Raw genomic sequence first — 113,373 nt, 5'->3', positions numbered from 1 at the left:
ATGTAGAGATAAAATAAATGCGAAACGTCCCGGTAATACGCAAGCTGTTCCCTGGCGGCATCAATTTAAAATTGAGAATACTGCGTATTGAAAATGAAACAACTTGAGTGAGGCGTGTTTTTACAACTGCTTACACTTACTTTTTGTGTGTATTTTTAAGAAGTGAAAATTAATGGGTTCTTTTATTACACGCAACTAATCCTTAACTGTTTAATTCATTTTTGATAAAGCCCCTTTTACCCGCAGGCGAAACGCTGACTCGTTCAGGAAAAGTGCTCCCCCACGCCAATCAAATGAAACATTGTTTTAATAATGTGAAGGGGCTAACAAAGCTTCGCAGGCGTTTACGGTTAGGCTGCATAGCGCACCTTATCAACCACAAGGATAAAAGAAGATGAAACGAATCGCCGTATTGTTGGCGCCGGGGTTCGAAGAAGCGGAGGCTATTGTGACCCTTGATATTCTGCGTCGCATGAAGCTGGACGTGGAAACGCTGGCCTGCGCTGAAAGCCGCGCGGTGGAAAGCTATCATGCCGTTCCCATGGTGGCTGACCATACCCTGCAAGAGCGGTTTGACGTCACTTACGACGCCGTCGTTTTGCCAGGCGGCCCGGAAGGCAGCCGAAACCTGGCGGCAAATGAAAGCGTGCTGGCGTTTGTTCGCCGTCATGATGAAGCCGGTAAGCTTATCTGTCCCATCTGTTCTGCGGCGGCTCGCGTGCTGGGGGCGAACGGGTTATTAAAGGGGCGGCGTTACGTTTGTTCAGGCGATCTCTGGCGGGATATTGATGACGGCGTTTATGTCGATGCTCCGGTTGTGGAAGAGGGCAATTTGCTCAGCGGCAAAGGGCTTGGGCATGTTTTTGATTTCGCACTTACTCTTGCCGCGCGCCTGCTGGAGGATGAAGCGCCCGTACGCGAGCATGCGGAACATATCTATTATTCCTGGTAATCCGCCGCCCCCGCGCCGCTGGCTATACTTTTAATTTTAAGCGAGCAGGGGGCTCTATGAACCATTACGAAACGCACTTCCTTTCTGAACCCAGCGGCGGCGTGCCTAATAATCCGTTGCCGCTTTTGCTTTATCGTCAGGCCATGCCGGCAGAAGTGGAAGATGGCGCCGCCTGGTTTGAATCCACTTTTGATAAGCACGCCTGGCCGCCTCGCTGGCGCTACCCGGTTTTTACTTACACCCATTTTCATACCAACACCCATGAAGTGTTGGGCATTTATGCGGGCGAAGCGGACATCCAGCTTGGCGGCGAAACCGGGCCGGTCATTCATCTCATCAAAGGCGATGCGGTGCTTATTCCGGCAGGTGTTGGCCATAAGCAAATTCACGCGAGCGACGATTTTATGGCGGTCGGCGCTTACCCTGCGGGTCTCTCACCAGACAAATATCTGGATCAGCCCGAACAGCTTCCGGAAACCTTAAAAAATGTCGCCCGGGTTTCCATTCCGGATAGCGACCCGCTTTATGGCGACGCAGGCGGTTTGCTGCAAGCGTGGCAAGCGCAGCACTGAGACGCTGAGGATATGGATATTCCTGTCACTCACCATCTCATTCATCATACATATATGAGCAAAATTATGCCTTAAATTGCTGAATCTATGCACAGGCTGACTGTAATTCTGCGGTGTGATTTTGCTCTCCTATGGAGGATTGATTTCCTTATTAAACTATCTCCAGCAACGGCCATCGCCGGGAAGGCGAGGCTAATGCCTTGTTTTATGTCCGATTAAAAGAACCCTAACGGTTTTTACCCTGCATAAAAGAAAGCTAAAGCTGGAGTCAACCATGCACAAATTTACTAAAGCGCTGGCAGCGATGGGTCTTGCTGCCGTTATGTCACAATCCGCTATCGCAGAAACCATGAAGCTCGGTTTCCTGGTCAAACAGCCTGAAGAACCCTGGTTCCAGACGGAATGGAAGTTCGCCGACAAAGCCGGGAAAGAGTTAGGTTTTGAGGTCATTAAAATCGCCGTGCCCGACGGGGAAAAAACGTTAAACGCTATCGACAGCCTGGCGGCAAGCGGCGCTAAAGGTTTTGTTATCTGTACGCCCGATCCCAAACTTGGCTCGGCGATTGTGGCGAAAGCGCGCGGCTACGACATGAAAGTCATCGCGGTTGACGATCAGTTCGTGACGGCCAAAGGCAAGCCGATGGAAACCGTGCCGCTGGTAATGATGGCGGCGACCAAAATCGGCGAGCGTCAGGGCCAGGAGCTTTATAAAGAGATGCAAAAGCGCGGCTGGGATGTGAAAGAAACCGCCGTCATGGCTATCACCGCAGATGAACTGGATACGGCGCGCCGTCGCACCACCGGCTCCATGGACGCGCTTAAAGCCGCCGGCTTCCCGGAAAAACAGATCTACAAAGTTCCCACCAAATCAAACGACATCCCCGGCGCTTTCGACGCTGCGAACTCCATGCTGGTTCAGCATCCTGAAGTTAAACACTGGCTGGTGGTCGGCATGAACGACAACACCGTGCTTGGCGGCGTGCGCGCTACCGAAGGGCAGGGCTTTAAAGCACCGGATGTTATCGGCATCGGCATTAACGGCGTGGATGCCGTAAGCGAGCTTTCCAAAGCGCAGGCTACCGGCTTCTACGGCTCCTTGCTGCCAAGCCCGGACGTTCATGGCTATAAATCCAGCGAAATGCTCTACAACTGGGTCACCAAAGGCGCCGAGCCGCCGAAGTTCACTGAAGTAACCGACGTGGTGCTTATTACACGCGATAACTTCAAAGATGAGCTGGCGAAAAAAGGGCTGGGCGGCAAGTAATGCGCGGTTCGATATCACACGGGCGTGCAACGCGCCCGCTTCCGGAGTCGATTGTGGAGGCGTTATGCAACAGACAGCACCTTATCTCTCATTTCGCGGCATAGGGAAAACCTTTCCGGGCGTGAAAGCGCTTTCCGACATTAGCTTTGATTGCCATGCCGGCCAGGTTCATGCCCTGATGGGGGAAAACGGCGCCGGCAAATCGACCTTGCTGAAGATCCTGAGCGGCAACTACACCCCCACCACCGGCACCATCGCCATTAAAGGGGAAGAGGTCGCGTTTAACGATACGCTGGCCGCGCTGAACGCCGGCGTCGCCATTATTTATCAGGAGCTGCATCTGGTGCCGGAAATGACGGTGGCGGAAAACATCTACCTTGGGCAAATCCCCCATAAAGGCGGCATCGTTAACCGCTCATTATTAAATTATGAGGCAAAGCTGCAACTTGAGCATCTGGGGCTCGATATCGACCCACAAACGCCGCTGAAATACCTTTCAATCGGTCAGTGGCAGATGGTCGAAATTGCCAAGGCGCTGGCGCGCAATGCCAAAGTCATCGCCTTTGACGAACCCACCAGTTCGCTCTCGGCCCGGGAAATTGAAAACCTCTTTCGCGTGATCCGCGAGCTGCGTAAAGAAGGACGCGTGATCCTCTATGTTTCGCACCGCATGGAGGAAATTTTTGCGCTAAGCGACGCGATTACCGTCTTTAAAGATGGCCGCTACGTTTGCACCTTCAGCGATATGCAGCAGGTGAATCACGACAGCCTGGTGCAGGCGATGGTAGGGCGCAATCTGGGCGATATCTACGGCTGGAAGCCGCGCGCATATGGCGAAGAGCGTTTACGTCTGGACAATGTCAAAGCGCCTGGCGTGCGCATGCCGGTCAGCCTGAGCGTCAAAAGCGGCGAAATCGTCGGGTTGTTCGGGCTTGTAGGCGCCGGGCGAAGCGAATTAATGAAAGGGTTATTCGGCGCCACCCGCATCACTGACGGCCAGGTCTGGATAGACGGCAAGCCGGCCGCTATCCGTACGCCTGGCGACGCCATTCGCGCAGGGATGATGCTCTGCCCGGAAGACCGTAAAGCAGACGGAATCATTCCGGTTCACTCGGTGCGGGACAACATCAACATCAGCGCACGACGCAAACACATCAGCGTGGGTTGCCTCATTAATAACCAGTGGGAAGCGACCAACGCCGAGCACCATATCCGTTCGCTGAATATCAAAACGCCCACGGCGGAGCAGCTGATTATGAATCTCTCGGGCGGCAACCAGCAAAAAGCCATTCTTGGCCGCTGGCTTTCGGAAGAGATGAAGGTGATTTTGCTCGACGAGCCGACGCGCGGCATTGATGTCGGCGCGAAGCATGAAATTTATAACGTGATTTACGCGCTGGCCGCGCAGGGCGTGGCGGTGCTGTTTGCCTCCAGCGATCTGCCGGAAGTGCTCGGCGTCGCCGACCGCATCATCGTCATGCGCGAAGGCGAGATCGCCGGAGAACTGTTGCATGACCAGGCCAGCGAACAGCAGGCATTGAGTCTCGCTATGCCCAAAGTCAGCCAGGCGGTTGCCTGAAAGAGGAGTGAACATGTCTTCATTAACTTCATCCGGCGCCCGCAAGTCGCCGTTTAGCGTGGGTCGTATCTGGGATCAATACGGCATGCTGGTGGTTTTCGCGGTGCTGTTTATCGCCTGCGCCATTTTCGTTCCCAACTTCGCCACCTTTATCAATATGAAAGGCCTCGGGCTTGCCATTTCTATGTCGGGCATGGTGGCCTGCGGCATGCTCTTTTGCCTGGCCTCGGGGGACTTCGATCTTTCCGTGGCGTCGGTTATCGCCTGCGCCGGCGTTACCGCGGCGGTGGTGATTAACATGACCGAAAGCCTGTGGCTTGGCGTGTTCGCCGGGCTGATGCTGGGCGTGGCAAGCGGGCTGGTAAACGGTTTTGTCATTGCGAAGCTGAAAATCAACGCGCTCATCACCACGCTCGCCACGATGCAAATCGTGCGCGGCCTGGCCTATATCATCTCCGACGGCAAAGCGGTAGGGATTGAAGATGAGCGCTTCTTCACCCTGGGCTATGCGAACTGGCTGGGGCTGCCTGCGCCTATCTGGCTGACGGTCGCCTGTCTGGTGCTGTTCGGCTTTTTGCTGAATAAAACCACGTTCGGGCGCAACACCCTGGCGATTGGCGGCAATGAAGAGGCGGCGCGGTTAGCGGGCGTACCGGTAGTGCGCACCAAGATTATTATCTTCGTGCTCTCAGGCCTGGTGTCTGCGGCGGCCGGGATTATTCTCGCCTCGCGCATGACCAGCGGCCAGCCGATGACCTCTATCGGCTATGAGCTGATTGTTATCTCCGCCTGTGTGCTTGGCGGTGTTTCGCTCAAGGGCGGCATAGGAAAAATCTCGTATGTGGTGGCTGGCATATTAATTCTGGGCACCGTAGAAAACGCCATGAACCTGCTGAACATCTCCCCCTTCGCACAGTACGTGGTGCGCGGCCTCATCCTTCTCGCAGCGGTGATTTTCGACCGTTACAAACAAAAAGCGAAGCGTACGGTTTAACCGTTTTTCGCCTGTTATTTGCGCACTTCGCCAGCCTTTTACGGCTGGCGAAGCTGTTGTCGAATGGCGACACTCGTCACACTGTCTATACTTACATGGCTAATGTACAACCCAGGATAACCGAAGCGGTTATTCACTAAACCTGTAAGGAGGAACTCGGGTGGCTGAAGTTTTGTCTGTACCGCCGCTGCTTTCCGGTGACCATGCCTTCTTTTTTGACCTGGACGGCACGCTGGCTGAAATCAAACCGCATCCGGACCAGGTTTCCATTCCCGCTGAGGTACGTAGCCTGCTGCAAAAACTCTCCAGCATGAGTAACGGGGCGCTGGCATTGGTCTCAGGACGTTCGATGGTTGAGTTAGATAAACTCGCCACACCGTTCCAGTTCCCGCTTGCCGGGGTACACGGAGCGGAACGTCGTGATATCAATGGAACCCGCCATGTCGTGTCGCTTCCGCAAGCGCTGGTGGAGTCGCTGCATCAGCGCCTTGAGCAGGCGCTGGCGAAAATGCCGGGCACCGAGCTTGAGCCGAAAGGCATGGCGTTCGCGCTGCACTACCGTCTGGCGCCGGAATATGAGCAGCAAGTGCTGCAACTCGCCCATACGCTGGCGCAGCAACACGAAGAGCTTGCGCTCCAGCCGGGTAAGTGCGTGGTTGAGCTAAAACCAAAAGGCATCAACAAGGGCGCCGCCGTCGCCGCGTTTCTTACTGAAGCGCCGTTTGCGGGCCGCACGCCGGTCTTTGTCGGGGACGACCTGACGGATGAGGCGGGGTTTCATACTGTTAACGCCATGAATGGCGTATCCATTAAGGTCGGGCAGGGCGAGACGCAGGCGCAATGGCGTCTTTCCACTGTACAAGATGTGCATGCCTGGCTTGAACAACTCGTACAACACTTAGAACAAGAAAAAAAGCACTTGACTGAAAGGAGAGAAGGCTATGAGTCGCTTAGTCGTAGTATCTAATCGTATCGCCCCGCCTGATGATAAGAAAAGCAGCGCCGGGGGCCTCGCGGTAGGGATACTGGGGGCGCTGAAAGCCACAGGCGGTCTCTGGTTTGGCTGGAGCGGGGAGATTGGCAACGAAGACGCGCCGCTAAAAAAAGTGACGCGTGACAACATTACCTGGGCGTCGTTCAACCTGAGCGAAGAGGACCACGAGCAGTATTACAACCAGTTTTCCAACGCCGTTCTCTGGCCCGCCTTCCACTACCGTCTGGATCTTGTTAATTTTCAGCGCGACGCATGGGAAGGCTATCAGCGCGTTAACAGCCTGCTGGCGGATAAGCTTAAACCGCTGGTGAACGAGGATGATATTCTCTGGATCCACGATTATCATCTGCTGCCCTTCGCCGCCGAACTGCGTAAACGCGGCATCAATAACCGCATCGGTTTCTTTTTGCACATCCCGTTCCCGACGCCGGAAATATTCAATGCATTGCCGCCGCACCAGGAATTACTGGAGCAGCTTTGCGACTACGACCTGCTGGGCTTTCAGACTGAGAACGACCGCGTGGCGTTCCTGGACTGCCTGGCTTCCCAGACGCGCCTGACCGCGCAGGGTGAAAATACCCATTCCGCTTACGGTAAAACCTTCCGTACAGAAGTTTACCCCATCGGCATCGAGCCGGATGAAATCGCTGAGCAGGCCGCAGGGCCGCTGCCGCCGAAGCTTGAACAGCTTAAGCGCGAGCTTGGCAGTATTAAGAACATTTTCTCGGTAGAGCGACTGGATTACTCCAAAGGTCTGCCGGAGCGTTTTCAGGCGTTTGAAGCGCTGCTTGAGAAATTCCCTGAGCACCACGGCAAAATCCGCTATACGCAGATTGCGCCCACCTCACGCGGCGACGTTCAGGCCTACCAGGATATCCGTCACCTGCTGGAAACCGAAGCGGGGCGTATTAACGGCAGATATGGTCAGCTCGGCTGGACGCCACTTTATTATCTCAACCAGCATTTCGACCGTAAGCTGTTGATGAAAGTATTCCGTCATGCGGATGTCGGTTTGGTAACGCCGCTGCGCGACGGTATGAACCTGGTGGCGAAGGAGTATGTAGCGGCACAGGATCCGAAAAACCCCGGCGTGCTGGTGCTTTCCCGCTTTGCCGGTGCGGCGAACGAACTCACCTCGGCGTTGCTGGTTAACCCTTACGACCGTGATGAAGTAGCGGCGGCGCTGGATCGGGCGCTGAAGATGCCGCTGGCTGAGCGTATTTCCCGTCACAGCGAAATGCTGGAGATTGTGCAGAAAAACGATATCAACCACTGGCAGGAGAGCTTTATCGCTGACCTAAAGCACGTTACGCCACGCAGCGATGAAAGCGAGCTGCAAAGTAAAGTGGCGACCTTCCCGAAACTGGCTTAACGGTTAAAAAAAGCCTGCCAGATCTTTCTGGCAGGCTTTTTTTTACTTGAGCGGTACTAATAGAACATCTACTTTGCTGTGGCTGACAACCGTTTTCGCTGAGCAAAGCGCTTTACTGAAAAAGCTTTGGTTATGATTTCCACATATAACCAGGTCAATATGCTCTTTGCGGCAAATACCCAGAATATGATCGCTTAATTCGCCGGTGGCGATATGCGTCTTAAAGATGGGATATTCGGCGCGCGACGTAATCTCTTCTAAAAAAGCCTGCGTTTCTTCTAAAACTAATTCCCGTAAATTTTCCAGCATAGGCGCGGCGAATTGGTTATAAAGCTCCGGATCTGCAGCAAGGGTTAGCAAGGTAATACGTCCCTGATAAGGCTTAACCAGCGAAACCGCTTTTTCAACAAGCTGAAGGCTTTCCGGCGTCATCGCAACTGCAACAAGAACATGGGCATAGCTCATGTTTATCTCCTTAAAAAGCTTATAAACGAAGCCATACCTTGCTCTTACGCCTGTGAAAGGGGTTGCGCAAGCATTACGTATGAAAGAAGTGTGAATGATCTCATAAAAATACATTAATTATTCTTATGAATGGAATCAGTACACAGGAAAGATGTTAATGAGACGTAACAGGTGGGCCTATTTTATCGCAATTTTTTGACAGTTAAGTGGCAGTAAAACGGTAAAAAAATGAAAAAGCACGTTACGCGTAACTAAAAGATAAGTTATTGAATAATATGGATTATATATGACTGGTCCAACATCACCTTAATGTTTCTAACATAGAAATAAACAGCGTTGAATGAATGTAAAATAATTGCTGATAGTAAGTATTACAGCCGTCACTATTTGAAACATTGACGCATTAATATTCGACTTAGGGCGCTTATTATGAGCCTGTTTTGGTTATTTTTTGAGCAAATAAACACTGTCACTTATGCTTTCGTGTGATTTATAGATTGAAATTATGTGACGTACATCACATAATTCCTAAAATCTCAGCGCAACCACATTGTATGTGCCAGGGGTGACGAGTACAGTTTGCGCGAATTAGGAAAAATCTTAGGAATTTGTAAAGAAGTCTTAAATGCGTAAGGAAACGCTACAGGGAAGCAACTATTTAAACCGGGATTGTTAACCGGTCAGCACAGCGTACTACCAATTATTTTTTTACCATTACGGTTTTATTTTTTACCGGAGCTTATCCGGCGACATCACGGGGTGCGGCGACGCCGCATTTAATAAAATTGGTTATTCGGGATGGGAAAAATGCACGCATCCGAGTTGCTAAAACATATTTATGATATCAATTTGTCATATTTGTTACTGGCGCAAAGGCTGATCAGTCAGGATAAGGCTTCGGCTATGTTTCGTTTAGGTATTAACGAAGAAATGGCTACCACGCTTGTGGAATTAACGCTGCCGCAAATGGTGAAACTGGCTGAAACTAATCAGCTCGTTTGCCAGTTTCGGTTCAACGATCACAAAACAATCACCCGTCTGACGCAGGAGTCCCGCGTCGACGATTTGCAGCAGATCCACACCGGTATTCTGCTCTCTACGCGACTGCTTAATGAAGTCGCCAGCGCTGATGACGCACCGAAGAAGAAAAGGGCTTAAGTCATGAGCGAAAAAAGCATTGTTCAGGAAGCTCGTGATATTCAGCTGGCGATGGAGTTGATTACGCTCGGCGCGCGTTTGCAAATGCTCGAAAGCGAAACGCAGCTTAGCCGTGGCCGTCTGATTAAGCTTTACAAAGAGCTGCGCGGCAGCCCGCCGCCTAAAGGCATGCTGCCTTTTTCCACCGACTGGTTTATGACCTGGGAGCAAAACATCCATGCTTCGATGTTCTGCAATGCCTGGCAATACCTGCTGCGCACGGGGCTGTGCAGCGGCGTGGATGCGGTCATCAAAGCCTACCGTCTTTACCTTGAACAGTGCCCGCAGCAGGAAGAAGAAGGTCCGCTGCTTGCATTAACCCGCGCATGGACGCTGGTGCGTTTTGTCGAAAGCGGTATGCTGGAGCTTTCACGCTGCAACTGCTGCGGCGGCAACTTTATCACCCATGCGCATCAGCCGGTTGGCAGCTTTGCGTGCAGCCTGTGCCAACCGCCATCCCGAGCGGTAAAAAGACGTAAACTTTCCCGGGAAGCTGCCGATATTATTCCACAACTGCTGGATGAACAGGTCGATCAGGCCGTCTAACCGGTTCGGTGTGGAAACTCACTCCAGCAGCGGCGATTTCGCCGCTGCTTTTTTATTCCCTCCGTTCCGCTAAACGTCTCTCCATCTGCGCATCCTCACTTTCGTCAACAGCAGAAGGATGATGTCGTGCTGATTTTATTAGGTTACCTGGTCATTCTGGGGACCGTGTTCGGTGGTTATATGATGACCGGCGGTCACCTGGGGGCACTTTATCAACCCTCTGAGTTCATTATCATCGGTGGGGCGGGCATCGGCGCATTTATCGTCGGTAACAATGGGAAAGCCATCAAAGGCACGCTGAAGGCGTTGCCGCTGCTTTTTCGTCGCTCGAAATACACAAAAAGCTTGTATATGGATCTGATGGCGCTGCTGTACCGCCTGATGACCAAATCCCGCCAGCAGGGCATGTTTTCGCTTGAGCGCGATATCGAAAATCCGAAAGAGAGCGAAATTTTCGCCAGTTATCCGCGCATCCTCGCCGATGCGGTGATGCTCGACTTCATTACCGATTATCTGCGCCTCATCATCAGCGGCAACATGAACACGTTCGAAATCGAAGCGCTGATGGATGAAGAGATTGAAACCCACGAAAGCGAAAGCGAAGTGCCGGCCAACAGCCTGGCGCTGATGGGCGACTCGCTGCCCGCTTTCGGCATCGTGGCGGCGGTCATGGGCGTGGTTCACGCGCTTGCCTCAGCAGATCGCCCTGCGGCGGAGCTTGGCGCGCTTATCGCGCACGCCATGGTGGGAACTTTCCTTGGCATCCTGCTCGCTTACGGGTTCGTTTCGCCGCTCGCCACCGTGCTGCGCCAGAAAAGCGCGGAAACCACCAAGATGATGCAGTGCGTAAAAGTCACCCTGCTCTCAAGCCTGAACGGCTATGCGCCGCCTATCGCCGTCGAGTTTGGCCGTAAAACGCTTTACTCCAGCGAACGTCCTTCCTTCACCGAACTGGACGAGCATGTGCGCGCAGCCAAAGCGTCTAACCAGCAAAAGGCGACGGAAGAGGCATGAAAAACCAGAATCACCCCATCATTGTCGTAAAAAAACGCAAGCACAAAGGGCATGGCGGCGGTTCGCATGGCTCCTGGAAAATCGCCTACGCCGATTTTATGACCGCAATGATGGCGTTTTTTCTGGTGATGTGGCTCATCTCCATTTCCAGCCCTAAAGAATTGACGCAAATAGCCGAATACTTTCGCACGCCGCTTTCCGCCGCCATTACGGGCGGTCATCGCATCGCCGACAGCGAAAGCCCGATCCCGGGCGGTGGTGATGACTACACCCAGCAGCAGGGCGAAGTGAAAAAGCAGCCGAATATCGACGAGTTGAAAAGGCGCATGGAACAAAGCCGTCTGAAAAAACTGCGCGGCGATCTCGACCAGCTGATCGAGGCGGATCCGAAACTGCGTGCGCTGCGCCCGCACCTGAAGATCGATCTGGTGCAGGAAGGGCTGCGCATTCAGATTATCGACAGTCAGAACCGGCCCATGTTTAAAACCGGCAGCGCCGACGTGGAGCCGTATATGCGGGACATTCTGCGGGCCATCGCGCCAGTGCTGAACGGCATTCCGAACAAAATCAGCCTGTCGGGCCATACGGATGACTTCCCTTACGCCAATGGCGAACGCGGTTACAGCAACTGGGAGCTTTCCGCCGACCGCGCCAACGCTTCGCGTCGCGAGCTGGTTGTCGGCGGGCTGGATGAAGGCAAGATGCTGCGCGTCGTGGGCATGGCCGCCACCATGCGGCTGGCGAATCGCGGCCCTGACGAAGCGTTAAACCGTCGGATCAGCATTTTAGTGCTCAACAAGCAGGCGGAAGACGCCATCGTGCATGAAAACGCCGAAAGCGAGAACGAGCCTCTGAGCGTGTTACAACAACCGGGCGCCGTGCCCCCGGCCTCCAACCCAACACCGTCGCAACCGGTTATGAGGTGATAGCGTGAGTATGGATATCAGCGATTTTTATCAAACATTTTTTGACGAAGCCGACGAGCTGCTGGCCGACATGGAGCAGCATCTGCTGGATCTGTCGCCCGAGGCGCCGGATTCCGAGCAGCTCAACGCCATTTTCCGTGCGGCGCACTCCATCAAAGGCGGCGCAGGCACCTTCGGCTTCACCATTTTGCAGGAAACCACGCACCTGATGGAAAACCTGCTTGATGAAGCCCGCCGCGGTGAAATGCAACTCAACACCGACATCATCAACCTGTTTTTGGAAACCAAAGATATTATGCAGGAACAGCTCGACGCTTATAAAAGCTCACAGGAGCCGGATGCTGCCAGCTTTGAATACATCTGTCAGGCGCTGCGTCAGCTGGCGCTGGAAGCAAAAGGCGAAGCGCCGGTTGCGCCTGCGGCCAGCACGCATCTTACTGTTGTAGAGAAGCCGCAGGCCGCGCCGGTGGTGCAGAATGGCGGCAGCCTGCGCATCCAGCTCAGCAAGCTTAAGACGAACGAGCCTGACCTGCTGCTGGAAGAGCTGAGTAACCTCGGCGCGTTAAGCCAGGTGGAGAAGGGCGCCGATACGCTGACGGCAACGCTTGAAACCAGCGCCAGCGCCGACGATATCACCGCCGTGCTCTGCTTTGTTATCGAGCTTGACCAAATCGCGTTCCTCGAACCGCTCGCCCCAGCCGCCGCGCCGCAAGCTGCTGCCCAGCCCGAGCCTGAAGCCGCGCCTGCGCCGGTAGCGGCGCCTGTCGCCGTTGCCAAAGCGCCAGCGCCAGCGCCTGCCCGCGCAGAGCGTGAAAAACCCGCGCGCGAAAAAGAGTCCACCAGCATTCGCGTTGCAGTAGAAAAAGTCGATCAGTTGATAAACCTCGTCGGCGAACTGGTTATCACTCAGTCAATGCTGCAACAGCGCTCCAACGAACTCGATCCGGTTACGCATGGCGACCTGATTACCAGCATGAGTCAGTTGCAGCGTAACGCGCGTGATTTACAGGAATCGGTGATGTCCATCCGTATGATGCCGATGGAATACGTATTCAGCCGCTTCCCGCGCCTGGTGCGCGACCTCGCCAGTAAGCTAAACAAGCAGGTTGAACTGACGCTGATGGGCAGCTCCACCGAGCTTGATAAGAGCCTGATCGAACGCATTATCGATCCGCTTACGCACCTTGTGCGCAACAGCCTCGACCACGGCATTGAATCGCCGGAAAAACGCCTGGCGGCGGGCAAATCGCCGGTCGGCAACCTGATCCTCTCGGCAGAACACCAGGGCGGCAACATCTGCATCGAAGTAACCGACGACGGCGCCGGGCTTAACCGCGAGCGCATTCTGGCGAAAGCGATGTCGCAGGGGATGGCGGTCAGCGAAAGCATGACGGATGACGAAGTCGGCATGCTGATTTTCGCGCCGGGCTTCTCGACTGCCGAGCAGGTCACGGATGTTTCCGGTCGCGGCGTAGGCATGGATGTGGTGAAGCGTAACATCCAGGAGATGGGCGGCCACGTTGAGATCCAGTCGAAGCAAGGGCAGGGGACCACCATTCGCATTCTGCTGCCGCTGACGCTCGCTATCCTCGACGGCATGTCGGTTAAAGTAAATGACGAAGTCTTTATTCTACCGCTGAACGCCGTGATGGAATCGCTACAGCCGCGCGAAGAAGATTTGCATCCGCTGGCGGGCGGCGAGCGCGTGCTGGAAGTGCGCGGCGAATACCTGCCGCTGGTGGAACTGTGGAAAGTCTTCGACGTACAGGGCGCGAAAACCGAAGCGACGCAGGGCATCGTGGTTATTCTGCAAAGCGCGGGCCGCCGCTACGCGCTGCTGGTAGACCAGCTTATCGGCCAGCATCAGGTGGTCGTGAAAAACCTTGAAAGTAACTATCGCAAAGTGCCGGGTATTTCGGCCGCCACCATTCTGGGCGATGGTAGCGTGGCGCTGATTGTTGATGTATCAGCGCTGCAAAGTATTAACCGTGAACAGCGTATGGCGCAGACTGCCGCCTGATCCCACAAGCGTAAAAAGGTATACAAATGACCGGTATGAGCAACGTAACTAAACTGGCCGGAGAGCCGTCAGGTCAGGAATTTCTGGTATTTACCCTCGGCGATGAAGAATACGGTATCGATATTCTTAAAGTGCAGGAGATCCGCGGCTACGATCAGGTAACCCGTATCGCCAACACGCCTTCTTTCATTAAAGGGGTAACTAACCTGCGCGGTGTGATTGTGCCTATCGTTGACCTGCGCGTGAAGTTCAACCAGCAGGATGTGGAGTACAACGACAACACCGTGGTGATTGTGCTGAACTTCGGCCAGCGCGTGGTGGGGATCGTGGTGGATGGCGTCTCCGACGTGCTGTCGCTCACCGCCGAACAAATCCGCCCGGCGCCGGAATTCGCGGTGACGCTTTCTACCGAGTATCTGACCGGCCTCGGCGCCATTGGCGAACGCATGCTGATTCTGGTGCACATCGAAAAGCTGCTTAACAGCGAAGAGATGGAACTTATCGACATGGCCGCCACGCGTGTAGCCTGACCCGCTTTTCGGGGCGCTTTTGCGCCCCGTTTTACCTCGCCCATCCCCGCCAAAGTAATTGCCCGCCGCTACTGTGTAGCCTCTCTAACATAGTGCTTTAGCATTACTCATCAATCTGTCAATTTTTAATCACCTGATACGCCGCGGTTTTAGTGATGTGAATCACAAAAATATCAATATATTCATTTCATTTTACATTCGTTAACGAATTTACAACTGTTAACATCCTGTATTTAAATGTTTTTATTTGTCAATAAGCCATGTTTATGAATGTGTTGTTAGTATTTGGTTAAATTCAGACACATAAACTAAATTTCAGTTTAAGGCCGCCGGCGCTCCGGTTAAGGGCCTTAACAGGCTGATCATTTTAGAAAACAGGATGCTTCGCGACAGCGCAGTCAGAGGAAAGCACGATGAAAAAGAATCTTTTTGTTGTGATCTGCGGAGGTGGGTTACTGCTCGCTTCTTCAATGAGCCACGCAGTAACCAGTAGCGGCACTATCGGCGCAACCTTAACGCTGACTAACGGCTGCCTGATTAACGGCTCCCCAAGCCAGAACGGCATCAACTTCGGTACGCTGGACTTCGGTACGCACCCGGCCACCTTCGACACCCTGACCACGCAGCTAACCGGCGCGGCGGGCGGCAACAGCTTCGCCATCCAGTGCACCACGGCGGATTACACCGTGCAGGTAACCGGCAGCACCAACCAGGCGCCAGGCACTATTATCGGCACGCCGGGCACGCCGGGCCGTTACCTCGTCAACACCACCAACGCCACCCAGGGCGTGGCTTACAGCCTTTACAGCGATGCGGCATTCAACAACGTCATCGCTAACAACACGCCCATTCCTCGCGCATCTACAACCGGCGGCGTGGATAACTACACGCTTTACGGGCGTATTCAGGGCGGTGGAAACAGCGTAACGGTCGTGCCGGGCACTTATACCGACACCATTAACGTGAGCGTTATTTACTAACCTCAGCCGCCTCTTTGACCAAACGCAACAGGGCAGCCCGCCGGGCTGTCCAGGGGAAAGCTGTGCGAAAAAGCTGCGGTTTCGTTCTGGCGTTGGCTTTTATCAGCCTGACGGCGCAGGCCGTGACCACGCAGTCGTTTCAGGTTAACGCCACGATCGCGCCGGGCTGTTCAGTGACGAGCGGCACCGGCGGGGTTTACGGCACGCTGGATTTTGGCACGCGCAGCGGCGTGGACCGTTCGCGCGTCACCACCAGCTTTGTGCCCAACAGTGGCCTGAGGCTTGCCTGCACGCCTGGCGTGGCGATCAGCATGAGCATTGACGGCGGGCAAAACTATTCCACGGTGCGCAACATGGCGCGCAGCGGCGGAACAGAACGCGTGCCCTATCGCCTTTACAGTGCAAGCTCGCTCTCCGCCGCGAGCGAAATAGGCGTTAACCAGGCGGTAACGGTGACTTACAGCAACAGCAATAACATTACGCTGCCGATTTTCGGCGCAGCGCAGCTGACCGGCTTCAGCCCCGCAGGGAGCTACAGCGATCGGCTCACGGTGACTTTGTCATGGTGATTCAGGGAGAAGTGACATGATAACAAGCGCAGCGCGCTTCCATTCTTACGGTTTACTCATCGCCCTCGGGCTTTTTTCCAGCGCTTGCCAGGCGGCAAGCAATATTCTTATCTGGCCGATCGATCCTTATCTGCCCGCAGGCGAAAAAGCGGCGGAACTCTGGGTACAAAACCAGGGCGGCACTGCTACAACCATGCAGGTTCGTGTGGTGCGCTGGCGTCAGGAAGGCGGCTTCGAACGCTATGAAGCGCAGCAGGATGTGGTGGCAAGCCCGCCGATTGTTACGATCGGCGGCGGTAAAAAAACAGCTTATCCGTCTTATCAGCCAGGCGCAGATCCCCATGGGGGTCGAGCAGGCTTACCGGGTGGTGGTAGATGAAATCCCGCAACCGCAGGACAACAGCAAACCGCAGCTCGGCATCAAGCTGCAAATGCGCTATTCCATTCCGCTGTTTGTTTACGGCCAGGGAATTGAAACCCAGCGCTCCGGCGCGCACCACGCGTTTGTCGACCCGACCAAACTAAGCTGGCGGATGGCCCGCGACAACGGCCAGCCGGCGATTGAAATTACCAACAATGACGAGGTTCATGTCCGCCTCAGTAAAGTGTCGGTGCGCCAGAACGGGCGCCAGCGCGAACTGGCAAATGGGCTGTGGGGTTATGTGTTGCCACGCAGCACAAGGCTTTTTCCTCTCCCGCCAGGCGTAACGTCGCCTGCTGAAATCTCGGCTTCCCTTAATGCGCGCGACTCGCAATGGCTCGCTTCTCCGCGCTAGGCCGCTACAGGGCGATGAGCGTAATGTCGATGGCCGGACTGCTTAGCGTCGCTGCCGACCGCGCCATGGCGCAGCCCGGCGACGACGCCTTACCGCCGCCGCCGGATGTCCGCGCCATTAACGATCGGGCTATTTTTCATCTCTCGCTGGTGTTGAACCATTACGACACCGGGCTGGTAGTGCCGGTTACGCGCAGGGCGGGGAGCTTCTGGGTTTCCAGCGCCGATTTGCAGCGCGCCGGGTTGCCGGGCGACCGTCTGCCGCAGGGGGAGGTGAACCTTTCCACGCTCAGCCAGGTGCGCGCCGAGTATGACAGCACCAGCCAGCGCCTGCTGCTGACGGTGCCGAAAGCGTGGGTGCCGGAGCGAGAAATCACGCTTGGCGATGGCACGCCGCGCATCCGCGCGCGTAACGGGCGCGGCGGACTGCTGAACTATGATTTCTATGCCAACCACACCGAACACAGCGGCAGCCAGGCTTCGCTGTGGCATGAGTTGCGGCTGTTTAATGATTACGGCGCCTTTTCCACGACCGGGATAAACCGCGAGGTGCTGGACGGCTATCCCGGGCAGACCGAAGGGTATCGCCGCTATGATTCGACGTTTACCGGCACGCTGGATGACGCGGCGCTGAGCTGGTCGGTGGGCGATGTGGTGACGGATAGCTTAAGCTGGACCAACAGCGTGCGCCTCGGCGGCGTATCGTTCGGCCGCGCCTTTTCGCTGCGCCCGGATCTCGTCACTTATCCGCTGCCTGCGTTTTCCGGCGAGGCGGCGGTGCCTACCACGGTTGACGTATTTATTAACGGTTACCGCTCCGGCTCCACGCAGCTGGAACCGGGGCCGTTTACCCTGACCAACCTGCCTTATATCAATGGTTCCGGCGATGCGGTGCTGGTGACCACCGACGCCCTGGGCCGCCAGGTGACCACCACGCTGCCTTTTTATGTCGCAAGCGACCTGCTCAAAGCGGGGCTAAGCGACGGCGCTTTCACGGCAGGCGCTATCCGGCGCAACTACGGCATAAAGAATTTTGACTATGGCCCGGCGGCGGCAAGCGGCTCTTACCGCTATGGCGTTAACGATTTCTGGACGGTGGAAGCGCATGGCGAAGGGGCGGAATCGCTGGGGCTTGGCGGCATAGGGTCGATGGTGAAGCTTGGCAACGTCGGCGTGGTGAACGGCGCGGTGGCGTACAGCCAGATGCGCGGCGAGCAAGGCCAGCAGTGGACCTTTGGCTATCAGTACAACACCGACTACATGTCCTTTACGACGCAGCACACGCGCCGCGAGCGCGGTTTCGGCAATCTTGCGCTTTACGATCAGCCCGTGATGTATGACAGCGACCGCCAGCCGATAGTCAGCCTCAGTCGCAACGTCGCGCAGTACTCGCTCTCTTTTAATATGGGACGTTTCGGCAACCTGGGCGCGGCGTGGCTGGATGTCGAAAGCTTCAACAGCGACAGCACCCGGCTGCTCAACCTTTCATGGAGTAAAAACCTCTGGGGCAGCAGCAGTTTCTATGTGGCCGCCAGTCATGACCCGGATGATAAAGCGTGGTCGGTGGCCCTTTCGCTGCAAATTCCGTTCGGCTTGCAGGAAAGCGTGGCCTTCAGCGTTGAGCATGCGCCGGAAGGCGGCAGCGCGCAGCGCGTTAACTACAGCCACGCCATGCCGAGCGAAGGCGGCTTTAGCTGGGATCTCGCGTACGCCCACCAGACGCAGCAAAACGATTACCAGCAAGGAACGCTGGGATGGCGCAACAACCATATCGAGTTGCAGGGCGGTATTTACGGCGAGCGCGACGGCTATACCCACTGGGGCGAGGCGACCGGGTCGCTGGTGCTGATGAACGGCGCGCTCTTTACCGCGAACCAGATAAATGACGCTTTTGCGGTGGTCAGTACGGGCGGCCAGGCGGATGTGACCGTGAATTATGAAAATCAGCCGGTGGGGCAGACCGATGAAGACGGCTACCTGCTGATCTCCGGCGTCACCTCCTATTACCCGGCTAACTACAGCATCGACACGCTCAATCTGCCGGCGGATACCCGCATTCGCGAAACCGAGCGGCGCCTGTCGCTGCGCCGGCGCAGCGGCTATCTGATTGAATTCCCCATGGAGCAGGAGCGGGTGGCGAGCGTTATCCTGCACGATGAAAATGGCGAGCCGCTGCCGGTATCAAGCCAGGTCTTTCGCAGCGGCCAGCCGCCTGCCGTTGTCGGCTATGACGGCATCGCCTGGCTTGAAAACGTCGGCGAAGTTAACCACTTAACGGTCTCCACGCCAGACGGGAAGCGTTGCACCGCCACGCTGACCCTTGCAGCCACCCGCAGCCACCGGCTGGAGACATTCGGGCCGCTTATCTGCCAGGGAGCGCAACAATGAAACGCATGTTGCTGTTGCTGTTTTTGCTGGTCGTCGGCGCGCCCGCGCTCGCCGCCTGCCGCGTCACGCTGGGTAACGCCGCCCTTGGCACCCAGACCTCGTTCGTCATCAACAGTACCGTACAAACCACCAGCACCAACCTGTTGGTGGAGTGCGATACGGTACTGAACCTGCTCAATACCACCGATTTCGTCAACGCCACCTTTACGACGGCGAGCGCCAGCGCCAGCAACCGCGCCATTCTCAGACGCACCGACAGCACGACATCGACAGACACGCTGCCTGTTCAGCTCTGCGCCCAGAGCGGCTGTCCGGCGAACAGCGAAATCGCGCTTGCAGGTTCGTACCGCTGGAGCGGCGGCACGCTGCTGGGGCTGCTGACCAGTTCGCGTTATACGTTGCCGCTTTATATCCGCACGGTTGCCGGGCAAAACCTCAGCGCCGGAACGTATCAGGCTACGCTGACGCTGACCATCAACTACAGCGTCTGCGCGGTGGGCGTGGCGGCCTGCCTCTCGGCGCAGACCGGCACCGTTGCGTTGCCGCTTAACGTCACGCTCACCGTCACCAATGACTGCTCCACCATTAGCGCGCCGAACGTAAACTTCGGCAGCGCGCCGCTGCCGGAAAATTTCGCCCCGGTTTCGCAAAGCATCGCTATCACCTGCACGAAAGGCAGTGTTTATACCGTCGGCATTAACAACGGCAGCTACGCCAACGGCAATGTGCGCAATCTGGCGAGCGGCGCCAACCGCCTGAGCTACGACATTTATAAAGGCACCACCACCAACCGCTGGGGCGTAAGCGGCACAGAGCGCTGGGCCAGCGCCAGTTCGTCGCAGGTCAGCAGCGACGGCCTGCTGCGCACCTATAACTACACCGCGCGGATACTTTCCGGCCAGAGCGCGCTGCCTGCCGGCAGCTACAGCGACACCCTGGTGGTCGATATCGCTTTTTAGTGAGCCGGCGCACCTTTCCACGCTAACGCAAATTCCTCGCGCGGAACGATAAAGTTCCCGCCCCCGTTGCCGATAACCTCAACAGTTAGTCAGAGGTCTGGGGGTGTTGAGTGAATCGTATTCGCGTGGTCACAATGCTGATGCTGGTAGTAGGCGTGTTCGTCCTGCTGCAATTAATTTCCGGCAGTTTCTTTTTCTCTTCATTAAAAGAGAACCAGCAAAGCTTTAGCTCATCACACCAGTTACGCCTGCAACAGGCGGAGCTCAACCACACCTGGGACATGCTGCTGCAAACGCGCATCAACCTGAGCCGCTCTGCGGCGCGGATGATGATGGACGCCAGCAACCAGCAAAGCAGCGCCAAAACGGATTTGCTCAACAGCGCCAAAAAGACGCTGGCGCAGGCGCAAACGCACTACGCGGCGTTTAAAGCGGTGCCGGTCGACGAGCCGGAAATTCAGGCCATGAATGGCCAGCTTGAGGCGGCTTATCAGGATTACTACCAGGCGCTCGGCGAACTGGTGCAGTACCTGGAAAGCGGCAACCTTGACCCTTACTTCGCCCAGCCAACCCAGGGCAAACAGAACGCGCTGCAAAAGGCGATGGACGATTACGCGGCGAAGAACGTGCGCATCGCCCAGGATGCCTGGCAGGAGAGCGCGCATGATTACCGCTTCGCTCAATGGCAAACCGGCGCGCTGGCGCTGGCGCTGCTGGCGGCGATCGCGCTGGTCTGGTACGGCCTGCGCCATGTTCTGCTCAATCCGCTTGCCACCATTATCGGCACGATCCGTGAAATCGCCGCGGGCAACCTGACCGCGCGTATCAACGTAAGCGGGCGCAATGAAATGAGCGAACTGGCGCAAAGCGTGCGGCATATGCAGCAGGAGCTTATCGACACCGTTACCAGCGTGCGCGAAGGCACCGACGCGATTTACACCGGCACCCGCGAAATCGCCGCAGGCAACAACGATCTTTCATCACGAACAGAAGAGCAGGCGGCCTCGCTGGAAGAGACCGCCGCGAGTATGGAACAGCTGACGGCGACCGTGAAGCAGAACGCCGATAACGCCCGGCAGGCTTCGCAACTGGCGCACACCGCCTCGCAAACCGCCCAGCGCGGCGGCAAGGTGGTGGATGGCGTGGTGAATACCATGCATGACATCGCCGCCAGTTCGAAAAAAATCGCCGATATTACCGGGGTTATCGACGGTATTGCCTTTCAGACCAATATTCTGGCGCTTAACGCCGCCGTCGAAGCGGCGCGGGCAGGGGAGCAGGGCCGCGGCTTCGCCGTGGTGGCAGGGGAAGTGCGTAACCTGGCGAGCCGCAGCGCCCAGGCCGCCAAAGAGATTAAAGCGCTGATTGAAGATTCCGTTACGCGTGTGGATACCGGCTCGGTGCTGGTGGAAAGCGCGGGCGAAACCATGCAGGACATTGTCAGCGCGGTGACGCGGGTAACCGACATTATGGGTGAAATCGCCTCGGCGTCTGATGAGCAGAGCCGGGGTATCGACCAGGTGGCGCTGGCAGTCTCTGAGATGGACCGCGTGACCCAGCAGAACGCCTCGCTGGTAGAGCAGTCCGCCGCGGCCGCCGCCGCCCTCGAAGCGCAGGCGAGCCGACTGTCGCAGGCGGTCGCCGCGTTCCGTCTGCATGCCAGCCAACCGTCTGGCGCCGCGCAAAAGCCGAATTTGAGCAGCACATTGAGTACGACCCTGGCGCCGGCCTCCAGCCCGGCTTCGATCCCACGTGAAACGGCCGCGGTTGGCCATAACGATAACTGGGAAACTTTTTGACCACTCAAGCCGGCAGCGATGCCGGGTAAGGGAGCGTTAATGTTTAACCGTATTCGTATTTCGACCACGTTGTTTTTGCTCTTGATTCTCTGCGGCATTTTGCAGATTGGCAGTAACGGTTTGTCCTTTCTCGCTTTTCGTGCCGATTACGGCAATCTGAAACGGGTCGAGGTAAGTAACCAGCAACGCGACACGCTGACGCAAACGCGCGCAGCGTTGTTACAAGCGAGTACGGCATTAAACCGCGCCGGTACGCTCACCGCCCTGAGCTATCCGCCGGAAGAGATTAAAGCCCTGATGAACGGCGCGCAGGAAAGCCTGAAACAGGCGGATTCACTGTTTAAGCAGTTCGCCGCGATTGAACCAGCAAGCGAAGAGGCAGCGCAGCTGCTTGGCGCAACGAAGAAAAGCTTCGCCGCTTACCGGGAAGATCTTGAACACCAGGCGACCTGGCTTGCCAGCAACCAGCTTTCCGATTTCCTCACCGCGCCGGTGCAGAAGTCGCAGGATGTGTTTGATGCAAGCTTCAACGCCTGGCAGCAACACATTAACGCGTTTGTGAGCAGCGCAAGCGAAGAGAGCAAAGGCTGGTATCACCTGTCGGGATTGATTTTCGCTGTCGTCAGCGTGGTGGCGGTACTGCTGGTTATCGGCTCGCTGTGGTGGTCGCGCCGCATGCTGGTGATGCCGCTTGCGATAATCCGCAGCCATTTTGACAGTATCGCCGAAGGCCATCTGGCGCGCCCGATTGCCGTCTATGGCCGTAACGAAATTTCAGAGATTTTCGCAAGCCTTAAGACGATGCAAAGCGCGCTGCGGGAAACCGTTAGCGAAGTGCGCAACGGCAGCCTCACGATGCATACCGGCATCAGCGAAATCGCCGCAGGCAATAACGATCTCTCTTCGCGTACGGAAGAGCAGGCGGCGTCGCTCGCGCAAACTGCCGCCAGCATGGAGCAGCTAACCGCGACGGTCAGCCAGAACGCCGACAACGCCCGTCAGGCTTCGCAGCTGGCAAGAAGCGCGGCGGAGACGGCGAAACGCGGCGGCGAGCAGGCTTCGCATGTGGCCCAGACGATGCATGAGATTGAAACGAGTTCGCAGAAAATCGGCGACATTATCAGCGTCATCGACGGCATTGCTTTCCAGACCAATATTCTGGCGCTCAATGCTGCGGTAGAAGCGGCGAGAGCCGGCGAGCAGGGGCGCGGTTTTGCCGTGGTGGCGGGCGAAGTCCGCAACCTCGCAAGCCGCAGCGCCGAGGCGGCGAAAGAGATCAAAGCGTTAATTGAAGAGTCGGTTTCCCGGGTGCAGGAAGGCACCACCCTTGTGGACAACTCCGCGCAAACCATGGCGGAAATTGTCCGCTCGGTCACCCAGGTAAACGACATTATGGGCGAAATCGCCTCCGCTTCGGACGAGCAGCACCGGGGCATTGAGCAGGTCGCTCAGGCGGTAAGCCAGATGGATCAGGTGACGCAGCAGAACGCCGCGCTGGTGGAAGAAGCGGCAGGCGCCGCGGAGTCGCTGGCAAGCCAGGCCGATCGCCTGACGGCGGTTGTGTCGGTATTTAATCTTGAAGAAAAGCAGGAAGTTGAGCGTGATAAACCGATCCCGCTCAACGCCGTAGCCGTATCCCCCTGACTGTGAGTAATAAGGCGCTATGACAACATCCATTCCAGGTGGGCAACCGTCGTTCCTGTTGCCCATGACGCAGCGCCTTGCGCTGTCCGACGCGCATTTTCGTCGGATATGTCAATTGATTTACCAGCGCGCCGGGATCGTGCTGGCGGACCATAAAAGAGACATGGTCTACAACCGGCTGGTGCGTCGGCTGCGCACGCTCGGGCTTGATGATTTTGGCCGCTATCTCAGCATGCTGGAAGCGAACGCTAACAGCGCCGAGTGGCAGGCGTTCATCAACTCGCTGACCACCAACCTGACCGCTTTTTTCCGCGAGGCGCACCATTTTCCGGTGCTGGCGGAACATGCGCGCAAGCGCAGCGGCGAATACCGGATCTGGAGCGCCGCGGCCTCTACCGGAGAAGAGCCTTACTCGCTGGCTATTACGCTTGCCGATACCCTCGGCACCGCGCCGGGTCGCTGGAAGGTTTTCGCGAGCGATATCGATACAGAAGTGCTGCAAAAAGCGCAAAGCGGCATTTACCGACAGGAAGAGCTGAAAACGCTCTCGCCTCAGCAATTGCAGCGCTATTTCATGCGCGGCACCGGCCCGCATGACGGCCTGGTGCGGGTGCGTGGCGAGCTTGCGAACCATGTAGAGTTCGCGCCGCTCAACCTGCTGGACAAGCAGTACAACGTTCCGGGCCCGTTTGACGCCATATTTTGTCGAAACGTGATGATCTATTTCGACAGAGAGACACAGGAGGCGATCCTCAAGCGCTTCGTGCCGCTGCTTAAACCTGGCGGTCTGCTCTTTGCCGGGCATTCGGAGAATTTCAGCAATCTCAGTCGCGATTTCTGGCTGCGCGGTCAGACGGTATATGCCCTGAGTAAGGAAAGACAATGAGTAAAATCAGAGTGTTGTCAGTGGATGATTCAGCGTTAATGCGCCAGATCATGACGGAAATCATCAACAGCCACAGCGACATGGAGATGGTGGCGACCGCGCCGGATCCGCTGGTCGCCCGCGATCTGATTAAAAAATTCAACCCGGACGTGCTGACGCTTGACGTTGAAATGCCGCGCATGGACGGCCTCGATTTTCTCGAAAAATTGATGCGCCTGCGTCCGATGCCGGTGGTGATGGTCTCCTCCCTGACCGGCAAAGGGTCTGAAGTTACGCTGCGCGCGCTCGAACTGGGCGCGGTAGATTTCGTGACCAAGCCGCAGCTTGGCATTCGCGAAGGTATGCTGGCTTACAGCGAGCTGATTGCCGAGAAAGTGCGCACCGCGTCCCGCGCCCGGCTTTCCGCCCGCGCGCCTGTCAGCGCGCCTGTGACCTTAAAAGCAGGCCCGCTGCTCAGCTCGGAGAAGCTGCTGGCCATTGGCGCGTCGACGGGCGGCACCGAGGCGATTCGCCATGTGCTGCAACCGCTGCCGCTCTCAAGCCCGGCGGTGCTGATTACCCAGCATATGCCGCCTGGCTTCACCCGTTCTTTCGCCGAGCGTCTGAACAAGCTGTGCCAGATAACGGTGAAAGAAGCGGAAGACGGCGAGCGCGTGCTGCCGGGCCATGCTTATATCGCGCCGGGCGATAAGCATATGGAGCTTGCCCGCAGCGGGGCGAACTATCAAATCAAAATCCACGACGGGCCGCCGGTTAACCGGCATCGCCCGGCGGTAGATGTGTTGTTTCACTCCGTCGCCAAACATGCGGGGCGCAACGCGGTGGGGGTGATCCTCACCGGGATGGGCAACGACGGCGCGGCGGGGATGCTGGCGATGCACCAGGCGGGCGCCTGGACCATTGCGCAGAATGAAGCAAGTTGTGTGGTGTTCGGCATGCCGCGCGAGGCCATCAATATGGGTGGCGTCAGCGAAGTCGTCGATCTAAGCCAGGTCAGCCAGCAAATGCTGGCGAAAATCAGTGCCGGACAGGCAATACGTATTTAAAGAGGAGTGCAGTTTTTATGGCGGATAAAGAGCTTAAGTTTCTGGTTGTGGATGACTTCTCCACCATGCGTCGCATCGTACGCAACCTGCTCAAAGAGCTGGGTTTTAACAACGTGGAAGAGGCCGAGGACGGCGTGGACGCGCTGAATAAATTGCAGGCTGGCGGTTTTGGCTTTGTGATCTCCGACTGGAACATGCCGAACATGGATGGCCTGGAACTGCTGAAAACCATTCGCGCCGACGGCGCGATGGCGGCAATGCCGGTTCTGATGGTCACCGCAGAAGCCAAAAAAGAGAACATCATCGCCGCAGCCCAGGCAGGCGCCAGCGGCTATGTCGTTAAACCTTTCACCGCGGCGACGCTGGAAGAAAAACTGAACAAGATATTCGAGAAACTCGGAATGTGAGGAGCTCCCGATGATTCATTCTGCAATGAAACCCACTGAAGAACATTCCGCAGCCGATATCATTGTTCGTATTGGTAGCTTAACGCGTATGCTGCGTGACAGCCTGCGTGAGCTTGGTCTGGATCAGGCGATTGCGGAAGCAGCCGAGGCTATCCCGGATGCCCGGGATCGTCTTGATTACGTTGTGCAAATGACGGCGCAGGCCGCAGAGCGGGCGCTTAACAGCGTTGAAGCTTCGCAGCCGCATCAGGATGAACTTGAGAAGGGCGCCAAAGCGCTGAGCAAGCGCTGGGACGCATGGTTTGAAAACCCTATCGAGCTGAGCGATGCGCGTGAACTGGTGACCGACACCCGTCAGTATCTGTCGGACGTGCCAGGACACACCAGCTTCACCAACGCGCAATTGCTGGACATCATGATGGCGCAGGATTTCCAGGACCTTACCGGCCAGGTTATCAAGCGCATGATGGATGTGATTCAGGAAATCGAGCGCCAGTTGTTGATGGTGCTGCTGGAAAACATGCCGGAGCCGGCTGCGCGTCCGAAGCGGGAAAATGAAAGCCTGCTTAACGGCCCGCAGCTTGACGCCACTGCCGCAGGCGTTGTCGCAAGCCAGGATCAGGTTGACGACCTGCTGGACAGCCTGGGCTTTTAATGGCGGGGTAAACACCATCCTGTAAGGGTGGTGTTTACTTATCCTGGCAGGAGAGCAAAACGGGCATGGGCCTGTAAACGCGTTTCCCGCTTCCTCAGTTATCTTCCCGTGTCTCAACAGCAGACCGAGCGGAAAAAGGGGAGCGGCACTAACCGGCATGTCGCTGATCTCTATCCACTTACGTGAACAGAGCGCATTTTTTGCGCCACAGCAAGCCATGCTTGTTTTGTGCCCGCCACCGCATCGGTGAAAAGCTAAAGCCAGAAAACCCGTCATTAACCTTCTTTTATTCCGCCATTAGCTTTTTGTAGCTCTGTCATGCTACTCACGAAAATTTACCTGTGAGACGACGAGCGTGGCTGGAGATAGCGACGAGGACAAAACAGAAGCCCCCACACCCCACCGACTAGAAAAGGCGCGTGAGGAAGGGCAAATCCCCCGTTCCAGAGAGCTGACCTCCCTGCTAATGCTGCTGGTAGGGTTAAGCGTTGTCTGGATGGGCGGGGAGTCGCTCGCCCGTCAACTGGCCGCGATGCTTTCCGGCGGCCTGCATTTCGACCACAGCATTATTAATGATCCAGGGTTAACCGTAAGCTTCATCAGCACGCTGATTAAACAGGCGCTACTGGCGCTGATGCCGCTGATGATAGGCCTTGTCATGGTCGCGATTGGCGCGCCGATGTTGCTGGGCGGCGTACTGTTCAGCGCGAAATCCATCGCCTTCAACCTCGGCAAGTTGAACCCCATCTCCGGCGTTAAGAAGCTTTTTTCCTCGCAGGCGCTGGCGGAGATGCTCAAAGCGCTGATGAAAGCGACGCTGGTCAGCATTGTGACGGGCTGGTACCTCTGGCATAACTGGCCCGATATGCTGCGGCTGATAAGCGAGCCGCCCATCGAGGCGCTTGGCAACTCGCTTAATCTGGTCGCGCTGTGCGGTTTGCTGATTGTCATGGGCCTGGTGCCTATGGTGGGCTTCGACGTGTTCTGGCAGATCCACAGCCATGTGAAAAAACTGCGCATGTCTCGCCAGGATATCCGTGATGAATTTAAAGACCAGGAAGGCGACCCGCACGTTAAAGGGCGTATTCGCCAGCAGCAGCGTGCTGCGGCGCGCCGTCGCATGATGGCCGATGTGCCTAAAGCGGACGTTATCGTCACTAACCCGACACACTACTCTGTTGCTTTGCAGTATGACGAAAACAAAATGAGCGCGCCGAAAGTGGTGGCGAAAGGCGCGGGGCTTGTGGCGCTGCGCATTCGCGAAATTGGCAACGAGCATCGCATTCCGATGCTGGAAGCGCCTCCGCTGGCGCGTGCGCTCTATCGCCATGCGGAAATTGGACAACAGATCCCAGGCCAGCTTTACGCCGCAGTGGCGGAAGTGCTGGCCTGGGTTTGGCAGATTAAACGCTGGCGTACCGCTGGCGGCATGATCCCGAAAAAACCTGAAAACCTTCCGGTGCCTGCCGCACTGGATTTTATGAATGAGAAGGACACTGATGGCTAATCTGGTGGCTATGCTGCGCCTGCCGGGCAATCTGAAAACGACGCAATGGCAGATCCTTGCCGGGCCGATACTTATTCTGCTGATCCTGTCGATGATGGTGCTGCCGCTGCCAGCCTTTGTTCTCGACATGCTCTTCACCTTTAATATCGCGCTCTCCATCATGGTGTTGCTGGTAGCGATGTTCACCCAGCGCACGCTGGAGTTTGCGGCGTTCCCGACCATTCTGCTCTTCACCACGCTGCTCCGTCTGGCGCTGAATATCGCTTCCACGCGTATTATTTTGCTGGACGGGCATACGGGCGCGGCGGCGGCGGGCAAGGTCGTGGAAGCCTTCGGCCACTTTCTGGTGGGCGGCAACTTCGCCATCGGCATCGTGGTCTTTATCATTCTGGTCATCATCAACTTCATGGTCATCACCAAAGGCGCCGGGCGTATTGCGGAAGTGGGCGCGCGCTTCGTGCTGGATGGCATGCCTGGTAAACAGATGGCTATCGACGCCGATCTTAACGCCGGGCTGATTGGTGAAGATGAAGCGAAAAAGCGCCGCTCGGAAGTTACGCAGGAAGCGGACTTCTACGGTTCGATGGACGGTGCGAGTAAATTCGTGCGCGGCGACGCCGTCGCCGGTCTGCTCATCATGGCCATCAACATTATCGGCGGTCTGCTGGTTGGCGTGATTCAGCATGGCATGCCGGTAGGCCAGGCGGCGGAAGCGTATACCTTGCTGACCATTGGCGATGGTCTGGTAGCGCAAATCCCGGCGCTGGTTATCTCTACCGCCGCAGGCGTTATTGTTACCCGCGTCGCCACTGAACAGGATGTTGGCGAACAGATGGTCACCCAGCTGTTCAACAACCCGCGCGTTATGGTGCTGAGCGCCGCGGTGCTCGGCCTGCTTGGCATGGTGCCGGGCATGCCGAACTTTGTTTTCCTGCTCTTTACCGCCGCGCTGCTGGGCCTCGCCTGGTGGATGCGCGGGCGTGAAACGGCGAAAGCGGAAGCGCCGCAGCCTGTGAAAGTGACAGAAAACCCGCAGGTCGTAGAGGCCACCTGGAGCGACGTGCAGCTGGAAGACTCGCTGGGCATGGAGGTGGGCTACCGGTTAATTCCTATGGTCGATTCCCAGCAGGATGGCGAGCTGCTTGGCCGTATCCGCAGCATTCGTAAGAAATTCGCGCAGGAGATGGGCTTCCTGCCGCCGGTCGTGCACATCCGTGACAACATGGATCTGCCGCCTGCGCGCTACCGCATTCTGATGAAAGGCGTGGAGATCGGCAGCGGCGAAGCGTATCCGGGGCGCTGGCTGGCGATTAACCCTGGCACGGCGGCAGGCTCGTTGCCGGGCGAGCAAACCGTCGATCCCGCTTTCGGTCTTGCCGCCATCTGGATTGAAAGCGCGCTCAAAGAGCAGGCGCAAATCCAGGGCTTTACGGTCGTTGAGGCAAGTACGGTCGTGGCGACCCACCTTAACCACTTAATCGGGCAGTTCGCGCCTGAGCTGTTTGGCCGTCAGGAAGCGCAGCAGTTGCTCGACCGCGTCTCGCAGGAGATGCCGAAACTGACCGAAGATTTAGTGCCGGCCATCGTCACCCTCACCACCCTGCATAAGGTGCTGCAAAACCTGCTGGCGGAGAAAGTGCCGATTCGCGACATGCGCACCATCCTTGAGACGCTGGCCGAGCATGCGCCGGTGCAGAACGATCCGCATGAACTCACCGCGGTGGTGCGCGTGGCGCTGGGTCGGGCCATCACGCAGCAGTGGTTCCCGGGCAACGGTGAAGTGCAGGTTATTGGGCTGGACACGTCGCTTGAGCGTTTGTTGCTGCAAGCGTTGCAGGGCGGCGGCGGTCTTGAGCCGGGGCTGGCTGACCGTCTGCTTGAGCAGTCCCAGGCGGCGTTGCGTCGCCAGGAGATGATGGGCGCGCCGCCGGTGCTGCTGGTCAACCATGCGCTGCGCCCGCTGCTGTCGCGCTTTTTACGCCGCAGCCTGCCGCAGCTGGTGGTGCTCTCGAATATGGAGCTTTCGGATAACCGCAATATTCGCATGACGGCGACCATCGGAGGCCAGTAATGCGCAGGTTATTGTGGTTGCTGATGCTGCCCTTACTGGCTCACGCCGCAGGCGAAGGCGCGTGGCAGGCAAGCAGCAAAGGCATCAGTCTGGGCTATCGCGGACAGGTTATCTCTTCGTTGCCGCTGGCGCCTGCGCAACCGCCAGACGGCCTGATGACGCTGGTCGCCTGGCGTTATGAGCTCATCGGGCCGACGCCCGCCGGGCTGCTGGTGCGCCTGTGTTCGCAATCCCGCTGTACTGAAATAGAGGGGCAAACGGGCACGACGCGCGCTTTCGCCAACGTGCCAGCCAGCGAGCCGCTGCGTTTCGTCTGGGAAGTGCCAGGCGGCGGCAAGCTTTTCCCGCCGCTGCGGGTGCTCAGCAATCAGGTTATTGTTAACTACCGCTAACGGCGCTTTTCTTTATTCTTCAACGTCCTCTCACGGGCCTGCTAAATATGACGGCTGGCCCGCATTTTTAAACTCTCGCTTTGAACCCTGTGAAACGCTGTTTTATAAATCGGTGAAGCCGATAACGGAACTCTTTGTATTTTTGCCAGTTCCGACCGGGCGGTGGCAAAAAGAAAAAGGTTTCCCCTGCGCCTTACTTTTACTTTAGCCGTGACAGCGTTAATGGCGCCTCTGCCTGGCCGGAGGCTTCCAGCATAAAACACAGGGTTGACGGCAATGAAAACGCGTAAAATTGGACTCGCTAATTACCTCGCTTATGGTTCAGGCGATTTCCTCGGCGCAGGAACCACCGCGCTGACGGCGGCCTGGCTGCTTTACTTCTACACCACCTTCTGCGGGCTGACGCCCATCGAGGCGACTTTTATCTTTGCCATGGCGCGCGTGCTCGATGCCGTGGTCAGCCCGCTAATGGGCTTCCTCACGGATAACTTCGGCTCTACCTGGCTTGGCAAACGTTTTGGCCGCCGCAAGTTCTTTATTCTGCTCGGCATTCCCTGCGTCTTTAGCTACTGCCTGATGTGGGTCGGCGGCATGAACTACTGGTATTACCTGCTGACTTATCTGGTGTTTGATGTGGTCTACACCATGATTCTGGTGCCTTATGAAACGCTGGTGCCGGAGATGACCGACGACTTCAAACAGAAAACCAAATTTTCCGGCGCGCGCATTTCTATGGCGCAGATGTCCGCCATCCTCGCTTCCTTCCTGCCGGGCATCCTTATCAATCACTTCGGCAAAGACAACGCCGTCTCTTTCTTTTACGCGAGCGTGGTCTTTGCGGTGCTGTGCGCCATTATGCTGACGCTGGTCTGGATCTTTACCTGGGAGCGGCCGCGAGAAGAGTGGACGCAAGCCGCCTTGCGGGCGGAAGAGGAGAAGAAAAGCCTGACGCTGCGCCAGAGCCTGAGCCGCCTGACAACGGAATTAAGCTCAACGCTGCGCATCAAGATTTTCCGCCAGCATCTTGGCATGTACCTCGGCGGCTATATCGCCCAGGACGTGTTTAATGCGGTGTTCACTTACTACGTGGTTTTCGTGCTGATGCAAAGCCCGTCGATGGCGTCTAACCTGCTCGGCACCATGGCTATTCTGCAATTCATCGCCGTTATCGGCATGATCCCGCTCTGTATTCGTTTCGGGCCAGCGCCTTCTTACCGTCTGGTGGTGGTGCTGTTTGGCTTAAGCTCCATCTCTTATGCGGTGCTTTATTACGCCGGGCTGAGCGACGTTTACTCTCTGCTGCTGCTGGTTTCGGCGATGGCCGGGCTGGGGCGCGGCGGTATCAACTACGTGCCATGGAACACTTATACCTATATAGCGGATGTCGATGAAGTGATCACCGGCCAGCGCCGCGAAGGGATTTTCGCCGGCATCATGACGCTCACCCGTAAAGCGTCGCAGGCTGGCGCAGTGATGCTGGTAGGCATTGTCATGCAGTTGTCCGGCTTCGTTTCCGGTCAGAGCAGCCAGCCGCCTGCCGTCAGCCATACCATTCTGTTGATCCTGAGCGTTGGCACCGTGCTGGTGCTGGCCTGCGGTTTTCTTGTCTCGCTGCGCTTTAAGCTCAACCTGAAAACCCACAGCGTGCTGCGCGAAGAGACCGCCAAAATGCGGGTCGCCAACCGCGCGGTGCCGGAATCGGCTACTCCGCAGGCGCGTGCGACCGTAGAGATGCTGGCCGGCATGCCGTATGAAAACCTGTGGGGCAATAACAACATCGGTTTTCTCAATCGCCATAAGCCCGCGGCGCCTTCGCTTAAAGAGGAGCGCGATCTGAATTCGTCACCCATCAGAGGATAAGTAAATGATTGTCTATCCTGTCAAACACAGCGCGCTGCTGCGCCAGCCGGAACGTTTTATCGCCCGGGACGAGCTAAAATCCCTCATCCGCAAGATGACGGATAATCTGGTCAATATTAAGGATGAAACCGGTCAGTTTTTGCTGCGCCTGGATGACGGGCGGGTGATAGACACCAAAGGCTGGGCCGGCTGGGAATGGACGCACGGCGTCGGGCTTTACGGCATGTATCACTATTATCGCCAGACGGGCGATGAGCAGATGCGCGATGTCATCGACAGCTGGTTCGCCGACCGTTTCGCCGAAGGCGCGACCACCAAAAACGTCAATACCATGGCGCCGTTTTTGACGCTGGCGTACCGCTATGAAGAGACGGGCAACCCGGCGCTGCTCCCCTGGCTTGAAAGCTGGGCGGAGTGGGCAATGTATGAGATGCCGCGCACTGAACACGGCGGCATGCAACACATTACCCTTGCTGAAGAAAACCATCAGCAAATGTGGGACGACACGTTGATGATGACGGTGCTGCCGCTGGCTAAAATCGGCAAGCTGCTCGGCAAACCGGAGTATGTGGAAGAGGCGGTGTATCAATTCCTGCTTCACGTGCAGAACCTGATGGACCGGGAGACCGGGCTCTGGTTCCACGGCTGGAGCTACGAGGGCAACCATAACTTCGCCAGCGCCCGCTGGGCGCGCGGCAACAGCTGGTTGACCATCGTCATTCCTGATTTCCTGGAACTGATGGACTGGCCGGAAAACAACGCCACCCGCCGCTACCTGGTTCAGGTGCTGGAAAACCAGGTCGCGGCGCTGGCGAAGTGTCAGGACGACAGCGGGCTCTGGCATACGCTGCTTGACGATCCGAAATCCTATCTGGAAGCCTCTGCGACAGCCGGGTTTGCTTATGGGATTTTGAAAGCGGTGCGTAAACGTTACATCAGCAAGGCGTACGCGCCCGTAGCGGAGAAAGCCATTAAAGGCGTGATCGCCAATATCTCGCCGCAGGGTGAGTTATTGCAGGTTTCATTCGGCACCGGAATGGGGCGCGATCTTGAGTTTTATCGCCAGATCCCGCTGACCTCGATGCCTTACGGCCAGGCGATGGCTATTCTCGCCCTGACGGAATTTCTGCGGGCTTATTTGTAAAAAAAAGCCCGCCGGAGGGCGGGCTGTTTCACTGTCAGAACCGGAAAACGCCCGCCGCAAGCGGGCTTTTTCGTTTATTACATACGCTCGACGGTTTCGATACCGAGTGTATCCAGACCCAGTTTCAGCGTTTTCGCCGTCAGCAGCGCCAGCTTCAGACGGCTGTTGCGAACCTCGATGCTTTCCGCGCTCAGGATCGGGCAGTGCTCATAGAAGCCGGAGAACAGGCCCGCCAGGTCGTAAAGGTAAGCGCACATAACATGCGGCGTGCCTTCGCGCGCGACCACAGCCAGCGTCTCTTCAAATTGCAGCAGGCGGGCGGCGAGCTGCGCTTCGCGATCTTCGGTGATAACCACCGGCGCGCTGAGCAGAGCGCTTTCGTCAATTTCCGCTTTGCGAAATACAGAGAGCACACGGGTATAGGCATACTGCATATAAGGGGCGGTATTGCCCTCAAACGCCAGCATGTTATCCCAGTCGAAGATGTAGTCGGTGGTGCGGCTCTTGGAGAGATCGGCGTATTTCACCGCGCCAATACCCACCACGTGCGCCAGTTTTTCCAGCTCTTCGGCGGACATGTCCGGGTTCTTTTCGCTCACCAGACGGCGTGCGCGATCCAGCGCTTCGTCCAGCAGTTCGGAGAGCTTGATGGTGCCCCCGGCGCGGGTTTTGAACGGTTTGCCATCCTTGCCGAGCATCATGCCGAACATATGGTGCTCCAGCGGCACGGATTCTGGCACATAACCCGCTTTACGCACGATGGTCCATGCCTGCATCAGGTGCTGGTGCTGGCGGGAGTCGATGTAATAAAGCACGCGGTCGGCGTGCAGCGTCTCGTAGCGGTATTTTGCGCAGGCGATATCCGTGGTGGTGTAAAGGTAGCCGCCATCCTTTTTCTGGATGATGACGCCCATCGGCTCGCCTTCTTTATTCTTGTACTCGTCGAGGAAAACAACCGTTGCGCCTTCGCTCTCTACCGCCAGACCTTTGGCTTTGAGATCCGCCACGATGCCCGGCAGCATCGGGTTGTAGAGGCTTTCGCCCATCACGTCGTCGCGGGTCAGCGTCACGTTCAGGCGTTTATAGGTTATCTGGTTCTGGGTCATGGTGATGTCGACGAGCTTGCGCCACATCTCGCGGCAGTATTCGTCGCCGCCCTGAAGTTTCACCACGTAGCCGCGCGCGCGCTCGGCGAAGGCTTCGTCTTCGTCGTAGTGCTTTTTCGCTTCGCGGTAGAAGCCTTCGAGATCCGCCAGCGCCATTTCGCCGGCGTTTTCCTGCTGCTGTTTCTCAAGGTAGGCGATCAGCATGCCGAACTGGGTGCCCCAGTCGCCGACGTGGTTGGCGCGAATGACTTTATGGCCGAGGAATTCCAGCGTGCGCACCGCGGCGTCGCCGATGATGGTGGAGCGCACATGACCCACGTGCATCTCTTTCGCCACGTTCGGCGCGGAGTAGTCCACCACAATGGTTTGCGGCTCGGCGGCTTTCGCTACGCCCGCGCGTTCAGACGCCACGGCGGCGTCGATGTTTTTCGCAAGGAACTGCGGGTCGAGGAAAATATTGATAAAGCCCGGCCCGGCGATTTCCACTTTGCTGGCGATCCCGGTGAGGTCGAGATGGGCGATGACCTGGTCTGCGAGTTGTCGCGGCGCCATGCCCAGTTTTTTAGCGACTGCCATCACGCCATTGGCCTGATAGTCGCCGAACTGCACTTTGGCTGACTGACGAACCTGCGGTTCGCAATCCGCAGGCGCGCCTGCGGCAATCAGTGCCTGACTGACTTTATCGGAGAGAAGAGCCTGAATATTCACCGGGATACCTTACGTTACGCTCGCCGCCTGTTTTTATCCGCCAGGGCGACGACAATGGAAAAAATAAGGCGGGAAGTATACTGCATTTGACAACAGGCGTCAGCCCGGCTGTGACAGGGGTTATCATGCGCCGCTCGCCAGGGTAGATTAGCGCCTTTTGACGCACAGAGAGAAGCCCATGAACTGGCAGGCCATTGACGAACTGACTGACATCGCCGGGGATTTGCCCCGTTTCACCACCGCACTGACCGGCCTTGCCGCACGACTGGGGCTGGATCTCGCCCCGCTGAACGCCGACCACATCTCCCTGCGCTGCCACCAGAACGCCACGGCGGAGCGCTGGCGCGACGGGTTTTTGCAGTGCGGCGAGCTGCTCTCAGAAAATATCATTAACGGGCGGACTATCTGCCTGTTCCGCCTGCATGAACCCGTTTGCGTCGACCACTGGCGCTTTCATATCGTCGAGCTGCCCTGGCCTGGCGAAAAACGCTATCCGATTGAGGGCTGGGAACATATTGAGATCGTGCTGCCGGGCGCGCCGGAAACCTTAAACGCCCGCGCGCTGGCGCTGCTTTCTGACGAAGGGTTAGCCCAGCCGGGCATAGCGGTAAAAACCAGCTCGCCGAAAGGGGAGGGGGAACGCCTGCCTAATCCCACGCTCGCCGTAACCGACAAAACGGTCACCATCAAGTTTCATCCTTTTTCCATTGAAGAGATTGTGGCGAGCGAACAACAGGCGTAGCTGCGGCGTAACAGGGCGGCCCGTCGGCGGGCCGCCCTGTTTTTGCACTATAGTTAATGAGGACTTTTCACAGGAGAACAACGAAAAGGAAAGCGCATTCCATCGACCTGACGGGAGAGACCAATGCAGCAGAACGCAGAGAATACCCGGACCGACGCCCGGCAAGAGGAGCAGGGCTTGCGTCGCTCCATCCTTATTCACCGCTCCCCTGAGGAGCTTTATCACCTCTGGCGCGATCCCGGCACGCTGCCGCGCATCATGCATCATTTCGCCATTATCACTATTCTGAGCGATACCTCCTCGCGCTGGCAGGTGAAGCTGCCCCTTGGCCGCAAACTTGAGTGGGACGCGCATATCGTGGACGAGCAGCCCGGGCGCTACATCAGCTGGGCGTCGGACGACAAAGCCAGCGTGCCTAACGCCGGCAGGCTCTCTTTCCAGCCCGTTTCCGACGAGCGGGGAACCGAAGTGACGCTCGCCATGCATTTCGACCCGCCCGGCGGCTTTCTTGGCGAATGGCTGTCGAAAAAAATGGATGTGGTGCCGGAGGCGATGTTAAGCCAGGCGCTGCGTCGGTTTAAAAGCCTTGCCGAAACCGGAGAGATAGCCACTAACGTGCCGCAACCTGCGGGGCGCCACGGGGGAATGGATAAAGCGGAGGAGTAAGCGTATGCGAGCACTATGCTGGAACGGCGTAAATGATTTAAAAGTGGAAACGGTAGCGGACCCGGTTCTCGTTAACCCGCACGACGCCATTATTAAAGTAGGGTTGACCACGACCTGCGGTTCGGATTTACACGTTATTGACGGCCTTATCCCCAGCATGGAAGAAGGGGATATTTTAGGCCATGAGTTTATGGGCGAAGTGGTGGAAGTCGGGCCGGAGGTGAAACATATCCGACGCGGCGACCGGGTTGTGGTGCCTTCTTTTATCGCCTGCGGCTCCTGCTGGTACTGCCAGCACCATCTCTATTCCTGCTGCGATAACACCAACCCTAACGCCCACATGCAGGAAAAAATCCTCGGCTACCCGACAGCGGGCATCTATGCCTACAGCCATGCCTTTGGCGGCTATGCGGGTTCACATGCGGAATATGTGCGTGTGCCTTTTGCCGATAACGACTGCTTTGTGGTGCCGGATGCGGTTTCCGATGAGCAGGCGCTGTTTTTATCCGATGCCGCCCCGACGGGCTATATGGGCGCCGACTTTTGCAATATCCACCCGGGCGACACGGTGGCGGTCTGGGGCTGCGGCGGCGTGGGCTTAATGGCTGCGCAAAGCGCGTACCTTATGGGCGCGGAAAAAGTGATTGCTATCGACCGCTTCCCGGAAAGGCTGGCGATGGCGCGCGATCTGGTGGGCGCCATTGCGCTCGATTACACCAAAGTGGATATCTATGAAGCGCTGCTTGAGATCACCCACGGACGCGGGCCGGACAGCTGCATTGATGCCGTCGGCATGGAGGCGCACGGGGAAGGGTTGCAGTACGCCTATGATAAAACGAAGCAAACGCTGCGTATGCATACGGACATCGGCACCGCGCTGCGCCAGGCTATCTACTGTTGTCGCAAGGGCGGCACGCTCTCCATTCTTGGGGTTTACGGGCTGATGGATAAATTCCCGCTCGGCGTGGCGATGAACAAGGGGTTGACCATCCGTACCGCGCAGCAGCATGGCCAGCACTATATGAAAGCCTTGCTGACCCATGCCGAGCGGGGCGAGTTGCGTACTGACTTTCTCGCGACGCACCGCTTTTCGCTGGAAGACGCGCCGCGCGGCTACGAAATGTTCAAAAGCAAAGAAGATGGCTGCGTGCGGGCCATCTTCAAGCCTTAACGGCGGCCTGCAAACGGCGTATCGCCTCGTCAAGCGTGGCGGCGGTGCAGCCGAAGTTAATGCGCACAAACTGCGCTTCGCCGAAGTCCTGGCCTTGCGAAAACCCTAACCCGGCGTCGTGGAAAAAGCGCGTCGGGTTTTCTGCCTCCAGGCCGCTGGCATCCACCCAGGCAAGATAGGTGGCTTGCGGCGGCGCCACGCGCAGGCCGGGCAGGGCGTTTATCGCGCTGCATAACCTGTCGCGGTTGCGGCGCAGGTAGTCGCACTGCGCCGCAAGCCACGGCTCGCCGTCGCGCCAGGCGGCTTCAGCAGCGGTTAACGCCAGCACATCCACATGCGGCACAATACCCGCCATCGCCTGGCTAAAGCGTTTACGTAGCTCAGGGTTGGGAATAATCGCCACCGACGCGCCCAGTCCTGCGATGTTAAAGCTTTTGGAAGGCGACATCAGCGTAATGCTGCGCCGGGCCGCCGCTTCATTAAGCGAGGCAAAAGGCGTATGGCGCACGCCCGGCTCAAGCAGCAGATCGCAGTGGATCTCGTCGGAACAAACGATCAGATCATGCCGCTCGGCAAATTCCAGCTGCGCGAGCAGCTCTTCGCGGCTATAAACCGTCCCGCCGGGATTTTGCGGATTACAGAGCATCAGCAGTTCTTCCCGGCCGGTAAGCTTCTCTTCAACCGCCGCCAGATCGATAAGCCAGCGGTTATCGATAAGCTGTAATGGCGCAAGCAGTTGCTGACGCTGCGCGAGCGCGGCGGCCCGGCGAAAAGGCGGATAGATGGGCGTGGGCGCGATGGAAAGCGCATCGCCCTGCGTAAACGCCCGGACGCAAAGGTTAAGGGCGCTGACAACGCCCGGCATAAAAACCAGCCATTGCGGCTCCACTTTCCACCCGTAACGCCGCTCGCACCAGTTAATCGTGGCTTCTTCAAGCCCCTGCGGATGAGCGCCGTAGCCGAAAACGCCATGCGCAACCCGGCGCTGCAACGCTTCTGTAATGCAGTCTGGGGCGCGAAAATCGGTGTCCGCCACCCACATGGGCAACACGGCTTCGCCATATTTATTCCACTTCACGCTGTCGCTGTGACGGCGGTCGATACCCTCATCAAAATTGAATGTCATGATTTGCTCCTGCTTAACGGTTACTTCAGACTAGCACCAGGAAAAATCGAGACAACTGCTGACAGTATCAAGGGAGAAATCAATGGCTTTGCTGGAAATTTGCTGTTACAGCCTGGAGTGCGCCATGACTGCTGAACAGGCCGGGGCAGACCGGATAGAGCTTTGCGCTGCGCCTGCGGAGGGGGGGCTTACCCCCTCGCCCGGAATGCTGCGGCGCGTACGCGAAAGCGTAAGCATTCCGGTGCATCCGATTATCCGTCCACGCGGCGGCGACTTTTGCTACACCGATGAAGAGTTCGCCGTGATGCTGGAAGACATCGCCTTTGTGCGCGAGCTTGGCTATCCCGGCTTGGTGACTGGCGTGCTGAATGAAGAAGGTGAAGTGGATAGCGCGCGTATGCAAAAAATTATTTACGCGGCAAATGGTATGGCGGTCACGTTTCACCGCGCCTTTGATATGTGCGCTAACCCGTTGAAAGCGCTTGATGAATTATCGGATTTAGGCGTTGCGCGCATTCTGACTTCCGGCCAGCAGCCGACAGCAGAGCAAGGACTTTCATTATTAAGGGAACTAAAAGCACATTCCCGTGCTCCAATCATTATGGCCGGTGCAGGTGTACGGCTCAGCAACCTCAGCGCATTTATCGCCGGGGGAGTTGATGAGCTTCATAGCTCAGCAGGTAAGCATGTGGCTTCGCCAATGCGCTATCGCAACGCGAATGTCTCTATGTCTTCCGGCGCCCATGCCGATGAGTACTCCCGCTACGTGGTGGATGGCGAAATGGTCGCCGCCATGAAAGCAGCGCTCACGCCGACCCGCAATTTTTCATAACGCCCGTTTTTTACCGCGCATCATGTCGCCCAATATGATGCTTGCTCGTACCAGGCCCCAATGTGTTGTTGGGGCTTTTTTTATTGTTTTTTGCCGCTGCGCCACGTCACGCCCCAGGCTTTTTGTTTAACCCCCCTTATTTTAGCTTCATTTTCAAAAAGTACAGGCGAAGAATCAAAATGGTGTTTTCGTGCGGTGTTGTCTTCTGACCAGGCATATTTCGCCAGAATGTACTAGCTTTATTGTGAAACATGTCACATGAGGAGACTGATATGAAGAAAACACTCGCAATGGGCGTACTGGTAGGGATGTCTTTATTTCTTTCGGCGTGCTCAAGCAGCAATTATGCCATTCACACTAACGACGGCCGCACGATTGTAAGCCAGGGCAAGCCCGAAGAAAGTGAGGCAGGGCTGCTGGGTTATAAAGATGCCAACGGCGTGAAGCAGCAAATTAATAAAGCCGATGTAAAACAGCTGGTTGAGATTAAACACTGAGTGGGCTGTTCGCATAAAAAATAACCGCCGTAAGGGCGGTTATTCTTTTTGCAGGCGTTACAGAAACAGGCCGACGCTTAATTTTTCTCGCCGATGAAATAAACCCAGAATGTGGCGGGAGTCCAAACCCGAAAAAGCAAAATTGTTGCCGTAAGAAACAGATCAATTTGTACGGTTGATAACGGCGGAAATAAAGGCGCTGGCCAACATATGGTGCGCGAAAATACGCTGCTCAAAGGGCGCTTTGCCCGGCGTTTTAATTCTTGCGGCGACCGCCGCGCCCTCGCTAACAAGCCAGGCGGCGAAGCTCTCATCAAAATAGTTATGAATTATTCCCTGTCTGCAACGGCAACCTTCGAGCGTGGCCTCGTCATGCAGAGGAAAACAGTCCGCCAGTTCGTCGCGAAGCGTCAGCGAGAAGGCGTCCGGCTCGCCGCCAGGCTCCCAGCTGTAAAGCCAGGCGCGGTCAGCCTCCAGCGCCTCGCCGCAGCAGAGCAGGCCGTCTCGCGCGGCCGCTTTTAACAGCGGCAGGCTCGCCTGCAACAGGTCCGCTTCCTGCGAGGCGGGCGGCTCGGCGCCGTAGCCCTGCGCCATATCATTGCCGTCAGCGGTAAGCCGCAGGCCGTTGCGCATGCCGCTGAAATTCACCAGCGGCAGAAAAGTCAGGCGAATTTTATCGAGCAGCAACGGCGAGTTGTGCTGAAGAAAATTAAGCAACCCCCAGCTTCCGGCCGGCTCGTCGCCGTGAAATCCGGCAGCGAGCAGCACGTGCGGCAGGTTTTTATTTGCCGCCACAGACTGCCAGAGCGAAATCATGCCATGCCCGGCGCTGCCCAGTTCCGTTTCCTGTAACCCCCAGCGCGCCGCCTGCACCTCAAACAGGTGCTCGAAGTGGTCGATATCGTTGCTGTAGCCGTTGATGGCAGGCAGGGGCCAGCGGTGGCCGGTTTCGGTAGTCATAGCGGGCGCTCCGGAAAAAGGCTCTGTTGCAAGCGTAGTCCAGGCGCGCGGTTTTTGTCTTAGCGGGGGGCGTTTCCCCCGCTTGTCAGGGCTTGCGGGCCACCAGTACGGCGCGCAGCGGGGCGGGGTAGCCTTCCACGGTTTTGCTGCTGTCCTGCGGATCGAGGAAATCCGCCAGCGATTCGCTGGTCATCCAGTCGGTGCGACGCTGTTCTTCACTGGTAGTCAGACAGTGGTCGGCGATGCGAACATCCACGAAACCGCATTTCTCCAGCCAGTTTTTCAGCGCCAGCGCGGAGGGAATGAAGTAGACGTTACGCATTTGCGCATAGCGCTCGCCCGGCACCAGCACAGTATTGGCGTCGCCATCCACCACCAGGGTTTCCAGCACCAGTTCGCCCTCTTTAACCAGTTGATCTTTAAGCTGCCAGAGGTGCTCAAGCGGTGAGCGGCGGTGGTAGAGCACGCCCATCGAAAAAACGGTGTCGAACGCGTTCAGCGCCGGCATTTGCTCAATGCCAAGCGGCAGCAGATGCGCGCGCTGGTCGTCGCCGAGCAGCTTGCGCACCGCTTCAAACTGGCACAGGAAGAGCTGGGTTGGGTCAATGCCCACCGCGAGCTTCGCGCCCGCGCCAATCATGCGCCAGAGGTGATAACCGCTGCCGCAGCCAACATCCAGAATAGTGCGCCCGGCAAGCGAGGAAATGTGCGGCAGTACCCGCTCCCACTTGAGATCGGAACGCCATTCGGTGTCGATATTCACGCCATACAGCGAGAAAGGCCCTTTGCGCCACGGCATCAGGGTGCGCAGCAGCTTTTCGATGCGCATTTGCTGCCCTGCGGCCCGCGGTTCGCGCATATCGGCGGTGACGCTATGCAGCAGGTCCAGCCGCTCTGGCGTTAAGTCGGGCAGGTTCTCCAGCGAATTCGCCCATTGCTTAAACTGACCGTGCAGCGATTCACGCTGCCAGGCGGCAATCTGCGCAGGCAGGGTTTCCAGCCACGGGCTAAGAGGGCTACAGGCAATCTGCTGATAAAAACGGCCAAAGTCGATCATGCCGGGCTCCCGCTTTTTACCGCCACCAGCGAGCCGAAGTTAAAGCACTGAAACCAGAGTTCGCTGTGTTCAAAACCAGCCTGATGCAGCCGCGCTTTGTGCGCTTCGACGGAGTCGGTCAGCATCACATTTTCCAGCATGCTGCGCTTCTGGCTTATCTCCAGTTCGCTGTAGCCGTTGGCGCGCTTGAAGTCGTGATGCATGTTGAACAGCAGTTCGCCCATCTCTTTATCTTCGAAGCTGAATTTTTCAGAGAGCACCAGCGCGCCGCCCGGGTTCAGCCCCTGGTAGATTTTCGTCAGGAGGGTAAGGCGGTCGTCGGGGTTGAGGAATTGCAGCGTAAAGTTCAACACCACCAGCGAGGCGTTCTCAATCGCGATGTTGCGAATATCATCCTCAACGACTTCAACCGGCGTTTGCGCCTTGAAGGCGTCGATATGACGGCGACAACGTTCAACCATCGCCTTTGAGTTATCCACGGCGATGATTTTGCAGCCGTCGTGGTGAATGTTCCGGCGTACGGAAAGCGTTGCCGCCCCAAGGGAACACCCGAGATCGTAGACCTGGCTTGCGGGCTGGACAAAGCGTTCCGCCAGCATGCCAATCATCGAGATAATATTGGAATAGCCTGGCACTGAACGCTGGATCATATCGGGAAAGACTTCAGCCACCCGCTCATCGAAAGTCCAGTCGCCCAGGCGGGCGATGGGAGCGGAGAACAGCGTGTCGCGGTTAGACATAGCGTTTTGAATCCGAGGAAAAACGAAAGGGGCGTATTTTGCGCTAATGAAGCGCGAAAACCAACTCCCACGGCATATACCAGAGATTCGCCAGCACCATTAGCACCAGCGCGCACCAGGTCGCGCTCATGCCGGACCGCCGCCAGCGTATCAGCCGGTTATGAAAACCGTAGTAATGCATCAGCCGTCCGAGGATCAGCAAAATGCCGCCAACGTGAACAAGCCAGGTTTCGGCGCCGTTCATCTCCATCAACAACAATAGCAGCAGGGCGACAGGAATGTACTCAACGGCGTTGCCGTGAACGCGGATAGCGATTTGCAGTTCGCTAAAGCCGCCATCGCCATACGCCACGCGATACTGCATGCGAAGGCGCACCACATCTATTGAAAACTTAAGCAGCAACAACGCACCCAGAACAGCATACAGCGCGCTTACCATAGCAACTCCCTTAAACACCCATCCGCAGGCCTGCCTATGATAGCGTGAGCCGGGCGGCTTGTCGCTCTGCTAAAAGAGCGTGTTTTGATGAGGGATGGCGGGTTCCGGGCCGAGCGAGGGGATAACGCGCTGCAACGCAGGCCAGAGCGTATGCACAATCTCCGGCGCCTGGGCGATGTCCGGCGTATGCAAAAAGAGATAAGGAGTGGTGGTTTGCTCCCAGCCGGGGAGCTTTTTCAGCCAGTCCTGAAAGAAGCTGACGTTTTGTTCCATTTCATCGCTGCCGATAAAGCGCACCAGCGGATTCTTCGCCGTGACCAGCGCATGCACCGGCACAATCGGCTTTTTGCGCTGGGCGTCGCGCACCGCTTCGCTGTGCGGCTTCGCGCTGTGCACCGGGCGGCTGTCAAGGATAACGCGATTCACCCCGCGCTGGTGCAGGCCGCGGTTAAGCGCTTGCTCCGCTTCGCCTTTAGCGAAAAATTCTTGATGGCGCACTTCAACACCATAGGTAAATTCTTTCGGCAGCGCATCGAGGAAGGCCCACAGCGCGGGCATGTCGCGCGGGCCGAAAGCGGCAGGCAACTGCAACCAGTACTGGCCGATGCGCCCGGCAAGCGGCGCCATGCGGCTGAAGAATTCCTGGGTTAACTCGTCGCAATGGCGCAGCGCCGCCTGGTGGGAAATCGTGGCCGGAAATTTAAAGCAAAAGCGAAAGGCGTCCGTAGTTTGCGCTTTCCAGCGCTCGACAATTTCCGCCTTCGGCAGCGCGTAAAGCGTCGTATTGCCTTCCACGCAGTTAAAGTGGCGGGCGTAATCTTCAAGTGAGGTGATGCCAAGGCGCACCCATCCCGGGTGCGACCATTGCGGCAGGCCGATATAAAGCATAAGCACGCGGCTTAAAGCGCCGCGATAATCTCCTCAGTGCTGCGCACGCGAGCGATGCGCGGGAAAATATGGGTCATGCTGCCCTGATGCTGTTCGGCGCTTGCGGCGCTGCACGCGTCTTCTGCAATCACCAGCGAGAAGCCAAGCTCCCAGGCGTTGCGGGCGGTAGACTCCACGCCGATATTGGTCGAAATGCCGCACAGCACGATGGTATCGATGCCGCGACGACGTAATTGTAGCTCCAGATCGGTGCCGTAGAAGGCGCCCCACTGGCGTTTGGTCACTTCAATATCGCTTTCGCGTTTGCCGAGCGCGACGGGATAGTGCCACCATTCATCAGGCAGGGCGTGCGCTGCGATGGCGGCGTCTACCGGCTGTTTCAGCGCCTCGCTGAAATCTTTCGACCAGCCTACGCGCACCATGACAACCGGCGACTGGCTTGCGCGGAATTTTTCCGCAAGGCGCGCCGCGCGGGAAACCACTTCATCGGCGGTATGCGGGCCGCCGGCGAACGGCAGAATGCCTTCCTGAAGATCGATAACCACCAGCGCGGTGGTAGCACTATTAAGTTTCAACATCGTGACTCCATAATTTTAGTAGCAGGCTCCGTACCTTACGCTCCAGAGCGCGGCATGCGGTTTACTATTTTTGTTAATTTTTGTGAGAATAAGCAACATCACGCGCGACAATCGCGCGGGCAGGCGGCGCCGGGCTTATCGCAGCCCGGAATTTCCAGTATAATGGCCGCCTTTTTTCATCAAGATAAATGCTGCGACACCAGAGCCTGCACGGCAGGTGACCAACGGCCTGCGGCAAACTTAAGGGATATCTCATGCGTACAGAATATTGCGGGCAGCTCAATAAGTCCCACGTGGGGCAACAGGTAACGCTGTGTGGTTGGGTAAATCGCCGTCGCGATCTCGGCAGCCTGATTTTCATCGACATGCGCGACCGTGAAGGCATTGTGCAGGTTTTCTTCGACCCGGATCGCGCCGAGGCGTTTAATCTGGCTTCCGAGCTGCGTAATGAGTTCTGCATTAAGATAACCGGCACCGTACGTGCGCGTGACGACAAAAACGTAAACCGCGATATGGCAACCGGCGAAGTGGAAGTGTTCGCCACCGAGCTGACTATTATTAACCGCGCCGAGCCGCTGCCGCTCGACTCCAACCAGGTCAACAGCGAAGAAGCGCGTCTGAAATACCGCTACCTCGACCTGCGTCGCCCGGAAATGGCCCAGCGCCTGAAGACCCGCGCCAAAATCACCAGCTTCGTGCGCCGCTTTATGGACGACAACGGCTTCCTCGACATCGAAACCCCGATGCTGACTAAAGCCACGCCGGAAGGTGCGCGCGACTATCTGGTGCCTTCGCGCGTGCATAAAGGCAAATTCTACGCGCTGCCGCAGTCCCCGCAGCTCTTCAAGCAGCTGCTGATGATGTCGGGCTTCGACCGCTACTATCAGATTGTGAAATGTTTTCGCGACGAAGACCTGCGCGCCGACCGCCAGCCGGAATTCACGCAGATAGATGTGGAAACTTCCTTCATGACCGCGCCGCAGGTGCGTGAAGTGATGGAAAACCTGATTCGCCAGCTGTGGCTGGAAGTAAAAGGCGTGGATCTGGGCCAGTTCCCGATCATGACTTTCGCCGAAGCGGAGCGCCGCTATGGTTCCGACAAACCGGACCTGCGCAACCCGATGGAGCTGGTGGACGTTGCCGACCTGCTTAAAGACGTTGAGTTTAAGGTTTTCTCCGGCCCGGCTAACGACGCCAAAGGCCGCGTTGCCGCGCTGCGCGTACCGGGCGGCGCGCAGCTCAGCCGTAAACAAATTGACGACTACGGCAAATTTATCGAAATCTACGGCGCTAAAGGCCTGGCTTATATTAAAGTCAACGAGCGCGCTAAAGGGCTTGAAGGCATTACCAGCCCGGTAGCTAAGTTCCTGAACGCGGAAATTGTAGAGGCTATTCTGGCTCGCACTGACGCGCAGGACGGCGACATGATCTTCTTCGGCGCCGACAACAAGAAAGTGGTGGCGGATGCCCTTGGCGCGCTGCGCCTCAAGCTCGGCAAGGATTTGAGCCTGACCGACGAAAGCAAATGGGCGCCGCTGTGGGTTATCGACTTCCCGATGTTTGAAGATGACGGCGAAGGCGGCCTGACCGCTATGCATCACCCGTTCACCTCGCCGAAAGACATGTCCGCCGCCGAGCTGAAAGCGGCGCCGGAAGAGGCGGTGGCCAACGCTTACGATATGGTGATTAATGGTTATGAAGTCGGCGGCGGCTCGGTGCGTATTCATAGCGGCGAAATGCAGCAGACCGTGTTCGGCATTCTCGGCATCAACGAGCAGGAGCAGCGCGAGAAGTTCGGCTTCCTGCTGGACGCGCTGAAGTTCGGTACGCCGCCGCATGCGGGCCTGGCGTTCGGTCTTGACCGTCTGACGATGCTGCTGACCGGCACTGACAACATTCGCGACGTTATCGCCTTCCCGAAAACAACGGCGGCGGCGTGCCTGATGACTGAAGCGCCAAGCTTCGCTAACCCGGCTTCCTTAACTGAACTGGGTATTCAGGTGGTCGCGAAAGAGAAGCCGCTGGAGAACAAGTAATATGCCATTCAAGCACCCTGTTTCGGTACTGGTCGTCATTTATGCCCAGGATACCGGACGGGTGCTGATGTTGCAGCGGCGCGACGACCCCGAGTTCTGGCAGTCGGTCACCGGCAGCCTGGAGGCGGGGGAGAGTCCGCGCGAAGCCGCGCAGCGTGAAGTAAAGGAAGAGGTCGATGTGGACGTTGCCCTGGAGCAACTTGAGCTAATCGACTGCCAGCGCTGCGTGGAGTTTGAAATCTTTCCTCATTTGCGTCATCGCTACGCGCCGGGAACGATGCGCAATACCGAATACTGGTTCTGTCTTGCGCTGCCGAACGAGAGGCCGATAAGCATCAGCGAACATCTGGCTTATCGGTGGGAGGAGGCGCAGGCCGCCGCCGCCCTGACCAAGTCGTGGAGCAACCGGCAGGCGATTGAAGAGTTTGTAATTGATGCCGCCTGATTAAGGCGCTTTTGGAGATTGTTATGGCAGGTCATAGTAAATGGGCCAACACGAAACACCGTAAAGCGGCACAGGATGCCAAGCGCGGTAAAATTTTCACTAAAATCATTCGCGAGCTGGTTACAGCGGCGCGTCTGGGCGGCGGCGACCCGGGCTCTAACCCGCGTCTGCGCGCGGCCATCGATAAAGCGCTGTCTAACAACATGACGCGCGACACCCTGAACCGCGCTATCGCGCGCGGCGTCGGCGGTGACGAAGACGCGAACATGGAAACCATCATTTATGAAGGCTACGGCCCGGGCGGCACCGCCGTGATGGTGGAGTGCCTCTCCGATAACCGTAACCGTACCGTGGCAGAAGTGCGTCACGCTTTCAGCAAGTGCGGCGGCAACCTCGGCACCGACGGTTCTGTTGCTTACCTGTTCAGCAAGAAAGGGGTTATCTCTTTCGAAGCGGGCGATGAAGACACCATTATGGAAGCGGCGCTGGAAGCGGGCGCGGAAGACGTGGTGACTTACGATGACGGCGCTATCGACGTTTACACCGCCTGGGAAGAGATGGGCGCAGTGCGTGACGCGCTGGAAGCAGCGGGTCTCAAAGCAGACAACGCTGAAGTTTCCATGATCCCTTCCACCAAAGCGGACATGGATGCGGAAACCGCGCCGAAACTGCTGCGTCTTATCGACATGCTGGAAGATTGCGACGACGTGCAGGAGGTCTACCACAACGGTGAGATCTCCGACGAAGTCGCGGCCACCCTGTGACGGTCGCCCGCTTAATGCTGGCGGGCGCTGGCCTGTTCCCTGAGCGCGGCCTGGCCGTACTCAGGGAGCGGCAGCAAAGCGCAACCTTGTCTCCCTCGCACGGCCGCAGCAAAGAGGCGTAATGTCCATTATTCTCGGTATTGACCCAGGGTCGCGCATCACCGGTTATGGCGTTATTCGCCAGACCGGGCGGCAACTCACCTACCTCGGCAGCGGTTGTATCCGCACGAACATTGCCGATCTTCCCTCGCGCCTGAAGCTGATTTACGCAGGCGTCAGTGAAATCATCACTCAGTTTCATCCGGACTACTTCGCTATTGAGCAGGTCTTTATGGCGAAAAACGCGGATTCCGCGCTGAAGCTTGGGCAGGCGCGCGGCGCGGCGATTGTCGCGGCGGTTAACCAGGATCTGCCGGTATTCGAATACGCGGCGCGTCAGGTAAAACAGACGGTGGTGGGAATAGGCAGTGCGGAAAAGAGCCAGGTGCAGCACATGGTGCGTACGCTGCTTAAGCTGCCCGCCAACCCGCAAGCGGATGCGGCGGATGCGCTGGCTATCGCCATTACGCACTGTCACGTTAGCCAGAACGCGGCCCAGATGAGCGAATCGCGGCTGAATCTGGCGCGAGGACGTCTGCGCTGAACCGGTAAAAAGCGCGTTGCCGCAGTAAAATCTGCTGTCTGCGTACGAGTGCGCGCTTTTTCACGGTTTGTTTTTTATCTGAGGCTGGATACCCATCCAGCCTTTTTTATATGATAGGCTCACTTTTTTCGCCGTTTAACGCAGGAGCGCATCGTGATAGGCCGACTCAGAGGCATCGTACTGGAAAAACAGCCCCCGCTGGTATTGCTGGAAGCGGGCGGCGTCGGTTATGAAGTGCATATGCCGATGACCTGCTTCTATGAACTGCCGGAAACCGGCAACGAAGCCGTGGTGTTCACCCATTTTGTGGTGCGCGAAGATGCGCAGCTGCTGTTTGGCTTTAACAATAAACAGGAACGTACGCTGTTTCGCGAGCTTATCAAAGTCAACGGCGTCGGGCCGAAGCTGGCGCTCGCTATTCTTTCCGGCATGTCGGCGCAGCAGTTCGTTAACGCCGTCGAACGCGAAGAGCCGGAAATGCTGGTTAAACTGCCGGGCATCGGCAAAAAAACCGCTGAACGACTGGTGGTAGAAATGAAGGACCGCTTCAAAGGTCTGCATGGCGATCTCTTTACGCCAGCGGCGGATCTGGTGCTGACGTCGCCTGCGGGCCCGCAGCCAGACGACGCCGAAGCAGAAGCGGTTGCCGCGCTGGTGGCGCTGGGCTATAAACCCCAGGAAGCCAGCCGTATGGTCAGTAAAATTGCCCGCCCGGACGCTGACAGCGAAACGCTGATCCGCGAAGCGCTGCGCGCGGCATTGTGAGGTAGAGGATGATTGAAGCAGATCGCCTGGTCGCGCCGGGCAGCAGTGTGGCGGAAGAGGTAGCGGACCGCGCTATCCGTCCCAAGCTACTGAGTGAGTATGTCGGCCAGCCCCAGGTGCGCTCGCAGATGGAGATTTTTATCCAGGCGGCGAAGCTGCGCGGCGACGCGCTGGATCATCTGCTGATTTTCGGCCCGCCGGGCCTGGGTAAAACCACGCTCGCCAATATTGTCGCCAACGAAATGGGCGTAAACCTGCGGACCACTTCCGGCCCGGTGCTGGAAAAAGCAGGCGATCTGGCGGCCATGCTCACCAACCTTGAGCCGCACGACGTATTGTTCATTGATGAAATCCATCGTCTTTCGCCGGTTGTTGAAGAGGTGCTCTATCCGGCGATGGAAGATTACCAGCTCGACATCATGATTGGCGAAGGACCGGCGGCGCGCTCGATTAAAATCGATCTCCCGCCCTTTACGCTCATCGGCGCCACAACGCGCGCCGGGTCGCTCACTTCGCCGCTGCGCGACCGTTTTGGCATCGTCCAGCGCCTTGAGTTTTATCAGGTGCCCGATTTGCAGCACATCGTCAGCCGCAGCGCCCGTTATATGGGGCTTGATATGAGCGAAGAAGGGGCGCTGGAAGTGGCGCGCCGCTCGCGTGGCACGCCGCGTATCGCCAACCGCCTGCTCAGGCGCGTGCGGGACTTCGCCGAAGTGCGTCACGACGGCGTAATTAGCCAGGATGTCGCGGCGCAGGCGCTGGATATGCTTAACGTGGATGCCGAAGGGTTCGACTACATGGACCGCAAGCTGCTGCTCGCGGTTATCGACAAATTCTTCGGCGGCCCGGTGGGGCTTGATAACCTTGCCGCGGCGATTGGCGAAGAGCGCGAGACGATTGAAGACGTGCTTGAGCCGTTCCTGATCCAGCAAGGCTTTTTACAGCGCACGCCGCGAGGCCGCATGGCGACGACGCGCGCCTGGTCTCACTTTGGCATTACGCCGCCCGCGATGCCGTAATCAACAAACAAAAAAGGCGCCCGATAAGGCGCCTTTCTTTTTTTTCGGCTCAGGCCGGCATGCGCTTTGTCATGGTGAGAATAAACAACAGCGCGGCGCAGAGAACCACTGACGGCCCCGCCGGCGTGTCGTAAAAAGCGGAGAACGTCAGCCCGCCTGTCACGGCCAGCATGCCGATAACGACCGCGAAACCGGCCATCTGCTCCGGCGTGCGGGCGAAGCGACGCGCCGTAGCGGCAGGAATAATCAGCAGCGAAGTAATAATCAGCGCGCCGACAAACTTCATCGCCACGCCGATTGTCAGCGCCGTTACCAGCATCAGCAGCAGTTTTACGCGCTGTAAGCGCACGCCATCCACAAACGCCAGGTCCGCGCTGATGGTCATGGCGAGCAGGCTGCGCCACTGCCAGCAAAGCACGCCTACCACAACCACGACGCCAAGCGCGATAGAGACCAGATCGGCGGGCGTGACCGCCAGCAGGTCGCCAAAGAGATACGCCATCAGATCCACGCGAATGTTGGACATCAGGCTGACCACCACCAGCCCGAGCGACAGGGCGCTGTGCGCCATGATGCCGAGCAGCGTATCAATCGCCAGATGCGGGCGTTTCTCAAGCCATACCAGCCCCAGCGCCAGCAGCAGCGTTACGGCAATAACCGCATAAAACGGATTGACATCAAGCAACAGGCCAAAGGCTACCCCCAGCAGCGAGGCGTGCGCCAGGGTATCGCCGAAATAAGACATTCTGCGCCAGACCACAAACGAGCCAAGCGGCCCGGCGGCGCAGGCAAGCAGCATCCCGGCAAGCCAGCCGGGAAAAAGAAGTTCAATCATGGCTGGCCATTTCCTCTGCGTAAAACAATCCGTCCCTGAAGATCGTGACGATGGTTATGTTGATGGCGATAAATACCAAGCTGCTCGGCGCCGCGCGGGCCGAACATAGCGATAAATTCCGGATGGGTAGAGACCACCTCCGGCGTGCCGGAGCAGCAAATATGGTGGTTGAGGCACAGCACGTCGTCTGTTTTCGCCATCACCAGATGCAGGTCATGCGAGACCATGAGCACCGCGCAGTCGAGCTCCTGGCGAAGTTTATCAATCAGATCGTAAAGCGCCACCTGACCGTTAACGTCCACCCCCTGGGTTGGCTCATCAAGCACCAGCAGCTGCGGCTTGTTGAGCAGGGCGCGGGCCAGCAGCACGCGCTGCGTTTCCCCGCCGGAGAGCTTTTGCATCGGCGCGTCAATTAAATGGCCCGCCTGAACACGCTTGAGCGCAGGCAGAATATCCGCTTTACGGGTGCCTGGACGCAGGCGCATAAAGCGGCTGACAGTCAGCGGCAGCGTGGCGTCCAGATGGAGTTTTTGCGGCACATAGCCAATGCGCAGATTTCTGTCGCGCTTGATAACCCCTTCGTCGGGTGCTACGAGGCCCAGCACGACGCGCACAAGCGTTGATTTGCCGGCGCCGTTAGGCCCAAGCAATGTGAGTATTCTTCCGGGGCGCAATGACAGCGAAACGTCAGACAGGACGCGGCGTTGGCCAAACGAGACGGAGATCTTTTCCAGTGAAACCAAATTAGTCATAGTCAATAAGGCGTTGCATAAGCGTTAGAATGTTATAATATCACACTTCTTTCATTCATCACGACGATAAGACGCATTATGTTACATAAAAATACGCTTCTTTTCGCTGCTGTTTCAGCAGCTTTATGGGCAGGGGCCACCGCCCCTTCACAGGCCGCCGTAGTCGCTTCGCTTAAGCCTTTGGGCTTCATTGCGGCCGCTATCGCTGACGGCGTCACTCCAACGGAAGTCTTACTGCCCGATGGCGCTTCTGAGCATGATTACTCATTGCGCCCATCCGATGTAAAACGTATGCAGAACGCGGACTTAGTGGTCTGGGTAGGGCCGGAAATGGAAGCGTTCATGCAAAAAACGGTCGGCACGCTGCCTGCGCAAAAACAGCTTGCCCTGGCCGGGCTTGAAAGCGTCAAGCCTGTGCTGATGAAAAGCAGTGAAGAGGACGAGCACGACCACGATGAGGGACATCATCATGGTGAAGAAAGTGACGGGCATCACCACCACGGCGACTATAACCTGCATATCTGGCTCTCGCCTGAAATAGCCAAATCCTCGGCGGTTGCAATCCATGAAAAATTAGTGGAACTTATGCCGCAAAGTAAAGCCCAACTGGACGCGAACCTGCAACGCTTCGAAGCGGAACTCGACCGCACCGACAAGCAGGTGTCCACCGTGCTGACGCCACTGAAAGGTAAAGGTTATTTCGTTTTTCACGACGCTTATGGCTACTTTGAAAAACACTACGGATTGACATCTCTGGGTCACTTTACCGTTAACCCCGAAATCCAGCCTGGCGCTCAGCGTTTACATGAAATCAGAACACAGTTGGTTGAGCAAAAAGCGACCTGCGTTTTTGCTGAGCCACAGTTCAGGCCAGCGGTCATCGAAGCCGTTGCCAGGGGGACGAAGGTTCGAATGGGAACTCTGGATCCACTGGGAACAGACATAAAGGTAGGGAAGGAGAGCTATATGCAGTTCCTGACCCAGCTATCGAACCAGTATGCGAGCTGCCTGAAAGGAGATTAACGAGGAAGTGAATTTGTGCAACAGATAGCCCGTTCTGTCGCTCTGGCATTTAACAATCTGCCCCGGCCTCATCGCGTCATGCTGGGGTCGCTTACCGTTCTTACTCTCGCGGTCGCCGTCTGGCGGCCGTATATCTACCACCCCGAATCTGCGCCCATCGTTAAGACCATCGAGCTTGAGAAAAATGAAGTGCGCTCTTTGCTGCCGGAGGCGAGCGAGCCGATAGACCAGGCTGCGCCGGAGGCGGAAGACGAAGCCATTCCTCAGGATGAGCTTGATGAAAAAACGGCGGGTGAAGCGGGCGTGCATGAATATGTCGTTTCTACCGGCGATACCCTGAGCAGCGTGCTTAACCAGTACGGCATCGATATGGGCGAAATCAGTCAGCTCGCCGCTGTCGACAAAGATTTGCGGAATCTGAAAATCGGTCAGCAGATCTCCTGGACGCTGACCCCGGAAGGCGAACTGCAACGCCTGACGTGGGAAATGTCGCGCCGCGAAACACGGACGTACGACCGCCAGGCAAACGGCGGCTTTAAAATGAGCAGCGAAATCGCGCAGGGCGACTGGGTGAACAGCGTAATGAAAGGCACCGTTGGCGGCAGCTTCGTTGCAAGCGCCAAAGACGCTGGCCTGAACAGCGCTGAAATCAGCGCGGTTATCAAAGCGATGCAGTGGCAGATGGATTTTCGCAAGCTCAAGAAAGGCGATGAGTTCTCTGTGCTGATGTCCCGTGAAATGCTGGATGGCAAACGAGAGCAAAGCCAACTGTTGGGCGTGCGCCTGCGCTCTGACGGTAAAGATTACTACGCGATCCGCGCTGAAGACGGCAAGTTCTACGACCGTAACGGCTCCGGCCTTGCAAAAGGCTTCCTGCGCTTCCCGACGTCGCGTCAGTTCCGCGTCTCTTCGAACTTTAACCCGCGTCGACTCAACCCGGTAACGGGCCGCGTGGCGCCGCATAAAGGGGTGGATTTCGCCATGCCGCAGGGTACGCCAGTGCTGGCGGTGGGCGATGGCGAAGTGGTGATGGCCAAACGTAGCGGCGCGGCAGGCTATTATGTCGCAATCCGTCACGGGCGTACTTACACCACCCGTTATATGCACCTGAAGAAACTGCTGGTGAAACCGGGCCAGAAAGTGAAACGCGGCGATCGTATCGCCCTTTCCGGCAATACCGGGCGCTCTACCGGCCCGCACCTGCACTACGAAATCTGGATAAACCAGCAGGCGGTAAACCCGCTGACGGCGAAGCTGCCGCGTACAGAAGGGTTGACCGGCTCCGATCGTCGCGACTATCTGGCGCAGGCGAACGAGGTTATCCCGCAGCTGCGATTTGATTAACGAATCCGCGGTTAACAAGCCGGCGCTCTTCGCGCCGGCTTTTTCTTTTGTCTGGCGGTCCGCCCGCCGCTAAACTATTTGCTTAATTTATATTGAACAGATGACGCCCCGAGAGCAGGCATGGAAACCAAAACAACGAACAACGAATACATCCCCAAATTTGATAAAGCCTTCTTGCATCCGCGCTACTGGGGCACATGGTTAGGCATCGGCGCTTTCGCCGCGCTGGCATTAACCCCGCCGGCGCTACGCGACCCGTTGCTGGGTAAAATCGGGCGTATTGGCGGCAGGTTTGGGAAAAGCGCCCGCCGCCGCGCGCGCATCAACCTGTTTTACTGCTTCCCTGAACTTTCGGAAGCGCAGCGTGAAAAGATTATCGACGATATGTTCGCTACCGCGCCGCAGGCGATGGTCTTTATGGCGGAACTGGCGCTGCGCGGGCCGGAAAAACTGCTTAAGCGGGTCGACTGGCATGGCGAAGAGATCCTGAGGGAGATGCTGGACAAAAAAGAGCGAGTCATCATGCTGGTGCCCCACGGCTGGGCGATAGATGTTCCCGCTATGCTGCTGGCCTCACGAGGCGTTCAGGTGGCCGGCATGTTCCATAATCAGGGCAATCCGGTATTTGATTATGTCTGGAACAAGGTTCGTCTGCGCTTCGGCGGCCGTTTGCATCCGCGTAACGATGGCATCAAACCCTTTATTAAATCCGTACGCGAAGGGTACTGGGGATACTATTTGCCGGATGAAGACCACGGGCCTGAACAGAGCGAGTTTGTGGATTTCTTCGCGACGTATAAGGCGACGCTGCCTGCGGTAGGCCGCCTGATGAACGTCTGTCGCGCGCGCGTTGTTCCGCTGTTTCCGGTTTATAACGGCAAAACTCACCGTCTGGACGTGCTGGTTCGCCCGCCAATGGACGACTTGCTGGATGCCGACGATGTAACCCTGGCGCGCCGGATGAATGAAGAGGTAGAGCATTTCATCGGTCCGCACCCGGAGCAATATACCTGGATCCTGAAGCTGCTTAAGACCCGCAAAGCGGGCGAAAAAGAGCCTTACAAACGTAAAGAGCTTTATCCGAAGTCATAAAAAAGCCGCTCATAGCGAGCGGCCTGAAAACAAAAAGGGGCGCTGGCCCCTTTTTTATTCCACGGTCAGAATGCGCGTGGTGTTGGTGGTGCCGATGGTGCCCATTACGTCGCCCTGGGTCACGATAACCAGATCGCCTGTTACCAGGTAGCCTTTATCGCGCAGCAGGTTTACCGCGTCCTGCGCAGCGACGACGCCGTCGTTGGGGCTGTCGAAATAGACTGGCGTCACGCCACGGTAAAGCGCCGTCAGGTTCAGGGTATGCTCGTGGCGGGAGAGCGCGAAAATCGGCAGGCCGGAGCTGATGCGCGAGGTCATCAGCGCGGTGCGGCCGGACTCGGTCATGGTGATGATAGCGGTCACCCCTTTCAGGTGGTTCGCCGCGTACATCGCAGACATGGCGAGCGCCTCTTCCACGTTGTCGAACTGCACATCCAGACGGTGTTTGGAAACGTTAATGCTCGGAATTTTTTCCGCGCCGAGACAAACACGCGCCATGGCCGCGACGGTTTCCGCCGGATACTGCCCTGCGGCGGTTTCAGCAGAGAGCATTACGGCGTCAGTGCCGTCCAGCACGGCGTTCGCCACGTCCATGACTTCCGCGCGGGTTGGCATCGGGTTGGTTATCATCGACTCCATCATCTGCGTTGCGGTAATGACGGCACGATTCAGCTTACGGGCGCGACGAATCAACGTTTTCTGGATGCCTACCAGCTCCGGGTCGCCGATTTCAACGCCCAGGTCGCCGCGCGCTACCATCACGACATCGGAAGCGAGAATGATGTCATCCATCGCCTCTTCCGTGCACACCGCTTCGGCGCGTTCCACTTTGGCGACGATTTTCGCGTTGCAGCCTGCATCCCGCGCCAGACGGCGGGCATAGTTCAGGTCTTCGCCGCAGCGCGGGAAAGAGACCGCCAGGTAATCCACATCAATGGCGGCAGCGGTAACGATATCCGCTTTATCTTTGTCGGTCAGGGCTTCAGCGGAAAGCCCGCCGCCCAGTTTGTTGATGCCTTTATTGTTGGAAAGCGGGCCGCCGACGGTCACTTCGGTGAAGACTTTCATGCCTTGCACTTCCAGCACCTTCAGCTGTACGCGCCCGTCGTCGAGCAGCAGAATATCGCCTGGCACCACATCCGCCGGCAGGCCTTTATAGTCGATACCAACTTTTTCTTTGTCGCCTTCGCCTTTGCCGAGGTTCGCATCAAGCAGAAATTTGTCGCCGATGTTGAGGAAAACTTTCCCTTCTTTAAAGGTGGATACACGGATCTTCGGCCCCTGCAAATCGCCGAGAATAGCGACGTGGCGGCCCAGTTTCGCCGCAATTTCGCGGACTTTATCAGCACGTAATTTATGATCTTCTGGCGTGCCGTGAGAGAAGTTCATGCGCACTACGTTGGCGCCCGCTGCGATAACTTTTTCCAGATTATTATCGCGGTCGGTTGCCGGGCCTAACGTGGTGACGATTTTGGTTCTGCGAAGCCTTCTGGACATGTCGTACTCCGTTGACTGAAACGTTTTGGTGTTGCTTGAATAAAACTCAGCGGATCGGATGCTCCCCTGGAGCAAGGACCTTAACTGAATAGATGAATGTGTGACAACTTTGTTATCAATTTGATTACTGTTGGCCTGGAATTAAAAGCTCTTTATCAAAACGCGATTCCTTTAGCGCTTCTTTGACTCGCTTCAAGTTATCCCGGAATTTTGCGCCGCGACGCAGGGTAAAACCCGTCGCCAGCACATCAATAACCGTTAGCTGGGCAAGCCGCGAGACCATCGGCATATAAATATCGGTATCTTCCGGCACATCCAGCAGCAGCGCGAGACTGGCTTCTCGCGCCAGTGGGCTACCCTGAGAGGTAAGGGCCAGCACCATAGCGTCATTTTCCCGGGCGAGGCGCGCCAGCTCCACCAGGCTTTTCGTGCGCCCGGTGTGGGAAATCAGCACAACGACATCGTCTGCGCTGCAATTCATACAGCTCATTCGCTGCAAAACGATGTCGTCGGAGTAAATGACCGGCACATTAAAGCGAAAAAATTTGTTCATGGCGTCGTGCGCCACGGCGGCTGAGGAGCCAAGCCCGAAGAAAGCGATTTTTTTCGCCTGGGTGAGCAAATCGACCGCGCGGTTTACGGCGTTCATGTCCAGCGACTGGCGCACATGATCGAGGCTCGCCATGGCCGATTCGAAAATCTTGCCGGTATACGCCTCCACGCTGTCATCTTCATCGACATTGCGATTAACATAAGGCGTGCCGTTGGCGAGACTCTGCGCCAGCTGGAGTTTGAAATCAGGAAAGCCCCGGGTTTCGAGGCTTCGGCAGAAACGGTTCACGGTAGGTTCACTGACATTCGCTACGCTTGCCAGACGGGCGATACTGGAGTGAATGGCCCGGGAGGGGGATTCCAGGATCACTTCGGCGACTTTGCGCTCAGATTTGCTTAAATTTTCCAGTTGAGACTGGATCTTTTCCAGCATGTTCATCGCTAATATGGACTCATGGAAAGGGCGAAGACGCCAGAAGCGTCATCGCGATGCGTTTAAGCCAGAATATACTCCCGTGAAGAAAGCAGGAGGTAACATCCGCCCAGGAATGTTGTTGTTTTTTTTCATAACTTGATCGCTGTCTGATTTTAACGGCAGGCGAAAAGCGTGAGAAATCATCAGTGAAGGGTAACGGTGGCCGATTATTTACCACTGTGTGCCTTCACTAATCGTTTCTTACGATGAGTGCTACGGTAAAGAGTTCCGTGAAAGCCGTAAAAGCAGTACAGTGCAATGTAAGAAAATTACAAATAAACCTGGCAGACCAGGTTATCCGAAACGAAGGAGAATGACATGGCGGTAACGCAAACAGCCCAGGCCTGTGACCTGGTCATTTTCGGCGCGAAAGGCGACCTCGCACGCCGGAAACTGCTGCCCTCCCTGTACCAGCTGGAAAAAGCCGGGCAAATCCATCCTGAAACCCGCATTCTTGGCGTCGGCCGCGCCGACTGGGATAAAGCAACCTATACCAGCGTAGTGCGCGAAGCGCTCGAAACCTTCATGAAAGAGAAAATCGATGAAGGTTTATGGGATAAGCTGAGCGGTCGTCTCGATTTCTGTAATCTGGATGTGAACGACACCAGCGCCTTTAGCCGTCTGGGTAAAATGCTCGACCAGAAAAACCGCGTCACCATTAACTATTTCGCCATGCCGCCAAGCACCTTCGGCGCTATCTGTAAAGGCCTTGGCGAAGCGAAGCTTAACGCCAAACCTGCGCGTGTGGTGATGGAAAAACCGCTCGGCACCTCTCTTGAAACGTCGCGCGAAATCAACGACCAGGTGGGCGAATATTTTGAAGAGTGCCAGGTTTACCGTATCGACCATTATCTGGGCAAAGAGACCGTTCTGAACCTGCTGGCGCTGCGTTTTGCTAACTCGCTCTTCGTCAATAACTGGGACAACCGCACTATCGATCACGTGGAAATCACCGTGGCGGAAGAGGTAGGCATTGAAGGCCGCTGGGGTTACTTCGACCAGGCGGGCCAGATGCGCGATATGATCCAAAACCACCTGCTGCAAATTCTCTGCATGATTGCGATGTCGCCGCCGTCCGACCTGACGGCCGACAGCATTCGCGATGAAAAAGTGAAAGTGCTGCGTTCGCTGCGCCGTATCGACCGCTCCAACGTGCGTGAAAAAACCGTACGCGGCCAGTACACCGCCGGTTTCGCGCAGGGCAAAAAAGTGCCGGGTTATCTGGAAGAAGAGGGCGCCAACAAAACCAGCAACACAGAAACTTTCGTTGCTATCCGTGTTGATATCGATAACTGGCGCTGGGCTGGCGTGCCTTTCTATCTGCGTACCGGCAAACGTCTGCCAGCCAAGTGTTCTGAAGTGGTGGTTTACTTCAAAACCCCGGAGCTTAACCTGTTTAAAGATTCCTGGCAGGATCTGCCGCAGAACAAGCTCACCATTCGTTTGCAGCCGGACGAAGGGGTGGATATCCAGGTGCTGAACAAAGTGCCGGGTCTTGATCACAAGCACAACCTGCAAACCACCAAGCTTGACCTGAGTTACTCCGAAACCTTCAACCAGACGCATCTCGCAGATGCCTATGAGCGCCTGCTGCTGGAAACCATGCGCGGCATTCAGGCGCTGTTTGTGCGCCGCGACGAAGTGGAAGAGGCGTGGAAATGGGTAGACTCCATTACCGAAGCCTGGGCTGCGGACAACGACGCGCCGAAGCCTTACCAGGCGGGCACATGGGGCCCGGTGGCATCTGTGGCGATGATTACGCGCGACGGACGTTCCTGGAACGAATTCGAGTAAGCCTGCCTGCGACCTCTGTTACTGACTTTACCGGTAACATGATCTGGCTCAGCAGAGTGTGAAATATTCTCTGATAAAGCCCTGACTGGATTCACCAGCAGGGCTTTTTTCATTACACTGGCCGCAGCGATTTTGCCCCTGTGGTCGCTCGCCTGATGACTTTTCCGTGCATTGCAGCTTCATTATCTCATCACGCCAGCGACAGCGAACCAAGAGGAAATTTTATGCACCCTGTGATGTTACGCGTAACAAAACGCATTGCTGAGCGCTCCCGCGACAGCCGCCAAGCCTACCTGGAAAGGATCACTAACGCCGCCAGCAACACGGTACACCGTTCGCAACTGGCCTGCGGCAACCTGGCGCACGGCTTCGCGGCCTGCCAGCCGGAAGACAAAGCCGCGCTAAAAAGCATGCTGCGTAACAACATCGCCATTATCACCTCCTATAACGATATGCTCTCGGCGCACCAGCCTTACGAAACCTACCCGGAACAAATCCGTAAAGCGTTGCACTCTGTGGGCGCGGTCGGGCAGGTGGCGGGCGGGGTGCCAGCAATGTGCGACGGCGTAACCCAGGGGCAGGATGGCATGGAGCTTTCTCTGCTGAGCCGCGAAGTGATCGCCATGTCCGCCGCAGTCGGCCTATCGCATAACATGTTCGACGGGACGTTATACCTCGGCGTGTGCGACAAAATCGTGCCGGGGCTGGTGATGGCCGCCCTGTCATTTGGCCATCTTCCGGCGGTATTTGTGCCTTCAGGCCCCATGTCGAGCGGGCTGCCGAACAAAGAAAAAGTACGTATTCGCCAGCTTTACGCAGAAGGAAAAGTAGACCGTATGGCGCTGCTGGAATCGGAAGCGGCTTCTTATCACGCGCCAGGCACCTGCACATTCTACGGCACCGCCAACACCAACCAGATGGTGATTGAGTTTATGGGCATGCAACTGCCGGGTTCCTCTTTCGTGCATCCCGACGCGCCGCTGCGTGAAGCCCTGACGGCCGCAGCCGCCCGCCAGGTGACTCGCCTGACCACCAACGGCAACGAAGGGTTGCCGCTCGGTAAAATGATTGACGAAAAAGTTGTGGTAAACGGCATCGTCGCGCTGCTGGCGACCGGCGGTTCGACTAACCACACTATGCACCTGGTGGCGATGGCGCGCGCCGCGGGCATTATCATCAACTGGGATGACTTTTCTGAGCTTTCAGACGTCGTGCCGCTGCTGGCGCGCCTTTATCCTAACGGCCCGGCGGATATTAACCACTTCCAGGCGGCGGGCGGCGTGCCGGTGCTGATGCGCGAACTGCTTAAAGGCGGCCTGCTGCACGAGGATGTGCATACCGTGGCGGGCTTTGGCCTGAGCCGCTATACCCTGGAGCCGTGGCTCAATAACGGCGAGCTGGACTGGCGCGACGGCGCCGCGGCAAGCCTCGACAGCGATATTATCGCGCCCATCGAAAAGCCGTTTTCTCACCATGGCGGCACGAAAGTATTGAGCGGCAATCTTGGACGCGCGGTGATGAAAACTTCCGCCGTACCGCAGGAAAACCAGATTGTGGAAGCGCCAGCTGTGGTATTTGAAAGCCAGCATGATGTGGTTCCCGCCTTTGAAGCCGGTTTGCTGGACCGTGACTGCGTCGTCGTCGTGCGTCATCAGGGGCCGAAAGCCAACGGCATGCCAGAATTACATAAACTTATGCCGCCACTTGGTGTATTATTGGACCGCCGTTTCAAAATCGCACTGGTGACAGATGGCCGCCTGTCGGGCGCTTCCGGCAAGGTGCCTTCCGCCATCCACGTGACGCCTGAAGCCTGGGATGGCGGGCTGCTGGCGAAAGTGCGCGACGGCGATCTGATCCGCGTGAACGGACAAACCGGCGAGCTAACGCTGCTGGTAGATGATGAAGAGCTGGCGCGCCGCGAGGCTTATCATCCCGATCTCAGCGCTCAGCGCGTGGGGACGGGCCGGGAGCTGTTTGGCGCGCTGCGTGAAAAATTGTCCGGCGCGGAGCAGGGGGCAACCTGCATCGCTTTTTAACACCGGGTGCGCGGCAGACCGCACCACACCGAATTTAATTAAATGGCGTGAGAGATCCACTGATGAAAAACTGGAAGACAAGTGCTGAACAGATCCTGAAGTCCGGTCCGGTTGTGCCGGTAATTGTGATCAACAAGCTGGAACATGCTGTGCCAATGGCGAAAGCGCTGGTAGCGGGCGGCGTGCGCGTGCTGGAAGTGACGCTGCGTACTGAATGCGCGCTGGAAGCTATTCGCGTTATCGCCAAAGAAGTGCCGGAAGCGATCATCGGCGCGGGCACCGTGCTCAATGCACAGCAGTTGAAAGAAGTGACAGACGCAGGCGCGCAGTTTGCCATCAGCCCTGGCCTCACCGAGCCGCTGCTTAAAGCCGCCACCGAAGGCACTATTCCGCTGATCCCGGGCATCAGCACGGTCTCTGAACTGATGCTGGGCATGGATTACGGCCTGAAAGAGTTTAAATTCTTCCCGGCGGAAGCCAACGGCGGCACCAAAGCGCTACAGGCTATCGCAGGCCCGTTCTCCCAGGTGCGTTTCTGCCCGACAGGCGGTATCTCTCCGGCTAACTACCGCGACTATCTGGCGCTGAAAAGCGTGCTGTGCATCGGCGGCTCCTGGCTGGTGCCAGCGGACGCGATGGAAGCGGGCGACTGGGATCGCATCACAAAACTGGCTCGTGAAGCGGTTGAAGGCGCAAAATAATTTTTAGCGCGCGGTTAAGAAAAAAGCCCCGTTTAACGGGGCTTTTTGTATGCCTTCACCTGGACTGCGGCGGCGGCCGCTTTGGCGCGGGCAATCGCCTCGTCGACGGTTTCGCCTGTGGCTAACGCCACGCCAAGACGGCGCGTGCCGTTAATTTCCGGTTTACCGAACAGGCGCAGCTGTAACCCTGCGCCCAGCGCCGCGTCGATATTGCCATACTGTACGTTGTCGCTTACCAGCTCAGGCAAAATCACCGCCGAGGCGCTCGGGCCATACTGGCGAATGCCGCCCACAGGCAGCCCGAGGAAGGCGCGCACATGCAGCGCGAACTCCGACAGATCCTGGGAAATCAACGTCACCATCCCCGTATCGTGGGGGCGAGGAGAGACCTCGCTGAAAATCACGTCATCGCCGCAAACGAACAGCTCAACGCCAAACAGGCCATGGCCGCCCAGCGCCAGCACCACTTCACGGGCAATATCCTGCGCGCGGCGTAGCGCGGTTTCGCTCATCTGCTGCGGCTGCCAGGACTCGCGGTAATCTCCCTCTTCCTGACGGTGGCCCACGGGCGCGCAGAAATGCACGCCATCAACGGCGCTCACCGTTAAGAGCGTAATCTCGAAATCAAACTTCACCACGCCCTCGACAATCACCCTTCCGGCGCCTGCGCGTCCGCCCTGTTGGGCATACTGCCAGGCCTTTTCAAGCTGTTCAGGCCCGCGAATGAAGCTCTGGCCTTTACCCGAAGAACTCATCACCGGCTTTACGATGCACGGGAAGCCAATTTCATCCACAGCAGCCTGAAAAGCGGTTTCGCTGTCGGCAAAACGGTAAGCTGAGGTGGGAAGCTTCAGCTCTTCGGCGGCGAGGCGGCGAATGCCTTCGCGATTCATGGTCAGTTTCGTGGCGCGGGCGCAGGGCACCACGCGCTGGCCTTGCTGCTCAAGCTCAATCAGCATATCGGTTGCGATGGCTTCGATTTCCGGCACGATGAAATCCGGCATCTCCTGCGCCACCAGCGCTTTAAGCGCAGCAGCATCAAGCATATTGATAACGTGGCTACGGTGAGCGACATGCATGGCAGGCGCATCGGCGTAACGATCTACGGCAATCACCTCAATGCCCAGCCGCTGGCATTCGATAGCCACTTCTTTGCCTAATTCGCCGGCACCCAGCAACATAACGCGCGTCGCAGCAGGACGCAGTGCGGTTCCTAATAAAGCCATAAGGGTTTTTCTCGCTATGCAGAAAGTTGGCCGGAGTATAAACGAAAACGATTGCGCGTGCAGTAGCGGCCGTTTGCATATCGAAGCTGGCAGGAGTATACTGTATATATACACAGTAATGAGGGTTCAAAAATGGCGGTAGAAATTAAATACGTCGTAATCCGTGAGGGTGTGGAAAAAATGTCATTTGCCAGTAAAAAGGAAGCCGACGCCTGGGACAAAATGCTCGATCTCGCAGAAGCCCTGGAAGGCTGGCTGCAACAGGCGCCGATAACCCTGGAAGAGGGGCAGACCGAGCAGCTCGCGCTGTGGATGGCGGAAAACAAAGACAGCCTGGGCACGATTGTGCGCACCGGCCGTCTGCCGCAGGAAAATAGCGAAGCTGCGGAAGCTGAAAGCGATGAAAACGGCGCAGTGGCGCTGAGCGCGGCGCGTAAGCGTACCAAAGCCGCCTGAAAACCCGCAAGGCATAGCGCGCTGCGGCGCGCTGGCCTGCTTCTGTTACACCCGGCCGTTCCTTTCTTTAGAACAGCCCTGTCTCGCCCCTGCATTTAATGCGGTTATTTCCTAAAGCTGCCTCCTTTCTCTTGCGCTCCGTTGGTTTTATACCAGGCTTTCTCTGTCCCTGTTATGGAGAGAATAACGATGAAAAAGAGGAACGTGATAGTCAGCGCCTTGCTGTTAAGCATCGGTTTTGCCGTTCATGCCGCCGACCCGCGCGATGTCCATTTTCCGAAATGTGAAGGCGCGAGCGCCGAAACCATCGCCGCAAGCGTGAAGCGTGATTATCTGCAAAACCGTATAGTGCGCTGGGCGGACGATCAAAAAACGCTGGGCCAGGCTGACCCTGTCGCCTGGATAAACAGCAAAGAAATCACCGGTAAAGAAGATAAGTGGAAAGTACCGCTGACGGTGCGCGGTAAAAATACCGACATCCACTATATCGTGACCGTGGATTGTAAAACCGGCAAAGCCCACTACCAGCTTTAACCGTGCGGCAGGGGCGCAGCCCTTGCCCGATTCTTTTCCCTCTCTTTTCCCTTCCAGACATTTCTTGACGCCTGCTCGCTTACGCTTTGCGGATAACCCCACGAAAGCGAGGACGGACATGTCTAACTGGATGAATCAAATACAGTCAATGCTTGGCAATATCAGCAACAGTAATAAAACGCAAAGCGGAGAGAGCGGGCTTGGCAAACTGCTCTCGCCGGGCGCGCTCGGCGGGCTTGCGGGGTTACTGGTGGCGAGCAAATCGTCCCGCAAGCTGCTGGCGAAATATGGCACCGGGGCGCTGATGGTGGGCGGCGGCGCGGTGGCCGGCACGGTGCTATGGAATAAATACAAAGACAAAATCCGTGCCGCGCATCAGGGCGAACCGGGTTATGGTCAGCCTGCCGCCTCGCTGGATCGGCGGGCCGAGCGTTTAATAACCGCGCTGGTTTTTGCCGCCAAAAGCGACGGCCATATTGACGATCGGGAGCGTGCCGCCATCGAACAGCAGCTTCGCGAAGCGGGTATTGAAAGCCAGGGCAGGGCGGTAGTACAGCAGGCCATTGAGCAACCCCTCGACCCGGCACGCCTCGCCCAGGATATTCGCGACGAAGAAGAAGCGCTGGAGATCTGGTATTTGAGCTGCGCCGTTATCGACGTCGATCACTTTATGGAACGCAGCTATCTCAACGCCCTGGGCGACGCCCTGAAAATCCCGCAGGAGGTGCGCCAGGAGATAGAAAATGATCTTCGTGAGCAGAAAAAAGCGCTGCCGCCATCGTAAAGAAGTCTTAATCTTCGGCATGTTTCGCTTGCAACACGCGTGGGTTTTGCCACCCTTACAGTGTGTTAACCGAAAAGAAAAACGACATGCCACCTCAAGCAAAAAAAATAGCTCATGCCATATCGCAGCATGGCGACACAAGAATCGATAACTATTACTGGCTGCGTGACGACACCCGATCCGACCCCGATGTACTGGATTACCTGCGTGCGGAGAACGATTACGGGCGAAGCGTAATGGTGACGCAGGAAGCGTTGCAGGAACGGTTGCTCCGTGAAATGGTCAACCGTATCCCGCAGCGCGATGTCTCCGCGCCCTACATCAAAAATGGTTATCGCTACCGTCAGGTGTACGAAACCGGCTGCGAGTACGCTATACATCAGCGTCAGTCCGTTGTGCTCTCAGAATGGGAACAGTGGGAAGTGCTGCTGGACGGCAATAAGCGCGCCGCGCACAGCGAGTTTTATACGCTGGGCGGTTTCGACATTACGCCGGATAACACCACTATGGCGCTGGCGGAAGATTTTCTCTCGCGCAGACAATATGGCCTGCGGTTTCGCAACCTCGAAACCGGCAACTGGTACCCGGAAGTGCTGGAGAACGTAACGCCCAGTTTCGTCTGGGCGAACGACTCCCGTACGCTTTATTACGTTAAAAAGCATGCGAAAACGCTGCTGCCTTATCAGGTATGGCGGCATACGGTGGGTACGCCAGCAAGCCAGGACGAAATGATTTACGAAGAAAAAGACGAGACGTTTTATGTCAGCGTGCATAAAACCACTTCGCAGCATTTCATCGAAATCTACCTGGCCAGCGCCACCACGGCGGAAGTGTTGCTGGTGGACGCCGAGCTTCCGGATGCGCCGCCGCTCTGCTTTCTGCCGCGCCGTAAGGACCACGAATACAGCATCGATCACTTCCAGCATACGTTTTACATTCGTTCTAATCGCGATGGTAAAAACTTTGGCCTGTACCGCAGTAAGGTACGCGATGAGAAGGCATGGGAAGCGCTTATCCCGCCGCGTGAGCACATCATGCTGGAAGGCTTTACGCTTTTCACCGACTGGCTGGTGGTTGAGGAGCGCCAGCGCGGCCTGACCAGCCTGCGCCAGATAAACCGTAAAACGCGGGAAGTGACCGGCATCGCCTTTGATGACCCGGCCTATGTCACCTGGCTTGCCTTTAACCCCGAGCCGCATACCGCGAAGCTGCGCTATGGCTACTCTTCTATGACCACACCGGATACCCTGTTCGAGCTTGATATGGATACGGGCGAGCGAAGGGTGCTGAAACAGACTGAAGTAGCGGGTTTCGACGCCGGTAATTATCGCAGCGAACATATCTGGGTTACCGCCCGCGACGGCGTGGAAGTGCCCGTCTCGTTGGTCTACCACAAAAAACATTACCAGCGCGGGCGTAACCCGCTGTTGGTCTATGGCTACGGCTCTTACGGCACCAGTATTGACGCTGATTTCAGCGCCAGCCGCCTGAGTCTGCTCGATCGCGGCTTTGTCTATGCTATCGCCCATATTCGCGGGGGCGGGGAGCTGGGGCAGCGCTGGTATGAAGAGGGTAAGTTTCTTAAAAAGAAAAATACCTTTAACGACTATCTGGACGTGTGCGACGCGCTGGTGGAGCACGGCTATGGCGATCCGCGTTTTCTGTTCGGCATGGGCGGCAGCGCGGGCGGCATGCTGATGGGGGTAGCGATTAACGAAAGGCCGGAGCTGTTTAAAGGCGTTATCGCCCAGGTGCCTTTTGTTGACGTCGTCACCACGATGCTGGACGAATCTATTCCGCTGACCACCGGCGAGTTTGAGGAGTGGGGCAATCCGAAAGAGGAAACGTATTATCACTACATGAAAAGCTATAGCCCTTATGACCAGATCAAAGCGCAGCGCTACCCGCACCTGCTGGTCACTACGGGGCTGCATGATTCTCAGGTGCAATACTGGGAGCCGGCAAAATGGGTAGCGAAGCTGCGTGAATGCAAAACTGACGATAACTTATTGTTGCTCTGCACGGATATGGACTCCGGCCACGGCGGCAAGTCGGGCCGGTTCAAATCTTACGAAGGCGTGGCGATGGAATTCGCCTTTCTGGTCGCGCTGGCGCAAGGCACGCTGCCAGGCAACCCGGGTTAGGCCTGTTCGAGATAGTGCTTTAGCGTCATGCGCAGATCCGGGTTGAGATCTTTTACGTTATTGAGCATCCAGCGCAAATAACCCGGATCGCGCTCGGCGATGGTCTCTACCGGCTGACCGCGGTATTTACCAAAAGGCAGCGAGGCGACCAGCGCGGGTCGGCCGGTGATGTTCACCATCTCTTCAGGCGTCCAGCCGCTGACGTTCATGATTTCAAGCAGCAGCGCGGCGGTGATGTAACAGTCAAACAGTGCGCGGTGATGATGCAGCCCGGCGGGCGTCTCGACGCTTAGCTTACGGGATTTATACAGCCCCATGTTGCTGTAGCTGATGCCAGGCCACAGGCGGCGCGCCAGCTTAACGGTGCAAATCCACTCGCCGGGCATTTCCGGCAATACGCGTCTGTCGAAACTTGCATTATGCGCTACATACCACGGGCTGCCGTGATAGCGCGGGATCACCTCTTCAATGACGGGTTTGTCCGCCACCATCGCCTCGGTGATTTTGTGGATCGCCATCGCCTGATGACTGATGGGGCGGTCAGGGCAGACGAGATCGCTCATCGGATTGACGATGCGGCCATCGATAATATCGACCGACGCCACTTCCACAACGCCACCCTGTAAACCGCAGGTTTCGGTATCAATTACGCGCAGCATGGTTCTCTCCGCCTGAAATAATGCCGGCCCGCCCCTGGGGCAAAAGAACGGGCAGGGCCTGTAAACGTAAGACTGATAGTTTAAGCGTATGAAAAAGCGCGTGCAGCCTTATTTTACCTTTGGCTCGTAAGGCAGACGTGAAAGGTTAACCGAGGCGAGACGGTGGGCTATCAGCCGTTCGCGAAACCAGCCCCGCAAATGTTCAGGCTGCTCGCGCTCAACCGCTTCGGCAATCACCGGCATGTTATAGCGCTCTTTAAAGGCGACGCCTGCCGCCGCCAGGTCGACGTTGACTTTATCCATCTCATCCTGGGGAAGTTGGGCAAGATTGTGCTTCATAACGAACTCCTCTCTGAACCGCGTGAAGGTACTGCGACCTGGCGAAGATGACAAGTGCTTATGTAGCATTGCGTGCCTGTCTGCTCGACTTGACCAAAAGCCGGGGTTATTCTTTGCGCCAGTGACATAACTAAAAGGAATGAATAGTATGGCTTTTTCCGCTTCCCGCGCCGCCTCTCTTTGCACCTTTGTGGTTTCTCTTTTCGCCGCGCCCGTTGTTTTCGCGCATGCGCATTTACAGTCGCAGATGCCTGCCGCTAACGCTACGGTAGAGCAGGCGCCGCAGGCGCTGCGCCTGCAATTTTCAGAAGGTATCGAACCTGCTTTCAGCGGCGTGAAAATAACCGGCCCGGATGGCAAAGCTATCAGCACGGGTAAAGTTACGCGCGATGCGAAAGATGACAAAATCCTGACCGTGCCGTTAAACGAAACGCTCAGTGCGGGCGAGTATCAGGTGGCATGGCATGTGGTCTCTGTCGACAGCCATAAAACCCAGGGCCAGTACCGCTTTACGGTTAAATAACGCCGGTGTTGCCAACCGCTTTTGTCGCGTTGCGATTTGTCCACTTCGCTGCGCTGATGCTCGCTCTGGGCGCCACGCTGTGCGTCAGCCTGCTGGCGCCTGCGCCGATTCGCAAACCGCTGGCAAAACGGCTTATCGCCTTCTGGCGCGTGGCGCTGCTGTGTAATGCGCTGAGCGCGCTTATGATTCTGGTCGTGCAGGCGGGGCTGATGGGCGAGGGGATAAAAGACAGCGTCAACCCGCAAATCTTGCTGGCCGTGCTGACGACGCGGTTTGGCAACAGCTGGCTCTGGCAAATAGCGCTGGCGGTTGTGGCGCTGATTGCGGCGTGGCTGAGGCCGAAAGGCAGCGCCGCGCTGTTATCAATGCTAACGGCGATTCAACTGGCTTTGCTGGCGGGCGTGGGACATGCCGCTATGCATGAAGGGTTGACCGGCGCGCTGCATCGCCTGAACCACGCCGTGCATCTGCTGTGCGCCGCCTGGTGGCTTGGCGGACTGTGGCCGCTGTTAATCTGCATGCGTATGGCCCGTCATGCGCACTGGCGTGAAGAGGCCATCGTCGCCATGATGCGCTTTTCGCGTTACGGCCATCTTGCGGTGGCAGGCGTCGTGCTGACGGGGGCGATAAACGCCATGTTTATTCTCGGGCTGCGCTGGCCGCTGGAGAGCGGTTATGTCCGGTTACTGTTCGTGAAAATAGCGCTGGTGGCGACGATGGTGGCAATCGCGCTCTGGAACCGTTATTTTCTGGTGCCACGATTTCGTAACGGTCAGGGCGAGGCGCAGCGGCGCTTTGTGCAACTGACCCAACTGGAAATGGCGCTGGGTGCGCTGGTGCTGGCGGCCGTCAGCCTGTTCGCCACCTGGGAGCCGTTCTGAATGCTTAGGTGAAACATCAATGAAAAAAACGCTACTCGCGATGCTGCTCTTTTCCTGCTCGGGAATGGCGCTGGCGACGCAAATCATTACCGTCAGCCGCTTTGAAATGGGCAAAGATAAATGGGCATTTACCCGTGAAGAAGTGATGCTGACCTGCCGCCCCGGCAATGCGCTGTTCGCCATTAACCCCAGCACCCTGATGCAATATCCGCTTAATGATATTGCCGAGCGTCAGGTAAAAGAGAAGAAGACCAGCGGCCAGCCTGTCACGGTCATTCAGGCTGACGACCCGGCAAAACCGGGCGAGAAAATGAGCCTGGCGCCTTTTATCGAACGCGCGCAAAAACTCTGCTAAGCCTCCTTCGCCCGAAAAAGATAAAAAAAACCGCAACGTTAGCCCCAGGGCCGTTGCGGTTTTTCTATAAATAATCACGTTACGTGAGGTTTTTTTCAGGCAGCTTTTGTCACGGACTGGAAAACCTGACGTCGTAATCTATTCTTAAAGTGCAAGGCGACTTAGCCTGCATTAATGCCAACTTTTAGCGCACGGCTCTCTCCCAAGAGCCATTTCCCTGGACCGAATACAGGAATCGTATTCGGTCTTTTTTTATCCGCCTTTCAGCGAGGCGGTGCGAATTATCCCGGACCCCGCGGTTTAGCGCACGACTCGCCGCGCTCTGGCCCTTTCGCTTTGTTTAGGCAATCTAAACGTTTTTACGCGCCGCTCCAACTCTTTTTGCTTTTTTTTGAGCTTTTTTTTGCTGGCTAAAGTTAACGAAACGGCAGGCGCTGACGCCGAAAAGCCGCGTCGTAAGACTACCGCAGTTTGACGCTAAACCGGGGCCTGGCAACGGGGGAGTGTAAGCATAAAAACAGACACGCAAACCTGTGCAATCACCTGTTGATCCTGTTGGCCAGGGTTTTCGGCCGCTTCGTTTATAACGCAGCGGCTCACACCAGGCTCAGGGAAATATAATCCAGGCGGCGGTAAGGTCTTTCTGAATATAACCTGTAGCCAACTGGCGCGGTTATTTTCTGCTACGCTTTAAGCGTGTTCACTGGATATAAGCGAGGTAAATAATGGGTCTTTTTAATTTTGTAAAAGAGGCGGGCGAAAAGTTGTGGGATACCGTTTCCGGCAATCATGACAAAGATGAGCAGGCAAAAAAGGTACAAGACCATTTAGCGAAAACCGGTATTCCTGATGCGGACAAAGTCAACGTTCAGGTTGCAGACGGCAAAGCCACTGTCACCGGGGATGGCCTGTCTCAGGAAGCGAAAGAAAAAATCCTGGTTGCTGTGGGTAACATTGCCGGTATCGCAAGCGTTGACGATCAGGTAAAAGCTGCCAGCACGGCCAAAGAAAGTAAATTTTATACGGTTAAATCAGGCGATACGCTGAGCGCAATTTCGAAACAGGTTTACGGCGATGCGAATCAGTATAATAAGATTTTTGAAGCCAACAAACCTATGCTGAGCAGTCCGGATAAAATTTATCCCGGCCAGGTTCTGCGTATTCCGGAATAAATAAACCCGTAGTGATAATTCGCATTATGCCCCGGGATTCTTATGCCGGGGCTGTTTTATTAATGCGCTCTGCTCGTAGTTAACAGCGAAATAATCTTTTCAACCAGCTTCAGTTTCTCTTCCTGCGCTTTCAGCCCAGCTACCGCCTGTACATAACTATACTTGCCTTACGATGAGGAGGGTTTATGTATCAGCGTATTGATGGTTCGCAATGGCGGCATATTTTTATCGTCGGCGACCTCCACGGTTGCCTGCATCAATTCGCCGCCGCGCTGCGCGCGCAACGTTTTGACCCCTTGCAGGATGCGGTTATCTCTGTAGGCGATCTGATCGATCGCGGGCCTGACAGCCCCGGCTGTCTCCGGTTGCTCGCCCGCCCCTGGTTTTTCGCGGTACGCGGCAACCATGAAGAGATGGCGATTGAAGCGTTGCGGGAAGGGGACAGGCAGCTATGGTGGCTTAACGGCGGAGCATGGTTTGCCAGGCTCTCCGAAACAGCGCAGGGCAATGTTAAAACGCAGCTGCTTGGTTGCGAAAAGCTGCCGCTGATTATCGAACTGCATGCAAGTGGGAAGACTATCGTCATCGCCCATGCGGATTATCCTGACGCCCGCTACTGTTGGCTGCAACCGGTGGATAAGCATGAGGTCGTGTGGAGCCGCGAGCGCCTTAACCGCCATATGCGAGGCAAAAGCCAGGCCATTGAGGGGGCGGACGCGTTTTACTTTGGCCACACGCCGCTGAAAACGCCGCTCGATTTCGCCAATCAGCATTACATCGATACCGGCGCGGTATTCGGCAACCGGCTGACGCTGGTTCAGGTTCAGTAATTAAAAATCGCTGTATTCCTGCGCCGGGCGCCAGAAGCCGTCAATAAAATCTTCAACCGGATAACAGCCGCCGTGGCGTAACCGCTGCTCGTCCATCGCATGCAGGCACTGCTGTTCAGTGTTGAAAACGTCGACGACTATATCGTCACATCCCCCGTCGAGATAACAAATAAAAAGAACCAAAGCGAACATAGCGTCCTCAAATCAACAGCATATCTTATAAGTGTAGGGGAAGCGGGAGAAGGCGGGGAAAATGTCGGATTAAATAACCCGTCTGGGCGACGGGTTCTTTTGGAATCAGGCAAGACGCATGATCCAGGCATCAGCTTGTTGATCGTAATGTACACGGTATAGCACGGAGTGTTCGCCGTTGAGCAGGGCGGGAATGCTGGTTTCGGCGTCCCATGCATCAAGCTGCATGCAGAGATCCGGGTCCGATTTACAAGGAATGCTTAACGTTCGATCGCCTTGCTGCTCGCCGTGCAGTTCGGCATCATCGATTTCAAAAGTGCCGATTTTTACACTGGTTTTTGTCATAACGCTCTCCCTTGGGCAGTTTGCAGGTGGTATGACCAGTAAAGGTCCCCCTTTTCAGGGTAGACCTTTGTGCAAAAAGTGCCAAATGAACAGCGTCGATTTTTCAGGCGAATCAGTTCAGCGCGCTGAATAAGATACCGTCGCGCACCAGTTCGCGCGGATAACTGTTTTTAAGCCTTGAACCCACTCGCTTCGCTAACCCCAGAGGTTGTCCCTGAAAGGTCACGATAACTTCATCCGCCTGAGGCAGTGCGGCAGGCCAGATATCGCGACCGCGATACCATTCGCCCGCTTCTTCTAAGCTAAGCTCAAAAGCGAGTTTATTGCCAGTACCGGCGAGCGCCACCACGGCTTCATGTTGCCAGCGAAAACCCTTGTTGAAGCGTTCGGCGAGCCGCAACCCGATGCGGGAAAAGCGTACCCGGCCGATAAGCGGTTCAATATCCGCCGGAAAAAGCCACACTTCTTTATCGCGCTGCCATAACCGCAGCGTTTCATCCCACGCCAGGCCAACCTTTTTCGCCGCATCGACAATTTCTCGCGCATCGCGTCCGTTAAGCGGGCTGAAGGGGAAAGTGCCTGTTTTATATTTCGGCGTCGGCAACGCTTCAACCGCAGCGGTCTTGCGCAGTCGGGCGACAAAGAACCCTTCGCAGTCGTAAATTTGTGGAAAAACGTGCAAAAACCCTTCAGGGGTTAACGCGTCTCTGGCACCGGGGAAAAGCGTCTCCAGCGGCAGGATCTCAACCGCGCCCGGATAGCGCTCCAGTAGCCACTGGCACACTTCCTGGTTTTCTTGCCGGTTCAGGGTACAGGTGGAATAAACCAGCGTGCCGCCCGGCGCGAGCGCGTGAAAGGCGCTGTCGATAAGTTCGCGCTGGGTAGCCGCGATCTCCTGATTGCTTTCAGGCGACCAGTTGCGCAGCGCGTCAGGATCTTTACGCACCACGCCTTCGCCGGAGCAGGGCGCGTCCAGCAGAATCGCGTCGAAGGCTTCCGGCAGGGCTGCGCCGAAAACACGGCCATCAAAATGGGTCAGCGCCACGTTGGCAATACCGCAGCGGCTGATGTTCGCGTGCAGCACTTTTACGCGGCTGGCGGAATACTCGTTGGCGAGAATGGCGCCCTGGTTGCCCATCCGGGCCGCAATTTGCGTGGTTTTCGAGCCGGGCGCCGCCGCCACGTCCATCACGCGCTGCGGCGTATTGCCTTCGGCGAAAAGCGCGGCGACGGGCAGCATCGAGCTGGCTTCCTGAATATAAAACAGCCCGCTCAGGTGCTCCGCGGTGCTGCCAAGCGGCAAGGCGTCTTCATCGTCACGCTCTATCCAGAATCCCTCTTCGCACCACGGAACCGGCGTCAGCTGCCAGTGATACGGGGCGACCAGTTCAAGAAAATCGCTGACGCTGATTTTTAACGTGTTCACGCGGATGCTGCGGCGCAGCGGGCGCTGGCAGGCAGCGATAAAGGCGTCGAGCGATAGCCCTTCAGGCATCGCTTCGCGGATAACAGAAAGAAAAGCGTCAGGCAGATAAGCGGAACCGGATTGCGCCACAGTTCACCCCGTAGAGAGAAAAAGAGGGCGCGAAGTGTAGCACAATCGCCCCGGCGTGACACCGGGGCGAAAGGGTTAGCGGGGCAGCGCGGTACCCCAGCTGCGCCACTCTTTCGGTTCACTCTGCTCCAGCAGGAAGTGCTTGCCAGCCTGCGCTTTAGGCGAAAGCGGGGTGCTTGGCGGCGTGGCGAAAGCGATGCCGCCGCGAATGAACTGATTAAAGGTGCCGGTTTTCACTACGCCCCCCGTCAGGCCGAAGTCGAGGCTGTAACCCGAGGCGAGCCAGAAGACGGAGTTTTCCCTTACCAGATGCTGATAGCGCTTGCTGATACGCATCGAGACCATAACGCGATCGGAAAGATTGCCAAGCGCCAGCCCGGTAACCGTACCCACCTCCATACCCCGGAATAACACTGGCGTGCCGATATTGAGCGAGCCGGCTTCCGGCGCTTCCACCACAATGCTCAGGCCATCAAGATAGCGCGAGTCGGTAATGGTGGTTTCCTGCAACTCAAAATCACGCAGCGCTTTGCCGCGGCCTGGCTCCACGTTGATATAAGGCTGCAAAATGGTATCAAGATGCTCGACGCCCGCAGCGGATATCTGCGGCGTGACCACAGAGAAACGCGTGCCTGCGCGGGCAAAGGTCTTCACATACTCCGGGTAAAGCACGGCGGTGGCCTGCACTTCGCTGCGCTCGGTGATCAGATCGAGCGATTCAATCTGGCCGATATTAATGCCGAGATAGCGAATCGGCATGCCTGCCGCCAGCTTGCCGGCGTCAAAGGCGTGAAGCGTTATCTGGCTGCCCACCGCGCGCGCGGCGGTTTCTGAAGGGTACAGGATACGTTTGTCGTTTTTCGACATGCCCGCGCCCGCGCCGCTCAGGTTATCAAAGCTGATGGCGCCTTTGATGGCGCGCGAAAGCGGCGAGGCCTGTACGGTTAACCCGCTGCCGTTAAGCTGTACCTTGGCGCCGCCTTCCGCCCAGAACACGCTGTTCTGGGTCAGCAGGTGTTTGTATTCCGGCTTGATATGCACTTCGATATCAAAAGCATTGGCGCGCGGACGCACGGTGATAATTTCACCTACCTGAAACTTGCGATAAAGCACCACTGAACCTGGCTGAACATCCGGCAGGCTGTCGGCCGTTAAGGTAAGCGTGGTGGTGGGCAGGTCGCTCAGGCTGTTTTCCACCGCTTTTTCCAGGTTGGCGAAAAGCGGGTAGCTCTCTTTCATCTCGCCTTTGCTGCCCGGCAGTACGCGGATGCCGCCGTTGATCCACTCCGTCGCGCTGGCGCCAAGGAACTCCACGCCATCGAGGCCGACTTTGACGTCCACGCGGCTGTTGACCACAAACTTGCTGTCGCCTTTAACCAGTTCGCGATACTGCGGGTCAATCGCCGCAGAGAAGCTAACGCCTTTCGCCGAAAGCGAGCGCTCCAGCACCTGGCCTATCTGAATGCCATGCAGGATAAGCGGCTGTCCGGCGTCAATACCGTAGCTTTCCGGCGCGGTCAGCGTGAATGTCAGCACATTAGGCTGTTGCAAAGGCGTTTTATCGGCAGGCAGCACGACAAAATGGTTGCGCGGTTTACCCTCGCCCGGCACCAGCTCGAAGGTACTGCCGGTAAGCAGGCTGCTGACGTTGGGGTTGTTCAGCGAAAGCCGGGGGCTTTTAAGCTCAATGCGGGTGCCGTCGCGCAGCAGGTTCACCACGCTTGGATCGACGGTCATTTCGCCGGTTACCGCGCCGCCCGGGTTAAGGTTTAACTTCGTCAGCGTGCCCACTTCCAGGCCCTGGTACATCAGCGGCGTGCTGTCGGCCTTAAGCCCGGCGCCGCTCGGTAAATCAAGCCTGACGATAACCCCGCGCTGGCTGTGCGCCAGGTCCTCATACAGGCCAAACTCATCGTTTTGCTCGGCGCGAGCGGAATCGGGCGGCGAGTCGAAAGCGATGGCGCCGTTAACCAGCGCCGCCAGGCTTTCCAGCTGCACCTGCGCGCCGCTTAAGCCGACATCGGCTTTGACCCCTGAGACATTCCAGAAGCGGCTGCCTTTTTTCACAAGGTTGGTGAAGCGTCGTTCTATCAACACATCGATAGTCACGCCCTGTTTGTTGGTATTAATGGCGTAATCGTAAACGCGGCCGACCGGAATTTTGCGGTAATAAACCAGCGAGCCGCTGTTAAGCGAACCGAGATCGGGCGCCTGAAGATGGATCATCAGCTCGCCATTATTGAGTCGGTACTTGGGCTGGGTATCAAGCGCGGTAAAGTGATCCTGCGGCTCGCCTTTGCCGGGCATCATGCCGATATAGTTACCGCCGACCAGCGCGTCGAGCCCGGAAATCCCGGCAAGCGACGCTTTGGGCGTAACCAGCCAGAACTGCGTCTGGTCGCGCAGCGCATCTTTCATGTCGCTCTTGATGCTAACCGTGACCTCGATTTTATTCAGGTCATCGCTTAAGCGAATATCCTGCACCGTACCGACTTCAACCCCCTGATACCGCACAGGGGTGCGCCCGGCGACGATGCCGTCAGCAGACATAAAATCGATAGTGACAGTGGTGCCGCGTTCTTCATAGGTAGTCCAGATAAGCCAGCCTGCGATAAGAAGCGCAATAACCGGCAGCAACCAGAACGGCGAAATACGGCGTTTTGTTTTAATTCGCGCTTCAGTCTGTGAAGCGGGCATTTCCTGACTCATGTGCGTCCCAAAGTAAGCGGCTATCCAGCCATTCAACTGCAAGAATAGTTAAAATCACCGCTGCGCCGAAATAAAACGCAGCGGGTCCCATCGTAAACGCCAGCAGCTGGTCACGGTTAACCAGCGACATGGTGATAGAAATTACAAACAGATCGAGCATGGACCAGCGGCCGATCCAGGTGACAAAACGCAGCAGCTGTATGCGGGTTCGCAACCCCTGCTGGCATTTAAAGTGGATGCTGACAAGCAGCGTCAGCAGCACAATCACTTTCGTAAACGGCACCAGAATACTGGCGATAAACACGACGCCTGCGACCGCGATATTGCTGTTCGCCAGTGAAATAATGCCGGACATGATCGTGTCCTCTTGCCTTGCGCCGTTGATATAAATCACCGAAATAGGCAGCAGGTTAGCAGGCAACAGCAACACCAGCGCGGCGATAAGCGCGGCCCAGCTTTTCTGTAAGCTATGGCGGCGGCGAGCCCGCAGCGGGATGTGGCAGCGCGAGCAGCGCCCCCGTCTGTCCGGCACGCCAGTATAGTGACAGCCTAAGCAAACGCGGATGTTTTCCTGTAGGCGTGTCGTAGGACGCTGGGGATAAAAGCGCTCCCAGAGCTGCTCAACGTTCAGGTGAATGATCGTCATGACGCTTAAGATAACCAGCGCGACGAAAGCAAGCAGGCCGATCCCGGGTTCAAGCCAGGCGTAGTCCTGCACTTTGATTGACGCCACGCCTATCCCCACCAGATAAATATCCAGCATCACCCATTCTTTTAGCCGCTCCAGCATCAGCAACACCGGACGCAGGTTCATGCCCAGGATATTCCCGAACCATAAATAGGCGATGGCGGCCACAAGCGTTGCAGGAGCGCCGACGGCGCAGAAAAGCACCATTGCGGCAGTCAACGTGTCGCCCTGGCGCGCCATCTGCCAGATCCCCTGCATAAGGTTGGCGTCGATACGCGTGCCGAGCAGATAAAGGCGCAACAGCGGTTCGCCCCACGCAAAGGGCATGAGCAGCAGCATGGTGATAGCCATCGCCGCCAGGCGCGTCAGCGACCAGTCGCGGCCGTCGCGGATTTTCGCGTCGCAGCGCGGGCAGTGCGCGGTCTGGCGCGATGACACTACCGGCAACAAAAAAAGCATGTCGCACTGCGGGCAACGCTGATAGTGTTCATAAGGCAACGGTTCGCCAATAGCGCGAACCTGTAATTTCCGGCGAACGGGCGCCGCGGTAGATTTAAGAGCCATCAAGGTCAATTCTTTTTATCAGTTTTCTATATATTAACTCATGAAATGATTCATCTTGAGCATGAAGGCATTTAATGCTTATTTTAATAAGCCAGCAATTCAGTAAGACACTAAGTGAACAAACAATGAACAAAACAGAATTCTACGCGGATCTGAACCGTGATTTTCAGGCATTAATGGCAGGGGAAACCAGCTTTCTGGCCACGCTCGCCAATACCAGCGCATTACTTTTTGAACGTCTCGAAGGCGTTAACTGGGCCGGTTTTTATCTGCTGGAAGGCGATACGCTGGTTCTGGGGCCGTTCCAGGGCAAAATCGCCTGCGTACGTATTCCTGTAGGGCGCGGCGTATGCGGCACAGCGGTTGCCACCGGCGAAGTTCAACGCGTCGACGACGTTCACGCTTTCGATGGGCATATTGCCTGCGATGCGGCCAGCAATGCCGAAATCGTACTTCCGATTAAAGCCGGAGAACAGGTAATCGGCGTGCTTGATATCGACAGCACCCTCTTTAATCGCTTCGATGCGGACGATGAACAGGGGTTACGGGAGCTGGCAGGGCACCTTGAAAAGGTCATTGCCGGCACCGATTTCAAAAAATACTTTGCAACGTTCGCATGATAAACAACGGATAACGTGGCATTTAGCGATGGCGTCATTATAATGACGCCTGTTCATGCCTGCGGCTTGTTGGCAACATCCGTTGTAATCAGGAAATTTCATGGAAAATCAACCTAAGTTGAATAGCAGTAAAGAAGTTATCGCCTTTCTGGCTGAGCGTTTTCCTCAGTGCTTCAGCGCCGAAGGTGAAGCGCGTCCTTTGAAGATTGGTATCTTCCAGGACCTGGTCGCGCGCGTTGAGGGCGAAATGAACCTCAGTAAAACGCAGCTTCGTTCCGCATTACGCCTTTATACTTCCAGCTGGCGTTATCTGCACGGCATTAAAGCGGGCGCTACCCGTGTCGATCTCGACGGCAACCCGTGCGGCGAACTGGACGAACAGCATGTTGAACATGCTCGCCAGCAGCTTGAAGAAGCGAAAGCGCGCGTTCAGGCACAGCGTGCCGAACAGCAGGCGAAAAAACGGGAAGCCGCTGCCGCAGCGGGCGAAGGTGAAGAAGCGCCGCGCCGCGAGCGTAAAGCGCGCCCTGCGCCGCGTCGTAAAGAAAATACCGAGCGTAAACCTCGTGCGGCAAAGCCTGCGGATAAAGCGCCTCGCGCTCCGCGTGAAGAGCGTCATACTCCCGTATCCGACATCACTGCGCTGGCGGTTGGTCAGCCAATCAAAGTGAAAGCGGGCAACAATGCGATGGATGCCACCGTGCAGGAAATCACCAAAGATGGCGTCCGTGTACAGCTGACTTCTGGTATGTCGATGATTGTACGCGCAGAACATTTATTGTTCTGAAACGGAGGTCAACCTGGGCATGAACACTTTTTTTAAGCTCACCGCCGTCGCGGGCCTGCTGCTTATGGCAGGCCAGGCGCTGGCTGTGGACGACATCACTCGTGCTGACCAGATTCCGGTTTTAAAAGAAGAGCCTCAGCACGCTACGGTGAGCGAGCGAGTCACTTCTCGCTTCACCCGTTCCCATTATCGCCAGTTCGATCTCGACAACGCGTTTTCAGCCAAAATTTTCGACCGCTATTTGAACCTGCTGGACTATAGCCACAACGTTTTGCTGGCGAGCGATGTCGAGCAGTTCGCGCAAAAGAAAAATGCCATTGGCGATGAGTTGCGCACCGGGAAATTAGATGTCTTTTATGATCTCTATAACCTTGCGCAAAAACGCCGGTTTGAGCGTTATCAGTATGCGTTGAAGGTGCTGGAACGTCCGATGGATTTCACCGGTAACGACACTTTCGACGTCGACCGCAGCAAAGCGCCGTGGCCGAAAAGCGAAGAGGCGTTAAACCAGCTCTGGGATAGCAAAGTAAAATTCGACGAGCTAAGCCTGAAGCTGACCGGCAAAACGGACAAAGAAATCCGCGAAACGCTGACTAAGCGTTACAAGTTCGCCATTCGCCGTCTGGCGCAAACGAACAGCGAAGATGTGTTCTCACTGGCGATGACCGCGTTCGCCCATGAGATAGACCCGCATACCAACTACCTTTCTCCGCGCAATACCGAGCAGTTCAACACGGAAATGAGCCTCTCGCTTGAGGGCATCGGCGCTGTGCTGCAAATGGATGAAGATTATACAGTCATCAACTCCATGGTAGCAGGCGGCCCGGCGGCGAAAAGCAAGGCTATCAGCGTTGGCGACCGTATCGTCGGGGTAGGGCAGGTGGGCCAGCAGATTCAGGATGTGATCGGCTGGCGTCTTGACGATGTCGTCGCGCTCATCAAAGGGCCGAAAGGCAGCAAAGTGCGCCTTGAGATCCTGCCTGCCGGTAAAGGCACCAAGACCCGCATCATTACGCTTACGCGTGAGCGGATTCGTCTTGAAGACCGTGCCGTTAAAATGACGGTGAAAACGGTAGGTAAAGAGAAAGTCGGCGTGCTGGATATCCCAGGCTTCTATGTCGGCCTGACGGACGACGTTAAGGTTCAACTTCAGAAGCTTGAGAAGCAGAACGTCAACAGCGTGATTATCGATCTGCGCTCTAACGGCGGCGGCGCGCTGACGGAAGCGGTTTCGCTCTCCGGCCTGTTTATTCCAGGCGGTCCGGTGGTGCAGGTGCGTGATAACAACGGCAAAGTTCGCGAAGACAGCGATAACGACGGCGTGGTTTATTACAAAGGTCCGCTGGTGGTCATGGTTGACCGCTTCAGTGCGTCCGCTTCGGAAATCTTTGCCGCAGCGATGCAGGACTACGGCCGCGCGCTGATTGTTGGCGAGCCTACCTTTGGCAAAGGCACCGTGCAGCAGTACCGTTCGCTGAACCGCATCTACGATCAGATGCTGCGCCCGGAATGGCCGGCGCTGGGTTCTGTACAGTACACCATCCAGAAATTCTACCGCATCAATGGCGGCAGTACGCAGCGTAAGGGCGTAACGCCGGATATCATGATGCCGACCGGCAACGAAGAGACCGAAACCGGCGAGAAATTCGAGGATAACGCGCTGCCATGGGATAGCATCAACGCCGCAACCTTTGTGAAATCTGGCGATCTCGCGCCGTTTGGCCCGGAGTTGCTTAAAGATCACAACGATCGCATCGCCAAAGATCCTGAGTTCCAGTACATCATTAAAGACATTGCGCGCTTTAATGCGCTGAAAGAGAAGCGTAACCAGGTTTCGCTGAATCTTGCCCAGCGTGAGAAAGAGAACCAGGAAGAAGACGCGACGCGGCTGGCGCGAATTAATGACCGCTATCAGCGGGCAGGTAAACCGCCGATTAAGAAGCTTGAAGATCTGCCGAAGGATTATCAGGAGCCGGATCCGTATCTGGACGAAACCGTCCATATCGCCCTGGACCTGGCGCATCTGGAAAAAGCGAAAACGCCGGAAAAACCCGCCGCCAGTAAGTAATCTCTCCCCAAACAGGCACATAGTTATGTGCCTGTTTTTTTACCTTTCTATAACCGCAGTCAGTTAAATGCTACAAAATGTAAAGTTACGTATTTTTAGGCACTTGCTTTCACGCTGTGCTTGAAAATGGCGCGCGGGACCCTACGATGTGTGTAATCGCATAAGGCGTATTGTTAAACCGAGGTAAAAAGAAAATTATGATGCGAATCGCGCTCTTCCTGTTAACCAACCTTGCCGTCATGGTTGTCTTCGGGCTGGTGCTCAGCCTGACAGGAATTCAGTCCAGCAGCGTGCAAGGGCTGTTGATTATGGCGCTGTTATTTGGTTTTGGCGGCTCGTTTGTTTCGCTACTGATGTCCAAATGGATGGCGCTGCGTTCGGTAGGCGGCGAGGTTATTGAACAACCGCGTAATGAAACCGAGCGCTGGTTGATGGATACCGTTGCGCAGCAGTCTCGCCAGGCGGGTATTGCCATGCCGCAGGTGGCTATCTATCACGCGCCAGATATTAACGCCTTCGCAACCGGCGCGCGTCGCAACGCTTCGCTGGTGGCCGTCAGCACCGGGCTTTTGCAAAACATGAGCCGCGGCGAAGCCGAAGCGGTTATCGCGCACGAAATTAGCCACATTGCGAACGGCGATATGGTGACCATGACGCTAATTCAGGGCGTGGTGAACACCTTCGTTATCTTTATCTCTCGTATCATTGCGCAGATCGCAGCAGGTTTCCTCGGCGGCAACCGCGACGAGGGCGAAGAGAGCAACGGCAACCCGCTGATCTATTTTGCTGTCGCAACGGTACTGGAACTGGTGTTTGGTATTCTGGCGAGCATTATCACCATGTGGTTTTCCCGCTACCGTGAGTTCCACGCCGATGCGGGTTCAGCGAAACTGGTGGGCCGCGAGAAGATGATCGCCGCGCTTCAGCGCCTGAAAACCAGCTATGAGCCGCAGGAAGCAAGCAGCATGATGGCGTTCTGCATCAACGGGAAATCAAAGTCCCTGAGCGAACTTTTCATGACTCACCCGCCGCTGGATAAACGTATCGAAGCGCTGCGCAGCGGGCAGTATTTGAAATAAACAAAACGATAGACAGAAAGCGCGCCTCAGGGCGCGCTTTTTTTTTGCTTACTGCACAGGCCGCTAATCGTCTGAACTCAGGTTGCTTATTGATTACGCGAAAGGTCGTTACGCCACATCGCCATCCAGTATCTACCCCGCCAGGGCGATAGCCCTGACTTTTGCAGTTGCATCAACTCCCGCTTTTGCCTCATCTGACCCATCGCATTACGCTGTTTCCCGATGCATCCCGGTAATAATCATGTAAAAGAAGAGATTGGCCTGCTTTATTTCGGTTTTATGTCGCAGATTTGCCACCAACAGGCAGAGATTCATTGCGGCGCAAGTGGTGCGAAATTATAATAAAAACCGGTTCTGATTTTTATAAAACAAATGCGATCTGAGGTGATCAATGGCAATCGCAGATTTGGATAAACAACCGGACTCCGTCTCTTCGGTTCTGAAGGTTTTTGGCATTCTTCAGGCGCTGGGCGAAGAACGTGAAATTGGTATCACCGAGTTGTCGCAACGCGTCATGATGTCGAAAAGCACGGTTTATCGCTTTTTACAAACCATGAAATCGTTGGGTTATGTTGCTCAGGAAGGCGAGTCGGAAAAATATTCTCTGACCTTAAAACTGTTTGAGCTGGGCGCGCGCGCATTACAGAATGTCGATCTTATCCGCAGTGCGGATATCCAGATGCGTGAACTGTCGCGCCTGACCAAAGAGACAATCCATCTGGGCGCGCTGGATGAAGACAGTATTGTTTACATCCATAAAATCGATTCCATGTATAACCTGCGCATGTACTCGCGTATTGGTCGCCGCAACCCGCTTTACAGTACGGCGATTGGCAAAGTTTTGCTGGCCTGGCGCGACCGTGAAGAGGTTAAGCAGATCCTTACCGGCGTTGAGTATACCCGCAGCACGGCCCGCACTATCACCAGCACTGAAGAGCTATTAAGCGTGCTGGATAAAGTACGCGAGCAAGGCTATGGCGAAGATAACGAAGAGCAGGAAGAAGGGCTGCGTTGTATCGCCGTACCGGTATTCGACCGTTTTGGCGTAGTCATTGCGGGGTTAAGTATCTCTTTCCCGACGCTGCGTTTCTCTGAAGAACGTCTCCACGAATATGTGGAGATCCTGCACAACGCCGCGCGCAAAATCTCTGAGCAGATGGGCTATAACGCTTACCCGTTCTGATGCCGCAGGCCGCAGCCTGGCTGCGGCCTGTTCTTTTAATCGACCACGTTCTCCACTTTATGCAGCACCGGGCAGGCGGAAACGCCAATCACACCGCTGTCGCTATGAATAAATTGCCTGTTGACGACATCCCGCGCAGTAAGATATCTGCACTCCAGACCCATTCCCGCTGCGTTTTCAGTGCTGGATATGATGATGCCGTATCCGCTAAACAGTAGCGCAAGCCAGGCTAAAGCCAGTATGCCTGCCACTCTTAACGCTAAGCGCATCCTTGTCTCCTTTCTCTGTTCTCACTGATTTAGCCTGCTGCGCTTTACGTTGCGTAACAAGTCAATGATTCCTAAATTAACGACTTAGCTATAGAGTGACGTTTGGTTTAAGGTGCGCGAGGTACACTAAACCGGTAATGCGCAGAAGCGGAGAGGGTAGTGAAAAAATTCAGATGGGCTATTTTGCTGGCCGTGCTGGTGGCCTGTTTACTGTTATGGGCGCAAATGCTTAATGTCATGTGCGATCAGGATGTTCAGTTTTTCAGCGGCATCTGTACGATTAACAAATTTATTCCCTGGTAGGCGCATTTTTTTCTGAAATGATATCCTTCGCTGCGGGCAATGGTAGAATAGCCCGTCTTTTTGAGGTGGTAACATGAACGAATTAATGAATTCTGGCGCGTTAAATATTGCTGCGCTCGTACTTTCTTTGCTGGTTACGCTTGTCGGTCTGGTCGTCTGGTTCTTTGTTAATCGCGCAAGCGTCAGAGCCAATGAACAGATAGCGTTGCTCGAAGCGCTGCTTGAGCAGCAGAAACGACAAAATGCGCTGCTTCGCCGCCTTTGCGACGCCAACGAGCCGGAGGCTGCCTCAGCGGCGCCTGCTGAAAAACCGCAATCGCCCGCCGACGATTTTGTCCGTCTGGTTGCTGAACGCTAACGCAATCGGGCACAGCGAATATGGCCTGGCGCAATCCCTTTTTCGATCCTGCCAAACCCCATCACTTGCCTGGCGGTTTTCGTAATCTTTCCCCTGTTGGTCATGGGCCGGGTGACGTTCAACGCTGGCAAAATGAGCGAAAAGCGCAGGGGCTGCCTCATGCGCCGCAGGGCGGCTACGCCGCATTTATTGAACAGTGGTGGCAGCCAGCAGAAATTAGCGGCGATGAGGACGGACTCTGGTGGCTTGGTCATGCCTCGTTATTGCTGCGCATTAACGGGCTTTATATTCTCACCGATCCGGTTTTTTCAAACCGCGCGTCGCCATTACGTTTTTATGGGCCGCAGCGCAGAACCCCGCCCGCGTTACGGTCCGCAGATCTCCCCGCGCTGGACGCCGTGTTTATCTCGCACAATCACTATGATCATCTCGACAGAGCTACGGTGCGCGAGCTTCACCGGCGTTTCCCGCAAGTTCAGTTTTTTGTGCCGCTGGGATTGAAGCGCTGGTTCGCCCGGCTTGGTGTTAAACGCGTCACTGAGCTGGACTGGTGGCAAAGCGTGAACTGGCAGGGACTGACGTTGACTTGCGTACCGGCGCAACACTGGAGCATGCGTACGTTGTGGGACAGGGATCGCACGTTATGGTGCGGTTGGGTTGCCCAAAGCGAAAGCCTGCGCTTCTGGTTTAGCGGCGATACCGGCTATATGCCGGAGCTCCTGCAAATTCCTGAACGGCTTGGCCCGCTCGATGCGGCAGCTATTCCGGTTGGCGCATATGCGCCGCGCTGGTTTATGTGGCCGCATCATATGGACCCTGAAAACGCGGTTCGACTCTGGCAACAGCTTGGGCGACCCCTTAGCGTTCCTGTTCACTGGGGCGTTTTTGAACTGGCGGATGAAGCGCTGGATGCGCCCCCTCGTGAACTACTGGCGGAACTCCACAAACAAAATGAAGCTATCGAAACGTTTTCCCCGCTTAAAATTGGTCAATATTTATCCCTGACTGGCAATAAGCTTTAATTATTATATTAACCTGCATACATAATAATTGCGTGCTTTACAGACTGTCTGTTTTATATTCGAAGCGAGATTTCCGCCCCGTTTTGATGCAACGTCATTAAATCGTCATTATTTTAGTGCAGCCTGTATTAAAAAATTGTACAAGCTTTATTCTTCTGTACATATTAGCCAGACTTACCACTCTTTAAGTGGGGCATAAGAAATTACTTATTTTTCTTTTTTCATATTTGAAGATGCGATAAAAATTATAACCATATGCTTTTTTTGGTTTAAGAATGTTCTTAGTCGTCTGGACGAACCGAAGTTGTTGAGCTATGGTAAAAAAGTCCTTTACGGACATCTTCTTCTGCATAACGAAAATCGTTAAGCGGCAGAGTGTTAGCCGCAAAAACAGGCTTCCATGACAGAGGCTTTGTTAGCTGGCTATGAATATGTGCGTTAGATCGATACACGTATAAAAATGGCTTGCCATTATTTACGTTGTATGTGATAACAGCTTGTGGGTCAAACGAGGTACAGTTCTGTTTATGTGTGGCATTTTCAGTAAAGAAGTCCTGAGTAAACACGTTGTCGTTGAATACCGCTTCTCTGCCGAACCTTATTTTAGTGCCTCATGCAGTAATGTCTCAGTTTTATCTCAGTAATGCCTGCGGGCGATGAAAATACTCTTAAGGAATTTGCAAAATGGCAAAGATCAAAGGTCAAGTTAAGTGGTTCAACGAGTCTAAAGGTTTTGGTTTCATTACTCCGGCAGACGGCAGCAAAGATGTATTCGTACACTTTTCTGCAATCCAGGGTAACGGCTTCAAAACTCTGGCTGAAGGCCAGAACGTAGAGTTCGAAATTCAGGACGGCCAGAAAGGTCCGGCAGCAGTTAACGTAACTGCTATCTGATCGCATAAGCGCTGACCTTGTGTTGCCTCGCGCGCACAAGTCAGACAGAGTCTAAAGCCTCGCGTTTGCGGGGCTTTTGTTTTTCTTCCTTCCTTTATTGCCCTCTTTGTATCGTTTCCCCTTACGCTGAATCGCGTTACACTTGCGGCCTTTTACAGGTGCCGGAGTTTTTATATCTTTTATCTGTCCGCTTTGCCACGCCCCGTTGAAGATAGCGGCGAAAAGCTATCGTTGTCCGCAGGGGCATCAGTTTGATATGGCGAAAGAGGGATATGTAAACCTGATGCCGGTACAACATAAGCGTTCAAAAGATCCGGGCGATAGCGCTGAAATGATGCTGGCCCGTCGCGCTTTTCTTGAGGCCGGGCATTACGATCCGCTGCGAAAGGCGGTGGGGGAGTCGCTTGTAACTTTTTTGCCGGAGCAGGCGGAAGCCATACTGGATATTGGTTGCGGCGAAGGATATTACACGGCCTTTTTTGCAGATCTTGTAGCAGGAAAAGGCGCCTGCGCTTACGGGCTGGATGTTTCTAAAACCGCCATCCGTTTTGCCGCGAAGCGTTATCCGCAAGCGAAGTTCTGTGTTGCTTCAAGCCATCGCCTGCCGTTTGCTGATGCCTCGCTGGATGCGGTTATTCGTATTTACGCGCCCTGTAAAGCGCAGGAACTGGCCCGCGTGGTTAAACCGGGTGGGGTGGTTATCACCGTAGCGCCTGGGCCGCGTCATCTGGTGCAGTTAAAAGGGTTAATTTATGAAAACGTGCAGTTGCACGCGCCGGATAACGAAACGCTGACAGGTTTCCATCTCGCCCAGCAGCATGCTCTGGCATATCCAATGTCGCTTACGGGGGCGGAAGCTGCCGCGCTATTGCAGATGACGCCGTTTGCCTGGCGAGCGAGAGCGCAAGTGCGCGAGCAGTTAACCCGGCAAGAGGCTTTTGATTGTGAAACCGATTTTTGTATGCGCGTGTGGGTGCGTGAACATTAAGAGGCGAAATGGCTCCAGAGGATCTGGCAACCGATACCAATCAACACCAGTCCGCCTAAGATCTCGGCCCGCTTGCCCAGCAGCGGGCCAATGAACCGACCTACCATGATACCGAGCGTGGACATAACCAGCGTGGCGCAGCCAATCGCAAGCGCAGTATAGAGAATATTCACTTGCAGGAAAGCCAGACCCACGCCGACCGCCATGGCATCCAGGCTTGTGGCGAAAGCCGTAGTGACCAGAAGCCAGAAGCTGTGACGACGCAGCGGCGCTGTCGCTTCCTCGCCGCCGCCGCGCACCCCTTCGATAACCATTCGCGTACCCAGAAAAGCGAGTAAAACAAAGGCGACCCAGTGGTTCCATTCCATCACGAAATGCGTCGCAACTTGGCCCAGCGCCCAGCCAACCAGCGGGGTAATCGCTTCGATAACGCCAAAGATGAGGCCTGTGCGTAACGCTTCGCCAAAGCGGGGCTTGTGCAACGTAGCGCCTTTACCGATAGAAGCGGCAAACGCGTCCATCGACATGCCAAAAGCGAGAAGAAGAGTGGCGGAAAGATTCATTGCTACGTCCTGACCGGGAGGATCCATATACACGCCACTGCCCCCAGTAAACAGCAGTTAGCGTGCCTATGGTCTCGCCTGACTGACGGTTGTCAGTCCGTACGCGCCACGTTTTTCAACGAGTATGTTGACGCGTACATTTCCGTTTGCAGAAATCGGCTACTCCCCAACGACGGGCGCAACCTTAACATAATTAAGCGCGCGGAGACAACAAACGAAAATAGTATTTTATTATGTTGGCGATAACGATTTTCATTTATCTCGTTGTGAATAAATTGTAGCGCAATAAGAAAACGAAAATTTAAACAAATATAGCAAAGGCTATAATGCAGGCTGTTTTTTATACATAAGAGATAGCCGGAGCTATATATTTATCTCATTGAGTTTTAAGTAAAAGATGGTAGATGCTTTCCAGGTCGTCGATATTTCTTACGCGAACAAGCAGCCGCCGATGTTCTAATTCCATTACCAGCACGCCATCTTCAGATAAATTCATAGCTTTAATGCGGTTATATTTCACCCAAACCCCGGACAAGAAAAACCCCTGTGGTTTAAAGCGAATTTTAGGAATGCGGATCCAGAAAAGGTAAATAACCACCAGCGCGAGCGCGCATAGTAGCCATAAGGTCAGCGGCGCGCCCTGTTGCGTAACGTTTTGATAGATAAGAATGGCGATAAGGCCAACGAAAATGAGGCTGTCGACGCGGCTGCGGCGCAGCAAGGGCACCGCCAACAACGTCTTGCCGCAGCGTTTATCCAGTATCCATTCGTCGTAGATAGCCCAGACAAGCAGCGCGAGCGTAAACAGCAGTAAAACTCCATCCGTAAGCGTCATACTTTCCCCATAAAAAACGGGGGCAAAAGCCCCCGAAAGTGCGTGAAAATTTACTGGCCGAGTAAGCCAACCGCATAACCGGCGATGCCGATGATGAAGAAGCCCACGATGATCCACAGCGGGTTGACCTTCTTGCGCAGGAGCCACATACAGGCGAAGGTCAGCAGCAGCGGCACCAGTCCCGGCATCAGCTGGTCGAGGATAGTCTGCACCGTGGTGACCTTTTCAGCCCCCGTCTGGTCGGTAATACGCGATACCACAAGAGGAATGTTGACGTGGGTCCACTTGTTAACCAGCGCGCCCATGACAAACAGGCCCAGTATCGACGCCCCCTCCGTCAGCTTCTGCAAAAATCCGCCGCCCATATCTTTTACAATATCCACCCCTTTACGGTAGCCGTAAGCGACGCCGTAGTAGCGTGTGGCGAGACGGATAACATTGAAAAGTACGAAGAAGAGCAAGGGACCAAGCAAGCTGCCGCTCATGGCGATGCCTGCGCCAAGCGCGGCAAAGACCGGACGCACGGTGCCCCAGAAAATCGGGTCGCCCACGCCGGCGAGCGGCCCCATCAGGCCGACTTTGATACCGTTTATCGCACCGTCGTCTATCGCGGCGCCGTTGGCGCGCTGTTCTTCCATCGCGAGCGTTACGCCAAGCACCGGCGCGGCGACATACGGATGGGTGTTAAAAAACTCCAGATGGCGCTTGATAGCCTGGCGGCGCGCTTCGTTGTTTTCCGGGTAAAGACGCTTGATGACCGGCACCATTGAGAAGCAGAAGCCCAGCGCCTGCATACGTTCGAAGTTCCATGAACCCTGGAAGAGGTTAGAGCGAAGAAATACGCTGCGAACATCGCCAGGAGTGAGTTTTTTCTCGCCTGTTGTTTTTGTCATATCAACCATTTCGCTCACCTGTTAATCCAGTTCGTTATCAAGATCGTTAGCACCGCCGGCCTGCGCAGGGGCCGCCGCGGAACGGTTGTATTTCGGGCTCAGTTGAATATAAAGCACCGCCATCACCGCGCCGATAACCCCCAGCGCCACCAGGTTAAAGTCGGTAAACGCCGCGGTGACGAAGCCCAGATAAAAGAACGGCATCAGGTAGCCTGCGCGCATCATGTTAATGACCATCGCATAACCTACGACCACAATCATGCCGCCGGCGATGTTAAGCCCGCCCGTGACCACTTCCGGAATGGCGTTCAGCATGTTCTGCACTTCGCTGGTGCCGACGGAAATCGCCACAATAACAGCCGGAATAGCGATGCGCATCGCCTGGAGGAAGAGGGAAGAGACGTGGATCCACGAAAGCGCCGTCAGATTGCCTTTCTCCGCCGCGCTGTCCGCCGCGTGCTGAAAGCCCACGGTGATGGTACGAACGATGATAGTCAGCACCTGGCCCGCTGCCGCAAGAGGAATAGCCAGCGCGATGCCTGCGCCTATGCTCTGATGGCCCGCGATGACCAGGATGGTGGAAATGATGGAAGCCAGCGCCGCATCGGGCGCCACGGCGGCGCCGATGTTCATCCAGCCGAGCGCTATCATCTCCAGCGTACCGCCGATGATAATGCCGGTTTTCATATCGCCCAGCACGGCGCCCACCAGCGTACAAGCCACCAGCGGCCGGTGGAACTGAAATTCATCCAGCACCGATTCCATACCGGCAATACAGGCGACGATGAACACCAGCACAATCTGAAGAGTGGTAATCTCCATTGTACTTCTCCTATGCCATTAACAACGTAAGTGTGAACTGAATAAAGGTCTTCAGGGCAGCGCCGCTTTAGCGCGCCACTTTGCTGATTAAATCCATCATTTTCAGTTTGGGATCGTTGGAAACTTTACGAACTTCCAGCTCAATGCCGCGCTCGTTAAGCTTGCGAAAAGCGTCGATATCTTTTTCATCCACCGACACGGCGTTATTGACCTGGGTTTTACCCTGCCGGTAAGCCATGCCGCCGATATTGACTGAGGTGATTTTCACGCCGCCTTCGACAAGACGTTCCACGTCGGTCGGGTTTGTGAAGAGCAACATAACGCGCTCGCCTGCATATTTAGGGTTGTTATAGACGCGAATCATTTTGGCGACGTCGACCACATGCGCCGTCACGCCGGGCGGCGCGACCTGCGTCAGCAGCGTTTTACGCACCGTGTCGGCGGCCACTTCGTCGCTGACCACAATGATGCGCGAGACATTCGTCTCTTTGGTCCAGCGCGTCGCTACCTGGCCGTGAATCAACCGGTCATCGATGCGCGCAAGACCTATCACCATGTAATCATTCGGGCCCATGGGCTTAGCCGGCGCGGCTGCTTTTGGCGCAGCGGCGACAGGTGCGGCGGGGGCCGTTTTTTCTGCCGGCTTCGCTTTAAGCGCCTTCACGCCTTCCCGGCCCGTTTCGACCGCCAGCGCCACCAGCTCGTCAAATGCAGGGTTGTCGTCGCGGGCCATCAGGGTTTCGACCAGCATGGGAATATTGACGCCAGCGACAACTTCATAATGCTCTTTATCGACGACAATACGGCTGGCAGCGTTGAACGGGCTGCCGCCCCAGGTATCGACGAGAAACAGCACACCGCCTGTTGTATCCAGCTTCTGTAGTTGGGCGTTGTATTTTTCAATCAGCGTCTCGGCATTTTCGCCGGGAACAAAATCAATCCAGCCAACATTTTCCTGCTCGCCTAACAGCATCTCGGCGGTTTTCAGCAGTTGTTCCGCAGCCCAGCCATGTGTGCCTATAACAATAGCAATAGTCACTTGCTACCTCCTTTGTGAGTCCTCATGCGCCTTTATGACGCCTCAGGAACGCGTATCGGCGTACCGAATCAATGCAAAAAAAGGGGTTTATTAATAAAAAGAACCTGTTACGTGAATTATTTTAGACAGTGAAAAAATAATTTATGTGACGAAGCTCTGTTATTGAGGCATGTCTCCCGTCTGTGCCACGATGGGCTAAAATATGGGCGAAGAAAGTGTCAGTGTAATTGCAAATTCTGGTAAATCTTTGCCAAAGCCGTTATGCCTTTGTTAATGTAGCCGTCTGTTTAATTTTAAGGAGTAGCGGGCAGCAGCCCACCCTATGGACCGTCACCGACGCCGTTTCACCTTCTGGCCCAACGCGGCCGTGCGCCAGCCTGGCGTTTTTCAGCTTTATTCCTCTGTTTATTCTCTTTTAGCGCCCACACAGTCTGGGGTGCCGTTTAGTCATTCCTTCAGCAGGAGCAACGCATGGAATTCTTAATGGACCCCTCTATCTGGGCGGGCTTATTAACGCTGGTTGTGCTGGAAATTGTTCTCGGCATCGACAATCTCGTGTTTATCGCCATTCTTGCCGATAAACTGCCGCCTAAACAGCGTGACAAAGCGCGCCTTATTGGCCTTTCACTGGCGTTGTTTATGCGCCTCGGCCTGCTGTCGCTTATTTCGTGGATGGTGACGCTAACCCGCCCGCTGTTTACCGTCTGGGATTTCACCTTCTCAGGGCGTGATTTAATCATGCTGCTCGGGGGTATTTTCCTGCTGTTCAAGGCGACGACCGAGCTGCACGAAAGGCTGGAAAACCGTCAGCATGACGATACCCATGGCAAAGGCTACGCCAGCTTCTGGGTGGTGGTGCTGCAAATTGTGGTGCTGGACGCCGTGTTCTCGCTGGATGCGGTCATCACCGCCGTCGGCATGGTTAACCACCTGCCAGTGATGATGGCGGCAGTGGTTATTGCGATGGGCGTGATGCTGCTCGCGTCGAAACCGCTTACGAACTTTGTTAACCAGCATCCAACCGTCGTCGTGCTCTGCCTGAGCTTCCTGTTGATGATCGGCCTGAGCCTGGTGGCGGAAGGGTTTGGCTTCCATATTCCGAAAGGTTACCTCTACGCGGCTATCGGCTTCTCTATCATCATTGAGCTGTTTAACCAGATTGCGCGCCGCAACTTTATCAAGCATCAGTCGCGCCTGCCGCTGCGCGCCCGTACGGCAGAAGCTATCCTGCGCCTGATGGGCAACCGTCGCCAGAAAAGCGCGCAGCCGGAGCAGGAAAGCCACTCTTCCGTGGTGCCGGTGCACGATGAGGCTTTTGCAGAAGAAGAGCGTTACATGATCAACGGCGTGCTGACGCTGGCTTCCCGTTCGCTGCGCAGCATCATGACGCCGCGCGGTGAAATTAGCTGGGTAGACGCCGACCGCAGCGTTGATGAAATTCGCGAGCAGTTGCTCTCTTCCCCGCACAGCCTGTTCCCGGTCTGCCGCGGCGAGCTGGATGAGCTGATTGGCGTGGTTCGCGCGAAAGAGTTGCTGATGGCGCTGGAAGAGGGCGTGGATGTCGCGGCTATCGCTTCGGCTACGCCAGCTATCGTCGTGCCGGAAACGCTGGATCCGATCAACCTGCTTGGCGTGCTGCGCCGCGCCCGCGGCAGCTTCGTTATCGTTAATAATGAGTTTGGCGTAGTACAGGGGCTGGTGACGCCGCTGGACGTGCTGGAGGCGATTGCCGGTGAATTCCCGGACGCCGACGAGACGCCGGAAATCATCCGCGACGGCGACGGCTGGCTGGTGAAGGGCAGCACCGACCTGCATGCGTTGCAGCAGCATCTTGAAATCAACACGCTGGTGAATGACGAGGAAGATATTGCTACCGTCGCCGGTCTGGTGATTGCGGTAAACGGCCAGATCCCGCACCCGGGTGACGAGCTTGAAGTCGCGCCGCTTCGCATTACCATTGTTGAGGCGAACAAGTATCGCGTCGATTTAGTGCGGGTAGTAAAAGAGACGCCGCACCACGACGAAGAAGAGTAATCGCTTTAGCGCAACGGCACCGCACGCACTGCGGTGCCGTTTTCCTTTGCCGCTTCAGGCTGATTAGCAAACCACGCCGGGAAAGCGTGCAGCGGCATCGGTCTGGCATAGAGATAGCCCTGCAAAACCGCAACGCCATTACGGCGCAGCCAGGCTGCCTGTTCGGGCGTTTCCACGCCTTCCGCCACTAAATCAATATTCAGCCGTTTCGCCAGCGCGATAATAATATCGGTAACGGTAGAGTTCACGGCGTCAGTGCCAATGGCTGCGGTAAAAGTCTTATCGATTTTCAGCACGTCCGGGTGAAGCATTTCCAGATAGGAAAGCGAGCTCTGGCCAGTGCCGAAGTCATCAATGGCAAGCTTTACGCCCAGACTATGCAAATCTTTAACCACGCGGTAATCGACATCCGGCAGGGCATCCCGCTCGGTCAACTCCAGAAAAAGCGGCTGCACGGGCTGATACGTAAACCAGAATTGTTTTAAATCCTCCACGATTTTACCGCGCCGAAAATGGCTTGCCGCGACGTTAATGCCAATATGAAAGCGCGATGAATCGGGAAAATAATGAAGCTGGCTTGCGGTTGCTTCCAGTACGTAGCGGGTAAGCGGCGCAATCAGGCTTTCCTGTTCAGCGAGCGGAATAAACACATCCGGCGAGATAAACCCCTGACGCGGGTTATTCCAGCGCAGCAAAATTTCCACGCCCGCGCACTGCTGGCTTTGCGCGTTTACCAGCGGTTGACAGTAAACTTCAAACTCCCGTGCCGCCAGACCCAGGTTTATTTCATGCGAAAAGCTCATTCTGCCTGCGGTGGCAAGCCAGGCGATATAACCAATCAGCAAACTTAAAATCAGCGCCAGCGGCAGCTGGCTGGGCAGGAATTTTAAAGCAAGACGATCGCCCGGCGGCCCAATAACCGTCACGGAAAAAGGAAAGCGGCCGGAGACGCCGTCACGCGTTTCAAGTCCGGGTTTGCCAGGCAGGGTTTGCACCACGCCTTTGCCATATTCAAGGTGCGCATCGCCTACGTTCAGCACCACATGGTCAACCCACGGGCGCGCAGGCTCCAGCATCAGCCGCGAAAGCAGTTCGATATTCAGCGCCTGAAGCATGCCATCCTGACCGTCGGCAGAGGTTGGCGTCCAGATAAGCAGCACCGAACTGCCTTTTATCAGCGAATTATCCCGCGTTAACAGCATTTGCGGGAAGGGTGAGGGGAGCTTCGGCTGCAATTGTCGCAGCGTTTCGTTACGGTTGCCGAAGATGCTGGAACAGTAAACGGTGCCGGATTTTACCAGCGCAATGGCACGCAGCGTTTGCAGCCGCGCGCTTTCTATCCGCAGCGGCTCCACCGCCTGCTCACAGGGCTGCCCCACCAGCGGGAACAAGGCGCTACGGCTTGCCGCCAGCGGTTCCAGCAGGCTTTCCACCGTCGAGACGGCGCGGGCAGTAAACAGCGTCACGCGCTGCTCGTTGCGGTTGCGCTCGGTAAGGTAGCGCACGCCTGTAGTCAGCAGCAGCGTCGCAATAGCCAGCGAAAGGCAGACAATGATTCTTTTCCGGCGATAGGTTTTCACTATGCGCTGCGCAGTGAGCATCCCTGGTTGCCCCTTAAGAGAACTGGCTGAAGGTGATTAATAACATAGCAAGTGTAGAAGGGTTCGCGTAGAGAACGTGACGGGCAAACAAAAGAAAAGCGCCGCTGGCGCGGCGCTTAAGTAAAATTAGTCGCACTGGACCTTGATGGCCAAACCCCCGCGCGACGTTTCGCGGTATTTGGCGTTCATATCTTTACCGGTTTCGTACATGGTTTCGATAACTTTATCGAGCGAAACGCGCGGCTCGCTGGTGCGGCGCATCGCCATGCGCGCGGCGTTTATCGCCTTCACGGAAGCAATAGCGTTACGCTCAATGCACGGTACCTGCACCTGGCCCGCGACCGGGTCGCACGTCAGGCCAAGGTTATGTTCCATACCAATTTCCGCCGCCACGCATACCTGTTCCGGGCTGGCGCCAAGCAGCTCGGCAAGGCCTGCGGCAGCCATAGAGCACGCCACGCCCACTTCGCCCTGGCAACCCACTTCCGCGCCGGAAATAGAGGCGTTCATCTTGTAGAGCGCGCCAATAGCGCCCGCTGCGAGGAAATAGCGGATATAAATATCGGGGCTGACGGATTCAATAAAGTGATCGTAATAAGCCAGCACCGCCGGAACGATGCCGCAGGCGCCGTTAGTAGGGGCGGTAACTACGCGTCCGCCTGCGGCGTTTTCTTCATTCACCGCCAGCGCGAACATGTTCACCCAGTCAACCACGATCATCGGGTCGTTAGAGAGTTTGTCGCTTGAGACCAGCATACGGCGCAGCGCAGAGGCGCGGCGCGGCACGCGTAGCGGTCCAGGCAGCACGCCTTCGGTATTCATGCCGCGATCGATACAGGCGCGCATGGTCTGCCAGACATTCGCGAAATAGTCTTCAATCTCTTTTTTGCTGTGCAGCGCCAGTTCGTTTTGCATAACCAGGCCGGAGAGAGAAAGCCCCGTTTCGCGGCAGTGCGCCAGTAACGCTTTGGCGGAATCAAACCCGTAAGGCACGGTCACTTCGCTGGCGGCGTCTTTGCCAAAGTGCTCTTCATCGACAATAAACCCGCCGCCGATGGAGTAATAGGTTTTGCTGTATACCAGCTTGTCGCCGCTGAATGCGTGAATTTGCATGCCGTTCTCATGCAGCGAGAGGTTATCGCTGTGAAAACGCATGCCGTTGTCTTTCGGGAAATCGACTTCACGACGCCCCTGCGCCAGCAGCAGGCGACCACGGGCTTCTACGTCGCGAATAAAAGCGGGAATGGCGTCGATATCCACCGTCGCCGGCTCGTTGCCCGCGAGGCCCATAATAATGGCGATATCCGTATGGTGCCCTTTGCCGGTCAGCGACAGGGAACCGTAGACGTCCACCGCAACGCGGGTAACGTCTTCGAGTAATCCTTTTTCGACCAGATCATCGACGAACTGCTTCCCGGCCTTCATCGGGCCTACGGTATGGGAAGAGGAGGGACCAATGCCCACCTTAAACATGTCGAATATACTAATCACTCTCTAACTCCTGACAGGGTCATTGTTGCGCAATGACGATGTGAAAACTGCGCATAGTGTAAGAGGTTATTGTTCTGCACTGTTAACTATTCACATGAATTATACTAATGCATAACGCCAGTTAACCTAATAAAGTGCTGCGGATCGCAAAATCTTACACACAATGATAGTCAGGGTTTGAAGCCAATCTGGAGAGCCAGCTCACGAATAATGCCCGCCGTCATTCCCCAGACAAAATAGTGTTCATACCAGGAGAGCCAGACGCGGTGACTGTTGCCCCGGCGATGAATATCCAGCGGATGATAACGTCCCAGCCGCAGCGCTTCGGCAAGCGGCATTTCAAACACCGCCGCCACTTCATCTTCGCTCGCATGGTAATGCAAATCTGGCGGAATAATCCCAACCACCGGCGTCACCTGAAAGCCGGTCACGCTGTCCACGGGCGGCAGCACGCCGATAACCTCAACGGCTTGTGGCGAAATGGCCACCTCTTCGTGCGCTTCGCGAAGCGCCGCGGCAATCAGCGAGGCGTCGGTCGCGTCCACCGCGCCGCCCGGAAAAGCGACCTGGCCTGCATGCTTGCGAAGCTTCGCCGAGCGCTGGGTCAACAATAGCCCCGGCTCAGGACGGCGCACTATCGGCACCAGCACCGCCGCCTGGCGTTGATTAAGCGATGCGTGATTAACTGTCGGGCGCAGCAGTTGAAAGCGAGATAAAAACGTGTCCAGCGTCAGTTCCGTCGGCTGCATCATTCCTCCTCAAGGTTGCGCAGAATACGATTAACTTTATCAAAAGTTTCCTGATATTCCGCAGACTCGTCGCTGTCCGCCACAATGCCGCCGCCTGCGGAGCAGTAAAGCTCGCCGTTTTGCGCCGTAAGGGTACGAATGGTGATGCTGGTGTCCATGTTGCCGCAACAACTGATATAGCCGATGCTGCCGCACCAGGCGTTGCGCCGCTGCGGCTCCAGCTCTTCGATGATTTCCATTGCCCGCACTTTAGGCGCGCCGGTGATCGAACCGCCCGGGAACGCCGCGCGCAGCAGGTCGGTCGCGTGCAGGTTTGCAGGCAAGGTCGCGGTAATGGTGCTCACCAGGTGATGCACCGCCGGGAAAGGTTCGACGACGAACAGTTCCGGCACCCGCACGCTGCCAGGTACCGCCACGCGGCCTATATCGTTACGCAGCAGGTCGACAATCATCAGGTTCTCAGCGCGATCTTTCGGCGAGGTCGCCAGCCTTTGCGCCTGTTTTTCGTCCGCTTGCGCATCGGCGAGGCGCGGCAGCGTGCCCTTAATAGGCCGCGTCTGAATCGCATTTTGCTCAAGCCAGATAAAACGCTCCGGCGAAAGGCTCAGGATGGCGTGCTCAGGCAGGCGCAAAAAGGCGCTGAAAGGCGCGCGGTTAACGTTATTCAACGTGATAAAGGCCTGCCACTCGTCCCCTTCATAGCTGGCCTGAAAACGCTGCGCCAGGTTGACCTGGTAGCAATCGCCGCTCAGCAGCCAGGCCTGTATGCGGCGGAATTTTTCGCCATACTCCTCGCGCGTCATGTTCGCCCGCCAGGGGCTGGTAAGACGAAACGGCGCGGCATGCGCTGGCTTTTGCGCTTCAAGCCAGTCAAGCCGCGCCTGCGCGTCGCCGTGACAAACCAGCGTCAGGCGCTCAAGCTTATGATCGGCGATAAGCGCCCAGTCATAGAGGCCCACCGCCATATCGGGGGCGTGAACGTCTGCCTGCGCTTGTTGCGCCAGTTTCTCGAAACGGCGTCCGAGATCGTAGCCGAACAGCCCAAGGGCGCCTCCCAGAAAAGGCAGCGCCGGGTGAGGCTCAGGAGAGAGGCCGAGGCTTTCCAGTTCGCGCTGAAGGCATGCCAGCGGGTCGTCACCTGTAGTTTCACAAACGCCCGCGCGGCATATCGTCGTTTCTTGCCCGCGCGTTTCAAGCGTCGCCAGCGGTTGCGCCACAAGAATATCGAACCGGTTGTGCGGGTGTTCGGCAAAGCCGGAGTGCAGCAGCATCGCCCAGGGCTTACCGCTTAGCGGGGCGAAATAGTCAAGCAGCGCATCGCGGCGCCAGGGGAGCGTAAGCAGGGTGGGGGAGGAGTGGGTTTTCATCGACATCTACACCGCTATGCCACGGAGCGACGTCTGGCGTCCGCCCTCGCGGCGTGAAATAATTAACGGCAGCAATGTAACAGGAGTTAACGATGTTTGCAGGTTTACCTTCGCTGACGCACGAGCAGCAGCAAAAAGCGGTCGAACGCATTCAGGAACTGATGTCCCAGGGGCTGAGTAGCGGACAGGCTATTGCGCAGGTGGCGGATGAGATCCGCGCCAGCCATCAGGGCGACCGTATCGTCGCCCGTTTTGAGGATGAAGAAGAAGACGAATAACGCGGGGCGACCCGCGTTTTTTTATACGGCGGCGATAATTTTAATTTCAACTTTATAAGCCGGGTTCATCAGCTTCGCCTGCACCGTGCAGCGCACCGGCGCATGTCCTGCCACTACCCACTCATCCCACGCGCGGTTCATGGCGGCGAAGTCGTCGCCGTCGGCCAGAAAAATGGTTGCATCAATCAGCTGCGTTTTATCGCTGCCCTGCGCCTTCAGCGCTTCGTCAATCTGCGACAGCACGTTGACGGTTTGCTCCCAGGCATCAGCATCGAGATTTTCCGGCACGCCCGTGTAATAGAACGTCTGATTATGGATAACCGCGTCGGACCAGCGCGCTTCCGGGTTGATTCGCTTAATCGTCATGACATTTTCCTTTTCATAAGATTCGCCGCAAGCCTGGCATACTCCATCGCCGTCGTCACCTCTTCGGCTGGCGAAAGGTAAGCGGCCCTGACATAATCACTGGCAATTTAACCAGGGGGTAGTGTGACGGACGATTTTGCAGCAGATGGCCAGTTAGCCAAAGCGATACCGGGCTTTAAGCCTCGCGAGCCGCAGCGCCTGATGGCCGATGCGGTAACAGCGGCTATCAGCGCCGCCGAACCCTTAGTGGTGGAAGCAGGCACCGGCACCGGGAAAACCTATGCCTACCTCGCGCCCGCCTTGCGCGCCGGCAAAAAAGCGATTATCTCCACCGGTTCGAAAGCGTTACAGGACCAGCTCTACAGCCGCGACCTGCCAACCGTGGCGCGGGCGCTGGAATATAAAGGCAAGCTTGCGCTGCTGAAAGGGCGTTCCAACTACCTTTGTCTTGAACGGCTCGAACAGCAGGCGCTGGCGGGCGGCGATTTGCCCGTGCAGACGCTGGGCGACGTCATTAAGCTGCGCGGCTGGGCGAATGAGACGATAGACGGCGATATCAGCACCTGCGGTCAGGTGGCGGAAGATGCCGCCGTCTGGCCGCTTGTCACCAGCACCAACGACAACTGTCTTGGCAGCGACTGTCCGCTTTATAAAGACTGCTTCGTGGTGAAAGCGCGTAAAAAAGCGATGGATGCCGATATCGTGGTGGTAAACCACCACCTGTTTCTCGCCGACATGGTGGTAAAAGAGAGCGGGTTCGCGGAGCTTATCCCCGAAGCGGAAGTCATGATCTTCGATGAGGCGCACCAGCTTCCCGATATCGCCAGCCAGTATTTCGGCCAGTCGCTTTCCAGCCGCCAGCTGCTCGATCTCGCCAAAGACATTACTATCGCTTACCGCACTGAGGTAAAAGATACCCAGCAACTGCAAAAATGCGCCGATCGCCTGGCCCAGAGCACGCAGGATTTTCGCATGCAGCTTGGCGAGCCGGGCTTTCGCGGTAACCTGCGCGAACTGCTGGCCGATACCGCCATCCAGCGCGCGCTTTTGCTGCTCGATGACGCGCTGGAACTGTGCTACGACGTGGCGAAGCTGTCGCTTGGCCGCTCGGCTTTGCTGGACGCCGCTTTTGAGCGCGCCACGCTGTATCGCGCCCGCCTCAAGCGCCTCAAGGAGTTCAACAAGCCGGGCTACAGCTACTGGTATGAATGTAATTCCCGTCATTTTACGCTCGCGCTGACGCCGCTTACGGTCGCGGATAAGTTTACCGAGGTAATGGCGCAGAAAGCGGGCAGTTGGGTGTTTACCTCTGCGACGCTGTCGGTGAACGACGACCTGCGCCATTTTACGGCGCGGCTTGGCATTGACGGGGCGAAAACCCTGCTGCTGCAAAGCCCCTTTGACTATGCCCGCCAGGCGCTGCTTTGCGTGCCGCGCGGCCTGCCGCTGCCGAACCAGCCTCATGCCGGCCGGGCGCTGGCGGCGATGCTGCGACCGCTTATTGAAGCCAACAACGGCCGCTGCTTTATGCTTTGTACCTCCCACGCCATGATGCGCGAGCTGGCGGAACAATTCCGCGCCACGCTCTCTCTGCCGGTGCTGTTGCAGGGCGAAACCAGCAAGGGGCAGTTGCTTGAGCAGTTCGTTACAGCGGGCAACGCGCTCTTGGTGGCGACCAGCAGCTTCTGGGAAGGGGTGGATGTGCGCGGCGACGCGCTGTCGCTGGTTATTATCGACAAGCTGCCGTTTACCTCGCCGGACGATCCGCTGCTTAAAGCCCGTATGGAAGATTGCCGCCTGCGCGGCGGCGACCCCTTTGACGAAGTGCAACTCCCGGATGCCGTCATCACCCTGAAGCAGGGCGTAGGGCGACTGATTCGCGACGTCGACGACCGGGGCGTGTTGGTGATTTGCGATAACCGGCTGGTGATGCGCCCTTACGGCGCGGTCTTCCTGAAAAGCCTGCCGCCGACGCCGCGAACCCGCGACATTCAACAGGCGGCGCGCTTTCTGGCCGACGGCGGCGCGCAGTAATTTATGCCAGACTATGGTAAGATGCGCGCCTTTTTTGAATAGATAACTCGCGAGAGTGCAACTTAGCTATGCGAATTCTGGCCATTGATACCGCCACCGAGGCCTGTTCGGCCGCGCTGTGGGACGACGGTGCCACCCATGCCCATTTTGAACTTTGTCCACGTGAACACACCCAGCGCATTCTGCCGCTGGTGCGCGAGATCCTGAACCAGAGCGGCGTCTCGTTGTCTGAACTCAGCGCGCTGGCCTTTGGCCGCGGGCCGGGCAGCTTCACCGGCGTGCGTATTGGCATCGGCATTGCGCAGGGGCTGGCACTGGGCGCGAACCTGCCGATGATCGGCGTTTCGACGCTCGCCACCATGGCGCAGGGCGCCTGGCGTAAAACCGGCGCAACCCGCGTGCTCGCCGCCATCGACGCCCGGATGGGCGAAGTTTACTGGGGCGAATACCAGCGCGATGAACAGGGCGTCTGGCATGGCGAAGAGACAGAAGCGGTACTGAAACCCGAAGCGGTTGCCGAACGGTTGAAGCAGCTGGATGGCGAATGGGCTACCGTGGGCACGGGCTGGCCGGCGTGGCCGGATCTGGCCCAGGGGAGCACTCTGACGCTACGCGACGGCGACACGCTGCTGCCGGCCGCGGAAGATATGCTGCCGCTGGCGTGTGAGCTTTTCACTGCGGGCCGCACCGTCGCGGTTGAAAACGCCGAGCCGGTTTATCTGCGTAACGAAGTGGCGTGGAAAAAACTGCCCGGCAGAGAATAGTCACTCAGCGTAGCCGCTGGGTTAAGGAGTTGCGGTATGGCGAAACAAATAAAAAGAGGGGGCTGGCTGGCGCTGTTCGCCGCGCTGGCCCTGAGTGGTTGCGTCAGCGTGCCGGATGCCATTAAAGGCACCAGCCCAACGCCGCAGCAGGATCTGGCGCGGGTGATGAACGCGCCGCAGCTCTATGTGGGTCAGGAAGCGCGCTTCGGCGGCAAAGTGGTTAACGTGAAAAACGAGCAGGGAAAAACCCGGCTTGAAATAGCCACCGTGCCGCTGGACGAAGGGGCGCGGCCGCTGCTCGGCCAGCCTTCGCGCGGGCGCATCTACGCCGACGTTAACACGTTCCTCGACCCGGTTGACTACCGCAACCAGCTTATCACCGTGGTGGGGCCGATAACCGGCACTGCCGAAGGCAAAGTAGGCGACGCCGCTTATAAATATATGGTGATGCAGGTGAACGGCTTTAAGCGCTGGCGCGTGACGCAGCAGGTCATGATGCCGCCGCAGCCTGTCGATCCCTGGTTCTGGGGGCCTTATTACCGTCCCTGGGGTTATGGTCCCGGCGTCTGGTACAACCCCGGCCCGGCGCCGGTGCAGACCATCGTAACCGAGTAACAGACTGAATTTTAAATAAAAATAAACAGCGGCCGGTCCGCTGTTTATTTGTTTGTAATCCATAACAAAAATAATTAGTGACGCGCTTCGCAACCTGAAATCAGCTTAATTAATAAACTGGTACGCTGAGTTAAAATAATGTTAAAAACATGTTTAATGCTGCGGGGTTGTGATGACGACGAATACGATTTTCAGAGGTGACGCATTGAAGAAGGTTTGGCTTAACCGTTATCCGGCCGACGTTCCGGCAGAAATCAATCCCGATCGTTATCAATCCCTGATTGAGCTGTTTGAGCACTCCTGCACCCGCTACGCCGACCAGCCGGCGTTTATCAATATGGGCGAGGTGATGACGTTCCGTAAGCTCGAAGAGCGCAGCCGCGCCTTCGCCGCCTACCTGCAACAGGGTCTGGGCCTGCAAAAAGGGGACCGCGTCGCGCTGATGATGCCAAACCTGCTGCAATACCCGGTGGCGCTGTTCGGCATTTTGCGCGCCGGCATGATTGTCGTTAACGTTAACCCGCTCTATACGCCCCGCGAGCTGGAACATCAGCTTAACGACAGCGGCGCCAGCGCCATTGTTATCGTCTCTAACTTTGCCCACACGCTGGAAAAAGTGGTCGATAAAACCCAGGTCAGGCATGTCATATTGACCCGTATGGGCGACCAGCTTTCCGCCACGAAAGGCACGCTCGTCAACTTCGTTGTGAAATATGTGAAGCGACTGGTGCCGAAATACCACTTGCCGGACGCCATTTCATTTCGTCGCGCTCTGCACGCCGGTTATCGCCTGCAATATGTGAAGCCTGAAATATTGCCCGAAGATCTCGCGTTCCTGCAATACACCGGCGGCACCACTGGCGTTGCGAAAGGGGCGATGCTGACGCACCGCAACATGCTCGCGAACCTGGAGCAGGTCAACGCCACTTACGGACCGCTGCTGCACCGGGGCAAAGAGCTGGTTATCACTGCGCTGCCGCTTTACCACATCTTCGCACTGACGATGAACTGCCTGCTGTTTATCGAGCTGGGCGGGCAGAACGTGCTGATTACCAACCCGCGCGATATCCCGGGCCTGGTGAAAGAGCTTTCAAAATACCCTTTTACCGCCATGACGGGGGTAAACACGCTGTTCAATGCGTTGCTCAATAACAAGGATTTCCAGCAGCTCGATTTCTCCACGCTGCACCTTTCCGCTGGCGGCGGCATGCCGGTGCAGCATGCCGTGGCGGAGCGCTGGGTCAAACTCACTGGCCAGTATCTGCTGGAGGGCTACGGCCTGACGGAGTGCGCGCCGCTGGTGAGCGTTAACCCGCACGATATTGACTACCACAGCGGCAGCATCGGCCTGCCGGTGCCGTCGACGGAAGTGAAGCTGGTGGATGACGAAGGGCGCGAAGTGGAGCCGGGCCAGCCGGGCGAACTGTGCGTTAAAGGGCCGCAGGTCATGCTGGGCTACTGGCAGCGTCCGGATGCGACGGATGAAATCATCAAAGACGGCTGGCTTCACACGGGTGATATCGCGGTCATGGACGAGCAGGGTTTCATGCGCATCGTCGATCGTAAAAAAGATATGATCCTGGTCTCGGGTTTTAACGTCTATCCTAACGAGATTGAAGATGTGGTAATGCAGCACAGCGGCGTGCAGGAAGTGGCGGCAGTGGGGGTGCCTGCGGGCGTGAGCGGCGAAACCGTGAAGATTTTCGTGGTGAAGAAAGATGCCACGCTCAGCGAAGAGGCGCTGATCACCTTCTGCCGTCGTCACCTTACAGGCTACAAGGTGCCGAAGCTGGTTGAGTTCCGTGAGGAGCTGCCAAAATCCAACGTCGGCAAAATTTTGCGGCGAGAACTGCGTGACGAAGCGCGCCGCACGGGTAACAATACCGCCTGAGTTGCGAAGAAGTCGTCCAGACGCCGGTTCCGCCGGCGTTTTTTATGGGCGCAAACTGAAGAGAGAGTAATTTGAATTATCAGATGATCACCACCAACGAGGCGCTCATGCAGCTTTGCGAAGCGGCTCGTCAATTCCCGGCGCTGGCGCTGGATACCGAATTTGTCCGCACCCGTACTTACTACCCAAAGCTGGGTCTAATTCAGCTTTACGACGGCGAAACCGTGGCGCTTATCGATCCGCTGACTATTACCGACTGGGCGCCGTTCCAGGCATTGCTGCGGGATGAAGCGGTAACCAAATTTTTGCATGCGGGCAGCGAAGATCTGGAAGTGTTCCAGAACGCTTTCGGCATGATGCCGCAGCCCTTTATCGATACCCAGGTGCTGGCCTCTTTTGTCGGCAATCCGCTCTCCTGCGGTTTTGCCACGCTCGTTGAGAAATACACCGGCGTGGCGCTTGATAAAAGCGAATCGCGCACCGACTGGCTTGCGCGCCCCTTAACGGCGCGCCAGTGCGATTATGCCGCCGCGGATGTCTGGTACTTGCTGCCGATAGCGCGCCAGCTGATGGACGAAACCGCCGAAGCGGGCTGGCTGGACGCGGCGCTGGACGAGTGCCGCCTGATGGTGTTGCGCCGCAGCGAAACGCTGGATCCTGAAGAGGCCTGGCGCGAAATCGGCAACGCCTGGCAGCTTCGCCCGCGCCAGCTCGCCTGTCTCAGACTGCTGGCGGCCTGGCGGCTTCGCAAAGCGCGCGAGCGCGATCTGGCGGTGAATTTCGTGGTTCGTGAAGAGCATCTCTGGCAGGTTGCGCGCTATTTGCCTGGCTCGCTCGGCGAGCTGGACGGGCTGGGGCTTTCCGGCAGCGAAATCCGCTTTCACGGTAAAACCCTGCTGGAGATGGTAAGCGAAGCGCAGGCGTTGCCTGAAGACGCTTTGCCTGCGCCGCTGCAAAACCTGGTGGATATGCCGGGCTATCGCAGCGCGTTCAAAGCCATCAAGGCGCTGGTACAGGATGTGAGCAAAGCGAAAGGCGTCAGCGCGGAATTGCTCGCCTCACGTCGGCAAATTAATCAGCTGCTTAACTGGCACTGGCAGTTAAAAACCCAGAATCTGTTGCCGGAATTAATCAGCGGCTGGCGGGAGAAATTAATGGGCGATGAGATTAAAACGCTGCTACGGGAATATACTCGGTAAGACTGTATATATTTCCAGGCAATGAGCGTGTTCCGAAAATAACTTTTTGACCACGCTTAAGGCCGACTTAAAATAAAAAGCCCTGGATATAATTCCAGGGCTTTTTGTTATTTTGACTCTTCAGCTTCAGGTAATGTTACGTTGAGCTCAAGGACTGAAATATCGTCGCCTTTTTGATCGAGCTGGACGGTAACCATTTCCGGGTCGATCTGCACATATTTGCAAATGACCTCCAGAATATCCCTTTTCAGCTGCGGCAAATAGTGCGGCTCGGCGTCGCTGCGCCGGCGTTCCGCCACGATAATTTGCAGTCGTTCTTTCGCGATGTTCGCGGTGCTCTTTTTTCTTGAGAGAAAAAAGTCAAGTAAAGCCATGAGTTATCCTCCGAACAGGCGTTTGAGGAAACCTTTCTTCTCTTCTTCAATGAAGCGGAAAGGACGTTCTTCTCCCAACAGGCGTTCAACGGTATCGGCGTACGCTTTGCCTGCGTCCGAGGCGGTGTCCAGGATAACCGGCTCACCCTGGTTCGACGCGCGCAGCACGGACTGATCTTCCGGAATCACCCCAACCAGCGGAATACGCAGGATCTCCAGCACATCTTCCATGCTCAGCATGTCGCCTTTGCTGACGCGGCCCGGGTTGTAACGGGTCAGCAGCAGGTGTTCTTTAATCGGATCCTGGCCGTTCTCGGCGCGGCGAGATTTCGAGGCCAGAATGCCGAGAATGCGGTCTGAGTCACGTACCGAGGAGACTTCCGGGTTGGTGGTGATCACTGCTTCATCCGCGAAGTAGAGCGCCATCAACGCGCCGGTTTCGATGCCGGCAGGGGAGTCGCACACGATAAAATCGAAATCCATCTTTTGCAGATCGTCCAGGACCTTCTCTACCCCTTCACGCGTCAGCGCGTCTTTGTCGCGCGTTTGCGACGCCGGGAGAATGTAAAGGTTGTCGGTCCTTTTATCTTTAATCAGCGCCTGATTAAGTGTGGCATCGCCCTGGATAACGTTAACGAAATCGTATACGACACGGCGTTCACATCCCATGATCAGGTCAAGGTTACGCAGGCCAATATCGAAGTCGATAACGACGGTTTTTTTTCCCTTCTGGGCCAAACCCGTAGCGATGGCCGCGCTGGAGGTGGTTTTGCCAACGCCCCCTTTACCTGATGTAACTACAATAATGCGTGCCATAAAGGAATTCCTTGTGAAAAGGGCTTAAATCAAAGGTTGAACAGACAAAGCGCCATCAGCCAGCTTCAGGCGGGCAGCTTTGTTATAAAATTCGGCCGGGATTTGGTCGCTCAGCCAGTATACCCCTGCGATAGAGACCAGCTCCGCCGCAAGGCTTGTGCAAAAAATCTGCGCTTCTCGCTCGCCGCTGGCGCCCGCCAGCGCGCGTCCCCGCATCACGCCGTAAATATGAATATTGCCATCGGCGATAAGTTCCGCCCCCGCGCTGACGTGACTGGTAACAATTAAATCAGAGTGCGGGGCATAAATACGCTGACCAGAGCGGACAGGCGCATCAATAATTCGCGTTTTTGTGACGGGGATAACAACAGGCTCGGCAGGCGTTTCAGGCGGGGCGGGCGGCGTCGGGCGGGCTTTCTCTTTCCCTTCGTTCAGCAAAGCGATGCCCGCGCGGGCTATCTCTGCTTTCAGCGTATCGTCCTTACAGCCGCTAAAGCCCACCAGATGCAGTCCGCTTGCCTTCACAACGCGATGGATTTGCTGCCAGTCCACTGGCCCTTCCAGTCCGGCGATATTCACAACGACAGGCGCGTTTTTCAAAAAAGCGGGTGCCTGAGCTATTTTGTCTTCCAGCGCTTTGCGAATAATTTCCGGGTGAGCGTCATGCAAATGAACCACTGATAAGGTGAAACTGCTGCCTTTAAGCTCGATGGGCGTGTTTGACATCCTGGCCTTACTCAATTCAGTTTGAACCACCCACCGGGGTGGGATGATATTCCGTAGCACGTCAGGCATGTTATAGTCCCCGGTATATTGAGGCAAGTCGCCAGCTGACTAAACAGAGTAAAAACATGTTTTGTGTGATCTATAAAAGTTCCCGTCGCGATCAGACTTATCTGTACGTTGAAAAAAAAGACGATTTTTCCCGGGTGCCCGCTGAATTAATGGAAAGTTTCGGCACGCCCATTATGACCCTGTTATTTCCTTTAGACGGCCGTAAAAAATTAGCCCATGCCGATCTGGAGAAAGTAAAACAAGCGCTTCAGGAGCAAGGGTATTATTTGCAGTTGCCGCCGCCGCCAGAAAATTTGTTAAAAGCGCACCTCGAAGCGCAAAAAAAAGCCTGACCCCTTGCGACGCCGCGTCCTGCGGCGTCCTTCATTATTTCCCTTTGTTTTTGCGAACGCTCTCACCTGAAAGTGCTACTTTTTAGAGCATTGACTCGCGCCTTGCTGGCGGAGATAGTGCTTTTTCGGACAATTAGCTCGATTCAGGGGAAAGACATGTACCAACATCATAACTGGCATGGCGCGCTGCTCGATTTTCCGGTCAGCAAGGTGGTCTGCGTAGGAAGCAATTACGCTAAGCATATTCAGGAGATGGGCAGTGCGACGCCCGAAGAGCCGGTGCTGTTTCTCAAGCCCGAAACCGCGCTTTGCGACCTGCGCCAGCCGCTGGCGCTGCCGCAGGGGCTTGGCGAAGTGCATCATGAAGTGGAACTGGCGGTGCTGATTGGCGCGACCCTTAAGCAGGCTACGCCCGAGCATGTCGGCAAAGCGATTGCCGGTTACGGCGTGGCGCTGGATCTGACGCTTCGCGAGCTGCAAAGCAAAATGAAAAAAGCGGGCCAGCCGTGGGAGAAAGCGAAAGCGTTTGATAATTCATGTCCGGTATCGGGATTTATCCCGGCCGCCGAGTTTCAGTCCGACCCGCAAAACACCCCGCTGAGTCTTATCGTTAACGGCGAAACGCGCCAGAACGGCACCACTGCCGATATGATCCACAAGATCCTGCCGCTGATCGCCTACATGAGCCGCTTCTTTACGCTGCGCGCAGGCGACGTCATTCTTACCGGCACGCCGGAAGGGGTAGGGCCGCTTGCCAGCGGCGACGAACTTGAGGTGCGCTTTAACGGCGAAAGCCTCGCCACCCGGGTGCTGTAATCTTCCGCCGTCCGCAGGGGCGGCAAAACTTGCATCAGGCGTCCATACTGTTTATAAGGTGCAGCTTAATTTGCTTTGCGGACACCGCTATGAACGAGACGCCTTTCTGGCAGCAAAAAAAACTGGACGAAATGAGCGACGCGGAGTGGGAATCGCTTTGCGACGGCTGTGGCCAGTGCTGCCTGCATAAACTGATGGACGAAGACACGGATGAAATTTATTTCACTAACGTCGCCTGCCGTCAGCTAAACATAAAAACCTGCCAGTGCCGCAACTACGAACGACGCTTTGACTATGAGCCAGACTGCATCAAGCTGACGCGGGAAAACCTGCCGACCTTTGAATGGCTGCCGCCCACCTGCGCCTACCGTCTGCTCGCTGAAGGGAAAAATCTGCCGCTCTGGCACCCGCTGCGCACCGGCTCGAAAGCGGCTATGCACGCCGAGCGCATCTCTGTGCGTCATATCGCCGTACCTGAGTCGGTTGTGAACGACTGGCAGGACCACATTTTGAATAAACCCGACTGGGCTAGTTGAACCGTTGATACAGAAGGGAAAAGCTATTGCTGGCTTGCGACCTGGGGCATCAGTGGGGCATCGGAGCTGAAATTAGCGTTCAATATGCTCATCTGATCCACGTTGTTATCGGTCATCCATTTACCGTAAACGTTGTAAACCATCTGCGCCGATGTGTGACCCATTTGCGAAGCGATAAAGTTAGGGTTAGCGCCTGCACTTAACGCCCAGCACGCGTAAGTATGCCTCGACTCGTAAGCTCGTCGGTGACGGATGCCGGCCCGTTTGAGTATGTCGTTCCATGTCGCACCGAAAGACCCGGGAGCATACCAGTCACCGCCCATTCCATTTCTTGCCGTCAGGCGAGGAACAAAGACAAATGTGCATTGGTCTATCCTCTCTCTGCCGAACTCCCGAAGGTTAACGCTGATTTCATGCTGCTTACCCATCCTTGTGTAAGCCATCTGACTCTTAAGGGCCTGAATGGCTGCGTCAGTAAGGTTAATGACCCGGTTGCCGCATTCTGTTTTGGGCGGAGTAAAGTAACCCTTTATCGCTATATTCCGGCTGATCGTTATCGTCCAGTCACGGGTGTCAATATCCTCCCATGCCAGAGCGCTTATCTCTCCGTGTCTCATGCCAGTATTAATAGCCAGCACCCATAAATTTCGTATCTGCTCAGAAGGGCAGGCATCGAGAAACCGCTGATACTCTTCTTTTGATAGCGGGTCAGGGTCTGAGCGACTTTTGCGCAATGGGTCGATGCCGCTCATTGGTGATTTCTCAATGTATCCGTTGAGTTCGGCAAAACGTAAAAGCCCACCCAGGCAATTCATGTAGACGTTAACCGTTCTTACCGTGCGTCCCTTCTTAATTGATCTGTTCTTCTGATGGATGCCGCATATCTGATAGCCAGTCAGAAGCTCCTTTCGCACCTTCAGGATGTCCTCGTTATTAAAACTGCTCACAGGCTTGTCCGGGCCCATTATTTCAGTGCAGATTTTGATATACGAAACATACCTGGAGTGTGCATTCTTCGTTATCTCCATTCTCTTTAGCTCAAGCCAGTTTTTAGCTACCTCGCTCAGTTTTACGCCAGGCTTGATAAAGCCAAATCGTCGAAGGTTAGGAGATGATGGAAATCGGGATGCGTAGTTAAACGTGCCTGTTTTTATTTCGTAGGTGACAGAAGTGCGCAGCTCACCTGCTATCTTTCTGTTCTTGGGGGTATCAGGAACTCCAAGGTTTTCCCTTACCCTGGCGCCCTGATAGATGAACCATATCCGCAGCGTTCCGCCGTGATTCTCCACTCCTGTGGGATATTTGCTCATAACGATTCCTCGCTAATTAATGGGGAAGGCTATTTAAGCAGATTTCTGGCGGGGAATCGCCGGGCGCTGACGCTCAACCCATGCATCAACCTCGTGACGGTTATAGAGAATAGGTGAGTTGTCCTTCGGCTGTAGGTCGCTTGAGTAGTGCCGGTACTCACGACCCTCCATCCATGAATTGGTGCGGGCCGCTTTAATGGCGTTTTTTGTTAAACCGGTGATCGCCATCAGCACCTCTTCCGATACCCATTTGTTCGGCACGAGTTGAATCACATCTGTCATTTGCTTTCCTCCACGTATTAAAAAAGCCGCTGATTAGCGGCCTTTTGTGCAACAAAAAACCCGCCGAGGCGGGTCGTTGTCATTTTTTCTTGCTCATAATCTTCTCGAGCTTTGCCAGATTTTCTCTCGCTCGCTCTGGGCTTGTTCCTGTTCTTCGCGGATCTCCGTTAATCACTTCTTCCAGCAGTTGCTTAGTCAGCTCGTTTACCTCATCCATGATATCCTTGCCTTTCTCTTCCATACGCACCTCCATTTGGGTTGAGTAGTCGTCAGATAATACTACTCTGCCGCGTTAACTTAGCTGCGTGGATCAACATTTCAGAAAAAGACAACGCCTTCGTTAAAAAGCCGCTGTTTTAGCGGCTCATTAGTCAATCATTGCTATCATTCCAAGCACAAAGCTCGCCCATATGCAGATGACAACCAGCGCTCCTGTCAAACCGCCTATCCCCATGCCAACGCCGCAAGCCAGGCCGACTGTCATCATGCAGCACATTTTACCTCTCACTGCTCACCTCCTTTCCCCAGCGCTTCATACTGGTGAGATGTTGTGTCGATGGGGTGGTTAGATGGTGGGGAGGGGAGCGGGTTTAGGTATAGCTTTGTGCCTTCAGGGAAATTCTCCCAATCAGCCTGATCATGCAGGCAAACCACTCTCGCATCGGGATGGCTACCAGTATCATCATGCTCACCCAACTGCACCTCGCCGATGGGCTTCTGCTCATCATTAAGCGCCTCCCTGCTTGCCTGCCACCACGCCCACCATTCATTCAGCGGCTGCATAACGCTCATGCTGTCGAATGCGTGAAGATATCCGACGCCATTCCTTGCTGACCTGATAATCTCCACAGGCAGGCGCAATTTCTTCGCGGCTATCGCCTCAAAGCTCTCTCTTTCGCTCATTTGGCCTCCTGCATCATCAGGTAAGTAATCATCGCCGACCGTAGTGGATTGGCATGCAGAGTAGAATGACTGAATGCGCTATGGTCACAATAATCCTGCACCAACGCGGTAGACCACTCGGTGCAGGTGTCATCAATCATTATGCTAATTTTGTTTTCGACGATAATCGCCCATGCGTCGGCGGGGTTGTTGCAGTAGTCATTTATAGCGACATATTTTGCCGATGGATTTTCTGACTTACTCAGCATCGCCATTGATACCGCCCTGTTAATCTCAATGAATCGCCACGGGTTTAACAGACACCTCAGAGTCATTTAAGATGGCTTAAAGAGAGGTGCCCATGAGCGGTAA

115 protein-coding genes, 1 pseudogene and 1 riboswitch are annotated in these 113,373 nt (G+C 56.2%); of the genes and pseudogenes, 76 read left to right on the top strand and 40 right to left on the bottom strand.

The window, feature by feature from the left end:
• Positions 1-394 precede the first annotated feature (394 nt).
• From DW56_RS01730 to otsA, 7 genes are all read left to right on the top strand, one after another.
• Positions 395-952 (top strand): DJ-1/PfpI family protein, encoded by a 558-nt coding sequence (locus tag DW56_RS01730; RefSeq protein WP_024552295.1) that lies wholly within the window; start codon positions 395-397, stop codon positions 950-952.
• Between the two features lie 56 nt (positions 953-1,008).
• Positions 1,009-1,524: a cupin gene (locus DW56_RS01725; RefSeq protein WP_024552294.1), complete on the top strand. Its 516-nt coding sequence runs from the start codon at positions 1,009-1,011 to the stop codon at positions 1,522-1,524.
• Positions 1,525-1,798: 274 nt separating this feature from the next.
• Positions 1,799-2,788: an arabinose ABC transporter substrate-binding protein AraF gene (gene araF, locus DW56_RS01720; RefSeq protein WP_024552293.1), complete on the top strand. Its 990-nt coding sequence runs from the start codon at positions 1,799-1,801 to the stop codon at positions 2,786-2,788.
• A 64-nt stretch (positions 2,789-2,852) separates the two neighbouring features.
• Entirely contained in the window at positions 2,853-4,367 is a 1,515-nt protein-coding gene (gene araG / locus DW56_RS01715; protein WP_024552292.1) for an L-arabinose ABC transporter ATP-binding protein AraG, read from the top strand.
• A gap of 13 nt (positions 4,368-4,380) precedes the next feature.
• A complete protein-coding gene (gene araH, locus DW56_RS01710; RefSeq protein ID WP_024552291.1) occupies positions 4,381-5,361 on the top strand; it encodes an L-arabinose ABC transporter permease AraH in 981 nt (326 codons plus the stop codon).
• A 160-nt stretch (positions 5,362-5,521) separates the two neighbouring features.
• Positions 5,522-6,328, top strand: a complete 807-nt coding sequence (otsB, locus tag DW56_RS01705; RefSeq protein WP_024552290.1) for a trehalose-phosphatase — start codon at positions 5,522-5,524, stop codon at positions 6,326-6,328.
• Positions 6,303-7,727: an alpha,alpha-trehalose-phosphate synthase gene (otsA, locus tag DW56_RS01700; RefSeq protein ID WP_024552289.1), complete on the top strand. Its 1,425-nt coding sequence runs from the start codon at positions 6,303-6,305 to the stop codon at positions 7,725-7,727. Before otsB ends, otsA begins: the two co-directional genes overlap by 26 nt.
• Positions 7,728-7,769: 42 nt before the next feature.
• Here the strand turns inward: otsA and uspC are convergent, their stop codons facing one another.
• Entirely contained in the window at positions 7,770-8,192 is a 423-nt protein-coding gene (gene uspC / locus DW56_RS01695) for a universal stress protein UspC (protein ID WP_024552288.1), read from the bottom strand.
• Between the two features lie 807 nt (positions 8,193-8,999).
• Here uspC and flhD point away from each other — a divergent pair.
• From flhD to bglB, 22 genes and pseudogenes are all read left to right on the top strand, one after another.
• Complete coding sequence (gene flhD, locus DW56_RS01690; RefSeq protein ID WP_024552287.1) at positions 9,000-9,350, top strand: flagellar transcriptional regulator FlhD; 351 nt, start codon at positions 9,000-9,002, stop codon at positions 9,348-9,350.
• 3 nt (positions 9,351-9,353) lie between these two features.
• Positions 9,354-9,935 (top strand): flagellar transcriptional regulator FlhC, encoded by a 582-nt coding sequence (flhC, locus tag DW56_RS01685; RefSeq protein WP_024552286.1) that lies wholly within the window; start codon positions 9,354-9,356, stop codon positions 9,933-9,935.
• Positions 9,936-10,061: 126 nt separating this feature from the next.
• Positions 10,062-10,949 carry a flagellar motor stator protein MotA gene (motA, locus tag DW56_RS01680; RefSeq protein WP_024552285.1) on the top strand — a complete coding sequence of 296 codons (888 nt, stop codon included), beginning with the start codon at positions 10,062-10,064 and terminating at the stop codon, positions 10,947-10,949.
• Complete coding sequence (motB, locus tag DW56_RS01675; RefSeq protein ID WP_024552284.1) at positions 10,946-11,875, top strand: flagellar motor protein MotB; 930 nt, start codon at positions 10,946-10,948, stop codon at positions 11,873-11,875. Before motA ends, motB begins: the two co-directional genes overlap by 4 nt.
• Positions 11,876-11,885: 10 nt before the next feature.
• Positions 11,886-13,895: a chemotaxis protein CheA gene (gene cheA / locus DW56_RS01670; protein WP_024552283.1), complete on the top strand. Its 2,010-nt coding sequence runs from the start codon at positions 11,886-11,888 to the stop codon at positions 13,893-13,895.
• A gap of 26 nt (positions 13,896-13,921) precedes the next feature.
• Positions 13,922-14,425: a chemotaxis protein CheW gene (cheW, locus tag DW56_RS01665; protein ID WP_024552282.1), complete on the top strand. Its 504-nt coding sequence runs from the start codon at positions 13,922-13,924 to the stop codon at positions 14,423-14,425.
• 413 nt (positions 14,426-14,838) lie between these two features.
• A complete protein-coding gene (locus tag DW56_RS01660; protein ID WP_024552281.1) occupies positions 14,839-15,405 on the top strand; it encodes a Csu type fimbrial protein in 567 nt (188 codons plus the stop codon).
• A gap of 62 nt (positions 15,406-15,467) precedes the next feature.
• A complete protein-coding gene (locus DW56_RS01655; RefSeq protein WP_051179254.1) occupies positions 15,468-15,974 on the top strand; it encodes a Csu type fimbrial protein in 507 nt (168 codons plus the stop codon).
• A 16-nt stretch (positions 15,975-15,990) separates the two neighbouring features.
• Positions 15,991-16,750, top strand: a pseudogene (locus DW56_RS01650) (fimbrial biogenesis chaperone).
• Positions 16,751-16,773: 23 nt separating this feature from the next.
• Complete coding sequence (locus DW56_RS01645) at positions 16,774-19,137, top strand: fimbria/pilus outer membrane usher protein (RefSeq protein WP_024552279.1); 2,364 nt, start codon at positions 16,774-16,776, stop codon at positions 19,135-19,137.
• Positions 19,134-20,096, top strand: coding sequence for a Csu type fimbrial protein (locus DW56_RS01640; RefSeq protein WP_024552278.1), 963 nt, complete (start codon positions 19,134-19,136; stop codon positions 20,094-20,096). The genes DW56_RS01645 and DW56_RS01640 overlap by 4 nt, the downstream gene beginning before the upstream one ends.
• A gap of 134 nt (positions 20,097-20,230) precedes the next feature.
• Positions 20,231-21,895: a methyl-accepting chemotaxis protein II gene (gene tar / locus DW56_RS01635; protein ID WP_029697490.1), complete on the top strand. Its 1,665-nt coding sequence runs from the start codon at positions 20,231-20,233 to the stop codon at positions 21,893-21,895.
• Between the two features lie 39 nt (positions 21,896-21,934).
• Positions 21,935-23,539 carry a methyl-accepting chemotaxis protein IV gene (tap, locus tag DW56_RS01630; protein ID WP_024552276.1) on the top strand — a complete coding sequence of 535 codons (1,605 nt, stop codon included), beginning with the start codon at positions 21,935-21,937 and terminating at the stop codon, positions 23,537-23,539.
• A 19-nt stretch (positions 23,540-23,558) separates the two neighbouring features.
• Positions 23,559-24,425 (top strand): protein-glutamate O-methyltransferase CheR, encoded by an 867-nt coding sequence (gene cheR / locus DW56_RS01625; protein ID WP_024552275.1) that lies wholly within the window; start codon positions 23,559-23,561, stop codon positions 24,423-24,425.
• Positions 24,422-25,471 carry a protein-glutamate methylesterase/protein-glutamine glutaminase gene (locus DW56_RS01620; RefSeq protein WP_024552274.1) on the top strand — a complete coding sequence of 350 codons (1,050 nt, stop codon included), beginning with the start codon at positions 24,422-24,424 and terminating at the stop codon, positions 25,469-25,471. Before cheR ends, DW56_RS01620 begins: the two co-directional genes overlap by 4 nt.
• Before the next feature lie 17 nt (positions 25,472-25,488).
• A complete protein-coding gene (cheY, locus tag DW56_RS01615; RefSeq protein WP_024552273.1) occupies positions 25,489-25,878 on the top strand; it encodes a chemotaxis response regulator CheY in 390 nt (129 codons plus the stop codon).
• Between the two features lie 10 nt (positions 25,879-25,888).
• Positions 25,889-26,533, top strand: a complete 645-nt coding sequence (gene cheZ / locus DW56_RS01610; protein ID WP_024552272.1) for a protein phosphatase CheZ — start codon at positions 25,889-25,891, stop codon at positions 26,531-26,533.
• Positions 26,534-26,888: 355 nt separating this feature from the next.
• Positions 26,889-28,040, top strand: coding sequence for a flagellar biosynthesis protein FlhB (gene flhB, locus DW56_RS01605; RefSeq protein ID WP_024552271.1), 1,152 nt, complete (start codon positions 26,889-26,891; stop codon positions 28,038-28,040).
• Positions 28,033-30,111: a flagellar biosynthesis protein FlhA gene (gene flhA, locus DW56_RS01600; protein WP_024552270.1), complete on the top strand. Its 2,079-nt coding sequence runs from the start codon at positions 28,033-28,035 to the stop codon at positions 30,109-30,111. Before flhB ends, flhA begins: the two co-directional genes overlap by 8 nt.
• Positions 30,111-30,503 (top strand): flagellar protein FlhE, encoded by a 393-nt coding sequence (gene flhE, locus DW56_RS01595; protein WP_024552269.1) that lies wholly within the window; start codon positions 30,111-30,113, stop codon positions 30,501-30,503. The genes flhA and flhE overlap by 1 nt, the downstream gene beginning before the upstream one ends.
• A 276-nt stretch (positions 30,504-30,779) precedes the next feature.
• Positions 30,780-32,363, top strand: coding sequence for an MFS transporter (locus DW56_RS01590; RefSeq protein ID WP_024552268.1), 1,584 nt, complete (start codon positions 30,780-30,782; stop codon positions 32,361-32,363).
• Between the two features lie 4 nt (positions 32,364-32,367).
• Positions 32,368-33,507, top strand: a complete 1,140-nt coding sequence (gene bglB, locus DW56_RS01585) for a beta-galactosidase BglB (protein WP_024562301.1) — start codon at positions 32,368-32,370, stop codon at positions 33,505-33,507.
• Positions 33,508-33,584: 77 nt separating this feature from the next.
• Here bglB and argS read toward each other — a convergent pair whose 3' ends face one another.
• Complete coding sequence (gene argS / locus DW56_RS01580) at positions 33,585-35,321, bottom strand: arginine--tRNA ligase (RefSeq protein ID WP_029589712.1); 1,737 nt, start codon at positions 35,319-35,321, stop codon at positions 33,585-33,587.
• A gap of 178 nt (positions 35,322-35,499) precedes the next feature.
• On the opposite strand from argS, the gene DW56_RS01575 reads away from it, so the two are divergent.
• From DW56_RS01575 to DW56_RS01565, 3 genes are all read left to right on the top strand, one after another.
• Positions 35,500-36,063 (top strand): VOC family protein, encoded by a 564-nt coding sequence (locus tag DW56_RS01575; protein ID WP_024562176.1) that lies wholly within the window; start codon positions 35,500-35,502, stop codon positions 36,061-36,063.
• A gap of 123 nt (positions 36,064-36,186) precedes the next feature.
• Positions 36,187-36,729 (top strand): SRPBCC family protein, encoded by a 543-nt coding sequence (locus DW56_RS01570; RefSeq protein WP_024553868.1) that lies wholly within the window; start codon positions 36,187-36,189, stop codon positions 36,727-36,729.
• Between the two features lie 4 nt (positions 36,730-36,733).
• Positions 36,734-37,900 (top strand): zinc-dependent alcohol dehydrogenase, encoded by a 1,167-nt coding sequence (locus tag DW56_RS01565; RefSeq protein ID WP_024553869.1) that lies wholly within the window; start codon positions 36,734-36,736, stop codon positions 37,898-37,900.
• Here the strand turns inward: DW56_RS01565 and DW56_RS01560 are convergent.
• A complete protein-coding gene (locus DW56_RS01560) occupies positions 37,890-39,026 on the bottom strand; it encodes a MalY/PatB family protein (RefSeq protein WP_024553870.1) in 1,137 nt (378 codons plus the stop codon). The two genes, DW56_RS01565 and DW56_RS01560, sit on opposite strands and share 11 nt — an antisense overlap.
• Positions 39,027-39,108: 82 nt before the next feature.
• Between DW56_RS01560 and cutC the strand changes: the two genes are divergently transcribed.
• Together cutC and DW56_RS01550 are read left to right on the top strand one after the other, a co-directional pair.
• The gene (cutC, locus tag DW56_RS01555; protein WP_024562177.1) at positions 39,109-39,858 is read left to right on the top strand and encodes a copper homeostasis protein CutC; all 750 of its coding nucleotides are present in this window, start codon (positions 39,109-39,111) and stop codon (positions 39,856-39,858) included.
• Positions 39,859-40,130: 272 nt separating this feature from the next.
• A complete protein-coding gene (locus tag DW56_RS01550) occupies positions 40,131-40,355 on the top strand; it encodes a YgdI/YgdR family lipoprotein (protein ID WP_024552380.1) in 225 nt (74 codons plus the stop codon).
• Positions 40,356-40,517: 162 nt separating this feature from the next.
• Here the strand turns inward: DW56_RS01550 and DW56_RS01545 are convergent, their stop codons facing one another.
• The 6 genes from DW56_RS01545 to DW56_RS01520 form a co-directional block, all read right to left on the bottom strand.
• A complete protein-coding gene (locus DW56_RS01545) occupies positions 40,518-41,315 on the bottom strand; it encodes a M14 family metallopeptidase (protein ID WP_024552381.1) in 798 nt (265 codons plus the stop codon).
• Positions 41,316-41,400: 85 nt separating this feature from the next.
• On the bottom strand, positions 41,401-42,372 hold the full coding sequence (gene cmoB, locus DW56_RS01540) for a tRNA 5-methoxyuridine(34)/uridine 5-oxyacetic acid(34) synthase CmoB (protein ID WP_024552382.1): 972 nt from the start codon (positions 42,370-42,372) through the stop codon (positions 41,401-41,403).
• Complete coding sequence (gene cmoA / locus DW56_RS01535; RefSeq protein WP_024552383.1) at positions 42,369-43,112, bottom strand: carboxy-S-adenosyl-L-methionine synthase CmoA; 744 nt, start codon at positions 43,110-43,112, stop codon at positions 42,369-42,371. The genes cmoB and cmoA overlap by 4 nt, the downstream gene beginning before the upstream one ends.
• 43 nt (positions 43,113-43,155) lie before the next feature.
• Complete coding sequence (locus DW56_RS01530) at positions 43,156-43,551, bottom strand: MAPEG family protein (protein WP_024552384.1); 396 nt, start codon at positions 43,549-43,551, stop codon at positions 43,156-43,158.
• 69 nt (positions 43,552-43,620) lie between these two features.
• Positions 43,621-44,439, bottom strand: coding sequence for a DUF72 domain-containing protein (locus tag DW56_RS01525; RefSeq protein ID WP_024552385.1), 819 nt, complete (start codon positions 44,437-44,439; stop codon positions 43,621-43,623).
• An 11-nt stretch (positions 44,440-44,450) separates the two neighbouring features.
• Positions 44,451-45,017, bottom strand: a complete 567-nt coding sequence (locus tag DW56_RS01520) for a hydrolase (RefSeq protein WP_024552386.1) — start codon at positions 45,015-45,017, stop codon at positions 44,451-44,453.
• A 254-nt stretch (positions 45,018-45,271) separates the two neighbouring features.
• Here DW56_RS01520 and aspS point away from each other — a divergent pair, with 254 nt between their 5' ends.
• The 6 genes from aspS (at position 45,272) to ruvB (ending at position 50,689) form a co-directional block, all read left to right on the top strand.
• On the top strand, positions 45,272-47,053 hold the full coding sequence (gene aspS / locus DW56_RS01515; protein ID WP_024552387.1) for an aspartate--tRNA ligase: 1,782 nt from the start codon (positions 45,272-45,274) through the stop codon (positions 47,051-47,053).
• Between the two features lies 1 nt (position 47,054).
• Positions 47,055-47,498: a dihydroneopterin triphosphate diphosphatase gene (gene nudB, locus DW56_RS01510; RefSeq protein ID WP_024552388.1), complete on the top strand. Its 444-nt coding sequence runs from the start codon at positions 47,055-47,057 to the stop codon at positions 47,496-47,498.
• 23 nt (positions 47,499-47,521) lie between these two features.
• On the top strand, positions 47,522-48,262 hold the full coding sequence (locus tag DW56_RS01505) for a YebC/PmpR family DNA-binding transcriptional regulator (RefSeq protein ID WP_004384823.1): 741 nt from the start codon (positions 47,522-47,524) through the stop codon (positions 48,260-48,262).
• 121 nt (positions 48,263-48,383) lie between these two features.
• Entirely contained in the window at positions 48,384-48,905 is a 522-nt protein-coding gene (gene ruvC / locus DW56_RS01500; RefSeq protein ID WP_024552389.1) for a crossover junction endodeoxyribonuclease RuvC, read from the top strand.
• A 153-nt stretch (positions 48,906-49,058) separates the two neighbouring features.
• Entirely contained in the window at positions 49,059-49,670 is a 612-nt protein-coding gene (gene ruvA / locus DW56_RS01495; protein ID WP_024552390.1) for a Holliday junction branch migration protein RuvA, read from the top strand.
• An 8-nt stretch (positions 49,671-49,678) separates the two neighbouring features.
• A complete protein-coding gene (gene ruvB, locus DW56_RS01490; protein ID WP_024552391.1) occupies positions 49,679-50,689 on the top strand; it encodes a Holliday junction branch migration DNA helicase RuvB in 1,011 nt (336 codons plus the stop codon).
• 49 nt (positions 50,690-50,738) lie between these two features.
• On the opposite strand, the gene znuB is transcribed toward ruvB, so the two are convergent.
• Positions 50,739-51,524, bottom strand: a complete 786-nt coding sequence (gene znuB / locus DW56_RS01485) for a zinc ABC transporter permease subunit ZnuB (protein WP_024552392.1) — start codon at positions 51,522-51,524, stop codon at positions 50,739-50,741.
• Positions 51,521-52,276 (bottom strand): zinc ABC transporter ATP-binding protein ZnuC, encoded by a 756-nt coding sequence (gene znuC, locus DW56_RS01480; RefSeq protein WP_024552393.1) that lies wholly within the window; start codon positions 52,274-52,276, stop codon positions 51,521-51,523. Before znuC ends, znuB begins: the two co-directional genes overlap by 4 nt.
• Before the next feature lie 78 nt (positions 52,277-52,354).
• Between znuC and znuA the strand changes: the two genes are divergently transcribed.
• The 3 genes from znuA to lpxM all read left to right on the top strand — a co-directional run bounded on the left by znuA (position 52,355) and on the right by lpxM (position 55,735).
• Entirely contained in the window at positions 52,355-53,299 is a 945-nt protein-coding gene (znuA, locus tag DW56_RS01475) for a zinc ABC transporter substrate-binding protein ZnuA (RefSeq protein ID WP_024552394.1), read from the top strand.
• A gap of 15 nt (positions 53,300-53,314) precedes the next feature.
• Positions 53,315-54,643, top strand: a complete 1,329-nt coding sequence (gene mepM / locus DW56_RS01470; protein WP_024552395.1) for a murein DD-endopeptidase MepM — start codon at positions 53,315-53,317, stop codon at positions 54,641-54,643.
• Positions 54,644-54,763: 120 nt separating this feature from the next.
• Entirely contained in the window at positions 54,764-55,735 is a 972-nt protein-coding gene (lpxM, locus tag DW56_RS01465) for a lauroyl-Kdo(2)-lipid IV(A) myristoyltransferase (RefSeq protein WP_024552396.1), read from the top strand.
• Between the two features lie 54 nt (positions 55,736-55,789).
• Here lpxM and pyk read toward each other — a convergent pair whose 3' ends face one another.
• Together pyk and DW56_RS01455 are read right to left on the bottom strand one after the other, a co-directional pair.
• The gene (gene pyk, locus DW56_RS01460; RefSeq protein WP_024552397.1) at positions 55,790-57,232 is read right to left on the bottom strand and encodes a pyruvate kinase; all 1,443 of its coding nucleotides are present in this window, start codon (positions 57,230-57,232) and stop codon (positions 55,790-55,792) included.
• Between the two features lie 124 nt (positions 57,233-57,356).
• Positions 57,357-58,223 (bottom strand): MurR/RpiR family transcriptional regulator, encoded by an 867-nt coding sequence (locus tag DW56_RS01455; RefSeq protein ID WP_024552398.1) that lies wholly within the window; start codon positions 58,221-58,223, stop codon positions 57,357-57,359.
• A 354-nt stretch (positions 58,224-58,577) separates the two neighbouring features.
• Here DW56_RS01455 and zwf point away from each other — a divergent pair, with 354 nt between their 5' ends.
• The 3 genes from zwf to DW56_RS01440 all read left to right on the top strand — a co-directional run bounded on the left by zwf (position 58,578) and on the right by DW56_RS01440 (position 62,790).
• Positions 58,578-60,053 carry a glucose-6-phosphate dehydrogenase gene (gene zwf / locus DW56_RS01450; protein ID WP_024552399.1) on the top strand — a complete coding sequence of 492 codons (1,476 nt, stop codon included), beginning with the start codon at positions 58,578-58,580 and terminating at the stop codon, positions 60,051-60,053.
• 224 nt (positions 60,054-60,277) lie between these two features.
• Positions 60,278-62,089: a phosphogluconate dehydratase gene (edd, locus tag DW56_RS01445; RefSeq protein ID WP_024552400.1), complete on the top strand. Its 1,812-nt coding sequence runs from the start codon at positions 60,278-60,280 to the stop codon at positions 62,087-62,089.
• Positions 62,090-62,151: 62 nt separating this feature from the next.
• Entirely contained in the window at positions 62,152-62,790 is a 639-nt protein-coding gene (locus tag DW56_RS01440; RefSeq protein ID WP_024552401.1) for a bifunctional 4-hydroxy-2-oxoglutarate aldolase/2-dehydro-3-deoxy-phosphogluconate aldolase, read from the top strand.
• Positions 62,791-62,822: 32 nt separating this feature from the next.
• Here the strand turns inward: DW56_RS01440 and purT are convergent, their stop codons facing one another.
• Positions 62,823-64,016: a formate-dependent phosphoribosylglycinamide formyltransferase gene (gene purT, locus DW56_RS01435; RefSeq protein ID WP_024552402.1), complete on the bottom strand. Its 1,194-nt coding sequence runs from the start codon at positions 64,014-64,016 to the stop codon at positions 62,823-62,825.
• Between the two features lie 132 nt (positions 64,017-64,148).
• On the opposite strand from purT, the gene DW56_RS01430 reads away from it, so the two are divergent.
• The 4 genes from DW56_RS01430 to ptrB all read left to right on the top strand — a co-directional run bounded on the left by DW56_RS01430 (position 64,149) and on the right by ptrB (position 67,934).
• The gene (locus tag DW56_RS01430) at positions 64,149-64,472 is read left to right on the top strand and encodes a YebG family protein (RefSeq protein ID WP_024552403.1); all 324 of its coding nucleotides are present in this window, start codon (positions 64,149-64,151) and stop codon (positions 64,470-64,472) included.
• A 189-nt stretch (positions 64,473-64,661) separates the two neighbouring features.
• The gene (gene yebF, locus DW56_RS01425; RefSeq protein ID WP_024552404.1) at positions 64,662-65,006 is read left to right on the top strand and encodes a protein YebF; all 345 of its coding nucleotides are present in this window, start codon (positions 64,662-64,664) and stop codon (positions 65,004-65,006) included.
• A gap of 118 nt (positions 65,007-65,124) precedes the next feature.
• Entirely contained in the window at positions 65,125-65,790 is a 666-nt protein-coding gene (locus DW56_RS01420; protein WP_024552405.1) for a tellurite resistance TerB family protein, read from the top strand.
• 86 nt (positions 65,791-65,876) lie between these two features.
• Complete coding sequence (ptrB, locus tag DW56_RS01415; protein ID WP_024552406.1) at positions 65,877-67,934, top strand: oligopeptidase B; 2,058 nt, start codon at positions 65,877-65,879, stop codon at positions 67,932-67,934.
• Here the strand turns inward: ptrB and exoX are convergent.
• Together exoX and DW56_RS01405 are read right to left on the bottom strand one after the other, a co-directional pair.
• Positions 67,931-68,593 (bottom strand): exodeoxyribonuclease X, encoded by a 663-nt coding sequence (gene exoX / locus DW56_RS01410; protein ID WP_024552407.1) that lies wholly within the window; start codon positions 68,591-68,593, stop codon positions 67,931-67,933. The two genes, ptrB and exoX, sit on opposite strands and share 4 nt — an antisense overlap.
• Before the next feature lie 108 nt (positions 68,594-68,701).
• Positions 68,702-68,932: a DNA polymerase III subunit theta gene (locus tag DW56_RS01405; protein ID WP_024552408.1), complete on the bottom strand. Its 231-nt coding sequence runs from the start codon at positions 68,930-68,932 to the stop codon at positions 68,702-68,704.
• Between the two features lie 148 nt (positions 68,933-69,080).
• Here DW56_RS01405 and yobA point away from each other — a divergent pair, with 148 nt between their 5' ends.
• The 5 genes from yobA (at position 69,081) to DW56_RS01380 (ending at position 72,693) form a co-directional block, all read left to right on the top strand.
• Positions 69,081-69,455: a CopC domain-containing protein YobA gene (gene yobA / locus DW56_RS01400; RefSeq protein WP_024562178.1), complete on the top strand. Its 375-nt coding sequence runs from the start codon at positions 69,081-69,083 to the stop codon at positions 69,453-69,455.
• Between the two features lie 5 nt (positions 69,456-69,460).
• The gene (gene copD, locus DW56_RS01395; RefSeq protein WP_024553306.1) at positions 69,461-70,336 is read left to right on the top strand and encodes a copper homeostasis membrane protein CopD; all 876 of its coding nucleotides are present in this window, start codon (positions 69,461-69,463) and stop codon (positions 70,334-70,336) included.
• 19 nt (positions 70,337-70,355) lie between these two features.
• Entirely contained in the window at positions 70,356-70,691 is a 336-nt protein-coding gene (locus DW56_RS01390; protein WP_024553307.1) for a YebY family protein, read from the top strand.
• Between the two features lie 725 nt (positions 70,692-71,416).
• Positions 71,417-71,863, top strand: a complete 447-nt coding sequence (gene lysM, locus DW56_RS01385) for a peptidoglycan-binding protein LysM (RefSeq protein ID WP_024553308.1) — start codon at positions 71,417-71,419, stop codon at positions 71,861-71,863.
• A gap of 185 nt (positions 71,864-72,048) precedes the next feature.
• Complete coding sequence (locus DW56_RS01380) at positions 72,049-72,693, top strand: metallophosphoesterase (protein WP_024553309.1); 645 nt, start codon at positions 72,049-72,051, stop codon at positions 72,691-72,693.
• Here the strand turns inward: DW56_RS01380 and DW56_RS01375 are convergent, their stop codons facing one another.
• From DW56_RS01375 to yebS, 5 genes are all read right to left on the bottom strand, one after another.
• On the bottom strand, positions 72,694-72,885 hold the full coding sequence (locus DW56_RS01375; protein ID WP_024553310.1) for a YdfD/YebW family protein: 192 nt from the start codon (positions 72,883-72,885) through the stop codon (positions 72,694-72,696).
• Between the two features lie 105 nt (positions 72,886-72,990).
• A complete protein-coding gene (locus DW56_RS01370; RefSeq protein ID WP_024553311.1) occupies positions 72,991-73,230 on the bottom strand; it encodes a YebV family protein in 240 nt (79 codons plus the stop codon).
• A gap of 112 nt (positions 73,231-73,342) precedes the next feature.
• Entirely contained in the window at positions 73,343-74,785 is a 1,443-nt protein-coding gene (gene rsmF / locus DW56_RS01365) for a 16S rRNA (cytosine(1407)-C(5))-methyltransferase RsmF (RefSeq protein WP_024553312.1), read from the bottom strand.
• Positions 74,786-74,860: 75 nt separating this feature from the next.
• Positions 74,861-77,494, bottom strand: coding sequence for a PqiB family protein (locus DW56_RS01360; protein ID WP_024553313.1), 2,634 nt, complete (start codon positions 77,492-77,494; stop codon positions 74,861-74,863).
• Positions 77,463-78,746 (bottom strand): membrane integrity lipid transport subunit YebS, encoded by a 1,284-nt coding sequence (gene yebS, locus DW56_RS01355; RefSeq protein ID WP_024553314.1) that lies wholly within the window; start codon positions 78,744-78,746, stop codon positions 77,463-77,465. Before yebS ends, DW56_RS01360 begins: the two co-directional genes overlap by 32 nt.
• 125 nt (positions 78,747-78,871) lie before the next feature.
• Between yebS and DW56_RS01350 the strand changes: the two genes are divergently transcribed.
• The 5 genes from DW56_RS01350 to kdgR all read left to right on the top strand — a co-directional run bounded on the left by DW56_RS01350 (position 78,872) and on the right by kdgR (position 84,483).
• Complete coding sequence (locus tag DW56_RS01350; protein ID WP_024553315.1) at positions 78,872-79,366, top strand: GAF domain-containing protein; 495 nt, start codon at positions 78,872-78,874, stop codon at positions 79,364-79,366.
• Between the two features lie 100 nt (positions 79,367-79,466).
• Complete coding sequence (proQ, locus tag DW56_RS01345; protein WP_024553316.1) at positions 79,467-80,153, top strand: RNA chaperone ProQ; 687 nt, start codon at positions 79,467-79,469, stop codon at positions 80,151-80,153.
• Between the two features lie 19 nt (positions 80,154-80,172).
• Entirely contained in the window at positions 80,173-82,221 is a 2,049-nt protein-coding gene (gene prc / locus DW56_RS01340) for a carboxy terminal-processing peptidase (RefSeq protein WP_024553317.1), read from the top strand.
• Positions 82,222-82,418: 197 nt separating this feature from the next.
• Positions 82,419-83,300 (top strand): protease HtpX, encoded by an 882-nt coding sequence (gene htpX / locus DW56_RS01335; RefSeq protein ID WP_024553318.1) that lies wholly within the window; start codon positions 82,419-82,421, stop codon positions 83,298-83,300.
• A 391-nt stretch (positions 83,301-83,691) separates the two neighbouring features.
• Complete coding sequence (kdgR, locus tag DW56_RS01330) at positions 83,692-84,483, top strand: DNA-binding transcriptional regulator KdgR (protein ID WP_024553319.1); 792 nt, start codon at positions 83,692-83,694, stop codon at positions 84,481-84,483.
• Positions 84,484-84,518: 35 nt separating this feature from the next.
• Here the strand turns inward: kdgR and DW56_RS01325 are convergent, their stop codons facing one another.
• Entirely contained in the window at positions 84,519-84,752 is a 234-nt protein-coding gene (locus tag DW56_RS01325; protein ID WP_024553320.1) for a YobH family protein, read from the bottom strand.
• A gap of 159 nt (positions 84,753-84,911) precedes the next feature.
• Here DW56_RS01325 and mgrB point away from each other — a divergent pair, with 159 nt between their 5' ends.
• From mgrB to rlmA, 6 genes are all read left to right on the top strand, one after another.
• Positions 84,912-85,055, top strand: a complete 144-nt coding sequence (gene mgrB / locus DW56_RS01320; protein ID WP_024553321.1) for a PhoP/PhoQ regulatory lipoprotein MgrB — start codon at positions 84,912-84,914, stop codon at positions 85,053-85,055.
• Between the two features lie 73 nt (positions 85,056-85,128).
• Positions 85,129-85,413, top strand: a complete 285-nt coding sequence (locus DW56_RS01315; protein ID WP_024553322.1) for a YebO family protein — start codon at positions 85,129-85,131, stop codon at positions 85,411-85,413.
• Between the two features lie 20 nt (positions 85,414-85,433).
• Complete coding sequence (locus DW56_RS01310) at positions 85,434-86,435, top strand: MBL fold metallo-hydrolase (protein WP_024553323.1); 1,002 nt, start codon at positions 85,434-85,436, stop codon at positions 86,433-86,435.
• Positions 86,436-86,962: 527 nt separating this feature from the next.
• Positions 86,963-87,079: a DUF2627 domain-containing protein gene (locus DW56_RS21145; protein WP_049293386.1), complete on the top strand. Its 117-nt coding sequence runs from the start codon at positions 86,963-86,965 to the stop codon at positions 87,077-87,079.
• 40 nt (positions 87,080-87,119) lie between these two features.
• On the top strand, positions 87,120-87,329 hold the full coding sequence (gene cspE, locus DW56_RS01305; RefSeq protein WP_001062678.1) for a transcription antiterminator/RNA stability regulator CspE: 210 nt from the start codon (positions 87,120-87,122) through the stop codon (positions 87,327-87,329).
• A 172-nt stretch (positions 87,330-87,501) separates the two neighbouring features.
• Positions 87,502-88,317, top strand: coding sequence for a 23S rRNA (guanine(745)-N(1))-methyltransferase (rlmA, locus tag DW56_RS01300; protein ID WP_024553325.1), 816 nt, complete (start codon positions 87,502-87,504; stop codon positions 88,315-88,317).
• Here the strand turns inward: rlmA and mntP are convergent.
• The 5 genes from mntP to manX all read right to left on the bottom strand — a co-directional run bounded on the left by mntP (position 88,314) and on the right by manX (position 92,469).
• Positions 88,314-88,880: a manganese efflux pump MntP gene (mntP, locus tag DW56_RS01295; protein WP_024553326.1), complete on the bottom strand. Its 567-nt coding sequence runs from the start codon at positions 88,878-88,880 to the stop codon at positions 88,314-88,316. The genes rlmA and mntP overlap by 4 nt on opposite strands.
• A gap of 6 nt (positions 88,881-88,886) precedes the next feature.
• A riboswitch (yybP-ykoY riboswitch) is annotated at positions 88,887-89,060 on the bottom strand.
• A gap of 196 nt (positions 89,061-89,256) precedes the next feature.
• On the bottom strand, positions 89,257-89,715 hold the full coding sequence (locus DW56_RS01290) for a DUF986 family protein (RefSeq protein ID WP_024553327.1): 459 nt from the start codon (positions 89,713-89,715) through the stop codon (positions 89,257-89,259).
• Positions 89,716-89,765: 50 nt separating this feature from the next.
• The gene (locus DW56_RS01285; protein ID WP_024553328.1) at positions 89,766-90,617 is read right to left on the bottom strand and encodes a PTS mannose transporter subunit IID; all 852 of its coding nucleotides are present in this window, start codon (positions 90,615-90,617) and stop codon (positions 89,766-89,768) included.
• 12 nt (positions 90,618-90,629) lie between these two features.
• Positions 90,630-91,430, bottom strand: coding sequence for a PTS mannose/fructose/sorbose transporter subunit IIC (locus tag DW56_RS01280; protein WP_024553329.1), 801 nt, complete (start codon positions 91,428-91,430; stop codon positions 90,630-90,632).
• Between the two features lie 67 nt (positions 91,431-91,497).
• Positions 91,498-92,469 (bottom strand): PTS mannose transporter subunit IIAB, encoded by a 972-nt coding sequence (gene manX / locus DW56_RS01275; protein ID WP_024553330.1) that lies wholly within the window; start codon positions 92,467-92,469, stop codon positions 91,498-91,500.
• A gap of 471 nt (positions 92,470-92,940) precedes the next feature.
• On the opposite strand from manX, the gene yoaE reads away from it, so the two are divergent.
• Entirely contained in the window at positions 92,941-94,503 is a 1,563-nt protein-coding gene (yoaE, locus tag DW56_RS01270) for a CNNM family cation transport protein YoaE (protein WP_024553331.1), read from the top strand.
• A gap of 5 nt (positions 94,504-94,508) precedes the next feature.
• On the opposite strand, the gene DW56_RS01265 is transcribed toward yoaE, so the two are convergent.
• The 4 genes from DW56_RS01265 to pabB form a co-directional block, all read right to left on the bottom strand.
• The gene (locus DW56_RS01265) at positions 94,509-96,104 is read right to left on the bottom strand and encodes an EAL domain-containing protein (protein ID WP_024553332.1); all 1,596 of its coding nucleotides are present in this window, start codon (positions 96,102-96,104) and stop codon (positions 94,509-94,511) included.
• A 126-nt stretch (positions 96,105-96,230) separates the two neighbouring features.
• Positions 96,231-97,595: an L-serine ammonia-lyase gene (gene sdaA / locus DW56_RS01260; protein ID WP_024562114.1), complete on the bottom strand. Its 1,365-nt coding sequence runs from the start codon at positions 97,593-97,595 to the stop codon at positions 96,231-96,233.
• A gap of 170 nt (positions 97,596-97,765) precedes the next feature.
• Positions 97,766-98,344, bottom strand: coding sequence for a CoA pyrophosphatase (locus DW56_RS01255; protein WP_024562115.1), 579 nt, complete (start codon positions 98,342-98,344; stop codon positions 97,766-97,768).
• Positions 98,344-99,711 carry an aminodeoxychorismate synthase component 1 gene (gene pabB, locus DW56_RS01250; RefSeq protein ID WP_024554722.1) on the bottom strand — a complete coding sequence of 456 codons (1,368 nt, stop codon included), beginning with the start codon at positions 99,709-99,711 and terminating at the stop codon, positions 98,344-98,346. The genes DW56_RS01255 and pabB overlap by 1 nt, the downstream gene beginning before the upstream one ends.
• Before the next feature lie 92 nt (positions 99,712-99,803).
• Between pabB and DW56_RS01245 the strand changes: the two genes are divergently transcribed.
• Positions 99,804-99,989: a YoaH family protein gene (locus tag DW56_RS01245; protein ID WP_024554723.1), complete on the top strand. Its 186-nt coding sequence runs from the start codon at positions 99,804-99,806 to the stop codon at positions 99,987-99,989.
• Between the two features lie 21 nt (positions 99,990-100,010).
• On the opposite strand, the gene DW56_RS01240 is transcribed toward DW56_RS01245, so the two are convergent.
• Positions 100,011-100,355 carry a RidA family protein gene (locus tag DW56_RS01240; protein WP_024554724.1) on the bottom strand — a complete coding sequence of 115 codons (345 nt, stop codon included), beginning with the start codon at positions 100,353-100,355 and terminating at the stop codon, positions 100,011-100,013.
• Positions 100,356-100,478: 123 nt separating this feature from the next.
• Between DW56_RS01240 and DW56_RS01235 the strand changes: the two genes are divergently transcribed.
• The 5 genes from DW56_RS01235 (at position 100,479) to rnd (ending at position 106,858) form a co-directional block, all read left to right on the top strand.
• Positions 100,479-102,389 (top strand): ATP-dependent DNA helicase, encoded by a 1,911-nt coding sequence (locus DW56_RS01235; RefSeq protein WP_024554725.1) that lies wholly within the window; start codon positions 100,479-100,481, stop codon positions 102,387-102,389.
• A 68-nt stretch (positions 102,390-102,457) separates the two neighbouring features.
• Positions 102,458-103,153, top strand: a complete 696-nt coding sequence (tsaB, locus tag DW56_RS01230) for a tRNA (adenosine(37)-N6)-threonylcarbamoyltransferase complex dimerization subunit type 1 TsaB (protein ID WP_024554726.1) — start codon at positions 102,458-102,460, stop codon at positions 103,151-103,153.
• A gap of 36 nt (positions 103,154-103,189) precedes the next feature.
• Positions 103,190-103,768, top strand: coding sequence for a Slp family lipoprotein (locus DW56_RS01225; RefSeq protein ID WP_024554727.1), 579 nt, complete (start codon positions 103,190-103,192; stop codon positions 103,766-103,768).
• 205 nt (positions 103,769-103,973) lie between these two features.
• A complete protein-coding gene (gene fadD, locus DW56_RS01220; RefSeq protein ID WP_024562116.1) occupies positions 103,974-105,659 on the top strand; it encodes a long-chain-fatty-acid--CoA ligase FadD in 1,686 nt (561 codons plus the stop codon).
• Positions 105,660-105,730: 71 nt separating this feature from the next.
• Positions 105,731-106,858, top strand: coding sequence for a ribonuclease D (rnd, locus tag DW56_RS01215; RefSeq protein WP_234409235.1), 1,128 nt, complete (start codon positions 105,731-105,733; stop codon positions 106,856-106,858).
• A gap of 107 nt (positions 106,859-106,965) precedes the next feature.
• Here rnd and minE read toward each other — a convergent pair whose 3' ends face one another.
• From minE to minC, 3 genes are read right to left on the bottom strand one after another with little or no spacing between them, the layout of a single operon-like run.
• Positions 106,966-107,232: a cell division topological specificity factor MinE gene (minE, locus tag DW56_RS01210; protein WP_024554730.1), complete on the bottom strand. Its 267-nt coding sequence runs from the start codon at positions 107,230-107,232 to the stop codon at positions 106,966-106,968.
• A 3-nt stretch (positions 107,233-107,235) separates the two neighbouring features.
• Positions 107,236-108,048, bottom strand: coding sequence for a septum site-determining protein MinD (minD, locus tag DW56_RS01205; RefSeq protein WP_024554731.1), 813 nt, complete (start codon positions 108,046-108,048; stop codon positions 107,236-107,238).
• A 24-nt stretch (positions 108,049-108,072) separates the two neighbouring features.
• Positions 108,073-108,774 carry a septum site-determining protein MinC gene (minC, locus tag DW56_RS01200; protein WP_024562117.1) on the bottom strand — a complete coding sequence of 234 codons (702 nt, stop codon included), beginning with the start codon at positions 108,772-108,774 and terminating at the stop codon, positions 108,073-108,075.
• 125 nt (positions 108,775-108,899) lie between these two features.
• Between minC and DW56_RS01195 the strand changes: the two genes are divergently transcribed.
• The 3 genes from DW56_RS01195 (at position 108,900) to DW56_RS01185 (ending at position 110,527) form a co-directional block, all read left to right on the top strand.
• Positions 108,900-109,175: a YcgL domain-containing protein gene (locus tag DW56_RS01195; protein WP_024555178.1), complete on the top strand. Its 276-nt coding sequence runs from the start codon at positions 108,900-108,902 to the stop codon at positions 109,173-109,175.
• 156 nt (positions 109,176-109,331) lie between these two features.
• On the top strand, positions 109,332-109,991 hold the full coding sequence (locus DW56_RS01190) for a fumarylacetoacetate hydrolase family protein (RefSeq protein WP_024555179.1): 660 nt from the start codon (positions 109,332-109,334) through the stop codon (positions 109,989-109,991).
• Positions 109,992-110,080: 89 nt separating this feature from the next.
• Positions 110,081-110,527, top strand: coding sequence for a YcgN family cysteine cluster protein (locus DW56_RS01185; RefSeq protein ID WP_024555180.1), 447 nt, complete (start codon positions 110,081-110,083; stop codon positions 110,525-110,527).
• Positions 110,528-110,550: 23 nt separating this feature from the next.
• Here DW56_RS01185 and DW56_RS01180 read toward each other — a convergent pair whose 3' ends face one another.
• The 5 genes from DW56_RS01180 to DW56_RS01165 form a co-directional block, all read right to left on the bottom strand.
• A complete protein-coding gene (locus tag DW56_RS01180) occupies positions 110,551-111,837 on the bottom strand; it encodes a site-specific integrase (RefSeq protein WP_024555181.1) in 1,287 nt (428 codons plus the stop codon).
• A gap of 33 nt (positions 111,838-111,870) precedes the next feature.
• Positions 111,871-112,119 (bottom strand): excisionase family protein, encoded by a 249-nt coding sequence (locus DW56_RS01175; RefSeq protein WP_024555182.1) that lies wholly within the window; start codon positions 112,117-112,119, stop codon positions 111,871-111,873.
• A gap of 79 nt (positions 112,120-112,198) precedes the next feature.
• On the bottom strand, positions 112,199-112,360 hold the full coding sequence (locus DW56_RS22590; RefSeq protein WP_159102108.1) for a hypothetical protein: 162 nt from the start codon (positions 112,358-112,360) through the stop codon (positions 112,199-112,201).
• 263 nt (positions 112,361-112,623) lie between these two features.
• Positions 112,624-113,022, bottom strand: a complete 399-nt coding sequence (locus DW56_RS01170) for a hypothetical protein (protein ID WP_024555183.1) — start codon at positions 113,020-113,022, stop codon at positions 112,624-112,626.
• Positions 113,019-113,276: a phage protein NinX family protein gene (locus tag DW56_RS01165; protein WP_051383683.1), complete on the bottom strand. Its 258-nt coding sequence runs from the start codon at positions 113,274-113,276 to the stop codon at positions 113,019-113,021. The genes DW56_RS01170 and DW56_RS01165 overlap by 4 nt, the downstream gene beginning before the upstream one ends.
• Positions 113,277-113,373 lie beyond the last annotated feature (97 nt).

This window comes from Franconibacter helveticus LMG 23732 (assembly GCF_000463115.2).
In the GTDB taxonomy this organism is placed as follows: Bacteria; Pseudomonadota; Gammaproteobacteria; order Enterobacterales; family Enterobacteriaceae; genus Franconibacter; species Franconibacter helveticus.
The sequence above is the reverse complement of the archived record's forward strand: the minus strand, read 5'-3'. Positions and strand labels throughout refer to the sequence as shown.

Excerpts from the sequence above, each read along its gene's own strand:
- DW56_RS01520 (WP_024552386.1), bottom strand. The coding sequence starts at position 45,017 with ATGTTGAAACTTAATAGTGCTACCACCGCGCTGGTGGTTATCGATCTT.
- cheA (WP_024552283.1), top strand. The coding sequence starts at position 11,886 with ATGGATATCAGCGATTTTTATCAAACATTTTTTGACGAAGCCGACGAG.
- flhC (WP_024552286.1), top strand. The coding sequence starts at position 9,354 with ATGAGCGAAAAAAGCATTGTTCAGGAAGCTCGTGATATTCAGCTGGCG.
- DW56_RS01255 (WP_024562115.1), bottom strand. The coding sequence starts at position 98,344 with ATGCAGCCGACGGAACTGACGCTGGACACGTTTTTATCTCGCTTTCAA.
- otsA (WP_024552289.1), top strand. The coding sequence starts at position 6,303 with ATGAGTCGCTTAGTCGTAGTATCTAATCGTATCGCCCCGCCTGATGAT.
- tar (WP_029697490.1), top strand. The coding sequence starts at position 20,231 with ATGCTGATGCTGGTAGTAGGCGTGTTCGTCCTGCTGCAATTAATTTCC.
- tsaB (WP_024554726.1), top strand. The coding sequence starts at position 102,458 with ATGCGAATTCTGGCCATTGATACCGCCACCGAGGCCTGTTCGGCCGCG.
- cutC (WP_024562177.1), top strand. The coding sequence starts at position 39,109 with ATGGCTTTGCTGGAAATTTGCTGTTACAGCCTGGAGTGCGCCATGACT.
- cspE (WP_001062678.1), top strand. The coding sequence starts at position 87,120 with ATGGCAAAGATCAAAGGTCAAGTTAAGTGGTTCAACGAGTCTAAAGGT.
- DW56_RS01530 (WP_024552384.1), bottom strand. The coding sequence starts at position 43,551 with ATGGTAAGCGCGCTGTATGCTGTTCTGGGTGCGTTGTTGCTGCTTAAG.
- DW56_RS01390 (WP_024553307.1), top strand. The coding sequence starts at position 70,356 with ATGAAAAAAACGCTACTCGCGATGCTGCTCTTTTCCTGCTCGGGAATG.
- proQ (WP_024553316.1), top strand. The coding sequence starts at position 79,467 with ATGGAAAATCAACCTAAGTTGAATAGCAGTAAAGAAGTTATCGCCTTT.
- DW56_RS01370 (WP_024553311.1), bottom strand. The coding sequence starts at position 73,230 with ATGACAAAAACCAGTGTAAAAATCGGCACTTTTGAAATCGATGATGCC.
- minC (WP_024562117.1), bottom strand. The coding sequence starts at position 108,774 with ATGTCAAACACGCCCATCGAGCTTAAAGGCAGCAGTTTCACCTTATCA.
- DW56_RS01725 (WP_024552294.1), top strand. The coding sequence starts at position 1,009 with ATGAACCATTACGAAACGCACTTCCTTTCTGAACCCAGCGGCGGCGTG.
- lysM (WP_024553308.1), top strand. The coding sequence starts at position 71,417 with ATGGGTCTTTTTAATTTTGTAAAAGAGGCGGGCGAAAAGTTGTGGGAT.
- DW56_RS01190 (WP_024555179.1), top strand. The coding sequence starts at position 109,332 with ATGTACCAACATCATAACTGGCATGGCGCGCTGCTCGATTTTCCGGTC.
- nudB (WP_024552388.1), top strand. The coding sequence starts at position 47,055 with ATGCCATTCAAGCACCCTGTTTCGGTACTGGTCGTCATTTATGCCCAG.
- DW56_RS01180 (WP_024555181.1), bottom strand. The coding sequence starts at position 111,837 with ATGAGCAAATATCCCACAGGAGTGGAGAATCACGGCGGAACGCTGCGG.
- htpX (WP_024553318.1), top strand. The coding sequence starts at position 82,419 with ATGATGCGAATCGCGCTCTTCCTGTTAACCAACCTTGCCGTCATGGTT.
- uspC (WP_024552288.1), bottom strand. The coding sequence starts at position 8,192 with ATGAGCTATGCCCATGTTCTTGTTGCAGTTGCGATGACGCCGGAAAGC.
- DW56_RS01640 (WP_024552278.1), top strand. The coding sequence starts at position 19,134 with ATGAAACGCATGTTGCTGTTGCTGTTTTTGCTGGTCGTCGGCGCGCCC.
- DW56_RS01170 (WP_024555183.1), bottom strand. The coding sequence starts at position 113,022 with ATGAGCGAAAGAGAGAGCTTTGAGGCGATAGCCGCGAAGAAATTGCGC.
- DW56_RS01285 (WP_024553328.1), bottom strand. The coding sequence starts at position 90,617 with ATGGTTGATATGACAAAAACAACAGGCGAGAAAAAACTCACTCCTGGC.
- DW56_RS01440 (WP_024552401.1), top strand. The coding sequence starts at position 62,152 with ATGAAAAACTGGAAGACAAGTGCTGAACAGATCCTGAAGTCCGGTCCG.
- DW56_RS01405 (WP_024552408.1), bottom strand. The coding sequence starts at position 68,932 with ATGAAGCACAATCTTGCCCAACTTCCCCAGGATGAGATGGATAAAGTC.
- DW56_RS01360 (WP_024553313.1), bottom strand. The coding sequence starts at position 77,494 with ATGAGTCAGGAAATGCCCGCTTCACAGACTGAAGCGCGAATTAAAACA.
- DW56_RS01645 (WP_024552279.1), top strand. The coding sequence starts at position 16,774 with ATGTCGATGGCCGGACTGCTTAGCGTCGCTGCCGACCGCGCCATGGCG.
- DW56_RS01175 (WP_024555182.1), bottom strand. The coding sequence starts at position 112,119 with ATGACAGATGTGATTCAACTCGTGCCGAACAAATGGGTATCGGAAGAG.
- DW56_RS01315 (WP_024553322.1), top strand. The coding sequence starts at position 85,129 with ATGAACGAATTAATGAATTCTGGCGCGTTAAATATTGCTGCGCTCGTA.
- cheW (WP_024552282.1), top strand. The coding sequence starts at position 13,922 with ATGACCGGTATGAGCAACGTAACTAAACTGGCCGGAGAGCCGTCAGGT.
- flhD (WP_024552287.1), top strand. The coding sequence starts at position 9,000 with ATGCACGCATCCGAGTTGCTAAAACATATTTATGATATCAATTTGTCA.
- DW56_RS01225 (WP_024554727.1), top strand. The coding sequence starts at position 103,190 with ATGGCGAAACAAATAAAAAGAGGGGGCTGGCTGGCGCTGTTCGCCGCG.
- DW56_RS01575 (WP_024562176.1), top strand. The coding sequence starts at position 35,500 with ATGAACTGGCAGGCCATTGACGAACTGACTGACATCGCCGGGGATTTG.
- tap (WP_024552276.1), top strand. The coding sequence starts at position 21,935 with ATGTTTAACCGTATTCGTATTTCGACCACGTTGTTTTTGCTCTTGATT.
- DW56_RS01350 (WP_024553315.1), top strand. The coding sequence starts at position 78,872 with ATGAACAAAACAGAATTCTACGCGGATCTGAACCGTGATTTTCAGGCA.
- lpxM (WP_024552396.1), top strand. The coding sequence starts at position 54,764 with ATGGAAACCAAAACAACGAACAACGAATACATCCCCAAATTTGATAAA.
- DW56_RS01420 (WP_024552405.1), top strand. The coding sequence starts at position 65,125 with ATGTCTAACTGGATGAATCAAATACAGTCAATGCTTGGCAATATCAGC.
- minD (WP_024554731.1), bottom strand. The coding sequence starts at position 108,048 with ATGGCACGCATTATTGTAGTTACATCAGGTAAAGGGGGCGTTGGCAAA.
- araG (WP_024552292.1), top strand. The coding sequence starts at position 2,853 with ATGCAACAGACAGCACCTTATCTCTCATTTCGCGGCATAGGGAAAACC.
- ptrB (WP_024552406.1), top strand. The coding sequence starts at position 65,877 with ATGCCACCTCAAGCAAAAAAAATAGCTCATGCCATATCGCAGCATGGC.
- DW56_RS01375 (WP_024553310.1), bottom strand. The coding sequence starts at position 72,885 with ATGTTCGCTTTGGTTCTTTTTATTTGTTATCTCGACGGGGGATGTGAC.
- yoaE (WP_024553331.1), top strand. The coding sequence starts at position 92,941 with ATGGAATTCTTAATGGACCCCTCTATCTGGGCGGGCTTATTAACGCTG.
- zwf (WP_024552399.1), top strand. The coding sequence starts at position 58,578 with ATGGCGGTAACGCAAACAGCCCAGGCCTGTGACCTGGTCATTTTCGGC.
- DW56_RS01560 (WP_024553870.1), bottom strand. The coding sequence starts at position 39,026 with ATGACATTCAATTTTGATGAGGGTATCGACCGCCGTCACAGCGACAGC.
- ruvB (WP_024552391.1), top strand. The coding sequence starts at position 49,679 with ATGATTGAAGCAGATCGCCTGGTCGCGCCGGGCAGCAGTGTGGCGGAA.
- DW56_RS01310 (WP_024553323.1), top strand. The coding sequence starts at position 85,434 with ATGGCCTGGCGCAATCCCTTTTTCGATCCTGCCAAACCCCATCACTTG.
- DW56_RS01570 (WP_024553868.1), top strand. The coding sequence starts at position 36,187 with ATGCAGCAGAACGCAGAGAATACCCGGACCGACGCCCGGCAAGAGGAG.
- DW56_RS01280 (WP_024553329.1), bottom strand. The coding sequence starts at position 91,430 with ATGGAGATTACCACTCTTCAGATTGTGCTGGTGTTCATCGTCGCCTGT.
- araF (WP_024552293.1), top strand. The coding sequence starts at position 1,799 with ATGCACAAATTTACTAAAGCGCTGGCAGCGATGGGTCTTGCTGCCGTT.
- DW56_RS01185 (WP_024555180.1), top strand. The coding sequence starts at position 110,081 with ATGAACGAGACGCCTTTCTGGCAGCAAAAAAAACTGGACGAAATGAGC.
- kdgR (WP_024553319.1), top strand. The coding sequence starts at position 83,692 with ATGGCAATCGCAGATTTGGATAAACAACCGGACTCCGTCTCTTCGGTT.
- purT (WP_024552402.1), bottom strand. The coding sequence starts at position 64,016 with ATGGCTTTATTAGGAACCGCACTGCGTCCTGCTGCGACGCGCGTTATG.
- DW56_RS01525 (WP_024552385.1), bottom strand. The coding sequence starts at position 44,439 with ATGCTTTATATCGGCCTGCCGCAATGGTCGCACCCGGGATGGGTGCGC.
- DW56_RS01265 (WP_024553332.1), bottom strand. The coding sequence starts at position 96,104 with ATGCTCACTGCGCAGCGCATAGTGAAAACCTATCGCCGGAAAAGAATC.
- pabB (WP_024554722.1), bottom strand. The coding sequence starts at position 99,711 with ATGAAAACCCACTCCTCCCCCACCCTGCTTACGCTCCCCTGGCGCCGC.
- araH (WP_024552291.1), top strand. The coding sequence starts at position 4,381 with ATGTCTTCATTAACTTCATCCGGCGCCCGCAAGTCGCCGTTTAGCGTG.
- DW56_RS01325 (WP_024553320.1), bottom strand. The coding sequence starts at position 84,752 with ATGCGCTTAGCGTTAAGAGTGGCAGGCATACTGGCTTTAGCCTGGCTT.
- DW56_RS01565 (WP_024553869.1), top strand. The coding sequence starts at position 36,734 with ATGCGAGCACTATGCTGGAACGGCGTAAATGATTTAAAAGTGGAAACG.
- exoX (WP_024552407.1), bottom strand. The coding sequence starts at position 68,593 with ATGCTGCGCGTAATTGATACCGAAACCTGCGGTTTACAGGGTGGCGTT.
- znuA (WP_024552394.1), top strand. The coding sequence starts at position 52,355 with ATGTTACATAAAAATACGCTTCTTTTCGCTGCTGTTTCAGCAGCTTTA.
- yebS (WP_024553314.1), bottom strand. The coding sequence starts at position 78,746 with ATGGCTCTTAAATCTACCGCGGCGCCCGTTCGCCGGAAATTACAGGTT.
- DW56_RS01620 (WP_024552274.1), top strand. The coding sequence starts at position 24,422 with ATGAGTAAAATCAGAGTGTTGTCAGTGGATGATTCAGCGTTAATGCGC.
- DW56_RS01240 (WP_024554724.1), bottom strand. The coding sequence starts at position 100,355 with ATGACGATTAAGCGAATCAACCCGGAAGCGCGCTGGTCCGACGCGGTT.
- DW56_RS01660 (WP_024552281.1), top strand. The coding sequence starts at position 14,839 with ATGAAAAAGAATCTTTTTGTTGTGATCTGCGGAGGTGGGTTACTGCTC.
- DW56_RS01430 (WP_024552403.1), top strand. The coding sequence starts at position 64,149 with ATGGCGGTAGAAATTAAATACGTCGTAATCCGTGAGGGTGTGGAAAAA.
- DW56_RS01165 (WP_051383683.1), bottom strand. The coding sequence starts at position 113,276 with ATGGCGATGCTGAGTAAGTCAGAAAATCCATCGGCAAAATATGTCGCT.
- DW56_RS01730 (WP_024552295.1), top strand. The coding sequence starts at position 395 with ATGAAACGAATCGCCGTATTGTTGGCGCCGGGGTTCGAAGAAGCGGAG.
- znuB (WP_024552392.1), bottom strand. The coding sequence starts at position 51,524 with ATGATTGAACTTCTTTTTCCCGGCTGGCTTGCCGGGATGCTGCTTGCC.
- cheZ (WP_024552272.1), top strand. The coding sequence starts at position 25,889 with ATGATTCATTCTGCAATGAAACCCACTGAAGAACATTCCGCAGCCGAT.
- mntP (WP_024553326.1), bottom strand. The coding sequence starts at position 88,880 with ATGAATCTTTCCGCCACTCTTCTTCTCGCTTTTGGCATGTCGATGGAC.
- ruvC (WP_024552389.1), top strand. The coding sequence starts at position 48,384 with ATGTCCATTATTCTCGGTATTGACCCAGGGTCGCGCATCACCGGTTAT.
- znuC (WP_024552393.1), bottom strand. The coding sequence starts at position 52,276 with ATGACTAATTTGGTTTCACTGGAAAAGATCTCCGTCTCGTTTGGCCAA.
- yebF (WP_024552404.1), top strand. The coding sequence starts at position 64,662 with ATGAAAAAGAGGAACGTGATAGTCAGCGCCTTGCTGTTAAGCATCGGT.
- minE (WP_024554730.1), bottom strand. The coding sequence starts at position 107,232 with ATGGCTTTACTTGACTTTTTTCTCTCAAGAAAAAAGAGCACCGCGAAC.
- aspS (WP_024552387.1), top strand. The coding sequence starts at position 45,272 with ATGCGTACAGAATATTGCGGGCAGCTCAATAAGTCCCACGTGGGGCAA.
- flhA (WP_024552270.1), top strand. The coding sequence starts at position 28,033 with ATGGCTAATCTGGTGGCTATGCTGCGCCTGCCGGGCAATCTGAAAACG.
- DW56_RS21145 (WP_049293386.1), top strand. The coding sequence starts at position 86,963 with ATGTGTGGCATTTTCAGTAAAGAAGTCCTGAGTAAACACGTTGTCGTT.
- yobA (WP_024562178.1), top strand. The coding sequence starts at position 69,081 with ATGGCTTTTTCCGCTTCCCGCGCCGCCTCTCTTTGCACCTTTGTGGTT.
- DW56_RS01195 (WP_024555178.1), top strand. The coding sequence starts at position 108,900 with ATGTTTTGTGTGATCTATAAAAGTTCCCGTCGCGATCAGACTTATCTG.
- bglB (WP_024562301.1), top strand. The coding sequence starts at position 32,368 with ATGATTGTCTATCCTGTCAAACACAGCGCGCTGCTGCGCCAGCCGGAA.
- DW56_RS01545 (WP_024552381.1), bottom strand. The coding sequence starts at position 41,315 with ATGACTACCGAAACCGGCCACCGCTGGCCCCTGCCTGCCATCAACGGC.
- prc (WP_024553317.1), top strand. The coding sequence starts at position 80,173 with ATGAACACTTTTTTTAAGCTCACCGCCGTCGCGGGCCTGCTGCTTATG.
- cmoA (WP_024552383.1), bottom strand. The coding sequence starts at position 43,112 with ATGTCTAACCGCGACACGCTGTTCTCCGCTCCCATCGCCCGCCTGGGC.
- flhE (WP_024552269.1), top strand. The coding sequence starts at position 30,111 with ATGCGCAGGTTATTGTGGTTGCTGATGCTGCCCTTACTGGCTCACGCC.
- DW56_RS01505 (WP_004384823.1), top strand. The coding sequence starts at position 47,522 with ATGGCAGGTCATAGTAAATGGGCCAACACGAAACACCGTAAAGCGGCA.
- motB (WP_024552284.1), top strand. The coding sequence starts at position 10,946 with ATGAAAAACCAGAATCACCCCATCATTGTCGTAAAAAAACGCAAGCAC.
- cheR (WP_024552275.1), top strand. The coding sequence starts at position 23,559 with ATGACAACATCCATTCCAGGTGGGCAACCGTCGTTCCTGTTGCCCATG.
- pyk (WP_024552397.1), bottom strand. The coding sequence starts at position 57,232 with ATGTCCAGAAGGCTTCGCAGAACCAAAATCGTCACCACGTTAGGCCCG.
- DW56_RS01550 (WP_024552380.1), top strand. The coding sequence starts at position 40,131 with ATGAAGAAAACACTCGCAATGGGCGTACTGGTAGGGATGTCTTTATTT.
- DW56_RS01455 (WP_024552398.1), bottom strand. The coding sequence starts at position 58,223 with ATGAACATGCTGGAAAAGATCCAGTCTCAACTGGAAAATTTAAGCAAA.
- DW56_RS01380 (WP_024553309.1), top strand. The coding sequence starts at position 72,049 with ATGTATCAGCGTATTGATGGTTCGCAATGGCGGCATATTTTTATCGTC.
- DW56_RS01245 (WP_024554723.1), top strand. The coding sequence starts at position 99,804 with ATGTTTGCAGGTTTACCTTCGCTGACGCACGAGCAGCAGCAAAAAGCG.
- edd (WP_024552400.1), top strand. The coding sequence starts at position 60,278 with ATGCACCCTGTGATGTTACGCGTAACAAAACGCATTGCTGAGCGCTCC.
- cheY (WP_024552273.1), top strand. The coding sequence starts at position 25,489 with ATGGCGGATAAAGAGCTTAAGTTTCTGGTTGTGGATGACTTCTCCACC.
- DW56_RS01290 (WP_024553327.1), bottom strand. The coding sequence starts at position 89,715 with ATGACGCTTACGGATGGAGTTTTACTGCTGTTTACGCTCGCGCTGCTT.
- DW56_RS01590 (WP_024552268.1), top strand. The coding sequence starts at position 30,780 with ATGAAAACGCGTAAAATTGGACTCGCTAATTACCTCGCTTATGGTTCA.
- DW56_RS22590 (WP_159102108.1), bottom strand. The coding sequence starts at position 112,360 with ATGGAAGAGAAAGGCAAGGATATCATGGATGAGGTAAACGAGCTGACT.
- cmoB (WP_024552382.1), bottom strand. The coding sequence starts at position 42,372 with ATGATCGACTTTGGCCGTTTTTATCAGCAGATTGCCTGTAGCCCTCTT.